Source organism: Mesorhizobium sp. (assembly GCF_004963255.1).
Classification (GTDB): domain Bacteria; phylum Pseudomonadota; class Alphaproteobacteria; order Rhizobiales; family Rhizobiaceae; genus Mesorhizobium.
Genome location: NZ_SUGA01000007.1, coordinates 112,195 through 219,488, shown reverse-complemented (window position 1 = coordinate 219,488; position 107,294 = coordinate 112,195). Strand labels below are relative to the sequence as shown.

98 protein-coding genes, 1 tRNA gene and 2 pseudogenes (1 of these 101 running past the window's edge) are annotated in these 107,294 nt (G+C 64.9%); 64 read left to right on the top strand and 37 right to left on the bottom strand.

What is annotated here, in order from left to right; translation table 11 throughout:
• Together xdhC and E5X34_RS11295 are read left to right on the top strand one after the other, a co-directional pair.
• A partial coding sequence (gene xdhC, locus E5X34_RS11300) for a xanthine dehydrogenase accessory protein XdhC (RefSeq protein ID WP_292564175.1) occupies positions 1 to 812 on the top strand: 812 nt, incomplete at its 5' end.
• A gap of 454 nt (positions 813 to 1,266) precedes the next feature.
• A complete protein-coding gene (locus E5X34_RS11295; RefSeq protein WP_292564172.1) occupies positions 1,267 to 2,097 on the top strand; it encodes a PhzF family phenazine biosynthesis protein in 831 nt (276 codons plus the stop codon).
• Positions 2,098 to 2,100: 3 nt separating this feature from the next.
• Here E5X34_RS11295 and E5X34_RS11290 read toward each other — a convergent pair whose 3' ends face one another.
• The 3 genes from E5X34_RS11290 to E5X34_RS11280 all read right to left on the bottom strand — a co-directional run bounded on the left by E5X34_RS11290 (position 2,101) and on the right by E5X34_RS11280 (position 5,661).
• Positions 2,101 to 3,351, bottom strand: a complete 1,251-nt coding sequence (locus E5X34_RS11290; RefSeq protein WP_292564169.1) for an LLM class flavin-dependent oxidoreductase — start codon at positions 3,349 to 3,351, stop codon at positions 2,101 to 2,103.
• On the bottom strand, positions 3,348 to 4,310 hold the full coding sequence (locus tag E5X34_RS11285; RefSeq protein ID WP_292564168.1) for an LLM class flavin-dependent oxidoreductase: 963 nt from the start codon (positions 4,308 to 4,310) through the stop codon (positions 3,348 to 3,350). Before E5X34_RS11285 ends, E5X34_RS11290 begins: the two co-directional genes overlap by 4 nt.
• A gap of 430 nt (positions 4,311 to 4,740) precedes the next feature.
• Positions 4,741 to 5,661, bottom strand: a complete 921-nt coding sequence (locus E5X34_RS11280; protein ID WP_126063139.1) for a LysR family transcriptional regulator — start codon at positions 5,659 to 5,661, stop codon at positions 4,741 to 4,743.
• 140 nt (positions 5,662 to 5,801) lie between these two features.
• Between E5X34_RS11280 and E5X34_RS11275 the strand changes: the two genes are divergently transcribed.
• The 4 genes from E5X34_RS11275 to E5X34_RS11260 all read left to right on the top strand — a co-directional run bounded on the left by E5X34_RS11275 (position 5,802) and on the right by E5X34_RS11260 (position 10,194).
• The gene (locus E5X34_RS11275; RefSeq protein ID WP_292564166.1) at positions 5,802 to 7,028 is read left to right on the top strand and encodes a urate hydroxylase PuuD; all 1,227 of its coding nucleotides are present in this window, start codon (positions 5,802 to 5,804) and stop codon (positions 7,026 to 7,028) included.
• A gap of 2 nt (positions 7,029 to 7,030) precedes the next feature.
• The gene (gene guaD, locus E5X34_RS11270; RefSeq protein ID WP_292564163.1) at positions 7,031 to 8,344 is read left to right on the top strand and encodes a guanine deaminase; all 1,314 of its coding nucleotides are present in this window, start codon (positions 7,031 to 7,033) and stop codon (positions 8,342 to 8,344) included.
• Positions 8,345 to 8,419: 75 nt separating this feature from the next.
• Positions 8,420 to 8,923 carry a heme-degrading domain-containing protein gene (locus E5X34_RS11265; RefSeq protein ID WP_292564160.1) on the top strand — a complete coding sequence of 168 codons (504 nt, stop codon included), beginning with the start codon at positions 8,420 to 8,422 and terminating at the stop codon, positions 8,921 to 8,923.
• Positions 8,920 to 10,194, top strand: coding sequence for a glycerate kinase (locus tag E5X34_RS11260; protein ID WP_292564157.1), 1,275 nt, complete (start codon positions 8,920 to 8,922; stop codon positions 10,192 to 10,194). Before E5X34_RS11265 ends, E5X34_RS11260 begins: the two co-directional genes overlap by 4 nt.
• Before the next feature lie 38 nt (positions 10,195 to 10,232).
• On the opposite strand, the gene E5X34_RS11255 is transcribed toward E5X34_RS11260, so the two are convergent.
• The 6 genes from E5X34_RS11255 to E5X34_RS11230 form a co-directional block, all read right to left on the bottom strand.
• On the bottom strand, positions 10,233 to 11,699 hold the full coding sequence (locus E5X34_RS11255; RefSeq protein WP_292564156.1) for a UdgX family uracil-DNA binding protein: 1,467 nt from the start codon (positions 11,697 to 11,699) through the stop codon (positions 10,233 to 10,235).
• A gap of 2 nt (positions 11,700 to 11,701) precedes the next feature.
• Complete coding sequence (locus E5X34_RS11250; RefSeq protein WP_292564153.1) at positions 11,702 to 12,937, bottom strand: putative DNA modification/repair radical SAM protein; 1,236 nt, start codon at positions 12,935 to 12,937, stop codon at positions 11,702 to 11,704.
• Positions 12,938 to 13,026: 89 nt separating this feature from the next.
• Positions 13,027 to 14,433: a glutamine synthetase family protein gene (locus E5X34_RS11245; RefSeq protein WP_292564191.1), complete on the bottom strand. Its 1,407-nt coding sequence runs from the start codon at positions 14,431 to 14,433 to the stop codon at positions 13,027 to 13,029.
• An 11-nt stretch (positions 14,434 to 14,444) separates the two neighbouring features.
• Positions 14,445 to 15,821, bottom strand: a complete 1,377-nt coding sequence (locus E5X34_RS11240) for an aspartate aminotransferase family protein (protein ID WP_292564150.1) — start codon at positions 15,819 to 15,821, stop codon at positions 14,445 to 14,447.
• A gap of 94 nt (positions 15,822 to 15,915) precedes the next feature.
• Complete coding sequence (locus E5X34_RS11235) at positions 15,916 to 16,890, bottom strand: WD40 repeat domain-containing protein (protein WP_292564147.1); 975 nt, start codon at positions 16,888 to 16,890, stop codon at positions 15,916 to 15,918.
• A gap of 240 nt (positions 16,891 to 17,130) precedes the next feature.
• A complete protein-coding gene (locus tag E5X34_RS11230; RefSeq protein WP_292564145.1) occupies positions 17,131 to 18,186 on the bottom strand; it encodes a GTP-binding protein in 1,056 nt (351 codons plus the stop codon).
• A 386-nt stretch (positions 18,187 to 18,572) separates the two neighbouring features.
• On the opposite strand from E5X34_RS11230, the gene E5X34_RS11225 reads away from it, so the two are divergent.
• A complete protein-coding gene (locus E5X34_RS11225; protein WP_042645190.1) occupies positions 18,573 to 19,046 on the top strand; it encodes a MarR family transcriptional regulator in 474 nt (157 codons plus the stop codon).
• Between the two features lie 236 nt (positions 19,047 to 19,282).
• Here the strand turns inward: E5X34_RS11225 and E5X34_RS11220 are convergent, their stop codons facing one another.
• Complete coding sequence (locus E5X34_RS11220; RefSeq protein WP_292564144.1) at positions 19,283 to 20,146, bottom strand: AraC family transcriptional regulator; 864 nt, start codon at positions 20,144 to 20,146, stop codon at positions 19,283 to 19,285.
• A gap of 45 nt (positions 20,147 to 20,191) precedes the next feature.
• On the opposite strand from E5X34_RS11220, the gene E5X34_RS11215 reads away from it, so the two are divergent.
• The 5 genes from E5X34_RS11215 to E5X34_RS11195 all read left to right on the top strand — a co-directional run bounded on the left by E5X34_RS11215 (position 20,192) and on the right by E5X34_RS11195 (position 24,295).
• Complete coding sequence (locus E5X34_RS11215) at positions 20,192 to 20,599, top strand: DUF2000 family protein (RefSeq protein ID WP_292564142.1); 408 nt, start codon at positions 20,192 to 20,194, stop codon at positions 20,597 to 20,599.
• A gap of 177 nt (positions 20,600 to 20,776) precedes the next feature.
• Positions 20,777 to 21,661 (top strand): DMT family transporter, encoded by an 885-nt coding sequence (locus tag E5X34_RS11210; protein WP_292564140.1) that lies wholly within the window; start codon positions 20,777 to 20,779, stop codon positions 21,659 to 21,661.
• A gap of 80 nt (positions 21,662 to 21,741) precedes the next feature.
• A complete protein-coding gene (locus tag E5X34_RS11205) occupies positions 21,742 to 22,764 on the top strand; it encodes a LacI family DNA-binding transcriptional regulator (RefSeq protein WP_042645188.1) in 1,023 nt (340 codons plus the stop codon).
• Positions 22,761 to 23,744, top strand: coding sequence for a 2-hydroxyacid dehydrogenase (locus E5X34_RS11200; protein ID WP_292564138.1), 984 nt, complete (start codon positions 22,761 to 22,763; stop codon positions 23,742 to 23,744). The genes E5X34_RS11205 and E5X34_RS11200 overlap by 4 nt, the downstream gene beginning before the upstream one ends.
• A 158-nt stretch (positions 23,745 to 23,902) precedes the next feature.
• Positions 23,903 to 24,295: a hypothetical protein gene (locus E5X34_RS11195; RefSeq protein WP_292564136.1), complete on the top strand. Its 393-nt coding sequence runs from the start codon at positions 23,903 to 23,905 to the stop codon at positions 24,293 to 24,295.
• 27 nt (positions 24,296 to 24,322) lie between these two features.
• Here E5X34_RS11195 and E5X34_RS11190 read toward each other — a convergent pair whose 3' ends face one another.
• Positions 24,323 to 25,096 (bottom strand): gamma-glutamyl-gamma-aminobutyrate hydrolase family protein, encoded by a 774-nt coding sequence (locus E5X34_RS11190; RefSeq protein ID WP_292564134.1) that lies wholly within the window; start codon positions 25,094 to 25,096, stop codon positions 24,323 to 24,325.
• A gap of 264 nt (positions 25,097 to 25,360) precedes the next feature.
• On the opposite strand from E5X34_RS11190, the gene E5X34_RS11185 reads away from it, so the two are divergent.
• On the top strand, positions 25,361 to 26,470 hold the full coding sequence (locus tag E5X34_RS11185; protein WP_292564133.1) for a TRAP transporter substrate-binding protein: 1,110 nt from the start codon (positions 25,361 to 25,363) through the stop codon (positions 26,468 to 26,470).
• A 201-nt stretch (positions 26,471 to 26,671) separates the two neighbouring features.
• On the opposite strand, the gene E5X34_RS11180 is transcribed toward E5X34_RS11185, so the two are convergent.
• From E5X34_RS11180 to E5X34_RS11165, 4 genes are all read right to left on the bottom strand, one after another.
• Positions 26,672 to 27,700, bottom strand: a complete 1,029-nt coding sequence (locus E5X34_RS11180) for a zinc-dependent alcohol dehydrogenase family protein (protein ID WP_292564131.1) — start codon at positions 27,698 to 27,700, stop codon at positions 26,672 to 26,674.
• A 110-nt stretch (positions 27,701 to 27,810) separates the two neighbouring features.
• Complete coding sequence (locus E5X34_RS11175) at positions 27,811 to 29,601, bottom strand: TRAP transporter large permease subunit (RefSeq protein ID WP_292564129.1); 1,791 nt, start codon at positions 29,599 to 29,601, stop codon at positions 27,811 to 27,813.
• Positions 29,598 to 30,203 (bottom strand): TRAP transporter small permease subunit, encoded by a 606-nt coding sequence (locus E5X34_RS11170; protein WP_292564127.1) that lies wholly within the window; start codon positions 30,201 to 30,203, stop codon positions 29,598 to 29,600. The genes E5X34_RS11175 and E5X34_RS11170 overlap by 4 nt, the downstream gene beginning before the upstream one ends.
• A gap of 245 nt (positions 30,204 to 30,448) precedes the next feature.
• On the bottom strand, positions 30,449 to 31,354 hold the full coding sequence (locus E5X34_RS11165; protein ID WP_292564125.1) for a branched-chain amino acid ABC transporter permease: 906 nt from the start codon (positions 31,352 to 31,354) through the stop codon (positions 30,449 to 30,451).
• Positions 31,355 to 31,448: 94 nt separating this feature from the next.
• Here E5X34_RS11165 and E5X34_RS11160 point away from each other — a divergent pair, with 94 nt between their 5' ends.
• The 10 genes and pseudogenes from E5X34_RS11160 (at position 31,449) to E5X34_RS11115 (ending at position 43,634) form a co-directional block, all read left to right on the top strand.
• Positions 31,449 to 32,057, top strand: coding sequence for a CGNR zinc finger domain-containing protein (locus E5X34_RS11160; RefSeq protein ID WP_292564124.1), 609 nt, complete (start codon positions 31,449 to 31,451; stop codon positions 32,055 to 32,057).
• On the top strand, positions 32,050 to 32,580 hold the full coding sequence (locus E5X34_RS11155) for a hypothetical protein (protein ID WP_292564123.1): 531 nt from the start codon (positions 32,050 to 32,052) through the stop codon (positions 32,578 to 32,580). Before E5X34_RS11160 ends, E5X34_RS11155 begins: the two co-directional genes overlap by 8 nt.
• Before the next feature lie 184 nt (positions 32,581 to 32,764).
• A pseudogene (locus E5X34_RS11150) lies at positions 32,765 to 36,250 on the top strand (indolepyruvate ferredoxin oxidoreductase family protein); the annotation flags it as partial.
• 147 nt (positions 36,251 to 36,397) lie between these two features.
• Complete coding sequence (locus E5X34_RS11145) at positions 36,398 to 38,713, top strand: EAL domain-containing protein (protein ID WP_292564120.1); 2,316 nt, start codon at positions 36,398 to 36,400, stop codon at positions 38,711 to 38,713.
• 334 nt (positions 38,714 to 39,047) lie between these two features.
• On the top strand, positions 39,048 to 39,809 hold the full coding sequence (locus tag E5X34_RS11140) for a hypothetical protein (RefSeq protein ID WP_042645176.1): 762 nt from the start codon (positions 39,048 to 39,050) through the stop codon (positions 39,807 to 39,809).
• Positions 39,810 to 39,952: 143 nt separating this feature from the next.
• Entirely contained in the window at positions 39,953 to 40,102 is a 150-nt protein-coding gene (locus E5X34_RS11135) for a DUF3096 domain-containing protein (RefSeq protein WP_082056395.1), read from the top strand.
• A gap of 150 nt (positions 40,103 to 40,252) precedes the next feature.
• Positions 40,253 to 40,477, top strand: coding sequence for an aa3-type cytochrome c oxidase subunit IV (locus E5X34_RS11130; RefSeq protein ID WP_042645175.1), 225 nt, complete (start codon positions 40,253 to 40,255; stop codon positions 40,475 to 40,477).
• An 85-nt stretch (positions 40,478 to 40,562) separates the two neighbouring features.
• Positions 40,563 to 41,813 carry a Re/Si-specific NAD(P)(+) transhydrogenase subunit alpha gene (locus E5X34_RS11125; protein ID WP_292564118.1) on the top strand — a complete coding sequence of 417 codons (1,251 nt, stop codon included), beginning with the start codon at positions 40,563 to 40,565 and terminating at the stop codon, positions 41,811 to 41,813.
• The gene (locus tag E5X34_RS11120; protein ID WP_112128301.1) at positions 41,813 to 42,235 is read left to right on the top strand and encodes a proton-translocating transhydrogenase family protein; all 423 of its coding nucleotides are present in this window, start codon (positions 41,813 to 41,815) and stop codon (positions 42,233 to 42,235) included. The genes E5X34_RS11125 and E5X34_RS11120 overlap by 1 nt, the downstream gene beginning before the upstream one ends.
• A gap of 1 nt (position 42,236) precedes the next feature.
• Positions 42,237 to 43,634: an NAD(P)(+) transhydrogenase (Re/Si-specific) subunit beta gene (locus E5X34_RS11115; RefSeq protein WP_292564116.1), complete on the top strand. Its 1,398-nt coding sequence runs from the start codon at positions 42,237 to 42,239 to the stop codon at positions 43,632 to 43,634.
• A gap of 71 nt (positions 43,635 to 43,705) precedes the next feature.
• On the opposite strand, the gene gyrB is transcribed toward E5X34_RS11115, so the two are convergent.
• Both gyrB and E5X34_RS11105 read right to left on the bottom strand, forming a co-directional pair.
• Complete coding sequence (gyrB, locus tag E5X34_RS11110) at positions 43,706 to 46,177, bottom strand: DNA topoisomerase (ATP-hydrolyzing) subunit B (protein ID WP_042645171.1); 2,472 nt, start codon at positions 46,175 to 46,177, stop codon at positions 43,706 to 43,708.
• 251 nt (positions 46,178 to 46,428) lie between these two features.
• Positions 46,429 to 47,001 carry an NADPH-dependent FMN reductase gene (locus E5X34_RS11105; RefSeq protein WP_292564114.1) on the bottom strand — a complete coding sequence of 191 codons (573 nt, stop codon included), beginning with the start codon at positions 46,999 to 47,001 and terminating at the stop codon, positions 46,429 to 46,431.
• 183 nt (positions 47,002 to 47,184) lie between these two features.
• On the opposite strand from E5X34_RS11105, the gene E5X34_RS11100 reads away from it, so the two are divergent.
• Positions 47,185 to 48,555 (top strand): cytochrome P450, encoded by a 1,371-nt coding sequence (locus E5X34_RS11100; protein ID WP_292564112.1) that lies wholly within the window; start codon positions 47,185 to 47,187, stop codon positions 48,553 to 48,555.
• A gap of 68 nt (positions 48,556 to 48,623) precedes the next feature.
• Here the strand turns inward: E5X34_RS11100 and E5X34_RS11095 are convergent, their stop codons facing one another.
• The 6 genes from E5X34_RS11095 to E5X34_RS11070 form a co-directional block, all read right to left on the bottom strand.
• On the bottom strand, positions 48,624 to 49,607 hold the full coding sequence (locus E5X34_RS11095) for a complex I NDUFA9 subunit family protein (protein WP_292564110.1): 984 nt from the start codon (positions 49,605 to 49,607) through the stop codon (positions 48,624 to 48,626).
• A 377-nt stretch (positions 49,608 to 49,984) separates the two neighbouring features.
• Positions 49,985 to 50,986 (bottom strand): Ldh family oxidoreductase, encoded by a 1,002-nt coding sequence (locus E5X34_RS11090; protein WP_292564108.1) that lies wholly within the window; start codon positions 50,984 to 50,986, stop codon positions 49,985 to 49,987.
• A gap of 87 nt (positions 50,987 to 51,073) precedes the next feature.
• A complete protein-coding gene (locus tag E5X34_RS11085) occupies positions 51,074 to 51,883 on the bottom strand; it encodes an ABC transporter permease (protein WP_292564106.1) in 810 nt (269 codons plus the stop codon).
• Entirely contained in the window at positions 51,883 to 52,548 is a 666-nt protein-coding gene (locus E5X34_RS11080) for an ABC transporter permease (protein ID WP_292564188.1), read from the bottom strand. The genes E5X34_RS11085 and E5X34_RS11080 overlap by 1 nt, the downstream gene beginning before the upstream one ends.
• Before the next feature lie 295 nt (positions 52,549 to 52,843).
• Positions 52,844 to 53,641 carry a transporter substrate-binding domain-containing protein gene (locus E5X34_RS11075; RefSeq protein ID WP_127876393.1) on the bottom strand — a complete coding sequence of 266 codons (798 nt, stop codon included), beginning with the start codon at positions 53,639 to 53,641 and terminating at the stop codon, positions 52,844 to 52,846.
• Between the two features lie 58 nt (positions 53,642 to 53,699).
• The gene (locus E5X34_RS11070; protein ID WP_292564101.1) at positions 53,700 to 54,515 is read right to left on the bottom strand and encodes an ABC transporter ATP-binding protein; all 816 of its coding nucleotides are present in this window, start codon (positions 54,513 to 54,515) and stop codon (positions 53,700 to 53,702) included.
• Between the two features lie 209 nt (positions 54,516 to 54,724).
• Here E5X34_RS11070 and E5X34_RS11065 point away from each other — a divergent pair, with 209 nt between their 5' ends.
• From E5X34_RS11065 to E5X34_RS11050, 4 genes are all read left to right on the top strand, one after another.
• Positions 54,725 to 55,597, top strand: a complete 873-nt coding sequence (locus E5X34_RS11065) for a dimethylarginine dimethylaminohydrolase family protein (RefSeq protein ID WP_127866579.1) — start codon at positions 54,725 to 54,727, stop codon at positions 55,595 to 55,597.
• Positions 55,567 to 56,220: a TetR family transcriptional regulator C-terminal domain-containing protein gene (locus E5X34_RS11060; protein ID WP_292564098.1), complete on the top strand. Its 654-nt coding sequence runs from the start codon at positions 55,567 to 55,569 to the stop codon at positions 56,218 to 56,220. Before E5X34_RS11065 ends, E5X34_RS11060 begins: the two co-directional genes overlap by 31 nt.
• Positions 56,221 to 56,230: 10 nt before the next feature.
• Complete coding sequence (locus E5X34_RS11055) at positions 56,231 to 57,811, top strand: 5-guanidino-2-oxopentanoate decarboxylase (protein ID WP_292564094.1); 1,581 nt, start codon at positions 56,231 to 56,233, stop codon at positions 57,809 to 57,811.
• A 200-nt stretch (positions 57,812 to 58,011) separates the two neighbouring features.
• Positions 58,012 to 58,719: an SDR family NAD(P)-dependent oxidoreductase gene (locus E5X34_RS11050; protein WP_126063104.1), complete on the top strand. Its 708-nt coding sequence runs from the start codon at positions 58,012 to 58,014 to the stop codon at positions 58,717 to 58,719.
• Between the two features lie 76 nt (positions 58,720 to 58,795).
• On the opposite strand, the gene rpsA is transcribed toward E5X34_RS11050, so the two are convergent.
• The 4 genes and pseudogenes from rpsA to aroA all read right to left on the bottom strand — a co-directional run bounded on the left by rpsA (position 58,796) and on the right by aroA (position 63,003).
• Entirely contained in the window at positions 58,796 to 60,493 is a 1,698-nt protein-coding gene (gene rpsA, locus E5X34_RS11045; protein WP_040988866.1) for a 30S ribosomal protein S1, read from the bottom strand.
• A 195-nt stretch (positions 60,494 to 60,688) separates the two neighbouring features.
• The gene (gene cmk / locus E5X34_RS11040; protein WP_292564089.1) at positions 60,689 to 61,339 is read right to left on the bottom strand and encodes a (d)CMP kinase; all 651 of its coding nucleotides are present in this window, start codon (positions 61,337 to 61,339) and stop codon (positions 60,689 to 60,691) included.
• A 30-nt stretch (positions 61,340 to 61,369) separates the two neighbouring features.
• A pseudogene (locus E5X34_RS32895) lies at positions 61,370 to 61,648 on the bottom strand (hypothetical protein); the annotation flags it as partial.
• Positions 61,645 to 63,003 carry a 3-phosphoshikimate 1-carboxyvinyltransferase gene (aroA, locus tag E5X34_RS11035; RefSeq protein ID WP_292564086.1) on the bottom strand — a complete coding sequence of 453 codons (1,359 nt, stop codon included), beginning with the start codon at positions 63,001 to 63,003 and terminating at the stop codon, positions 61,645 to 61,647. The pseudogene E5X34_RS32895 and the gene aroA, both read right to left, overlap by 4 nt.
• A 194-nt stretch (positions 63,004 to 63,197) precedes the next feature.
• Between aroA and E5X34_RS11030 the strand changes: the two genes are divergently transcribed.
• The gene (locus E5X34_RS11030; RefSeq protein WP_292564083.1) at positions 63,198 to 63,593 is read left to right on the top strand and encodes a TIGR02300 family protein; all 396 of its coding nucleotides are present in this window, start codon (positions 63,198 to 63,200) and stop codon (positions 63,591 to 63,593) included.
• 177 nt (positions 63,594 to 63,770) lie between these two features.
• Positions 63,771 to 63,846, top strand: a tRNA-Ala gene (locus tag E5X34_RS11025).
• A 102-nt stretch (positions 63,847 to 63,948) separates the two neighbouring features.
• Here E5X34_RS11025 and E5X34_RS11020 read toward each other — a convergent pair.
• Positions 63,949 to 64,449: a DUF6496 domain-containing protein gene (locus E5X34_RS11020; protein WP_292564081.1), complete on the bottom strand. Its 501-nt coding sequence runs from the start codon at positions 64,447 to 64,449 to the stop codon at positions 63,949 to 63,951.
• Positions 64,450 to 64,511: 62 nt separating this feature from the next.
• Positions 64,512 to 65,048, bottom strand: a complete 537-nt coding sequence (locus tag E5X34_RS11015) for a YbhB/YbcL family Raf kinase inhibitor-like protein (protein WP_366664878.1) — start codon at positions 65,046 to 65,048, stop codon at positions 64,512 to 64,514.
• A gap of 266 nt (positions 65,049 to 65,314) precedes the next feature.
• On the opposite strand from E5X34_RS11015, the gene E5X34_RS11010 reads away from it, so the two are divergent.
• Positions 65,315 to 65,440 (top strand): hypothetical protein, encoded by a 126-nt coding sequence (locus tag E5X34_RS11010; RefSeq protein ID WP_292564078.1) that lies wholly within the window; start codon positions 65,315 to 65,317, stop codon positions 65,438 to 65,440.
• A 446-nt stretch (positions 65,441 to 65,886) separates the two neighbouring features.
• On the top strand, positions 65,887 to 66,243 hold the full coding sequence (locus E5X34_RS11005; protein ID WP_292564076.1) for a hypothetical protein: 357 nt from the start codon (positions 65,887 to 65,889) through the stop codon (positions 66,241 to 66,243).
• 114 nt (positions 66,244 to 66,357) lie between these two features.
• Here E5X34_RS11005 and E5X34_RS11000 read toward each other — a convergent pair whose 3' ends face one another.
• Positions 66,358 to 67,470: a lactonase family protein gene (locus E5X34_RS11000; protein ID WP_292564073.1), complete on the bottom strand. Its 1,113-nt coding sequence runs from the start codon at positions 67,468 to 67,470 to the stop codon at positions 66,358 to 66,360.
• Between the two features lie 248 nt (positions 67,471 to 67,718).
• On the opposite strand from E5X34_RS11000, the gene E5X34_RS10995 reads away from it, so the two are divergent.
• The 8 genes from E5X34_RS10995 to E5X34_RS10960 are packed head-to-tail and all read left to right on the top strand — an operon-like array spanning position 67,719 to position 75,221.
• A complete protein-coding gene (locus tag E5X34_RS10995; protein WP_292564070.1) occupies positions 67,719 to 68,270 on the top strand; it encodes a MaoC family dehydratase in 552 nt (183 codons plus the stop codon).
• Between the two features lie 3 nt (positions 68,271 to 68,273).
• The gene (locus E5X34_RS10990; RefSeq protein ID WP_292564067.1) at positions 68,274 to 69,434 is read left to right on the top strand and encodes a CaiB/BaiF CoA-transferase family protein; all 1,161 of its coding nucleotides are present in this window, start codon (positions 68,274 to 68,276) and stop codon (positions 69,432 to 69,434) included.
• Positions 69,435 to 69,448: 14 nt separating this feature from the next.
• The gene (locus E5X34_RS10985; protein WP_292564182.1) at positions 69,449 to 70,576 is read left to right on the top strand and encodes an extracellular solute-binding protein; all 1,128 of its coding nucleotides are present in this window, start codon (positions 69,449 to 69,451) and stop codon (positions 70,574 to 70,576) included.
• Positions 70,577 to 70,602: 26 nt separating this feature from the next.
• Positions 70,603 to 71,787 (top strand): substrate-binding domain-containing protein, encoded by a 1,185-nt coding sequence (locus E5X34_RS10980; protein ID WP_292564064.1) that lies wholly within the window; start codon positions 70,603 to 70,605, stop codon positions 71,785 to 71,787.
• A gap of 57 nt (positions 71,788 to 71,844) precedes the next feature.
• Positions 71,845 to 72,582 carry an ATP-binding cassette domain-containing protein gene (locus E5X34_RS10975; RefSeq protein ID WP_292564062.1) on the top strand — a complete coding sequence of 246 codons (738 nt, stop codon included), beginning with the start codon at positions 71,845 to 71,847 and terminating at the stop codon, positions 72,580 to 72,582.
• Positions 72,575 to 73,312: an ATP-binding cassette domain-containing protein gene (locus tag E5X34_RS10970; RefSeq protein ID WP_292564059.1), complete on the top strand. Its 738-nt coding sequence runs from the start codon at positions 72,575 to 72,577 to the stop codon at positions 73,310 to 73,312. The genes E5X34_RS10975 and E5X34_RS10970 overlap by 8 nt, the downstream gene beginning before the upstream one ends.
• Positions 73,309 to 74,250, top strand: a complete 942-nt coding sequence (locus E5X34_RS10965; RefSeq protein WP_292564056.1) for an ABC transporter permease — start codon at positions 73,309 to 73,311, stop codon at positions 74,248 to 74,250. The genes E5X34_RS10970 and E5X34_RS10965 overlap by 4 nt, the downstream gene beginning before the upstream one ends.
• Positions 74,251 to 74,255: 5 nt before the next feature.
• Positions 74,256 to 75,221, top strand: a complete 966-nt coding sequence (locus E5X34_RS10960) for an ABC transporter permease (protein WP_292564053.1) — start codon at positions 74,256 to 74,258, stop codon at positions 75,219 to 75,221.
• Between the two features lie 65 nt (positions 75,222 to 75,286).
• On the opposite strand, the gene E5X34_RS10955 is transcribed toward E5X34_RS10960, so the two are convergent.
• Entirely contained in the window at positions 75,287 to 76,126 is an 840-nt protein-coding gene (locus E5X34_RS10955; RefSeq protein ID WP_292564050.1) for an amidohydrolase, read from the bottom strand.
• A gap of 65 nt (positions 76,127 to 76,191) precedes the next feature.
• The gene (locus E5X34_RS10950; protein ID WP_292564046.1) at positions 76,192 to 76,980 is read right to left on the bottom strand and encodes an IclR family transcriptional regulator; all 789 of its coding nucleotides are present in this window, start codon (positions 76,978 to 76,980) and stop codon (positions 76,192 to 76,194) included.
• 166 nt (positions 76,981 to 77,146) lie between these two features.
• On the opposite strand from E5X34_RS10950, the gene E5X34_RS10945 reads away from it, so the two are divergent.
• The 11 genes from E5X34_RS10945 to E5X34_RS10895 all read left to right on the top strand — a co-directional run bounded on the left by E5X34_RS10945 (position 77,147) and on the right by E5X34_RS10895 (position 87,222).
• Positions 77,147 to 78,463 (top strand): extracellular solute-binding protein, encoded by a 1,317-nt coding sequence (locus E5X34_RS10945; protein WP_292564044.1) that lies wholly within the window; start codon positions 77,147 to 77,149, stop codon positions 78,461 to 78,463.
• A 119-nt stretch (positions 78,464 to 78,582) separates the two neighbouring features.
• Positions 78,583 to 79,479, top strand: coding sequence for a sugar ABC transporter permease (locus E5X34_RS10940; RefSeq protein WP_292564041.1), 897 nt, complete (start codon positions 78,583 to 78,585; stop codon positions 79,477 to 79,479).
• Between the two features lie 2 nt (positions 79,480 to 79,481).
• Entirely contained in the window at positions 79,482 to 80,348 is an 867-nt protein-coding gene (locus E5X34_RS10935) for a carbohydrate ABC transporter permease (RefSeq protein ID WP_292564038.1), read from the top strand.
• A gap of 5 nt (positions 80,349 to 80,353) precedes the next feature.
• The gene (gene ugpC, locus E5X34_RS10930) at positions 80,354 to 81,451 is read left to right on the top strand and encodes a sn-glycerol-3-phosphate ABC transporter ATP-binding protein UgpC (protein WP_292564036.1); all 1,098 of its coding nucleotides are present in this window, start codon (positions 80,354 to 80,356) and stop codon (positions 81,449 to 81,451) included.
• A gap of 2 nt (positions 81,452 to 81,453) precedes the next feature.
• Complete coding sequence (locus tag E5X34_RS10925; protein ID WP_292564033.1) at positions 81,454 to 82,566, top strand: mandelate racemase/muconate lactonizing enzyme family protein; 1,113 nt, start codon at positions 81,454 to 81,456, stop codon at positions 82,564 to 82,566.
• Between the two features lie 10 nt (positions 82,567 to 82,576).
• The gene (locus tag E5X34_RS10920) at positions 82,577 to 82,906 is read left to right on the top strand and encodes an L-rhamnose mutarotase (RefSeq protein ID WP_292564030.1); all 330 of its coding nucleotides are present in this window, start codon (positions 82,577 to 82,579) and stop codon (positions 82,904 to 82,906) included.
• Positions 82,899 to 83,972 (top strand): Gfo/Idh/MocA family oxidoreductase, encoded by a 1,074-nt coding sequence (locus E5X34_RS10915; protein WP_292564028.1) that lies wholly within the window; start codon positions 82,899 to 82,901, stop codon positions 83,970 to 83,972. The genes E5X34_RS10920 and E5X34_RS10915 overlap by 8 nt, the downstream gene beginning before the upstream one ends.
• Before the next feature lie 8 nt (positions 83,973 to 83,980).
• Positions 83,981 to 84,427, top strand: a complete 447-nt coding sequence (locus E5X34_RS10910) for a MaoC/PaaZ C-terminal domain-containing protein (RefSeq protein WP_127252641.1) — start codon at positions 83,981 to 83,983, stop codon at positions 84,425 to 84,427.
• 12 nt (positions 84,428 to 84,439) lie between these two features.
• Positions 84,440 to 85,171, top strand: coding sequence for an SDR family oxidoreductase (locus tag E5X34_RS10905; protein WP_292564026.1), 732 nt, complete (start codon positions 84,440 to 84,442; stop codon positions 85,169 to 85,171).
• 47 nt (positions 85,172 to 85,218) lie between these two features.
• Positions 85,219 to 86,496, top strand: a complete 1,278-nt coding sequence (locus tag E5X34_RS10900) for an L-fuconate dehydratase (protein ID WP_292564023.1) — start codon at positions 85,219 to 85,221, stop codon at positions 86,494 to 86,496.
• Positions 86,497 to 86,562: 66 nt separating this feature from the next.
• The gene (locus tag E5X34_RS10895; RefSeq protein WP_292564021.1) at positions 86,563 to 87,222 is read left to right on the top strand and encodes a DUF2161 family putative PD-(D/E)XK-type phosphodiesterase; all 660 of its coding nucleotides are present in this window, start codon (positions 86,563 to 86,565) and stop codon (positions 87,220 to 87,222) included.
• A gap of 263 nt (positions 87,223 to 87,485) precedes the next feature.
• On the opposite strand, the gene E5X34_RS10890 is transcribed toward E5X34_RS10895, so the two are convergent.
• The gene (locus tag E5X34_RS10890) at positions 87,486 to 88,433 is read right to left on the bottom strand and encodes a GlxA family transcriptional regulator (RefSeq protein ID WP_292564018.1); all 948 of its coding nucleotides are present in this window, start codon (positions 88,431 to 88,433) and stop codon (positions 87,486 to 87,488) included.
• Positions 88,434 to 88,533: 100 nt separating this feature from the next.
• Here E5X34_RS10890 and E5X34_RS10885 point away from each other — a divergent pair, with 100 nt between their 5' ends.
• From E5X34_RS10885 to ugpC (E5X34_RS10855), 7 genes are all read left to right on the top strand, one after another.
• Positions 88,534 to 89,241 carry a DJ-1/PfpI family protein gene (locus E5X34_RS10885; RefSeq protein WP_292564015.1) on the top strand — a complete coding sequence of 236 codons (708 nt, stop codon included), beginning with the start codon at positions 88,534 to 88,536 and terminating at the stop codon, positions 89,239 to 89,241.
• A 122-nt stretch (positions 89,242 to 89,363) separates the two neighbouring features.
• Positions 89,364 to 90,095, top strand: a complete 732-nt coding sequence (locus E5X34_RS10880; protein WP_292564012.1) for a FadR/GntR family transcriptional regulator — start codon at positions 89,364 to 89,366, stop codon at positions 90,093 to 90,095.
• Positions 90,092 to 91,294 carry a PLP-dependent transferase gene (locus E5X34_RS10875; RefSeq protein WP_292564009.1) on the top strand — a complete coding sequence of 401 codons (1,203 nt, stop codon included), beginning with the start codon at positions 90,092 to 90,094 and terminating at the stop codon, positions 91,292 to 91,294. Before E5X34_RS10880 ends, E5X34_RS10875 begins: the two co-directional genes overlap by 4 nt.
• 27 nt (positions 91,295 to 91,321) lie before the next feature.
• Complete coding sequence (locus E5X34_RS10870; RefSeq protein WP_292564006.1) at positions 91,322 to 92,599, top strand: sugar ABC transporter substrate-binding protein; 1,278 nt, start codon at positions 91,322 to 91,324, stop codon at positions 92,597 to 92,599.
• Positions 92,600 to 92,841: 242 nt separating this feature from the next.
• Positions 92,842 to 93,765: a sugar ABC transporter permease gene (locus E5X34_RS10865; protein ID WP_292564003.1), complete on the top strand. Its 924-nt coding sequence runs from the start codon at positions 92,842 to 92,844 to the stop codon at positions 93,763 to 93,765.
• Positions 93,765 to 94,613 carry a carbohydrate ABC transporter permease gene (locus E5X34_RS10860; protein WP_292564000.1) on the top strand — a complete coding sequence of 283 codons (849 nt, stop codon included), beginning with the start codon at positions 93,765 to 93,767 and terminating at the stop codon, positions 94,611 to 94,613. The genes E5X34_RS10865 and E5X34_RS10860 overlap by 1 nt, the downstream gene beginning before the upstream one ends.
• A 3-nt stretch (positions 94,614 to 94,616) precedes the next feature.
• On the top strand, positions 94,617 to 95,684 hold the full coding sequence (gene ugpC / locus E5X34_RS10855; protein ID WP_292563997.1) for a sn-glycerol-3-phosphate ABC transporter ATP-binding protein UgpC: 1,068 nt from the start codon (positions 94,617 to 94,619) through the stop codon (positions 95,682 to 95,684).
• 9 nt (positions 95,685 to 95,693) lie between these two features.
• Here ugpC (E5X34_RS10855) and E5X34_RS10850 read toward each other — a convergent pair whose 3' ends face one another.
• From E5X34_RS10850 to E5X34_RS10840, 3 genes are read right to left on the bottom strand one after another with little or no spacing between them, the layout of a single operon-like run.
• Positions 95,694 to 96,545, bottom strand: a complete 852-nt coding sequence (locus E5X34_RS10850; RefSeq protein ID WP_292563995.1) for a TIGR01459 family HAD-type hydrolase — start codon at positions 96,543 to 96,545, stop codon at positions 95,694 to 95,696.
• Positions 96,542 to 97,816, bottom strand: a complete 1,275-nt coding sequence (locus E5X34_RS10845; RefSeq protein WP_292563992.1) for an FGGY-family carbohydrate kinase — start codon at positions 97,814 to 97,816, stop codon at positions 96,542 to 96,544. The genes E5X34_RS10850 and E5X34_RS10845 overlap by 4 nt, the downstream gene beginning before the upstream one ends.
• A gap of 4 nt (positions 97,817 to 97,820) precedes the next feature.
• A complete protein-coding gene (locus tag E5X34_RS10840) occupies positions 97,821 to 98,861 on the bottom strand; it encodes a class II aldolase/adducin family protein (RefSeq protein ID WP_292563987.1) in 1,041 nt (346 codons plus the stop codon).
• 192 nt (positions 98,862 to 99,053) lie between these two features.
• Here E5X34_RS10840 and E5X34_RS10835 point away from each other — a divergent pair, with 192 nt between their 5' ends.
• From E5X34_RS10835 to E5X34_RS10810, 6 genes are all read left to right on the top strand, one after another.
• On the top strand, positions 99,054 to 99,836 hold the full coding sequence (locus E5X34_RS10835) for a DeoR/GlpR family DNA-binding transcription regulator (RefSeq protein ID WP_292563985.1): 783 nt from the start codon (positions 99,054 to 99,056) through the stop codon (positions 99,834 to 99,836).
• The gene (locus tag E5X34_RS10830; RefSeq protein ID WP_292563982.1) at positions 99,833 to 101,212 is read left to right on the top strand and encodes a carbohydrate kinase; all 1,380 of its coding nucleotides are present in this window, start codon (positions 99,833 to 99,835) and stop codon (positions 101,210 to 101,212) included. Before E5X34_RS10835 ends, E5X34_RS10830 begins: the two co-directional genes overlap by 4 nt.
• Positions 101,209 to 102,765 carry a sugar ABC transporter ATP-binding protein gene (locus E5X34_RS10825; RefSeq protein WP_292563979.1) on the top strand — a complete coding sequence of 519 codons (1,557 nt, stop codon included), beginning with the start codon at positions 101,209 to 101,211 and terminating at the stop codon, positions 102,763 to 102,765. Before E5X34_RS10830 ends, E5X34_RS10825 begins: the two co-directional genes overlap by 4 nt.
• Entirely contained in the window at positions 102,762 to 103,760 is a 999-nt protein-coding gene (locus tag E5X34_RS10820) for a ribose ABC transporter permease (RefSeq protein ID WP_126079815.1), read from the top strand. The genes E5X34_RS10825 and E5X34_RS10820 overlap by 4 nt, the downstream gene beginning before the upstream one ends.
• 83 nt (positions 103,761 to 103,843) lie before the next feature.
• Entirely contained in the window at positions 103,844 to 104,782 is a 939-nt protein-coding gene (locus tag E5X34_RS10815; RefSeq protein WP_126063059.1) for an ABC transporter substrate-binding protein, read from the top strand.
• A 70-nt stretch (positions 104,783 to 104,852) separates the two neighbouring features.
• The gene (locus E5X34_RS10810; protein ID WP_292563977.1) at positions 104,853 to 105,746 is read left to right on the top strand and encodes a sugar phosphate isomerase/epimerase; all 894 of its coding nucleotides are present in this window, start codon (positions 104,853 to 104,855) and stop codon (positions 105,744 to 105,746) included.
• A gap of 5 nt (positions 105,747 to 105,751) precedes the next feature.
• On the opposite strand, the gene E5X34_RS10805 is transcribed toward E5X34_RS10810, so the two are convergent.
• On the bottom strand, positions 105,752 to 107,294 hold the 3' portion of the coding sequence (locus E5X34_RS10805) for an ABC transporter ATP-binding protein (protein WP_292563976.1). It continues 263 nt past the right edge of the window; the window shows 1,543 of its 1,806 coding nt (coding positions 264–1,806); the start codon falls outside the window, past its right edge; it ends in the stop codon at positions 105,752 to 105,754.

Genomic DNA, 107,294 nt, shown 5'->3' with positions numbered 1-107,294 from the left:
CCTCACCCTCCCCCTTGTGGGGAGGGTCGGACGACGAAGTCGGCCGGGGAGGGGGGCGGGGCGTCTCCGTACCCCCGCCCCGGAGAGCAGACGCCGCTTCGCGCCGTCTGCTCTCCGACCCCCACGAGGGGGAGGGTAACGAAACCCGCATTGAGGTCGATGAAGTCTGCGCCACGCTCGATGTTCCGCTCGGGCCGGAGATCGGCCAATGCTGCGGCGGCCGCGTCGAGGTGTTGATCCGCCTCGTCGACGGCGTGCTGGAACAGCAGCTGATCGCCAAGGCTCAATCGGAAGAGGCGCACCGTCCACATGTCTACCTTTTCGGCGGCGGCCATGTCGGCCAGGCGCTGGCCGCGTCGCTGGCGCTGCTGCCGATTCACGTCGTCGTCGTCGAGACCCGATCGGAGGCATTGGAAGGCATGCCGGAAACGGTCGAGAAGCGGTTGACGCCGATGCCCGAAGCCGTGGTGCGCGAGGCGCCGGCGGGATCGGCCTTCGCCATCCTGACCCATGACCATGCGCTGGATTTCCTGATCGTCGCCGAGGCGCTGAAGCGCGACGACATCGCCTATGTCGGCATGATCGGTTCGAAGACCAAGAAAGCCACCTTCAGGAGCTGGTTCCTGAAGTCCGCCGATGGCAGCGAAGCCGAGTTCGACCGCCTTGTCTCGCCGATCGGCGGCAATGCCGTGAAAGATAAGCGCCCGCCGGTGATTGCCGCGCTCGCCGCCGCCGAGATCATGACGGCGCTGGTCGCGCATGCAACGGATGCGCCAAGCGCGGCCGGCGCTGAAAAGGCGATGGCCGGCTGATCCAGCCGGCCATGTAGGCAGGAAACGCCAGCTACTGGCCGTCGCGATCTTGGAAAGCTTGGGTTCCTCGTCCCACAAAGTGGGCTACGGCGCGGCTTGGCGCATGTATTGTTCAATGCAGCGCTGGTCGACCCCCACTCCGTCTCGGCTTCGCCGAGCCACCTCTCCCCCGATCGACGGGGTAGAGGAAAGGCGCCAAGCTTTTTGGCCTCAACACTCGTCCAGCAACGCTCCCTTCCTTTCCCTCCGGAGGGGGGAAAGGTGGCGCTGCGAAGCAGCGACGGACTGGGGGAACCACGTGGCAATCAAGCCTCGGCCTGCCAGTCACGCTAGTTACAGGTGCAACGCCGATCGCAGGTGTGACTGGCGCTCACCGCAGCTCGCCGTTTTCTTCATTTCCCAAAGCGGCCCGAAACGTATTTGTTGCGCCGCACAGACAACGGGGCCAGGAAACATGGACATTCTGCGCATAGCAGCCTTTTCGGACGGGAACACTGGCGGCAATCCGGCCGGCGTGGTGATCGGCGAGGCCTTGCCCGACGCGGCAGACATGCAGCGCGTCGCGGCCGAAATCGGCTTCTCGGAAACCGCCTTCGCGGCGCCCGAAGGCGAAAGCTGGCGCGTGCGCTACTTCTCGCCGGAATCGGAAGTGCCGTTCTGTGGCCATGCCACCATCGCGCTCGGCGCGGCGCTGGTCAGGAAGTTTGGTAACGGGGTCTTCGCGCTGATCCTCAATCAGGCGAACATCACCGTCGAAGGTTTTTGCGACGGCGCCAACGTCGCTGCCGCCCTGCAGTCGCCACCGACGCGCAGCCGGCCGGCTTCGTCGGAACTGATCGGCGAGGCGCTCGCCTTGCTCGGCTATGAGCCGGGCGATCTCGATCCCGCCATTCCGCCGGCGCTCATCCATGGCGGCGCCGATCATCTCGTGCTGGCGCTGAAGTCGCGCGAGGCGTTGGCTGCGATGGCTTATGACTTGAAGCAGGGCCAGTCCTTCATGCGGCGCGAAGGCCTGGTCACGATCCTGCTCGCTTACGCCGAGACGCCGCGCCTCTTCCACACGCGCAATCCTTTTGCTTCCGGCGGCGTCTACGAGGACCCGGCGACAGGGGCGGCGACCGCGGCCTTTGCCGGCTATCTGCGCGATCTCGGCTGGCCGCATGGCGGCGCCATCGACATCGTCCAGGGCAAGGATATGGGCATGCGCTCGCGCCTCCATGCCGACATCCCGCCGGCGCCTGGCAGTTCGATCAGGGTGTCCGGAACGGCGCGGCTGATGGATTAATCCCTACGTCGGCCGCTTGAGGCCGAGATGCTCGCGCAAAGTGCGGCCTTCATAGTCCTTGCGGAACAGGCCGCGCCGCTGCAGCTCAGGCACGACCAGAGCCGCGAAGGCGCCGAGTTCGCCCGGGAACCAGGACGGCATCACATTGAAGCCGTCGGCGGCGCCGCCTTCGAAGCGCGCCTGCAACTCGTCGGCGATCTCTCCGGCCGTGCCGACGATCCGCCAATGACCGCGCGCGCCGGCAAAGTATCGCGCCAGTTCGCGGATCGAGAGCCCGTCGCGGCGCGCCTGCTCGATGACCAGCGCCTGCCGGCTCTTCATGCCTTCGCTCTCCGGCAGCTCGGGCAGCGGCCCGTCGATCGAGTAGCGACCAAGATCGGAGATGCTGAGATAGCTGGAGAGCAGCGCCACGCCGACATCGTCCGGGATCAATTCCTGCAGCGCATCGTATTTCGCTTGCGCCTCGGCTTTCGTGGCGGCCACGATCGGCGCCACGCCGGGCATGATTTTCACATCGTCCGGCTGGCGGCCATAGGCGGCGAGCCGTCCTTTGAGATCGTCGTAAAAGGCCTTGGCCTCCTCGAAAGTCTGCGCCGCCGAGAACACGACATCGGCGGTGCGCGCGGCAAGGTCCTTGCCGTCGTCCGAGGCGCCCGCCTGCACCATCACCGGCGCGCCCTGCGGCGAGGGCGGTATGTCGAGCGGATCGCTCACGGAAAAACTCTCGCCGTCATGCCCGGCAGGCTTGCGGTTCCAGAGCCCGGTGATGACGGTGGCGAATTCGCGCGCCCGCGCATAGCGGTCGGCATGCGGCCGCAGCCCCGTCGCGCCGAAATTCGCGGCCTCGATCGGGCTCGCCGAGGTGACGAGATTCCAGCCGGCGCGCCCGCCGCTCAGATTGTCGAGCGAGGCGAACATGCGCGCCAGGCCGTAAGGTTCGTTGTAGCTGGTGGACGCAGTGGAAACCAAGCCGATGCGCTCGGTCTGCGCGGCCAGCGCCGAGAGCAGGCTGATCGGCTCGAAGCCGATCGAGCGTGACGTCTGGCTGGCGATCTGGACATTGGCCTCGCGCAGGCCGGCGGCGTCCTCGCAGAACACCATGTCGAATTTCGCGGCTTCAGCCGTGCGGGCGAGTTTTATGTAATGGCCGATGTCGATGCCGGCCGTGACATGCGCGTCCGGATGACGCCAGGCAGCGATGTGGTGTCCGGTCGCCCACAGGAAAAGGCCGAGCTTCATCTGGCGCGCAGTCATTTTGCGCCTCCTGTGCCGAGGCCAAGACGGGCGCGCAGCGTCGTGCCTTGCTGGCCCTGGCCGGCGAGGCCGTGGGGCTGGAGCTCCGGCAAAACGCGGTCGGTAAAATTCTGAAGCGCCGCGACATCAGCCGGCAAAACAAAATTGAAGCCGTCACAGCCGACCGAGACCAGCAAGCTTCGAAACCTGTCGATAGGCGGCTCGGATTCGATGGCGATCGTCAACAGCACCTTCACGCCTTCCGGTTTGCGGTCGGCGGCAAGCGCCCGGCGTCTCAAATCGGCGGTCGCAGCATTGGCGGCCTCGACCGATTGTTCCGCGATCAGAATGACGTCGGCGACGCGGCTCGCGAAGTCGCGGTCGGCCTCGTCTAAGCCAGACATGACCAGCACAGGCGTGTCTTGTGGCGAGCGCGCCACATTGAGCGGTCCGCGCACCGAGAAGAACTCGCCCTCGTGGTCGAGAACATGCATCTTGTCGGGATCGTGGAACCGGCCGCCTGCCTTGTCGAACAGCAAGGCGTCCGCATCCCAGCCCTGCCATAGTTTTTGGACGATGCCGATATATTCCTCCGCGCGTCGGCGAAAATCCTCGTCGGAGAAACCTTCCGGGCGGCTGAAATTCGCCGCCTCGCGCGGGTTTTGCCACAGCGTGGCATTCCAGCCGATGCGGCCATGGCTGATGATGTCGAGCGACGCAAACCGTCGCGCCAGATTGTAGGGCTGGTGCGCGAGCATCGAGGCGCCGGCCACCAGCCCGATCCTGTCGGTCACGGCTGCCAGAGCCGCCAGCAGCGTCGTCGCTTCGAATGGGCTGGTTGACGGCTCCCCGGCGGCGTCGGAAATGATGACCATATCCACACCGGCCGCTTCCGCCTGCCGTACGAACGCGCTGATCTGGCCGAAGTCCAGGATGTCTTTTCCCTCGGCGGCAATGTTCAGCGAAACGGCGAGATGCATGTGGCGGCCCTTCGGCTGCCCTGAAATCGGGCAGACGTCTGGTCACCAACCTAGGCCCCTCTTCGCGCATGGCAACGGGATCGAGTGGGCCACGAGGCTGTCATATGCCGACCAGCCGTCGACTGCATCGAGGCAGAGGCATTGGCCCGAATGTCGTGTTGGCGGCCACATGCTTCGGCGATTAGCTGCGAACCCTCCTCGCGGCCGTCATTCTATGGCGGAGCAAGGAGCGAAGCGACGCGGCGCAGACCATAGAATCCATTCCGTGACGTCGAGGCGCCGCCCAACGAAGCAGAATCTGCTCCGCTGCGCCCCACGTCGAAGGTCACGGAATGGATCCTCGGGTCTGCGCGCCGCTACGCGTCGCTCCGCCCGTGGATGACGACGTCACGGAGGCTTCGGCCAACCGCGACGCAACGCTGCCGGTCCCTTACTTCCCCGCCAGGATATCCTTGATCAGCCGCTGGCAGCGCTCGGCCATGAAGTCGAGCAGCAGCCGCACCTTCGGGTCCTGCAGCTTCTTGTGCGGATAGACGGCGGCGAACTGCACCGGCGTCGGCGGCGTCTGGGGCAGGATGACCTTCAGCCGGCGGTCGCGGATGAAGGGTTCCACCTCGAAACGCGGCTTGTTGATGATGCCGCGGCCCGACAGCGCCCAGCCGGTCAGCACGTCGCCGTCGTCTGTGTCGTAAGGGCCGTGCACCTCGAACTTCTGCTGGCCGCTCGGCGTCTGCAGCGTCCAGACATATTCGCGCGCGCCGGCATAGCGCAGCATCAGGCAGTCGTGCTTCCTGCCGACCAGTTCCTGCGGTTCGGCGGGCTCGCCGCGCGCTTCCAGATATTTCGGCGCCGCCACCAGCACGCGCTCGCATTCCATGATGCCGCGCATCCTGAGGCTGGAATCCTCGATGATGCCGAGGCGGAAGGCGACGTCGATGCCTTCCTTCATGATGTCGACATTGTGGTCGGAGAGCCTGAGCCGCACCTCGATGTCTGGATATTTGTCGTGGAAATCCGGGATACCGGAAGCGATCAGCCGCCGTCCGAGGCCGAGCGGCGCCGTAACCCTGATGGTCCCGCGCGGCTGGCCGGAAAGCGCCGCGACCGCGGCTTCCGCCTCGGTGATGGCGTCCAGCACCTGCTTGGCGCCGGTGTAGAACACCGTGCCGTGCTCGGTCGGCATCAATTGGCGGGTCGTGCGATTGAACAGCCTGACGCCCAGGTGCTTTTCCAACTCCTTGATGCGATTGGAGGCCACCGCCGGCGAAATACGCATGTCGCGCCCCGCCGCCGACAGATTGCCGAGCTCGACGACGCGGACGAAAACGGCGATGTTGTCGAGATAGGCCATGCGAGGTTCGTGGCTCTTAAACGGCTGCGAAGGGGCGAGCCTAGTATTTTCCATTTTTTTTTGAAAGTCATCGCGCACCTCGCCTCTTTTCGTTTGCGCGCCAGACCGTAAAGTCGCTCTCATCGGCAGGGACGAGTGCAATGACGGATTTCGCGATTTTCTGGGACTGGCTGAGTTTTGCGGTCCGCTGGCTGCATGTCATCACCGGCATCGCCTGGATCGGCTCGTCCTTCTATTTCGTTGCCCTCGACCTTGGGCTGCGCCAGCGTCCCGGCCTGCCCGCCGGCGCCTTCGGCGAGGAGTGGCAGGTGCATGGCGGCGGCTTCTACCACATCCAAAAATATCTGGTGGCGCCGGCCGAGATGCCTGAGCACCTCACCTGGTTCAAATGGGAATCCTACGCCACCTGGCTCTCGGGCTTCGCCATGCTTTGCGTCGTCTACTACGCCGGCGCTGATCTCTTCCTGATCGACCCGAACGTGCTCAACATCTCGGTGCCGGTCGGCATCCTTCTGTCGCTGGCCACCATCGGTGTCGGCTGGATCGTCTACGACCTGCTCTGCCGCTCACCGCTGGGCAAGAGCGACACCGGCCTCATGCTGGTGCTCTATTGCGTGCTGGTCTTCATCGCCTGGGGGCTGACGCATCTCTTCACCGGCCGCGCCGCCTTCCTGCATCTCGGCGCCATCACCGCCACGATCATGTCGGCCAATGTCTTCATGGTCATCATCCCCAACCAGAAGATCGTCGTCGCCGACCTGATCGCCGGCCGCAAACCGGACCCGAAATACGGGAAAATCGCCAAGCAGCGCTCGCTGCACAACAACTATCTGACCTTGCCGGTTCTGTTTCTGATGCTGTCAAACCACTACCCGCTGGCCTTCGGCACGCAGTTCAACTGGGTTATCGCCTCGCTGGTCTTCATCATCGGCGTGCTGATCCGGCACTATTTCAACACGGTGCACGCTCGCAAAGGCAACCCGACCTGGACCTGGCTGGGTGCTGCCGTGCTGTTCATGATCATCATCTGGCTGTCGACCGTGCCGAAGGTGCTGACCGGCGAGCCGAAGACCTCCGCCGCCTCCGCCGCCGCTCAGGTCTACATCGCCTCGGCCCATTTCCCGGCGGTGCGCGACACCGTGCTCGGCCGCTGCTCCATGTGCCATACGGAAGAGCCGGTCTATGAAGGAATTTACCATGCGCCGAAGGGCGTGCTGCTCGACACCGACGAGCGCATCGCCGAGCATGCGCGCGAGATCTACATCCAGGCCGGCCGGGCGCATGCCATGCCGCCCGCCAACGTCACCCAGATCACCGACCAGGAACGGGCCCTTCTGGTCGCCTGGTTCGAAGGCGCCGGAAAGTAAGCATGACAGCGAAAATTCTGCGCGGCCGCACGCTCTCCTTCCTGCGCTGGCCCGAAACGATCGACGACCATTCCGCCTGGCGCTACGAGGAGGATGGCGCCCTGCTGATCGACAATGGCGGGATCGTCGCCGCCGGCTCCTATGCGGATGTCGCGAAGAGGGCGGGTACAGGCGTCGAGACGATCGACCATCGTCCGCATCTCATCCTGCCGGGCTTCCTCGACGCGCATGTCCACGTGCCGCAGATGCAGATCATCGCCTCCTACGGCGCCGAGCTGCTCGACTGGCTGAACAAGTACACCTTTCCCGAAGAGTCGAAGTTCCAGAACGCGCAGCATGGCCGCCGCATCGCGCGGCTGTTCCTCGACGAGATGCTGCGGCACGGCACGACGACGGTCGCCGCCTATTGCTCGGTGCACAAATCTTCCGCCGAAGCCTTCTTCGCCGAGTCGCATGAGCGCAACATGCTCAACATCGCCGGCAAGGTGATGATGGACCGGAACGCGCCGGATGGCGTGCTCGACACGCCGCAGACGGGCTACGACGATACAAAGGCGCTGATTGCCGACTGGCACGGCAAGGGCCGCCAACTCTATGCCATCACGCCGCGCTTCGCCATCACCTCGACGCCCGAGCAGATGGAGATGGCCGGCGCGCTCTGCCGCGAGCATCCCGACCTGCACATGCAGACGCATCTGTCGGAGAACCACGCCGAGATCGCCTTCACCCAGGAGCTTTACCCCTGGTCGCGCGACTACACCGACGTCTATGAGCATTACGGCCTGCTCGGCAAGAAGAGCCTGTTCGGCCACTGCATCCATCTGTCGGAGCGCGAGGCGGATGCGCTGTCGCACTCGGGCTCGGTCGCGGTGTTCTGCCCGACCTCCAATCTTTTCCTCGGTTCCGGCCTGTTCGACTACCAGCGCTATCGCCGGCGCGAGAAGCCGCTCCGGATTGCGGCCGCCACCGATGTCGGCGGCGGCACCAACTATTCGATGCTGCGCACCATGGACGAGGGCTACAAGGTGATCGCGCTGAACGGCGAGAAGCTGAACCCGTTCCAGTCCTTCTGGCAATTGACGCGCGGCAACGCCGAGGCGCTGTCGGTGGCCGACAAGGTCGGCACGCTGGAGGAGGGCACCGATGCCGACATCGTCGTGCTCGATGCCCATGCCACGCCGGCGATACGGCTCAGGATGGAGACGGTGGAGACGCTGGCTGAGGAGCTGTTCCTCTTGCAGACGCTGGGCGACGACCGTGTTGTGCGCGAGGTCTATGTTGCGGGCCGTCCGGCGAAGAGCGCGATTGTCGCATAGATTAAATACGCTGGTCGCTTGACCCCGCGTCAGCCATCGGCCAAAGCGTGCGTCGACATTGACAGGGGAAACGCCATGGCCACCGCCGACGACATCGCTCTGATCAAGAAACAGGAAGCCACGCTGGTTTTCCCGGCCTTCGACGAGGCCGTCGCCTTCACGATCGGTTCCGCCATCAGGGATCGGGCGCTGAACGAAGACCTGCCGATCATCGTCGACATCAGGACCTTCGACCGGCCGCTCTTCTATGCCGCCATGCCGGGCTCCAACGCCTCCAATCAAGACTGGGCGCGGCGCAAGATCAATGTTGTGAAGCGCTATCTGAGAAGCACCTATCGCCTTGTGCTGGAGCAGCAGCGTCCCGACCGCACCTTCAAGATCGGCGAAGCGCTCGACATCGCCGATTACGTGCTCGCGGGCGGCGGCTTTCCGGTCACGGTCAAGGGGGCCGGGGTCATTGGCGTCATCGCCGTCTCGGGCCTGCCGGAGCGCGAGGATCATGGTGTCGTGGTCGATGCGATCTGCGCGCATCTGGGCGTCGATGCGAGCAAGCTCAGATTGCCGCCGGAAGACAAATGACCGATCCAAAAACCTTCCTCACCTCGATCTTCAACGCTGCCGTCGCCGCCGCCGACCCGGAAAAGACGATCCGCAATCATTTGCCGGCGAAGCCCAAGGGCCGCACCATCGTCATCGGCGCGGGAAAGGGCTCGGCGCAGATGGCGGCGGCCTTCGAGAAGGTCTGGGACGGCCCGATCGATGGCCTTGTCGTCACCCGCTACGGCTATGGCGCCAGATGCGAGCGCATCGAGATCATCGAAGCGGCGCACCCGGTGCCGGATGCCGCCGGCCTCGAAGCCTCGCGCCGGCTGCTGGAGAAGGTGCGGGGCCTGACTTCGGACGACCTGATCGTGGCGCTGATTTCCGGCGGCGGCTCGGCCCTGCTGCCGTCTCCCGCTCCGGGCCTTACCTTGGCCGACGAGATCGCCGTCAACGAGGCGCTGCTCGCCTCCGGCGCGCCGATTGCGGCGATGAACACCATCCGCAAGCATGTCTCGACCATCAAGGGCGGACGGCTTGCCGCAGCCGCGCATCCGGCGCGCGTGGTGTCCCTGGTCGTTTCCGACATACCGGGCGACAATCCGGCGCTGGTCGCCTCGGGGCCGACCGTGCCCGACACCGGCAGCCGCGCGGATGCTCTGGCCTCGATCGCCGCCTATGGCATGAAGCTTCCGGCTTCGGTCATGGCGCATATCAATTCGCCTGCCGCCGACGCGCCTCGTCCCGACGATCCGCGCTTTGCCGGCAACGAGGTGCATCTGACCGCCTCGGCGGGCGTGTCGCTCGAAGCCGCCGCCGCCGAAGCGAAGCGGCAAGGCATCGAGGCCGTCATCCTGTCGGATGTGATCGAGGGCGAGGCGCGCGAGGTCGGCGGCGTCCATGCCGCGATCGCGCGCGAGGTGGCGACCCGCAACCGTCCCTTCAAGAAGCCCGTGCTGATCCTGTCCGGAGGCGAGACGACCGTCACCTTGCGGGCCCCCGTTGACGGCATAAAGGGCAAGGGCGGCCGCAATTCCGAATTCCTGCTCGCCTTCGCCATCGGCATCGATGGCGTCGAGGGCATTCATGCACTTGCCGCCGACACCGACGGAATAGACGGCTCGGAAAACAATGCCGGCGCCTTCGCCGACGGCTCGACCATTGCGCGCATGCGCGCAGCAGGCGTCGACGCCAAGGCAATGCTCGCCGGCAACAACGCCTGGACGGCGTTCAATGCGGTTGGCGACCTGTTCGTGCCGGGGCCAACCGGCACGAATGTTAATGATCTGAGGGCGATTCTGGTTAGGTAGACTTGGCTCGGCCGGGCAGTGTTGAAGATCAATACTGCCTAAGCGCCCATCAGCTGCTTGACCTTCCGCATATCCTGCAAGAACCGCTCCCGCTCGGCCTCCTTGTCCTCCTGCTCCCGGATGCGCAGGATGAAGGACGGATGGATGGTCAGGAACACGCGCAAGCCATCCTCGCGCTCGACCACGTCGCCGCGCATCTTGGTGATCGGCACCGCCTTGCCGAGCAGCGACTGCGCCGCCGTCGCGCCGAGTGCCACCACGAGGTTGGGCTTGATCAGGTCGAGCTCCTTGTCCAGCCACCAGCGGCAGGCCTGGATCTCCCCGGCATTGGGCTTGGAGTGGATGCGCCTTTTGCCGCGCGGCTCGAATTTGAAGTGTTTCACCGCATTGGTCACATAGACCTTGCGGCGATCGATTGCGGCGTCGTCCAGGATGCTGTCGAACACCTTGCCCGCCGGCCCGACGAACGGTTTGCCGGCCAGGTCCTCCTGGTCGCCGGGCTGCTCGCCGACGAAGATCACATCGGCGTTCTCCGGTCCCTCGCCGAAGACGGTCTGCGTCGCGTCGCGCCAGAGCGGGCAGCGGCGGCAGCCTTTCGCCTCGTCGCGCAGCTCCGGAATATCGTCGGCCTCGGGCGCCACCACATCGGACGGCTCGGGCGTAGGCCAGTGCTTGGCTTTCACCTTGGCATGGTGCGGTGCTGGGCTGGTTGGCATCCGGGCGATCATGTCTGATGCGGCTTTATCCGCTCCTGCTATCAAATCTGGAATGAGCGAGGCCTCGGGAAGGTTCCGCCAATATTTCTTCGGCATCTCCTTCTGCATCGCCTTCACCTTGAGGCGGGCCGGGTTGAAGATGTTTTCGAAATAGGTCCGCCACAGCGCCTCGGCATCGTCTTCCGCCGGCGCGTCGCGCTTGGCCGCACCCGCCCCCATCGCCAGCCTCTCGCCGTCCCAGTCGGCCGAGGCATGCGGGGTCAGGATCGTCCAGCGCATCCCGGTGAACCGGCGCACGAAGAAATCGGCATTGCGCTCGACGATGTAATGGTCGGGCTCGAACCACGCGACATAGCGCTCCTCCGCGCCTTCGCCGATCTTCCGGAAACGCACGAAGGCGCGCATCTTATGGATGTCGCGGTGCACCGCCTTCTCCATAGTCTCCAGCCGCCGGATGTCGGGATCGGTCGCGATCGAAAGCAGCCTCGGCTCGGAACGCAACCGCCAGAGCAGCCGGTAGAGAAAGCCGAAGCGCTCGGGGTCATTGTGGCAGATGACCGTCTCGGCGCGCTCGATGAAGTCGCGCGGCACGACCAGTCGCGCATCGGCTTGCGCAGCCGGCAATTCGCTGGCGCCATCTTCGCGATCCGGTTCGACGTGCCACGCGACATCTTCCGGCGGAATATCGTTCGTCGCCAGCCGGCGCGCGGCATCGCGCCAGCCGGCAAAATCGGTCTGGCTTTCGAGCCGGACGACATGAGCGGCGAGGTTGAGCTGGGTTCTTGCCATGGTCAGAACAGGGAAAGCTGCTCGCAGGAGCGGGTGATCGCCTGGCGCAAGCCGGCCTTGTCGGTCAGCGCGCCCGGCGACCAGCCTTCCGCGACGATGAAGGGCCGCACCTTGGCGATCGAATGGCAGAGCCGGCCGACATCCTCCAGCCGCAGCCGGCGGTGGCGGCGTGTCTCGATGATCCTGTCGATGACCTTGGTGCCGAGCCCGGGAACGCGCAGCAGCGCCTCTCGCTCGGCGCGGTTGACGTCGACCGGGAATCGGCCCCGGTTGCGCAGCGCCCAGGCGAGCTTGGGATCGATGGCAAGGTCGAGCATCCCGTCATTGCTGCCGGCCAGGATTTCCGGCTGCGAGAAGCCGTAGAAGCGCATAAGCCAGTCGGCCTGATAGAGCCGGTGCTCGCGCATCAGCGGCGGCTTCTGCAAGGGCAGCGAAGATGATGAATCGGGGATCGGGCTGAAGGCAGAGTAATAAACGCGGCGCAGGTGGTAGCTGCCATAGAGCCGGGCGCTGGCGCGCAATATGCCATCGTCGGAGGTCTTGTCGGCGCCGACGATCATCTGCGTCGACTGGCCGCCCGGCGCGAAACGCTCGCGCCTGCGGCTCTGCAATGTCGGCTCGGCTTTCTCCTCGATCTTGCGGCGCAGCTTGGCCATCGAAAGCCGGATCGTTTCCGGCTTCTTTTCCGGCGCCAGTTTCTTGACGCCCTCATCTGTCGGCAGCTCGACATTGATCGACAAACGGTCGGCATAAAGCCCTGCCTTCTCGATCAGTTCGGCAGACGCTTCGGGGATGGTCTTGAGGTGTATGTAGCCGCCAAACTTTTCCTCGATCCGGAGCCTGCGTGCCACCTCGACCATCTCGCCCATCGTCTCGTCGGGCGAGCGAATGACGCCAGAGGACAGGAACAGCCCCTCGATATAGTTGCGCCGATAGAAATCCATGGTGAGCTTCACCACCTCATCGACGCTGAAGCGGGCGCGCCGTACATTCGAGGAGGAGCGGTTGATGCAATAGCTGCAGTCGTAGATGCAGAAATTGGTGAGCAGGATTTTCAACAGCGAGATGCACCGCCCGTCCGGCGCGTAGGAATGGCAGATGCCGGATCCCTCGGTCGAGCCAATGCCGCCCGATGTCAGCGAGTCGCGTTTTGCCGACCCTGAGGAGGCGCAGGAAGCATCGTATTTGGCGGCATCGGACAGGATCGCCAGTTTCTCGCGGACGGAAAGCACAGCCATTTGTTCATGATATGTTCCAGAAATGCAATTGGCTATAACTTTTGATTGTCCGCGGCAAAACGTGATCGCCGCGCGCTTGTCGGTCCGCCTTACACCTCGTGCAGATAAAGGTGATAGTCCAATTCGCTGACCGTGCGCGCGACGCGCAGATATTCGGCCTGCTTGATCGCCACGAAGGTCCGGTGCAGGTCTGGGCCGAGCGCCGATTTCAGGAAATCGGATCCCCTGGCCGCCTCGATCGCGGCGCGCCAGTCGGCCGGCATGGTCGATCTTTCGCTCGCCTGCTCGTAACCGTTCCCGGTGGTCTCTGGCCCCGGATCCAGCCCTTCGTCGAGCCCTTTGACGATGCCGGCCAGCACCGTCGCCGCCACCAGATAGGGATTGGCGTCGACGCCCGACGGCCGGTGCTCGATGCGGCGGTTCCTGGCATCGCCCGCCGGCACGCGCAGCGCTACCGAGCGGTTGTTGACGCCCCATGTCGGCGCCACCGGCGCGTAGGATTGCGAGACGAAGCGCCGCCATGAATTGGCGTGCGGCGCGAACACCAGCATCGATTCCGCCATGGTGTGGATCAGGCCGCCAAGCGCGTTGAGCAGCTTCGGTGACCATTTCTCGCCGGTGGCCTCGGTGAACACGTTGCGGCCGGCATCGTCCTGCAGCGAGACGTGGAAATGCATGCCGGAGCCGGCATAGGCCTCGATGGGCTTGGCCATAAAGCAGGCGGTGACGCCGTGCCGCCGCGCCTGCGCCCTGACCAGCCGCTTCAGCATGACGAGGTCGTCAGCCGCGCGCATCACGTCCTTGCGGTAGTTCAGCGTCAGCTCGTACTGGCCGGGCGCGTATTCGGAAATGACGGTCTCGGCCGGAATGCCTTGCGCCTTGGCCGCGGCGTAGATGTCGGAAAACAGCGGTTCCATGCCGTGCAGATGGTCGACCGAATAGACTTCGGTCTTCGCGGAACGGCGGCCATCGAGCACCGCGCGGGCGGGCTGCACCTTGCCGTCCGCGTCGCGGTCATTGGACAGTAGGAAAAATTCCAGCTCGAAGGCGCCGGCCGGATGCAGGCCGCGCGCCGCCAGCAATTCCACCTGCCTTGCCAACACCAGGCGCGGATCGGAGGTCATCGGTTGGCCATCGAGATGGTACATCGACATCAGCACCTGGCCGCGCGCCGGATTGGTGCCGTAGAGCGGAGCCAGCGTGGCCGGGATCGGCCATGCCCTGAGGTCGCCGTCGCCTGTATCCCACACCAGTCCGGTCTCGTGCACATCCTCGCCGGTGATGTCGAGGCCGAGGATCGAGATCGGCAGGTGCCGGCCATTCTCGAAAATGCCCAACAGCTCATGCCGGCGCACGATCTTGCCGCGACCGATGCCGTTGGCGTCGGTAAGCACGATGTCGAATGCCTCGATCTCGGGATGCGCGTCGAGAAAGGCCTTCGCCTCGGCGGGCGTCGAGCCGGAAGGGGACGTGGCAACGGCGTTCGGATTGTCCATGGCCGCTTTTCTCATGCCGTAAGCCTGGCCGCAACCGCGGCAAAGGCCGCGATCAGCCGGCTCACTTGCGCTGAAGTCGTCACCGGCGAGATCAGCATCATGTTGTGGAACGGCGCGATCAGCACGCCGCGATTGACCAGCGCGACATGGATGGCGGCTTCGAGCTCGGGCGCATGCGCCTTCTCGGCCTCGGCGCCATCATGCAGCGGTCCGGGCGCGCAGATGAACTCGACGCGCGCGCCGACCCGCGCGACATGCCAGGGCAGCTTGTTGCGCTGGATGACGGCGGTCAGCCCCGCATCGAGCCGGCGCGCCAGCCGGTCCATATGCGCATAGGCCTCCTCGGTCATCACCTCTTCTAGCGTCGCGCGCATTGCCGCGAACTGCAGCGGATTGGCCGACAGCGTCGTGCCCATGCCGGAATAGCCGGGCTCCTTCGCTCGGTTGTAGGCGGCGTAACGCGTGGCCACCTCCTCGCTCATCCCCCAGATGCTCGCTGGAACGCCGCCGGCCACCGGCTTGCCGAGCACGAACAGGTCTGGCTCCAGCCCGTACTTCTTTGTATAGCCGCCCGGGCCAGTGGAGATCGTGTGGGTCTCGTCGATCAGGAGCAGCGTGCCGGCCGCGCGGGTCAGCCGCCGCAGCGCGTCATGGAAGCCGGCATCCGGCAGCACCATGCAGGAATTGGTCAGCACCGGCTCTGTGATGACGCAGGCGACGTCGCGGTCCGCAAGCGCTGCTTCCAAGGCTGGGATGTCGTTGAACTCGACGATCTTCGTTGCGCGCGTCAAGTCGCGGAATTCGCCTGCCAATCCAGGCCGATTCACCGGCTTGCCATCGATCAGCCGCACCATCGTCTCATCGACCGAGCCGTGATAGCAGCCGTTGAAGACCAGGATCTTTTCGCGACCCGTCACGGCGCGGGCGACGCGCAGCGCGAAGCGGTTGGCGTCGGTGGCGGTGGTGGCGATCTGCCAATAGGGCAGGCCGAAGCGCTGCTGCAGAAGCGTACCGATCGCCAGCGCATCCTCGCTGGGCAGCATGTAGGTCAGGCCCCGAGCGGCCTGCCGCCGGATGGCGCGCGCGACTGCCGGTGGCGAATGGCCGAGCATCGAGCCGGTGTCGCCCAGGCAGAAATCGTCGAGCCTGTTGCCGTCGATATCGGTGATGGTGGCGCCTTTGGCGCCGTCGACCAGGATCGGGAACGGAGTCGGCCAGTCCGTCATCCAGTGCATCGGCACGCCGCCGAGGAAACCGGCGATGCCGTTGCCGAGCTTCGCCTCGGATTTCGGCCGCGCCTTGCGGAAGGCCGCCGCCTCCGCTTCACGCAATTCGGCGATGCGGGCGACGTCGATGCCGCCGATGGAAGTCCGGTCGATTGAATGCATGAGTCCCCCTCGGGCAGTAGGCAGTAGGGCAGTAGGGCAAGGCGTTCAATCGCGGTCTTTCCCTACTCCCTTACTGCCTTACTCCCCTACTCCCTTACGCAGTGATATCGATCACGCCGCAATCGCCGGCCGCACTTCCGAAGACGATGCGGCGCTCTTCCTTGTCCCACATCATGGCGGTGATGGCGCCCTTGCCGGGGCGGCGCAGCAGCACCTCCTTGGCGTCGGCGAAGCGCGCCGCGATCACCATGCCGTCTTCATAGCCGATGGCCACGACGTCCTGGCTCGGATGGCAGGCGACGCAGGTCACCATCGTGTTGCCGCGCGTGCCGAGCTCCAGGGGCGCCTTACCCATCGGCCCGTCCTTAGCTTGAAACGGCCAGACGATCGCCGCCGGCGCGCCCGAGCTCGCCAGCCATTTGCCCTTGACGCTCCAGGACAGGCTCTTCACCTTGCCGGGATAGCCTGACATGCGCATGTGCTTGCCGTCGGCGAGCTTCCAGCCATGCAGCGCGTTTTCCTGCATGGTGGTGACGAGGAAAGCGCCGTCCGGTGAAAAGGTGATGCCTGTATGGGCGCCGGCCCATTCGAGCTCCACCGGCTTGCCTTCGGCCGCCGGGAAATGCAGCGTCGCGCCGTTGTAGCGGGCGACGCCGAAACGCATGCCCTTGGGCGAGAAGGCTAGCCCTTCCACCGAGCGTGGATGCGCGAATTCCTTGATCTTGCCATCGGCGAAACGCACGAAGGCGGTCTTGCCGGAGGCGTAGGCGATGGCGCCCTGCGGACCGGCGGCGACGCTGGTGACCCACTTTTTGCCGGCGCCCGCCAGTTCGCTCACCTCGCCGCCGGCCTTCACGGCAAACACCTTGCCGTCCTCGCCGCCGGTGATCAGACGGTCGTTGGCCGCGTCATGAAAGGCGGCAAGCAGGCCGTCATTGGCCTGCACCGTCTTCTGCCCATTGTCGAGCCGATGGATCGCGCCGTCGGCCAGCGCGAAATGCGGCACGTCGTTCAGGAAGACGGCGGCGACGCAATGGCCTTCGAGATCAAGCGGGGCGACTGTGGGCATACGAATGGTCCATTCGGGCTTCTATGCACGAAGCCGGTGCGGCTAGGTGCGACCTTGCCTTCTCCCCTTGTGGGAGAAGGTGGATTGGCGCGCAGCGCCAAGACGGATGAGGGGTGTTGGACGGATCGCCGTCATCGCCAAGCTGGAGCACCCCTCATCCGACCTCGCTTCGCGAGGCCACCTTCTCCCACAAGGGGAGAAGGGAAGAACGGGCAGCGCTAGCGCCTGAAGGTCAGGAAATCAAGCCGCCTGGCAGGCTTCAAAACTCTTCTTGAGCCGCTCGGCGTCGAGATCGCGGCCGATGAAGACCAGCCGGCTCTCGTGCTTCTCGCCGTCCTTCCAGGCGCGCTGGTGGTCGCCCTCGAGGATCATGTGCACGCCCTGCAGCACATAGCGGTCCTCGTCGCCCTTGAGCGCGATGATGCCCTTCAGCCGCAGGATGTTCGGCCCTTCCATCTGGGTCACCTTCTCGATCCAGGGGAAGAACTTCTTCGGGTCCATCTCGCCGCCGCGCAGCGACACCGACTTCACCGTCACGTCATGGATGTCGGAAGCATGGTGGTGATGGTGATCGTGGCCGTCATGATGATGGTGGTCGTGGTCGCAGTCCGGGCCGCATTCATGGTCGTGATCGTGATCATGCGCCTCGAGGAAGTGCGGATCGTTCTCCAGCGCGCGCGACAGGTCGAAGGCGCCGCGGTCGAGCACTTCGTCGAGCGCCACGCCGGACCGCTGCGTACGATGGATCTTTGCCGCCGGGTTGATGGCGCGGATCGTCGCTTCGACCTTTTCGAGCTCTTCCGGCGTGACGAGATCGGTCTTGTTCAGCACCACCACGTCGGCAAAGGCGATCTGGTCCTCGGCCTCCTTGGAATCCTTCAAGCGCAGCGGCAGGTGCTTGGCGTCGACCAGCGCCACCACCGCGTCGAGCTTGGTCTTGGTGCGCACGTCGTCATCCATGAAGAAGGTCTGCGCCACCGGCACCGGGTCGGCGAGGCCGGTGGTCTCGACGACGATGGCATCGAAGCGGCCGGGCCGTTTCATCAGGCCCTCGACGACGCGGATCAGGTCGCCGCGCACCGTGCAGCACACGCAGCCATTGTTCATCTCGTAGATTTCCTCGTCGGACTCCACGATCAGGTCGTTGTCGATGCCGATCTCGCCGAACTCGTTGACGATGACGGCGTAGCGCTTGCCGTGGTTCTCCGACAGGATGCGGTTGAGCAGCGTCGTCTTGCCCGCGCCGAGATAGCCGGTGAGAACGGTTACGGGGATTTGCGTCTGTGCATCGCTCATGGCTTGCCTCGAAATCTTGGTCTCGAAAAATCTGGATTGTCGGCCTCATATAGGATGGGCGTCGCGCTTTTGCACGCGTCAAACCGATGGGCCAGGCGGACCCTCCTACGGGGATGGCGGCGAGGAGCGATTTGGTGGCGGTCGAGGCCGACCAAACGGGGAGCCGCGTGCGCTCCCAATGGCCGTTCCCCGTTGCCGCTGTAAATCTCAGCTCCTCAAAAGTCGTTTGTCATCTAACTGAAATAAACATCTGGCATCACCTGCGCGGGCACCGCAATGCTTGCCGGCAAAGCGTTCCGCAAGCCGGTTTCTTAGGGATCGTCATTTGCCAACCGCCGGACAGCCTCTATGCTGGCCGCGCCGGTTCGGCCGAAGAGGGAATGGCCATGGCCAAGGCGGACAAGACAGCGACAATGAGCCGGCTGCATTCGGCGGCGAGGCTCGCGCGCACCGCGCTGGCGGCGCGGCTTCTGGCGCATGGCTTTTATGCCGGCCAGGACCAGATCATGCTGGCGCTCGACCGCGAGGACGGCCAGACCCCCGGCAACCTCGCCGGCAAGCTCGGCGTGCGGCCGCCGACCATCACCAAGACCATCAACCGGCTGCAGGCGCAGGGTTTCCTCGAAAAGCGGGCCTCCAACGCAGATGCCCGCCAGGCCCATATCTTCCTCACCGAGTCCGGCCGCGAAACAATTCGCGCCATCGAAAAATCGGTCAAGAAGACCGAGAAACAGGCGCTGAGGGGCCTCGACAAGAAGGACCAGAAGGCGCTGTTCAAGCTGCTCGCCCGCATCGAGGCGAATTTGTCGAACGAAGATCTGGTCCTGATCGACGACGACGCGGAGATGGATGAGGCGTGAAAGCGCGACGCGCAGCGTCGTCGCTCAGGCGCGACGCGCAGCGTCGTCGCTCAGGCGCGAGACGTTCCCGTTAACGAGCGACGCGCAAGCGTCGTCTCGCGAGCGGGATGCCAAGCATCGTCGCGCAACCGTGGACCTGCATCGTGGGTTTAGAGGAAAGGGCGACGACGCTACGCGTCGCGCCTAAGCGCCATCATCGGGCGTCTCGCGGTTAGCGACGATGCTGCGCATCGCGCCTACGCGTCGCGCCTCACCAGCGCCGCCCAACGCCCTGGCGTCAAGCCGAACGCCTTCTTGAAATGCCGGTTGAAATGGCTTTGGTCGCTGAAGCCGGCGCCGGCGGCGATCTCCGCCAGCGGTTCTCCCTCGGCGATCATGCGCCGCGCCTTTTGCAGCCGGCGCATCAACAGGAAGCGATGCGGGCTGGTTGAATAGGTCGCGCGAAAATGCCGTGATAATTGATAGCGGTCGAGGCCGGTAATAGCCTCGAGCTCATCGGAGCGCACCGGCCGTTCGGCATTCTCCGCAAGATAGTCGCGCGCAAGTGTCGCCGCGCGCCACGCGGTCTTGCCCGTCGATTTTGCCGGCTTTCCGGCGTAGCGCCTCAGATGCTGCGCCAGTTGCGCGACGAAATCCGCCACGAACAGGTCGCCAAGTTCTTCGTTCAGCGGCGCCAGCGCCGAGAGCAGCGTGTCTCGCAGCGCTGGATCGCTTACCACGGCGTCAGGCACGAAAGGCAGCGGCTCGCCTTCGAGGCAGTCGAGCAGCAGGGACGGCTCCAGATAGAGGATCCGGTAGCGCAGACCGTCTTCCGTGCCGGCGCCGCCATCATGCAACTCGTCCGGATGCAGCACGATCGCCTGGCCGGGCAGGCTGTGTTGCAGCGCGCCGCGATAATGAAAGCGCTGCACGCCGTGCAATGTCACGCCGATCGCATAGGTGTCGTGCCGGTGCGGCTCGAAGGCATTGCCGTGGAAACGCGCCTCGATGCGTTCGAGGCCCAGCCCGCCCGGCGCCGAAACGATGCGATCGCCATTGGCCGCGTCCGCGCACGAACGTTCAAGACCTTGCTTCGCCTCTGCGCCTAGAGCCTGCGCCATCGCCCTGTTCCGCCCGTCACGGGCCATCCCGGAGTCTCAATCTTGGTGTTCGATACGAAAATTGCAATTGTTCTCAGAGAGGATCTGCCGGTCTGGCAGAAGCTCAACGTCACCGCCTTCCTCACCAGCGGCATCGTCGCGCAGTTCCCCGAGATCATCGGCGAGCCGTATCGCGACCGCGCCGGCAATCTCTACAATCCGATGTCCATCCAGCCGGTCATCGTCCTGTCGGCCGACGCGGCGACGCTGGGCACCATCCATCGCCGGGCGCTAGAGCGCGGCGTGACGGCGTCCGCCTATGTCGAGGAGATGTTTTCGACCGGCCATGATGCCGCCAATCGCGCTGTCTTCGCCGAATTCGCGCCGGACGACGCCAAGATCGTCGGCATCGCTCTGCGTGGCGAGAAGAAGCTCGTCGACAAGATCACCAAGGGCGCCCGCATGCATGCTTGAGTGCAGCCGCGTTGTTGCAGTGGCCGCTTTTGGTCCGGCCACACCGGACAATTGGCTTGCCGGCGAGCTTTGATTGCCGCAAAGGTGGGACCTCCGCCTTTGCTTCCCTTCGGCCTGAATTTGTCTGTTTCCCGAACTCAAGACGACAGCGCAACGCCGCCCGCGGCGATGCTTTTGATGCTTTGCGTCTATGTCTGCTTCACATTTCTCGACACATCCAGCAAATATCTGGTGCTGGCCGGCGTATCGGCACTGATCGTCGCCTGGGCCCGCTTCACCGTCCATGTCTTGCTCGTCGGCGTCTTCCTGCGCGGCTGGCGCGAGCCGGCGCGCTTTCGCGCCAACAACCTGCCCGCGCATATATTGCGCGGCTGCATGCTTTTCGGCTCGACCATGTTCAACATCCTGGCGCTTAAGACGTTGCAGCTGGCCGAGACGACATCGATCTATTTCTTCGGCCCGATGGTCATCACCGCCCTTGCCGGCCCGCTGCTTGGCGAATGGGCCGGCTGGCGGCGCTGGCTGGCGATCCTCACCGGCTTTGTCGGTGTCCTGATCATCACCCGGCCCGGCGTCGGCGTGTTCGGCATCGGCCACCTCTTCGCGCTGGGCTCGATGCTGTCGAACTCCTTCTATGTCATCATGACGCGGCGCATGTCTTCGACCGAAACATCCGAGAGCTTGATATTGTTCTCGGCGCTGGCGCCTTCGGTGCTGCTGGCCCCGATGCTTGCCTTTGCGCCCGCGCTGCCGCATGGCGGCTTTCAATGGTTCGTCGTCCTGATGCTGGGCGTCTTCGGCGCCGGCGGCCACTATCTGCTGGTCCGGGCCTATCGCCTGGCGACCACCACGCAGCTGGCGCCTTTCCCCTATTCGCAGATGGTGTGGATGATCATCTCAGGCTGGCTGATCTTCCACCAGTTCCCGGACCGCTGGACCTTATTGGGGGCTGCCATCATCGTTGCCAGTGGCCTCTACATCATCCACCGCGAGCACCGGCTTCGCGTGCGCAACCCTGCCTCGCTCGACACTGAAGCCGAGGCGCTGGCGAAAAAACTTTGATTTGCTCCGAGTCCGGTGGCATAACGCCGTTTTAAAAAATTTAAAGACGTAGATCGGAAGACCCTGGGGAGCGAAGGGCGCTGGCACAGAAGATCAAGCTTTCGACGATCGCGGATGCGCTCGGCGTCTCCACGGCAACGGTATCGCTGGCGCTGCGCGACAGCCCGCTGGTGGCTGGAGCCACGCGGGAGCGCATCAAGGAACATGCGCGCGCCATCGGCTATATCTACAACCGCCGCGCCGCCTCACTGCGCACCTCGCGCTCCGGCATCGTCGGAGTCGTCGTGCACGACATCATGAACCCGTTCTTCGCCGAGATCCTGCGTTCGATCGAAAGCGAGCTCGACCGCAGCCGCCAGACCTTCATCCTGTCCAATCACTACGACCAGCTGGAAAAGCAGCGCACCTTCATCGACACGCTGCTGCAGCTCGGCGCCGACGGCGTGATCATGTCGCCGGCCATAGGCACGCCGGCCGAGGACATCATCATGGCCGAGGAAAACGGCCTGCCGGCGGTGCTGATCGCGCGCAGCGTCGCCGGCGCCGACGTGCCGGTGTTCCGCGGCGACGATGCCTATGGCACCGCACTTGCCACCAATCATCTGATCTCGCTCGGCCATAAGCGCATCGCCATGGTCGGCGGCACCGACCAGACCTCGACCGGCCGCGACCGTTACCAGGGCTATCTCAACGCGATGGAGGCGGCCGGCCTGGAGGTGAAGCCGTCCTGGCGCATTCCCGGCCCTCGAACCAAGCAGGCCGGCTTCGAAGCTGCGGGGCAGTTTCTGGCGCTGAAGGACAAGCCCACCGCCGCCTGCTGCTGGAACGATCTGGTCGCCATCGGGTTGATGAACGGCATCGCGCGGGCCGGCCTCGTGCCGGGAGTCGATATCTCGGTCACCGGCTATGACGATCTCGAGGAGGCGGCAATCGCAACGCCGGCCCTGACCACGGTCTGGAACGGCCAGCGCGAGGTCGGCCGCCGCGCCGCGAGCGCCTTGCTCGACAAATTGAACGGGCAGGCGGTGCGGCCATCGCAGGAACTGATCAAGCCGGAACTGCATGTGCGGCAGTCGACCGGCAAGCCGGTGGAGCGTGCATGACCATTGCAGAAGGAAAATTGCCGGTTGCCATTCTGGTGCCTGGCGATTTCAACGACCATGCCGTCAGCCGCATAGACAAGGCGTTCAAGCTTGTGCGCATCGAACGCGCCGACCCTTCGCTGGTCACGGAAGAGATGCGCGCCACTGTGCGCGGCATCGCCTCCTATGCGGGCATCAACGCGGCGATGATCGACGCGCTGCCCAACCTTGAGATCATCGCCAGTTTCGGCGTCGGCTATGATTCGGTCGATGCCAATCACGCGGCCAAGCGCGGCGTCATGGTCACCAACACGCCCGACGTTTTGACCGAGGAGGTCGCCGACACCGCCATCGGCCTGTTGATCAACACCGTGCGCGAGCTCTACGCCGCCGAGAAGTGGCTGCGCGACGGCGACTGGGTGAAGAAGGGTAATTATCGCCTGAGCCGGCTTACCTTGCGCGGCCGCAGCGTCGGCATTTTCGGCATGGGCCGCATCGGCCGCGCCGTCGCCCGCCGCCTTGAAGCCTTCGGCCTGCCGATCGCCTACCACAATCGCCGCAAGGTGGAAGGCCTGGCTTACGACTATCATGCCACTTTGAAAGGCCTTGCCGAGGCCGTCGACACGCTGATCTGCATTGCTCCGGGGGGCGCCTCCACGGAGAAGGCGATCAATGCCGAAATCTTGTCGGCGCTGGGTTCGAACGGCGTCTTCGTCAATATCGGCCGCGGCTCGGCGGTGGACGAGACAGCACTGGCGGCCGCCCTGAAGAGCGGTACCATCGCCGCCGCGGGGCTCGACGTCTTTGGCGACGAACCGAACGTGCCGCGGGCCCTGCTCGAGGCCGCCAATGCCTCGCTTCTGCCGCATGTCGGCTCGGCGTCCGTCCACACCCGCCGCGCCATGGCGGATCTTTGCGTCGACAATCTCGTCGCCTGGTTCACCGAGCGCCGGCCGCTGACGCCGGTGCCGGAGACGATCAACGTCAAGGCGCGCGGGTAGAGCAATTCCAGGAAAGTCTGAGAGGGCTTTTGCAGCCTATGGAACGTTCAACCGTTCCGGGCGCTTCGCCACATTTGTTAATGCTTTAGCAGGCCCATTAACTCCCGCTTAACGCTTTGAAATCATTTTCCATACTTGATCGTGTGTGGAGAAACGGCGTGAAGCTGGTTGCCGGGTTGGTTGTATCGGGTGCGTTGTTCGGAGGCGCGCATGTCCTGTATGACGGCCAAGGTCCGAGCACGGCTGTCGAGACGGTCTACTCCAGCACCTATCGATTGACGGCCAATGGCGACGAAGCTGCCTGCGCCGTGCAGCGGGGCGCCGCCGTCTCGGACGGCCTGTCGCGACTCAAGATCGCCCCGGATTGCCGCCAGCTGATGCCCGGCATCGAGCGGGCAAAATTCTGGCGCGAGCAGGCGGACGGCTCGGTCGCCTTCAGCGAGAACGGCATCGATCCGATCGTCACTTTCGGCATTGCCGATGGCGATGGCTACGAATCCTACGCGCCGTCCGCGCCGCTGCTGGCTTTGGACAACGACAGCAGCAACTGAACTCAAGCCATTCCAGGGAACAGCGGATTATTCCGCCGCGGCGCGCACGCCCGTCTTTGCCGCCGCGTGCAGCCGCACGGCATCGCCGAAGGCCTTGAAGATCTTGGCGGAATTGCTGTCCGACTTCACCCAGTATTCGGGGTGCCACTGCACGCCGACCGCGAAGGCGCGGGCGTCCTTGACGGAAACCGCTTCGATCGTGCCGTCGGTGGCCAAAGCCTCGATTTGCAGTTTCGAGCCGAGCCGCTCGATCCCCTGCCGATGCAGGGAGTTGACCTTGATGTCGCCGGCGCCGAACACCCCGGCAAGGCAGCTGCCTGGCTTGATCGAGATCGTCTGATGGATGGCGAAGCGCTCGTCCTGATTGTCGCTCACCGGCGCGCGATGGTCGAGCGAGCCTTCGCGCTCCTGGATCTCGGTGCCCAGCGAGCCGCCCAGCGCTACGTTCAGTTCCTGGATGCCGCGGCAGATGGCAAGCACCGGCACGCCGCGCTCGAGCGCCTTGCGGATCAGCGGCAGCGTCGTGGCATCGCGCGCCTGATCGTAGGGACCGTTGGCTTCGCTCGGGTCGCCGTCATAAAGCGAGGGATGCACATTGGATTTCGAACCCGTCAGCATGACGCCGTCGACCGCCGACAGCAATTCGTCGAGGTCGAGCCGGTCGCCGAAGGACGGCACCAGCAGCGGGAACACGCCGGCGCCGGCCACAGCCGCTTCCAGATACTGCTGGGGCGCGGCGTGCCAGGTGTAGTTGTCGAACTGGCGGACGTCGGTTGAGACGGCGACGAGCGGTTGCTGCATTTTGAGTTTGGTTTCCATCAGGCCAAGGAATTGTTCTGCCTACAAAATAAGCGATCCGACGCGGCTTTTCCATGGCAAGTTTAGCCGCCTCGCATGGGCCAGGGAAGTGAGCGTTAGACTATAGTTGCAGATGGCGGCCGAATGGCCGCTAGCTGGGTCGCGACGCTGGACTCGACTTCTTGCCCGTGTATGGTTCTCCACAACCGGTCCGGACACCGAAAATGTCCCGGCATCGGTCAGCTGATCCGCAAGGGAGGAAACTTAATGGATCGTCGTTCATTCATCCGCAAGGCCGGTGCGTCCGGCGTGGGCGCCGCGGCAGCGGCCGCGACGCTCGCCACGCCGGCCATCGCCCAGTCCAACCCGAAAGTGACTTGGCGGCTTGCGTCGTCCTTCCCCAAATCGCTCGACACGATCTATGGCGGCGCCGAGGTCTTCTCGAAAATGCTGTCGGAAGCGACCGATGGCAATTTCCAGGTCCAGGTCTTCGCCTCGGGCGAGCTGGTGCCCGGTCTCCAGGCGGCGGACGCCACCGCAGCCGGCACGGTCGAAGCCTGTCATACGGTGGCATACTATTACTGGGGCAAGGATCCCACCTGGGCGCTGGGCGCGGCCGTGCCGTTCTCGCTCAATGCGCGCGGCATGAATGCCTGGCACTACCATGGCGGCGGCATCGACCTGTTCAACGAGTTTCTGGCCACGCAGGGCCTTTTCGGTCTGCCGGGCGGCAACACCGGCGTGCAGATGGGCGGCTGGTTCCGCAAGCAGATCAACACGGTCGCCGACCTGTCCGGCCTGAAGATGCGCATCGGCGGTTTTGCCGGCAAGGTCGTGCAGAAGCTCGGAGTCGTGCCGCAGCAGATCGCCGGCGGCGACATCTACCCGGCGCTGGAAAAGGGCACGATCGATGCGGCCGAATGGGTCGGCCCCTATGACGACGAGAAGCTCGGCTTCTACAAGGTCGCGCCCTATTACTACTATCCCGGCTGGTGGGAAGGCGGCCCGACCGTGCACCTGCTCTTCAACAAGGCCAAATACGAAGAGCTTTCGCCGGCCTACAAGTCGCTGGTGCACACCGCCGCCCAGGCGGCGGACGCCAACATGCTGCAGAAATACGACTTCCTCAATCCGGCGGCGGTGAAGCGGCTGGTGGCCGGCGGCGCCAAGCTGGCGCCTTTCAGCCAGGAGATCCTGGCGGCCTGCTTCGAAAAGGCCAACGAAGTCTATGCCGAAATGGAAGCCAACAACGCGCCGTTCAAGAAGATCTGGGAATCGATCAAGGGCTTCCGCAAGGAGCACTATCTCTGGGCCCAGGTCGCCGAATACAATTACGACACCTTCATGATGGTGCAGCAGCGCAACGGCAAGCTGTAGGCCGGGCCTTACCTTCTCCCCTTGTGGGGTCCGAAGGACGGGGCGAGACGCGTGGCTCGCCCCCGGGCGGTGGATCGGCGCGCAGCGCCGAGACGGAAGAGGGGTGTTGGACGGATCGCCGTCCGCGCCAAGCTGGAGCACCCCTCATCCGTCGCCTTCGGCGACACCTTCTCCCACAAGGGGAGAAGGGAGAACCGCGTCTTAGCCTCGTCCCGGCACCGCCAGCACCTTGACCTCGCCCGGCGCCGGCGGATTGGCGATGACGTCCGGCGCCTCCTCCAGGCTGACCTGCCTTGAGATCAGCCTATCGATCTCGATCGCCCCGGAGGCAATCAACTGCGCCGCCCGGCCATGCGTGAACGGGTTGAGGAAGGAGCCGAGCACCTTCAATTCGCGAAACAAAAGATCGAACGGCTCGATCTCCACCTTCATGCCTTGCGGCACCACGCCGACGATCACGACCGTGCCGCCGGCCCTGGCTATCCGCATCGACTGTTCGACCGTGTCGCGCACGCCGGCGCATTCCAGCACCACGTCGACGCCGCCGGGCGCCAGGCCATTCGGGCCGGCGATGGCTGCGACCGGATCGCCGTCGCTTGGATCGACCGTTGCCGTCGCGCCGAGCTCCTCGGCAAGCGCGCGGCGCGAGGCCTGCCTGGTCGACAGGATGATGGTCGCAGCACCGGCGAGCTTCGCCAGTTGCACGACGAGCAGGCCGATGACGCCGCCGCCGAGCACCACGACCGACCCGCCCGGCCGGATCGCTGCCAGGTCGACGCCGTGCAGGCAGCAGGCCAGCGGCTCGCAAAAGGCGCCATGCGTCGGTCTTAGGTTCGGGGGTAGCCGGAACGCCTGCCTGTGCGGCATCAGCACATAGTCGGCGAAGCCGCCGTCGCGATGGATGCCGATGGCGCTGAGATTGCTGCACAGGTTGACGCGGCCGGCATGGCAGTGAGCGCAGCGCCCGCAGGCGATGTTGGGATCTCCGGTGACCCGATCGCCGACGGCAATGCCGGACACTGCCACGCCGACGGCTTCCACGATGCCGGCGAATTCATGGCCGAGCGTCACCGGCGGCGTGCAGGGGAACTCGCCGTGGAAAAGGTGCCGGTCGGTGCCGCAGACGCCGCAGGCCTCGATGCGCACGAGAACATCCTCGGGTCCGGGAACGGGCTTGGGAATCTCGCGCAACCCGATCTTGCCTACCGCTTCCAACCGCACGGCTCTCATGGTCCACCTCAGAGCAATTTCAGGAAAAGTGTGAAGCGGTTTTCCGTCCGAAATTGCGTCAAAACAAAGAGATAGGACATTTCGGCGTTTCTGTGAAACGGTGAAATGTCCTAGTTGAATTTTGGCGGCTGCGAGAGGTCGGGGGCCGGGGCCGCCGGCTTGGCCGGCGCGTCGCCGAAGCTCGGCGGCTGCGACAGGTCGGGCGTGCCGGGCGTCGCCGGCGCGCCGCCATTGGCCGGAGCCGCGCCGCTATTCGCGGGTGGCGCGCCGAGCGGCGACAGCGAAGGCATGTCGGGGAGCTTAAGGTCGATGGTGCTGGGCTCCACCGCCGCTCCCTTGTAGCGCATGACCATCTGCGGGAAGGCGATGGTGAGTCCGATCATGATCACCTGGATACAGACGAACGGCACGGCGCCCCAATAGATCTGCCCCGTTGTCACCGGCGCGATCTGCTTGCCTGTGATCCTGTCGAGGTAAGGCACGCGGGCCGCGACCGAGCGCAGGTAGAACAGCGCGAAGCCGAAGGGCGGATGCATGAAGCTGGTCTGCATGTTGACGCCGAGCAGCACGCCGAACCAGATCAGGTCGATGCCGAGCTTGTCGGCGGCGGGCGCCAAAAGCGGCACGATGATGAAGGCGAGCTCGAAGAAATCGAGGAAGAAGGCGAGCACGAAGACCAGGATGTTGACGCCGATCAGGAAGCCCGTCTCGCCGCCGGGCAGCGAGGTCAACAGATGCTCGACCCAGATGTGGCCGTTGACGCCGTAGAAGGTCAGCGAGAAGACGCGCGCGCCGATCAGGATGAACAGCACGAAGGAGGAAAGCCTGGTCGTCGAGGCGAGCGCTTGCTTGACGACGTCGAGCGACAGCCGCCCCTTGGCCGCCGCCATGATCAATGCTCCGACCGAGCCCATGGCGCCACCCTCGGTCGGCGTGGCGATGCCGAGGAAGATCGTGCCCAGCACCAGGAAGATCAGCGCCAGCGGCGGGATCAGCACGATCACCACCTGCTGCGCCAGCTTCGACATCAGGTTGAGCCTCAGCCGCTGGTCGACGATGGCGGCGACATAGATGACGATGACGCCGACGGCGAAGCCGAGGATGTCGGCATTGTCGCCCTGTGTCGGCGCAAGATAGCGATAGGCGCCGTAGGAGATCGCGCCGGCGATCAGCAGCGCCACGATCAGTGACAGCACGCCGTGGCCGAGCGTGCGGGCCTCGAGCGGCAGCGCCGGCATCGCGTTCGGCCGGACGATCGACATGATCAGGATGTAGAGCATGTAGATGCCGGTCAGCACGATGCCCGGGATCAAGGCGCCGGCATACATGTCGCCGACCGAGCGCCCGAGCTGGTCGGCGAGCACGATCAGCACCAGCGAGGGCGGGATGATCTGGGCAAGCGTGCCGGAGGCCGCGATGACGCCCGCCGCCAGCCGCCGGTCATAGCCGTAGCGCAACATGATCGGCAGCGAAATAAGCCCCATGGCGATGACAGAGGCCGCCACCACGCCGGTCGTTGCGGCAAGCAGCGCGCCGACGAAGATGACGGCATAGGCAAGGCCGCCGCGGATCGGCCCGAACAGCTGGCCGATCGTGTCGAGGAGGTCTTCGGCCATCCCTGAGCGTTCGAGGACGATGCCCATGAAGGTGAAGAACGGTATCGCCAGCAGCGTGTCGTTGGACATCACCCTGGTGCCGTAGAAATTGTCCGGCAGCGCATGCAGCAGCGGCCAGGCGAGGTTGATCGAGCCGCCGGAATAGGGCGAGACCAACACGCCGATGAAGAAGAACAGCAGGCCGTTGGCGGCGAGCGAGAAGGCGACGGGGTAGCCGATCAAAAGGAAGATGATCAGCGAGGCGAACATGATCGGCGCCATGTTCTGCGCGATGAACTCGATCATGGGCGGACCTCGCCCGCGATGGCTTTGGCTTCCTCGGCCAACGCCTCCGCCTCGAGCCTGGCCTGCTCATGCGCCGATATGAAGGGATTGGGATCGTCCATGTCGCCGCGCATGATGGCGATCTTCTTGATGATCTCGGAAACGCCCTGCAGGGCAAGCAGGAAGAAGCCGACGAGCAGGATGGCCTTGGCCGGCCAGACGATCAGCCCGCCGGCATTGGTCGACATCTCGCCGCTGTGGAAGGACAGCGACACATAGGGCACGAAATAGATCACCATCAGGACGACGAAAGGCATCAGGAAGAACAGGTGGCCGAGCAGGTCGATCCAGTGCTGCACGCGCCGCGAGAACATGCCGTAGACGATGTCGATGCGGATATGGTCGTTCTGCTTAAGCGTGTAGGCCGCGGCCAGCATGAAGGCGGCGCCGAACAGATACCATTGCAGCTCAAGCCAGGCATTGGAGGAGGTGTCGAACACCTTGCGGATGACGGCATTGCCGGCGCTCACCAGGATCGCGAGCAGGATCAGCCATGAGACCCAGCGGCCGATGAACTCGTTGATGCGGTCGATCGTTCTGGAAAGAGCGAGAAGCCCTGCCATGCATATCCTCCCTCGCGCATCGGCCCGAAAATCGGTTGCGATTTTCGGAAAGCACGATGCGCACAACTCAAAGTGCCATGCGGCGCGCCCGATTCCCCCTCCGGTGTCGCGTCGCTTGGCCCAACGGTATGCAGTGCGTGGCCCGGCAGGTCAACATGGCAAAGCCGCGCCGAACAGATCGGTAAGCCTCGCGGACGCGGAATGCCGCCGCCTGACGATGCGTCATGCAACGAAAGTCTGGGAGCTCAGGCGATCTTGGCCTGATCGCGCCCGGCGCCGATCAGCACCAGCATGGCGACGAGGAAGAGATAGATCCAGGCGTCGCGCCATTCGAGCGGGAAGTAGCCAGCCCAGAGCGATTCGGCCATGCCGAAGGCCGCGGCGCCAAGGGCCGCCCGAAGCGGCGACAGGTAGCCGCCGACCGCCGTCACGAACAGGATCTTCAGGCCGTAGACCAGCCCGGTGCCGAAGGAAACATTGCCGTAATAGAGGCCGGCAAGCACACCGGCCAGGGCCGCGCAGAAACCGCCGAACAGCACGGCCCGGCGGAACACCGCGCGCACATCGACCCCGCACATCGCCGCTGCTTTCGGATCGTCGGAGACGGCGCGCCAGGCGCGGCCGAAGCGTGAATGCGAAAACAGCCAGGCCGCCAGCGCCACCAACGCGACGACCCCCGCGCAGTCGAGCAGCTGGATGACGGTGAGCGTGACCTTGAAACCCTCGCCCTGGGCAAAGACGACCGGAGTGGCAAGCATTGGCGGCAGCCAGAGATCGTGCGTGTCGGCGGCGATGCGGCTTGCCTCCGACAGGAAGATCAGGATGCCGAGCGTCGTCACCACGATGGCGTTGGGCGAGCGGTCGGCGAGCCTCTCGAACACGCTGCGTGACAGGACGTGGCTTATCAGCGCGGCGTAGAGCAGGGCCGCGGCCACGCCGAGCGCCACCGCGGCGGCGAGCGTCAGCCACAGCGCCTGATAGCCGAAGGCGGCGGTCAGGATCATCGTCTGGCCGCAAAAGGCGAACAGGGCGCCATAGGCCAGGTTGGTGCGGTGCAGTATGCCGTTGGTCAGCACATATCCGAAGGCGAGCAGCGCGTAGAGCGCGCCTGAATGCAGCCCGTTCAGCACCTGCTGGAAGAAATAGAGCATGCGGCGTCCTTGGGGCCGCATGACGCGACCCTGCAGGGAGCGTTACATTCGGAATCTAACTTGTCAAACACGTTTTATAGGTTAGATTTCGATCATGACGGTATCCTGGACCCCGCACCGCTTCACCGGCGGCATCCTTGCGCTCGACACGGCGAACACCGTGGTGCTGCGCAACGATCCGCAAAAGTCCTTCGACCGTTTCGACGACCCGGCCGAGATCGCCCGCTTCGCCGAGGCGGCCAGCGGCTTCCGCGCCGCCGAGCTCGGCGGCCGGCGGCTGCGGGCGCCGGAGCCGGGTGAGATCAAACCGACCGTCATCTCGATCCGCGAAGCGACCGATCGTCTGTTTCGCCATGCCGTGTCGAATGGCGCGGTGGCGACCAGCCACCTGCCGGATTTCCTCACGGCCTGCGCCAGCGGGCTGTCCGGCAGCGCGACCGAGATCGGAACGCCTGGCCAGCCTTTCGGCGACCCGCAAACGCCGATCGCCTTCGAGGCGGCTTTGGCCGTCTCGGCGCTGTCGCTGCTGCGTGACGAAACGGTGGCGAGGCTGAGGATCTGTCCCAATTGCAGCTGGCTGTTCGTCGACCGCAGCCGCAACGCCAGCCGCTTGTGGTGCGACATGGCTGTCTGCGGCAACCGCCAGAAGGCAAACCGCTATTACCGCCGCCGCACGGCGGCGAGGGAGGTTCCCAATGCTTAGAAAACTGTCGCGTTCGGCTTTGATCGGCGCCGCCCTGGTCGCCGCTGTCGCGCTCGGCGCCTGCCGCGACACCGGCAAGGATCAACTCTTCGCCATCTCGGGAAAACTGTTCGAGTTCAACTACCGGCTGGCCATCGCCACCTATGTCATCACGCTGAAGCCGCTGCGGCCGATGGTCGACGGTCAGGTCGCGGTGGTGAGCTTCCAGAATCCCGCCGGCGGCGACCCGCTCATCGTCAACCAGAAGATCTGGCCGAAGCTGCCGCACATCACGCTCACCAGCCCGCCGCTCACCTGCGTGGTCAAGGACAAACCCTATTCCGTCTCGATCCGCATCGAGGATGCGAGCGGCACGCTGCTGCAGAGCATCGATACCACGATGACCTCGTCCGAGGACCAGACGATGCTGCCGGACCGGCCATTGGTGATCGGCCCGAATTACGAGCTCAACCCGGACCTTGCCGGCCATCCTGACGGCAAGCTGCCCGATGCCCAGAAGCCGGATTGCTCCAAAGCGACCTGAGCCACGAAATTTTTGTTCCTCACAAAGCGGTTAGCATGATCTTGCATGCGCCGCCGGCCACTCGCCAGACCGTTTGTTGCGTGTTATCTGGCCTCTGCGATTTTGTTTGACCTCACCGCCTAGGGACGAAAGACTGCGTCGTCCCACTCCGACGTTGGCTGCCTGATTTGAGGCGCCTCCGCAGAGGAAATACCTGATGACGCTGCACGACGTCGCGCTCGACGACAAGTTCGACCTTGGCAAGGAGCGCATCTTCCTATCCGGCGCGCAGGCCGTCGTGCGCATGCTTCTGATGCAGCGCGAGCGCGACCGTCGCGCCGGCCTCAACACCGCGGGCTTCGTTTCCGGCTATCGCGGCTCGCCGCTAGGCGGCCTCGACATGCAGCTGTGGCGGGCGAAGAAGCAGCTTGCGCAAGCCGACATCGTTTTCCAGCCGGGCCTCAATGAGGAACTCGCCGCCACCGCCTGCTGGGGCTCGCAGCAGACCGAATTGCTGGGCGAGGGCACGCATGATGGCGTTTTTTCGGTCTGGTACGGCAAGGGCCCGGGGGTCGACCGGTCCGGCGATGTTTTCCGCCACGCCAATCTTGCCGGCTCCTCCAAACATGGCGGCGTGCTTGCCCTGATGGGCGACGACCACATGGCCGAATCCTCGACCAACGCGCATGCCACGGAATTCCTCTTTGTCGACACCATGGTGCCAATCCTCAATCCGGCCGGCGTCCAGGAGATCATCGACTACGGCCTTTACGGCTTTGCGATGTCGCGCTTCGCCGGCACCTGGGCAGCGATCAAATGCGTCAAGGACAATATCGAATCGACGGCCTCGGTGGACGCCTCGATCGAGCGTCTGGGCATCGTCATTCCCGAATTCGACATGCCGCCGGGCGGCTTGAACATCCGCCACGAGATCGACATGCTCGGCCAGGAAGAGCGGCTGCACGAGTACAAGCGCGCCGCCGCCTCGGCCTTCATCCAGGCCAATGGGCTGAACCGCATCGTCTATTCCGGCGGCCGCAATCCCAAGCTTGGTGTCATCACCATCGGCAAGAGCTATCTCGACGTCCGCCAGGCGCTGGAGGATATCGGCATCGACGAAGCGGCCGCCAACCGCATCGGCATTCGCCTGTTCAAGGTCGGCTGTCCGTGGCCGTTGGATTTCCAGCACATCGCCGACTTCGCCCGCGGCCTCGACACCATCGTCGTCGTCGAGGAAAAGCGCTCGCTGATCGAGGTGCAGTTGCGCGAGAACCTCTACGGCACCGCCACCCAGCCGGTGATCGTCGGCAAGAAGGACGAACGCGGCGACTGGCTGTTTCCGGCCAAGGGCGCGCTCGACCCGAACGAGATAGCGATTGCGCTCGGCGAACGGATCCTGCGCACCATCGGCCCGTCGGAAGAGATCGCCGCGCGGGTGGCGAAGCTGCGCCAGTTCCAGGCGATGCTCGCCGACACGCTCGATATCGGCTCGCGCACGCCCTTCTTCTGCTCGGGCTGCCCGCATAATTCCTCGACCAAGGTGCCGGACGGCTCGCTGGCCGCCGCCGGGATAGGCTGCCATTTCATGGCGCTGTGGATGGACAGGAACACCGTCGGCTTCACCGCCATGGGCGGCGAGGGCGCGCAATGGGTCGGACAGGCCCCGTTCTCCAAACGCGACCACATCTTCCAGAATCTCGGCGACGGCACCTACAACCATTCCGGCGTGCTGGCGATCCGCTTCGCGCTGTCCTCCGACGCCAACATCACCTACAAGATCCTCTATAACGATGCCGTCGCCATGACCGGCGGTCAGCCGCATGAGGGCGGCCTGACGGTCGACATGATCGCCAGGCAAGTACGCGCCGAGGGCGTCGAGCGCATCGCCGTCGTCACCGACGAGCCCGACAAATATGCCGGCAAGGCCGATTTCCCGGCCGGCATAACCATCCACCACCGCGACGATCTCGATCTCGTCCAGCGCGAATTGCGCGAGGTGAAAGGCGTTTCGGTGCTGCTCTACGATCAGACCTGCGCCGCCGAAAAGCGCCGCCGCCGCAAGCGCGGCACCTTCCCCGATCCGGACAAGCGCGTCTTCATCAACGAGCTGGTCTGCGAAGGCTGCGGCGATTGTGGCGTACAGTCCAACTGCGTCTCGATTCAGCCGGTCGAGACCGAATTCGGCCGCAAGCGCCGCATCGACCAGTCGAGCTGCAACAAGGATTTTTCCTGCCTCAACGGTTTCTGCCCGTCCTTCGTCACCGTGCATGGCGGCAAGATCAGGAAGGCCGAAGGCATTGCCGGCAGGGCCGATCCGCTGGACGGCGTGCCCGCGCCGGTGGAATTCCGCATGGGAAACCAGGGCTGGGCGGCGATCATCGACGGGGTCGGCGGCACCGGCGTCGTCACCGTCGGCGCGGTGCTCGGCATGGCCGCGCATCTGGAAGGCAAGGGTTGCGGCATGATCGACATGGCGGGCCTCGCCCAGAAGGGCGGTTCGGTCTTCACCCATGTCCGCATCGCCCCGACGCCTGAGGACATCCACGCCATTCGCGTCTCGGCCGGCAAGGCCGACCTTGTGCTCGGCTGCGACCTCGTCGTCTCCGGCGCCAAGAAGGTGCTGGGCGCGGTGCGCGAGGGCCACACGATCTTCCTCGCCAACACCGCCGAGATCATGCCCGGCGAATTCACCCGTTCCGCCGACTTCTCGCTGCCGGTCGAGCGGCTGAAGAAGGCGATCCGGGCGGCTGCCGGCGACGACAAGGCGCATTTCTTCGACGCCACCCGCACCGCGACCGCCCTGTTCGGCAATTCGCTCGGCGCCAACATGTTCATGCTTGGCTTCGCCTTCCAGCATGGCGGTCTGCCGCTTTCGGCCGAAGCCGTTGAAAAGGCGATAGAATTGAACGGCGAAGCGGTGGCGATGAATATCGCGGCTTTCCGCTGGGGCCGCCGCGCCGCGCATCAGCCCGATTTCGTGCGTGGCCTGGTCGCCCAGACCGGCAAGCCTGCGTCCAAACCGGCCGAGACGCTGGATGATGTCATCGCCCGCCGCGTCGCCTTCCTCACCGCCTACCAGAACGCCGCCTACGCCGGGCGCTACGCCGACCGCGTGGCGGCGTTGCGCGCCGCCGAGGCGACGGCGATTCCAGGCTCGACGGTGGTGACTGAAGCGGCGGCGAAAAACCTCTTCAAGCTGATGGCGATCAAGGACGAGTATGAGGTGGCGCGGCTCTACACCGACGGCACTTTTGCCGCCGACCTCGCCAAGCAGTTCCAGAGCTACGAGAGGCTTGAATTCCATCTCGCGCCGCCAATCCTTGGCCGCCGCGGCAATGACGGCAAGCCCAGGAAATCGAGCTTCGGCCCGTGGATGATGAAGGGCTTTCGACTGCTGGCGGCGATGAAGGGCCTGCGCGGCACCGCCTTCGACCTCTTCGGCTACACGGCCGAGCGGCGCATGGAGCGGCAAGCGTTGAGGGAATACGAAGCCGATCTCGACCTCATCGCCGGCGCGCTGGCGCCGGGCAGGGTGGAGGCCGCGACGGCCCTGGCCTCCGTGCCGGCATTGATCCGCGGCTACGGCCATGTCCGGCAGGCCAGCGCCGCGAAGGCGGCGGGCGAGCGCTCGCGCTTGATCGAGCGTCTGGCCCAGGCTCCGGCGGAGCCGACGCTTCGCGCCGCCGAGTGACCGCGCCGGCGCATTGACGGCGCGCCAGACCCCCGGTTCCCTGGTCTGTCCCGCCTGCTGCAACCCTCCGCAACCGGGGTTGAACGCCGTTCTAAGCCTTTCTTAAGGCGGGTGTGGCATGACAAGGCGTAGCGTTGGGCCAGCGGCATGGGTAGAACAAAGACCGAGAACATCCCGGCGGATGTCTATATCCAGTTCGTGCGGGCATTGTTCGACAACGCCGGCATGGTTGCGATCGGCGGCGTATGCTACTGGATTCTCGGGTTCATGGTCTACCTGCGTACGCAGGATCTGCTTTATCTGACGTTGGCTTTCGTTCTGCTATCGGCCAGCCTCTGGCGGTACTTCAGCATCCGAGGCTTCCATAGAGCGGGCGGCACCATAGCAAGTGTCGCAGAGGCAGAAGCGATAGAGCGCAATTACATTCTCAAAGGCAGCGCGCAGGGCCTCGCATTGGGGTCATTCTGCTTCGTGTCGATCTACCTGCGTCCTGATCAATTTGCTGAACTGGCGTCGGTTTCGTTGTCGTTGACGACCCTGGTAACGGTTGTCGGACGAAGCTACGGGTCCATGCGCATGGTCCAGATTTTTTCCTTGACCCTCGTCGGGCCCGCGGCTCTTGCGCTCATCCTGCGCATGGATATGGCTTCTGTCGTCCTCGGCTTGATGATCTTCCCGTTGACGTTCGTCACCATCAACAGCGCCGACCATGTCCGCAACGTGCTCTTCTCCGCCGTCATCGGCCACAAGCAGGCCGGGAACCTGACGCGCCGGTTCGATCGCGCGCTCAACACCATGTCGCACGGCCTGGTCATGCTAGGCCCGGACGGGCGCGTCGCGGTGGCCAATGCCGAGGCCGCCCGCCTGATGTCGCTGAGATCGGGCGACGCTTTGCTGGGGCGCTCGATCCACGGCCTTTTGATGCGCGGCGTCGCCGGCGGCATGCTGGCGCCGAAAGACTGCCGCTACATCGAGGCGCAGCTGACGCGCGCCCTGCGCGAAGGCCGCGACCGCAAGGTGCTCGTTTCGCTGGCCAATGGTCAGCATTACGAATTCTCCGCCCGCGAAGGCAGCCAGGAACTGGGCGTCATCACCTTCGAGGACGTGACGGTGCGCGTGGAGGCGGAGGAAAAGATACGCTTCATGGCGCGCTACGACAATCTGACGGGTCTGCCGAACCGCGCCTATTTCCACGAGCTGGTCCGTGAAGCCATGGCCTCCGGCGAGCAGGATCGGCTCTGCGGCCTCGCGGTGCTCGATCTCGACGACTTCAAGAGCGTCAACGACACGCTCGGCCATCCGGTCGGCGACGGGCTGATCTACGCCGTGGCCGAGCGTCTCGCGGCGATTGCCGGACCGGGCATCACGGTCAGCCGCTTCGGCGGCGACGAGTTCATGATCTTCTTCGACCGCGTCGAGGACGAGAGCCATCTCGGCACCCTGCTCGACCGGATCTTCGCGGACCTGCAGGGCGAAGTGGACGTCGCCGGCCACGGCTTGCGCATCCAGGCCAGCGGCGGCGCGGTGCTGTCCAAGGTCAAGGACACCGAGGTTGATGCAATGATCGTCAAGGCCGACCTTGCCCTCTACAAGGCCAAGGAACTCGGCAAGAACAGCTGGCGGCTGTTCGAGGCGGCCATGGACGCCGCTTTCCGCAATCGCCAGCTGATGAAGGCCGATCTGCGCAATGCCGTGCAGGCCAAGGATTTGCGCGTGGTCTATCAGCCGATCGTCTCCGTCAGCACCATGCGCATCGCCAGTTGCGAGGCGCTCTGCCGCTGGGACCATCCCGATCTCGGCCCGATCTCGCCCGGCGTCTTCATTCCGCTTGCCGAGGAGATGGGCATCGTTTCCGACATCAGCAGTCTCGTCCTGGAGGCAGCCTGCGCCGAATGCGCCAAATGGCCGGCCCAGACCAGCGTGTCGGTCAACCTGTCGGCCAAGGATTTCCGCAGTCGCGACATCGTCCAGAAAGTCAGGGACGCCTTGGCCAAGTCGGGCCTTGCGGCGCACCGGCTCGAAATCGAGGTCACGGAGACCGCCTTGCTCGATGACAAATCGCTGACGCGCGAATCGATCGAGGACTTGAAGGCGCTTGGCGTGCGCATCGCGCTTGACGATTTCGGCACCGGCTACTCCAGTCTGAGCTATCTCCACAAGCTGCCGCTCGATAAGATCAAGATCGACCGCTCTTTCCTGGTCGATATGAACCAGAACCGGCAGTCGCTCGATCTGCTGAAGGGCATCGTCAGCCTGTCGCGGACATTGGGCCTTTCGGTCACCATCGAAGGGGTGGAGACCTTCGAGCAGCTGAAGACGCTGGTTCATCTGGTCAAGCCGGACTTCGTGCAAGGCTTTCTGTTCGGCGCGGCGCTCAGCGCGTCGGGCATCGAGACGATGTCGAGCGTCACATGGCCATTTGTCGCGGACCTGCATATCGCCGGCAAACGAACGGCCAGCTGACCGGATTTCCCGGGCAAAGCGCAAAACGGCTTCCACTTCGCAGAATTACGGCCCCTATTGAGGGGCCCGCCAAATATATTGGCGCTACAGGACAAGTGTAGGCTGGGCATGCTCGGCGCTTTCGAAGCTCTGAATTCGAAATGACTTCATCGATTATAACCGGTTGGCATTAGAGGTCGCTCGCGTCGGGATTTGCTTTTCTCGCGCATGATCAGCGAAATTGGGCGCCCGGCATTAAGGTTAACAAGAGGTAAATCAGCAATATCGAATTTTCAGCTTGTGTCTCATTTCAACTCGAATAGCCTTAGTCGCAGGCGGAATTCGAGGACTGACAATGGATGCTGCGAGGAAGAGTGCGTCGGCCGACGCCAGCGCGAGGATGGACTCCGCGCTCAACCGGTCGATGATGGAACTGCTGGATCATGTCGAATATCGCCTCATCACGGGGGGTGAAGATCAGGAGGCGATCTATCGGCTCCGCTACAATTCCTATCGGCGCTCAGGTATGTGTGGTCCGATCGCGAGTGGGATGTTCGAGGATCGCTGGGATAATCTACCCAACGCCTATCGGTTCGGTGTCTATTGCTATGACCAATTGGTCAGCACACTGCGTTTCCATTACATTACCAGTGCGCAGCCATACTCGCCTTCGGTCGATGCCTATCCCGAAGTCTTGCTTCCACGGCTCGCCCGCGGCGAAACCTTCATTGACGGAACCCGCTTCGCAGCCGACCCAGACAGCGCCCCGGCGCCGGGGGTGCTGCCTTTCCTGACGCTCAGGATCGCCATGGTCGCCTCCTGCTACTTCGGCCAGGACTCGGTGCTGACGCCGGTCAAGATGGAGCATTCCTCTTTTTACGTTCGTTACTTTCAGGCCGTGCAGAGGACAGAGGCTAAAGCATTTCCGGGCGTTCTTCCCCCGCTCGCACTGTTCGAAATACCGGCCGGCGAAAACATGCGCCTGACGCTCAAACGATTGCCGTTCTTCAGATCGACGCCGATGGAGCAGCGGCTGATGTTCGGCAATCCGGCCATCAACCGGCTGACGCCCCTCTCCATTGTGCCGACGGCTAAATACTATCGCGCCGCTGCCTGAACGCGGGCCATGAACCTTCTGCCGGCTGCGGCGTCAGCAAGCAATTCCAGGAAAGTGTGAGCGGTTTTCCGGCCGGAATTACGTCACGACAAGCTCCGCAACCGTCTGACGGGCGATCGCTTGCCAAATGAAAGGATCGCGACATGACCATTCATTCGATCGCGCTGACGCCGCTGATCTCGCTGATCGCCGGCGTGCTGATCCTGGTGATGCCGCGGCTCCTCAACTACATCGTCGCGCTTTACCTGATCGTTGTCGGCCTGCTCGGCCTTTTTCCCCAACTCGCCGGCTGAAGTCCCCGTTGCCGCGCGGGCGGGGGGGGGCGCCGTTCGATTTCAACTTTCATTTGAGGCTGTTGTCGCAGGCTGTGCGGCAATAGCGCCATTGCTCTTGGTTCGGCTTTTCGCTATGTGCCTCAAAGGCTTTTTCGAAGGGGTACTTCCATGGCTGATCACACGCCCGCCGGTCCGGTCGAGCTTGGCGCGCAGATGGACTATGCCGAGCACGACCGCACCTATAAGGCCTTCCTCGGCCTTGCCAAATACGGCTCGCTGGTCTGCGCCGCCATCCTCATCGCCATGGCCTTCGGCTTCTTCGTCGGCGGCTTCTTCTCGGGCCTCATCGTGTTCATCCTGATCACGGCCATCGGCACTCTCATTCTGCGGTAGACTTCCCAAGCCCATCGCCCTCGACGTCGCCGGACGTCCGGCCGACGCCTTGCGTAATCAAGGTTCCAGCCGAAAGGATCGTCCGGTGGGACAAATAGTGTTCATCCCTCGTGAGCTTGACCCGAACGAGCCGCGCGTCGCGGCCTCGCCGGAGACGGTCAAACGTCTGGCTGGCCTCGGCTTCGACGTGATCGTCGAGAAGGGCGCCGGTCTCGGCTCCCGCATCCCCGACCAGGATTTTGCCGCGGTGGGTGCCGCGATCGGCACGGCGGCCGACGCCAAGAAGGCCGACGTGGTGCTGAAAGTGCGCCGGCCAACCGATGCCGAGCTGAAGGGCTACAAGCCGGGTGCTGCCGTCATCGCCATCATGGACCCCTATGGCAACGATGCCGCGGTGGCCGCGATGGCCAAGGCCGGCATCACCGCTTTTTCCATGGAATTCATGCCGCGCATCACTCGCGCACAGGTGATGGACGTGCTGTCCTCGCAGGCCAACCTTGCCGGCTACCAGGCGGTGATCGACGCCGCGGCCGAATATGATCGCGCATTGCCGATGATGATGACGGCGGCTGGCACCGTGCCGGCGGCCAAGACCTTCATCATGGGCGTCGGCGTCGCCGGTCTGCAGGCGATCGCCACCGCGCGCCGTCTCGGCGCCGTGGTCACCGCCACCGACGTTCGCCCGGCGGTGAAGGAGCAGGTGCAGTCGCTCGGCGCGAAGTTCCTGGCGGTCGAGGACGAGGAGTTCAAGGCGGCCGAGACCGCCGGCGGCTATGCCAAGGAAATGTCGAAGGAATACCAGGCCAAGCAGGCGGCGCTGACGGCCGAGCACATCGCCAAGCAGGATATCGTCATCACCACCGCGCTGATCCCAGGACGGCCGGCGCCGAAGCTGGTCTCTGCCGCCATGGTCGCCTCGATGAAGCCGGGCTCGGTGATCGTCGATCTTGCGGTCGAGCGCGGCGGCAATGTCGAGGGCGCGGTTCCCGGCAAGGTCGTGACGACCGGGAACGGCGTCAAGATCGTCGGCCATCTCAACGTGCCTGGCCGTGTCGCGGCCTCGGCCTCGCTGCTCTACGCCAAGAACCTTTACGCCTTCCTCGAGACGATGGTCGACAAGACGACCAAGACGCTCGCCATCAAGCGCGACGACGAACTGGTCAAGGCGACGATGCTGACCGATGGCGGCCAAGTCGTGCATCCTGCCTTCGCCAAGGCGGTGGAGGAGCCGCGCACCGCGCCGGCGGCCATTCCGGCGACGACCATGGTTGCCGATGCCGCCGCGAAGCCGGCGGCAAGGAAGAAGGCCGCAGCCAAGCCTAAGGGGACCGCGTGATGGACGCCTTGCAGAAAGCCCTCGACCAACTCGACCAGGCGACCGCCGCCGTGCGGCTGGCGGTGCAGGATCTTGCCAACGCGCCTGCAGGCGCCGAGGCCGCCGGCAACGCCGCGCATGCGCTCTCGGGCGGCGCCATCGATCCCTTCGTCTTCCGCTTCGCCATCTTCGTGCTGGCAATCTTCGTCGGCTATTATGTCGTGTGGTCGGTGACCCCGGCGCTGCACACGCCGCTGATGGCCGTCACCAACGCAATCTCCTCGGTCATCGTCGTCGGCGCGCTGCTCGCCGTCGGCATTGCCGCTTCCGGCCTTGCGGCGGGCTTCGGCTTCGTCGCGCTGGTGCTGGTCTCGGTCAATATCTTCGGCGGCTTCCTGGTCACCCAGCGCATGCTCGCCATGTACAAGAAGAAGGAAAAGTGACGTGACCGTCAATCTCGCTTCCTTCCTCTATCTTGTCTCCGGCATCCTGTTCATCCTGGCGCTGCGCGGCCTCTCGCATCCGACCACCAGCCGCCAGGGCAATCTCTACGGCATGATCGGCATGGGCATTGCTCTTTGCACCACGCTGGCGCTGGCGACACCCTCGGCCGGGCGCTTCGGCCTGATCGTGCTGGGCCTCGCCATCGGCGGCGGCATCGGCGCCGTCACCGCGCGCCGCATCGCCATGACCTCGATGCCGCAGCTGGTCGCCGCCTTCCATTCGCTCGTCGGCTTCGCCGCCGTCATGGTCGCCGCGGCCGCCATCTACGCGCCGGAAAGTTTTGGCATCGGCACGGCGGGCGACATCCACGCCCAGGCGCTGGTCGAGATGAGCCTCGGTGTGGCCATCGGCGCCATCACCTTCACCGGCTCGGTCATCGCCTTCCTCAAGCTCGACGGCCGCATGTCCGGCAAGCCGATCATGATCGGCGGCCGCCACCTCATCAACATCGTCCTCGGCGTCGCCCTGGTGGTGCTGATCGTGCTTCTGGTCACCACCGAGTCCAAGCTCGTCTTCTGGCTGATCGTCGCGGCCTCGCTGGTGCTCGGCGTGCTGTTGATCATCCCGATCGGCGGCGCCGACATGCCGGTCGTGGTGTCGATGCTGAATTCCTATTCGGGCTGGGCGGCGGCGGCGCTTGGCTTCACCCTCGGCAACCTGGCGCTGATCATCACCGGCGCGCTCGTCGGCTCGTCCGGCGCGATCCTGTCCTACATCATGTGCAAGGGCATGAACCGCTCCTTCATCTCGGTCATCCTCGGCGGCTTCGGCGGCGAGACGGCGGCCGTTGCCGACGACGGCATCGAGCGCACCGTCAAGCAAGGCTCGGCCGACGACGCGGCCTATCTGATGATGAATGCGCAGAAGGTCATCATCGTGCCCGGCTACGGGATGGCGGTCGCCCAAGCGCAGCATGCGCTGCGCGAAATGGCCGACAAGCTCAAGGCCAACGGCGTCGAGGTCAAATACGCCATCCACCCCGTCGCCGGCCGCATGCCTGGCCACATGAACGTCCTTTTGGCAGAGGCCAACGTCCCTTACGACGAGGTGTTCGAGCTCGAGGACATCAACTCGGAGTTCGCGCAGGCCGACGTCGCCTATGTCATCGGCGCCAACGACGTCACCAACCCGTCCGCGCGCGACGACAAGTCCTCGCCGATCTACGGCATGCCGATCCTCGACGTCGACAAGGCCCGCACCTGCCTCTTCGTCAAGCGCTCGCTCGGCTCCGGCTATGCCGGCATCGACAACACGCTTTTCTACAAGGACGGCACCATGATGCTGCTCGGCGACGCCAAGAAGATGACCGAGGAAATCGTCAAGGCCATGGACCACTGAGCTTGATTGCAGGCTTCAAAAAGAAAGGCCCGGCAAACGCCGGGCCTCTCTTTTTGAGTGTGTAGGTGCGCTCAGATATCCAGATTGGCCACCGAGAGCGCGTTGTCCTGGATGAACTCGCGCCGCGGTTCCACCTCGTCGCCCATCAGCCGCGAGAACAGCGAGTCAGCGTCGGTCGCGTCGTTGACTTTGACCTGCAGCAGCGAGCGCACATTCGGGTCCAGCGTGGTTTCCCAGAGCTGCTCCGCATTCATCTCGCCAAGGCCCTTGTAGCGTTGCATGGTGAGGCCCTTGCGGCCGGAAGCGAACACCGCGTTGAGCAGCGCCAATGGCCCCGAAACAAGCTCGGAGGTCTCCTTGCGGCGCAGCGTCGGCTGCTCGCCATAGACTTCCGAAAGCCGCGGCGCGTAGCGGTCGAGTTGGCGCGCGTCGGCCGAAGCGATCAGCCCGGCATCGAGCTGCACCACATCCTTCACGCCGCGCACCGTGCGCTCGAAGACATAGCCGCCCGAGCCGTCATTGGAGGTCGACAGCCGGCCGGTCCAGCCGCGCTCGGTCTCCTCGGCGATCATGTCCAGCCGCTGCGCGACGCGCTCGGCCATGGCGTTGGCGCGGCCGAGATCGGCAAGCACGTCGGCATTGAGCGCGCCGGCGATCGCCGCCTGCTCGACGACGCTGCGGTTGTAGCGCGTGTGCAGCCCGTTGATCAGCTGCCGCACCGCCAGCGCGTCGTCGACGGAGCTGCGCAGATCCTGCCCGGTCCGCACCTCGCCGGAGGCGAGCACCAGCGAAGCCTCATCCAGCCCGGAGCCGATCAGATATTCCTCATAGGCGCTCTCGTCCTTGAGATATTGCGAGCTCTTGCCCCGCGTCACTTTGTAGAGCGGCGGCTGGGCGATGTAGAGATGGCCGCGCTCGATCAGCTCCGGCATCTGCCGGAAGAAGAAGGTGAGCAGCAGCGTGCGGATGTGGGCGCCGTCGACGTCGGCGTCCGTCATCAGGATGATCTTGTGATAGCGCAGCTTGTCGGCGTTGAACTCGTCCTTGCCGATCGAGGTGCCGAGCGCGGTGATCAGCGTGCCGATCATGTCGGAGGAGAGCATGCGGTCGAAGCGTGCGCGCTCCACATTCAAGATCTTGCCGCGCAGCGGCAGGATCGCCTGGTTCTGGCGCGAGCGCCCGCCCTTGGCCGAGCCGCCGGCCGAGTCACCCTCGACGATGAAGATTTCCGACTTGGCCGGGTCGCGCTCCTGGCAGTCGGCGAGCTTGCCGGGCAACGAGGTGACGCCGAGCGTGCTCTTGCGCGTGATGTCGCGCGCCTTGCGCGCGGCTTCGCGCGCCGCGGCCGCCTGGATCACCTTCTCGACCACGACCCTGCCTTCGCTCGGATGTTCTTCCAGCCAGGTGCCAAGCGCCTCGTTGACCAGGCTCTCCACGACCGGGCGAACCTCGGAGGAGACCAGCTTGTCCTTGGTCTGCGAGGAGAATTTCGGGTCAGGCACCTTGACCGAGAGAACAGCGGTCAGGCCTTCGCGGCAGTCGTCGCCGGTCAGCGAGACCTTTTCCTTCTTGGTCTGGCCGGAAGACTCGCCATAGCCGGTGATCTGCCTGGTCAGCGCCGCGCGGAAGCCGGCCAGATGTGTGCCGCCGTCGCGCTGCGGGATGTTGTTGGTGAAGGCCAGCACATTCTCGTGGTAGCTGTCGTTCCACCACATCGCGACTTCGACGGTGATGCCGTCGCGCTCGGCGCGGATGGCGATCGGCGCCTCGATCAGCGGCTTCTTCACCCGGTCGAGATATTTGACGAACTCCTCCAGCCCGCCGTCATAATGCAGCTCATGGCGCACCAGATCGGCATGGCGCGCGTCGGTCAGCACGATGCGCACGCCGGAATTGAGGAAGGCGAGCTCGCGCAGCCGGTGCTCAAGCGTGTTGTAGTCGAACTCGACCATGGTAAAGGTCTCGGCCGACGGGAAGAAAGTGATCTCGCTGCCGCTGCGGCCTTCATAAGTGCCGGGCTGCTTGTCCTGCACGTAGCTGCCGGTCACCTTCAGCGGCGCGTCGGCATTGCCATGCGTGAAGCTCATCTCGAAGATCTCGCCGTTGCGGCGGATCTTGAGCTTGAGCCAGGCGGAAAGCGCGTTGACCACCGATACGCCGACGCCATGCAGGCCGCCGGACACTTTATAGGAGTTCTGGTCGAATTTGCCGCCGGCATGCAGCTGCGTCATGATCACTTCGGCCGCCGAAACACCCTCCGAGGGGTGGATATCTGTCGGAATCCCGCGGCCATTGTCGATGACGGTGACGGAACCGTCGGGGTTGAGCGTCACCGAGACGAGGTCTGCGTGGCCGGCCAGCGCCTCGTCGATGGCGTTGTCCACCACCTCATAGACCATGTGATGCAGGCCCGAGCCGTCGTCTGTGTCGCCGATATACATGCCCGGCCGCTTGCGCACCGCGTCCAACCCCTTCAAAACCTTGATGGAATCGGCGCCGTACTCGGCTTGCGCGCCAATGGCGCTTTCGGTCTGATCGCTCATGAAAACCTGTCTGATTGATGTCGCTGGTCCGGCGCCGAAAAATGGCCGCGAATCGCGCCGTTTTGATGTCCTAGATATAGGCGCAAATGGCGGATTTTCCAAGGTTTGCGGGCATTTTGCCGGCTTGGCGGCAAGGTGCTTCCACGCCCGCGCTGATACGGTCCCGGCGTTCGGCCGAAAAGGATCGATGAAACGCAAAAGGCCGCGCCTAAGCGCAGCCTGATAATTGCCTTCCTGGGAAGCTTTCGGGCCTATTCGGCCGCGCGCAGCGTCTTCAGCGCCCCGCTCCAGCGGAACAACTCGTCCAGCATCGTCTTCGCGCCGCCCTGCACCTGCTCGCTCGGATGATAGGCGCGCTTGTCATCGAGCAGGCTCGCATAGGCCGGAAGCGCCACCCCCTCCGGGATCGGCATGACGCCGACCGAGGTGAGCAGCGGCTTCAGCGATTGCGCGGCGCGCAATCCGCCGGACACGCCGCCATAGCTGAAGATCGCCGCCGGCTTGTAGCGCCACTCATGCAGCAAATAGTCGACGGCGTTCACGATCGCGGGCGCCACGAAGTAATTATACTCCGGTGCCACGAACACGAAGGCGTCGGCGGCGTCGATCGCCTTCGACCACGCCTTGGTGTGGTCGTACTCATATTTGCGCAGGCGCGGATGGTGCGGCTCGTCGAGCATCGGCAGGTGGAACGCCGCGATGTCGGTCAGCGCCGGCTCGAACTTGCCGTGCTCGCGCGCGAACCCTTCCAGCCATTCGCCGAAGATCGGGCCGGCGCGTCCCGGCCGCGTGCTGCCGATGATGATATTCAGACGATGCTTCACGGGGAGGACTCCTTGCTTGGCGGTATCCATTGGTGACTAACGCAGGCTGCCGCCGGCAACAAGCAGCTATTGGCTGATGCCGGTCACATTCCGGCGAGATGGCGCGGCAGTGTGCTGCCGTCCGGTCGCATGGACGCCGGCCTTGTCGGGCACTACATTCACCGCTGTCAGCGGAGCATCTTCATGGACACCAAGCCCGCCCCTTTCGTGCCGCCGGCGCCAAAGCCGCGCACTGAGCCGCCTTCGACGCTGGAGATGATGCGCATCGTCTACCGCAACCCGCTCGAATTGTGGGGCGAGCACACCTACAACGAGCCCTGGATTTCGGCGAATGGCGTCGGCGGACATCTGATCGTCGCCAACGATCCCGGCCTCATCCGCCACGTGCTGATCGACAACGCCAAAAACTACAAGATGGCGACGGTGCGCCAGCTGATCCTGCGACCGATCCTGCGCGACGGGCTGCTGACCGCCGAGGGCGAGGTCTGGAAGCGCTCGCGCAAGGCGATGGCGCCGGTGTTCACGCCACGCCACATCTTCGGTTTCGCTCCGCCGATGCTGAAGCGCACGCTGGAATTCGTCACCCGCTATGAAGCGGGCGGCATGACCGATGTCGCGCATGACATGACGCTGCTCACCTACGACATCCTGGCCGAGACGCTGTTCTCCGGCGAGATCGCCGGCGAGCCGGGCAGCTTCGCCAAGGAGATCGACCGCCTGTTCGAGACCATGGGCCGCGTCGACCCGCTCGACCTGCTGCGCGCTCCGGAATGGCTGCCGCGCCTCACCCGCATCCGCGGCCGCAAGACCATGGCCTACTTCCGCAACATCGTCGCCGGCACGGTGAGGATGCGCGAAGAACGGATGAAGCGCGATCCTGACGGCGTGCCGCAGGATTTCCTCACCCTTCTGCTGCGCGCCGAGGGGCCGGACGGGCTGACCCGCGCCGAAGTCGAGGACAACATCATCACCTTCATTGGCGCGGGCCACGAGACGACGGCGCGAGCGCTGGGCTGGACGATCTATTGCCTGGCCGAGGCGCCCTGGGAACGCGACAGGGTCGAGCAGGAGATCGACGCCGTGCTGGCGCGCGAGCCCGATCCGACCAAGTGGCTGGATGCCATGCCGCTCACCCGTGCCGCTTTCGAGGAGGCGCTCAGGCTCTATCCGCCGGCGCCTTCGATCAACCGCGAGCCGATCGAGCCGGAGACCTGGAACGGCCTCTACATTCCGAAATACGCCGCCGTGCTGGTGATGCCCTGGGTCGTGCATCGCCACCGCAAGCTGTGGGACAGGCCGGACGCCTTCATGCCCGAGCGCTTCCATCCGGAAAACCGCGACAAGATCGACCGCTTCCAGTACCTGCCTTTCGGCGCCGGTCCGCGTGTGTGCATCGGCGCCAGCTTCGCCATGCAGGAAGCGATCATCGCGCTGGCGATCCTATTGTCGCGCTTCCGCTTCGACGTGACCTCCGACACCAAGCCATGGCCGGTGCAGAAACTCACCACGCAGCCGCAGGGCGGCCTGCCGATGCAGGTCTCGCGCCGGGGCTGATCAGAGCAATTCCAGGAAAAGTGTGAAGCGGTTTTCCGTCCGGAATTGCGTAAAACAAAGAGACACGGTTACCGGTCGGCGATCGGCCGGCGCTGCTGGAACTGGCCGGCGGCGCGGAAGCGCCAGAGATAGCTGGGCAGGATGGTGGCGATCGCCTGCGGCTGGATGCCCAGGCCGGTCAGCGTCCTGGCGGCCTTGGCGGCTTCGTCCGAAACGACATTGTGCTCGCGCAGCTGCAGCACCTGGTCCTTGGTCAGGAGCGGATTGGGCAGCAGCTGCAGGATCGACGCCTGGATGTTGGCCACCCACCACGGCACCGGCACCAGGAGGCGGCGGCGTTCGATGACCGTCAGCAGCTCTTCCATGCATTCCTTGAAGGTCAGCACCTGCGGGCCGCCGAGCTCATAGACCTGGCCGCCCTTGACCTTGCCGTCGACCGAGCGCGCCACCGCTTCGGCGACGTCGCCGACATAGACCGGCTGGAACTTGTTCTGTCCGCCGCCGATCAGCGGCAGCACCGGAGAGTAGCGCGCCATGTTGGCGAAGCGGTTGAAGAAGGAGTCCTCCGGCCCGAAATTGATCGACGGGCGGAAGATGACGGCGTCGGCGATCGTATCGAACACCGCCTTTTCGCCGAGCGCCTTGGTGCGGGCATAGTCGGATGGCGAATTGAGATCGGCGCCGAGCGCCGAGATGTGGGTGAGGCCGGCGCCGACCGAGCGTGCGGCCTCGGCGACGGCGCGCGCACCGAAATCGTGCACGGCGCCGAATTTCTGGCGGCCGGTCTGATGCAGGATGGCGACCAGGTTGACGACATGGTCGGCGCCCTGCACGGCGCGGTCGACCGACCAGCGCACGCGCACATTGGCCTGCACCGGCTGGATCTGGCCGACATTGCCGAGCGGCTGGACGTGGCCGGCAAGGTCGGGCCGCCGGCAGGCGACCCGGATGCGGTAGCCGCGCTTGGCAAGGGCGCGGACGACATGGCGACCGACGAAGCCCGAGCCGCCGAAGACGACGACGAGCTTGGGGGTCTGCAGAATTTCGGTCATGACGGGCTCCGCGCGAATGCTTGGCTGAAGCCGTTTCTTAATCCGTTTCTCGCCAAAGGCAAAGAGCGACCGGAAGTCGCCATTGCCCTGTTTTTGAACTTGCCCGGAATGCCGCTCCGCCGCGTTTGAAAGAAAACAGAAAACCCCGCCGAAGCGGGGTTTTCCGGGCAGTTCCACGCCGAAACAGGGTCCAACGAGGCGGCCTGACCTGAGACGGTATCAAGGTGGCGTGAAGCAAGCACGCCCGCCCCCGCCCTGAACGCCCGGCGCGGCGCCGCCAACCGCGAGCCGAACGAAGCCAACCAGGCGGCTCGCGGCGAGGGGCGCCGGATATGGGTCGCGTCAGGTCGGGAAAAGGTTCAATAGCGTTGGAAAAATCAGGCCGAGTAACGCTCGGCGAATTCCGAAATGCGCTGCACAACCGCCCTGGACGTGGTGATGCCACGCGCCTTTGCCTTCTCCGCGGCTTCGGCGCGCGAGCGTCCGGGAATATGCACGCCATAACGCCGCCGCAGCCGGTCGAGCTGGTCCTTCATGCGCTGCTCGAAATCCGGATCGAGCAGCTTGGGCTCGATGGCCAGAACGAAAAGGCCGGTGCCAGGGCTGTCCGGTCCGCCGGTGAACCAGGGCGCGTCGAGCGACCAGTTGGCGCCGGAAATGCCGGCGGCCAGCACCTCGACCATCAAAGCGATGTTGGCGCCGCGCTGGCCGCCGAAGGCGAGCATCGCGCCCTTCATCGCCGCCGCCGGATCGGTGGTCGGATTGCCGCTGGCATCGAGCGCCCAGCCTTCGGGGATTTTCTTGCCGTCCTCGGCCGCCTTGCGGATGTTGACGAAGGCTGTCGCGCTCGACGACTGGTCGATGACCAGCGGCGGCCCGTCGGCGGCCGGCGAGGCGAAGGACATCGGGTTGGTGCAATAGACCGGCTTGACCGAGCCTGAGCCGGCAAGCACCGCCGGTCCGTTGGTGGCGGCGAAGGACACCAGCCCCTGTTCGGCCAGCCGCCCGGTGAAATAGCCGAGCGCGCCGCATGTATAGGCGTTCTTCTGCGAGAAGATCGACACGCCGAACAGTTTTGCCGCCTTGACCAGGTCGTCAATCGTGCGGTCGAAGCCGGTATGGGCAAGCCCGCCGCGCGCGTCGGAGAGGTAGACGGCGAGCGCCGGCCTTGTGATCACCGGATCGGCATTGCCGTCGATGCGGCCGGCTTCGAGCGCCTCCAGATAGTCGATGAAATGCGACAGGCCGACGGTCGACAGGCCCTCGGCTTCGGCTGCGATGATCGAAGCGGTCAGCGACTGCGCCGCCTCCTCATTGGCGCCCGCGCCGAGCGCCGCCATCCGGCATAGGCCTGTTGCCTGATCGAGAGTAAGTTGCATCGGATTTGCCCTGTAGCGAGTAGCGAATAGGGAATAGCGAGTGGGGGGAGATAAAGAAACTACTCGCTATTCGCTACTCACTATTCGCTAACCGATCTTCACCGGAATCCGCGCCTCGATCCGGCTGAAGACGAAGACCAGGATGCCGGTGATCGTCATATAGATCAGCGCCAGGAGCAGCAAAGGCTCGTAGGTCAGGTAGGTGTCCTGCCGCACCTTGGAGGAGACGGCGAAGATGTCGATGACACTGATGGTCGCCACAAGCGGTGTCGATTTCAACTGCAGCACCGTTTCGCCGGTCAAGGTCGGCAGCGCCCGGTAGAAGGCCTGTGGCAGCCAGATGCGGCGGAAGATTTTCCAGCGGCTCATGCCGAAGGCGCGGGCGGCCTCCAGCTGTCCGCGCGGCACGCCGGCGAAGGCGCCGCGCATCACTTCGCCCTCATAGCCGGCGAAGGAGAAGGTCAGCGCCACCACGGCATAGGGCCAGGCCTGTCTGAGATACGGCCAGAGCCAGGATTCGCGGATCCACGGATATTGCGGAAAGATCGAGCCGAGGCCGTAATAGAGCAGCCAAAGCTGCAGGAGCAGTGGCGTTCCGCGGATGACGGTGCAGAAGACCTTGGCCGGCGCCGAGAACCAGATCGGTCCGCCGGCCTGGGCGAGCCCGAGCGGCACGGCGAGCGCAAAGCCCAGCGCGCAGGTGACGGCAAGGATCCAGAGCGCCCGCCAGATGCCCATCAGGCCCATTTCCCAATATTGCGGCAGCCAGTCCCAGCGCATGAAGAAGGCCGCGCAGAGCACCAGCGCCAAGGCGATCAGGATGAGCACGATGCGGTGCGGCTTGAGCCAGATCGAGGCGCGCGCCGCCATGTTGATCGCGGTGGCTTCGGCTGGCATCAGCGCGCCTCCTTGACGGAAGGCATGCCGCGCCGCGACCAGGCCTCGACCCGGCCGATGATCAGGTTGGAGAAGAGTGTCACCGCCAGGTAAAGCACGCCGGCGGCGACGTAGAAGAGCAGATAGGCCTTGGTGACACCGGCTGCCTGGCGCGTCGCCAGTGTCAGCTCGAAGAAGCCGACGACGGCGAGCAGCGCGGTGTCCTTGGTGGCGATCAGCCACAGATTGGCAAGGCCGGGTATGGCGAAAGGCAGCATCGCCGGGATCGTGATGCGCCTCAGCATCAGCCCGGGCGGCATGCCATAGGCGCGGGCGGCCTCGATCTGGCCCTGCGGGATGGCGAGGATGGCGCCGCGGATGACTTCGGTCGAATAGGCGCCCTGGACGAAACCCAGCACGAAAATGCCGGCCGCCAGCCCGCTGATGTCGACACGGCTGTAGCCCATCGCCGCCAGCACCTGGTTGATGAGGTCGGTGCCGGCATAATAGAGCAGCAGGATCAGCACCAGCTCCGGCACCGCGCGCACCACCGTGGTGTAGACGGCGAGCAGATCGCGCGTCACCGGCCCGCCGTAGAGCTTGCCGAACGCGCCGGCGGTGCCGATCAGCAGGCCAAGGCAGGTGGCGCCGATGGCGATCTCGAGCGAATGCAGCAACCCGACCAGCAGCGTGGCGCCCCAGCCGGGCGCCACGGGTGACAGGAGTTCGAAAATGCCGGCCGCGGAGGCCGGAAGAAAGGCGTCGATCAGCTTCGCCCCCGGATTGCTGTCTAGAGTGGTTCGCCGTTTCACGGAAACGGCGAACCACTCTATTTCTTTGTTTCACGCAATTCCGGACGGAAAACCGCTCACACTTTTCCTGGAATTGCTCTAGCCGCTGGCGTCGAGGCCGGCGGCAGGCGTGCGTGGCAAGGATCGGGCATGGCGCGTACGCCATGCCCTCACTCATTTGCGAGAGGGTTCAGTTCGACTGCGGCGCGCCGCCATAGATGTCGAAGTCGAAATACTTCTTCGAGATCTCGTCATATTTGCCGTTGGAGCGGATCGCCTTGATGCCGGCATTGATCTTTTCCTTGAGCGCGGTGTCTTCCTTGCGCACGCCGGCGCCGACGCCCGGTCCAAGCACTTCGTCGTCCGGGGCCACCATGCCCTTGAGATCGCAGCAGGCCTTGCCCTGGTCGGACTTCAGGAATTCGCCGAGCGCGATCGAGTCGGCCTGCACCGCATCGAGACGACCGGCGGCCAGATCGTTGTTGGCTTCGTCCTGCGTCTGGTATTCCTTGATCTCCTGCGCGCCGGTGAAGTGCTTCTTGGCGTAGACGGCATGCACCGTCGACACCTGCACGCCGATCACCTTGCCCTTGAGGTCGTCGGGCGTTGCGCCAAATTTCTGGTCCTTCGGCCCGATGATGGCGGTTGGAGTGTTATAGTACTTGTCCGAGAAGTCGATCGTCTTCTCGCGTTCGGCGGTGATCGACATCGAGGAGACGATAAGGTCGATCTTCTTGGTGGTCAGCGCCGGAATGATGCCGTCCCAGGCGACCGGCGTGATGACGCAGTCGAGCTTCTCTTCGGCGCAGACGGCGTCGATGAAGTCGATCTCCCATCCGACCCATTTGCCGCTGGCGTCGGGCGAGGTGAAGGGCGGGTAAGGCTCAGCGGCGACGCCGATCTTGACTTGCTCGGCCTTGGCCACGCCACCCATCGCCGCGACGCCGAGAAGCAGCGCGGCAGCGAAGGTCTTGAGAACAGTCTTCATGTCAGGACTCCCAGTTTGTTGTTGTTCCCGGTTTTTCGCTCCGCTTGATGCCAGCCTCCTAGCCGACATTGCGGAGGAATTGTTTGAGCCTTTCGGATTTCGGCGCGCCGAACAGCTGTTCCGGCGGACCTTCCTCCTCGACCAGCCCGTTGTAGAGGTAGACGACATGCGTCGCGACCTCGCGGGCGAACTTCATTTCATGCGTCACCAGCACCATGGTGCGCCCCTCGCGCGCCAGGTCGCCGATCACCTTCAGCACCTCGCCGACCAGCTCCGGATCGAGCGCCGACGTCGGCTCATCGAACAGCATGACTCGCGGATTGATCGCCAGCGCCCGGGCGATCGCGGCGCGTTGCTGCTGGCCGCCGGACAGGAAGGCCGGATAGACGTCGCGCTTCTCCGCCAGCCCGACGCGGGCGAGCAGCTTCTCGGCTTGGGCGATCGCTTCGTCGCGCTTGACGCCCAGCACATGCACCGGAACCTCGATGACGTTCTCGATCAGCGTCATATGGCTCCACAGGTTGAAATTCTGGAACACCATGCCGAGCCGTGAGCGGATCCGCTCGATCTGCCGGCGGTCGGCCGGAACGGTATGGCCGTGGCTGTCGGCTTTGAGCTTGATCTCCTCGCCATTGACGCGGATGACGCCGCTGGTCGGATTCTCAAGGCAGTTGATGCAGCGCAACAGCGTCGATTTGCCGGAACCGGAGCCGCCGATGATTGCGACCACCTCGCCGTCGCGCGCCGACAGCGAAACGCCCTTCAGCACATGCAACTGGCCGAATTTCTTGTGCAGGTTCTCGACATGGATGGCTTCGGCGGCGGCGCTTTGCGCCTTGCCGGATTGGACTGGGGCAGCGTCTGCCACGCTCACCGGGCGACCTCTCTATGGTCGAAGGCAGGTCGTCGAACGTCCATCCGGCTAATCAACATACGCTGTACTGCCGCTCCAGATTTCAGCATGGACCCGACAGCGCGAGCCCGTCAATCCCGCTCATTACGGCACTTGCGGCGTTGTTGTGCAAGTGTATAAATAGCCTTTCATGAAATTTTTCCGCTTTTTTTCATCTTAGAAGGGCATCGATGAGCGCTTTCGGATCACAGTCCATGGCGGCGCCGTTGCGGCGCGTGCTGATGCGTTCGGCGGCCAACGCCATGCGCGGCGCCGACAGGGCCGCCTGGCACTATGGCCCGGGTTTCGACCCGGCGAAAGCAGCAATGCAGCATGCGCTCCTTGCCGAGCTGGTGTCGGCTTCCGGCGCCGAAATCGAATGGATCGAGGACAAGGCCGACGGTCTCGCGGATTCGGTGTTCACTCATGACCCGTCGCTGATGACCGACCGCGGCGCGCTGATCCTGTCGATGGGCAAGCCGTTGCGCGCCAAAGAGCCTTCGCTGCATGAGGAAACCTATAGAAGGCTGGGCATTCCGGTCCTTGGCCGCGTCGAGGCGCCCGGCCAGGTCGAAGGCGGTGACTGTGTATGGGTCGATGCCCGCACGCTGGCGATCGGGCGCGGCGTGCGCACCAACCAGCAAGGCATCCAGCAGGTTGCCAACCTGCTGACGCCGCTCGGCATTTCCGTCTACGGCTTCGACCTGCCGCTGTGGCAGGGCGAAGAGGCCTGCCTGCATCTGATGTCGGTGATCAGCCCGCTGGCCGACGACCTCGCGCTGGTCTATTCGCCGCTTCTGCCGGCCCCGTTCTACCAGATGCTGAAAGCGCGCGGCATCCGCCTGGTCGAAGGCGATGCGCAAGAGTTCGCCGCCTCTGGCGGTCTCAGCCTGAATGTGCTGCCGACCAGTCCATTGAAGGTCATTGCCGTGGCCGGCTTTCCCAAGACCAAAGCCGCGATGGAAGCCGCCGGCTGCACGGTCGAAATCTTCGAGGCGGATGCGCTCTGCATCGCCTGCGAAGGCGGCCCGACATGCCTGACGCGGCCGATCCTGCGCCAATGAATGCGCGCCGCAAGTTCCGCCGCGAGGGCGAGGAGCGGCGGCGGCAGGACCTGATCGACGCGACCCTGGACAGCGTGGCGGAACATGGCCTCGAGGGCGCCACCGTGCGCATCATCGCCTTGCGCGCCGGCGTCACCGCCGGGCTGATCCGCCACTATTTCCCCGGCAAGGAGGACTTGCTGCAGGAAGCCTATGCGGCATTGATGGGCCGCATGACCGAGCAGGCGAAAGCGGCATTACTCATGGAAGACGCCTCGCCGCGCCAGCGTCTTGCCGCCTTCGTCACCGCCAATCTCAACGCACCGATCATCGACCAACGGGTGTTTTCGCTCTGGGCGACCTTCATCGGCCGTGCCGGCGCCGATCCGACGCTCGCCCGCGCTCACCGCGAAGGCTATCTCGGTTTTCGCAACGAGGTGGAAGCAGTCGTGGCCGAAGTGCTGGCCGCCGAACGGCGCAAGCCGGACGCAAGCGAACTGCGCCACCATGCCATCGCCATCAACGCGATCATCGACGGGCTCTGGATCGAAGGCTGCCTGGCCGGCGAGATGTTCGAGCCTGGCGAATTGGCGGCGATCGGCATCAAAGCCATAGAGGCCGAGCTCGGCCTCGCGCCGGAATAGGAGGAAATTGATGACCACCGTTGGCGAAGCGCTGATCACCTTGCTTGAGGCGCATGGCGTCGACACCGTCTTCGGCATTCCGGGCGTGCATACGGTCGAGCTCTATCGCGGCCTGGCGCGTTCGAAGATCCGTCATGTCACGCCGCGCCACGAGCAGGGCGCCGGCTTCATGGCCGACGGCTATGCGCGCGCCGGCGGCCGGCCGGGCGTCGCCTTCGTCATCACCGGACCGGGGCTGACCAACACCATCACCGCCATGGGCCAGGCGCGCGCCGATTCCGTGCCGATGCTGGTCATCTCCGGCGTCAACGCCACCGATACGCTGGGCAAGGGGCTCGGCTTCCTGCATGAGCTGCCCGACCAGCGCGGCATGATGGAAAAGGTCGCGCTGTCTTCCGAGCGTGTGACCGAGGCCGAGCAGCTGCCGGCCGCGCTTGCCCGCGCCTTCGCGCTGTTCTCGTCGGCACGGCCGGGACCGGTCCACATCGAAATCCCCACCGATGTCATGGTGAAACCCGCCGACAGCATTGCGGCCGCGCTGAGCAATGCCGCGCCGCCGGCGCCGGGCGCGGCGGCAGTCGCCGAGGCGGCGACGTTGATCAAGGCGGCACGCCGGCCGCTGATCCTGGCGGGCGGCGGCGCCAGGAAGGCCGACGCGGCGTTGCGACGCCTGGCCGAGGCGCTCGGCGCTCCCGTGGTCGAGACCACCAATGCGCGCGGCCTGCTGCATGGCCATCCGCTCTGCGTGCCGGCGAGCCCCAGCCTCAAGGCGGTGCGCGCGCTGATGGCGGACGCCGATCTGGTGATCGCCGCCGGCACCGAATTCGGCCCGACCGACTATGACGGCTATGGCGACGGCGGCTTTGTGCTGCCGAACAACCTGATCCGTATCGACATCGGCGCCGACCAGATCGCGCGCCGGCCGGTGGCGGTCGGCATCCAGGCAGATTGCGGAGAGGGGATAGAGGCTCTGCTGTCGGCAATCGGGCCCGGTCACCTTGCGGCCAAAGACGGCGAAGCCCGTGCGGCCGCCGCGCGAAAGACCGCGCGGGCCGAACTGAAGCCGGAATACCTGGCGCAGGTGCGCGCGGTGGAGACGATCCGCGATGCACTGCCGGGCGCCATCATCGTCGGCGATTCGACCCAGCCGATCTATGCCGCCAACCTCTACTACGACCATGATCGCCCCGGCGGCTGGTTCAACGCCGCGACCGGCTTCGGCGCGCTGGGCTATGGTCCGCCGGCGGCGATCGGTGCGGCGCTTGCCGTTCCGCAAGCGCCCGTGGTGTGCCTCACCGGCGATGGCGGTTTCCAGTTCACCCTGCCGGAGATCGGCGCCGCGCTCGATGCCGAGACGCCGGTGATCTTCGTCGTCTGGAACAATCGCGGCTATCGCGAGATCGAAACCTCGATGCTCGATGTCGGTGTCGAGCCGGTCGGTGTGTCGCCGGCGCCGCCGGATTTCTGCAAGCTCGCCGAGGCCTACGGCATCGCGGCCGAGCGACTGGCCGGCGCCGCTGATCTGGGAGGGGCGCTGAAGCGCGCGCGGGCGGCCGGCAAGCCGCGCGTCATCGAAATCACCGTCGACTGAAAGGCTGGTGCGGCCGTCGCCCGGACGGTGACGGCGGCCGGCAATTGTCGTCACCGGCCACGACCCCCCACACATGCAAAGACGCTGCGCCAGCCATGTCGATATTTCAATTGAGTGACAGCGCGAAAGGAGCGACGTTCGAGCCTGGGGCGGCATAACCCAAGTTATAATCATAAAAAAAAGACAGGAGCAGTCAAAGTATGACGGAAACGCTTAACGGCAGGCATGTCGTGATCACGGGCGGCACTGGGGCGCTCGGCGGCGCGGTTGTCGGCAGATTGCTGGAGCAAGGCGCGATCTGCCACGTGCCCAATGCCCACGCGGCGGCCCCGCCGCATTTTCCCTACGCAGCCCACGCCAGCGTGCATCTGGCGCACAATGTCGACCTGTCGGATTCGGCCAAGGTCGAAGCCTTCTACCATCAGGTGCCCGCGCTCTGGGCCTCCATCCACCTTGCCGGCGGCTTCACCATGGCGCCGGTCGAAAAGATCGAGTCGGCCTCCTTCGCCGAAATGATGGACACCAACGCCCGCACGACCTTCCTGTGCAGCCGCGCCGCGGTGCGCTCGATGCTGGCGTCCGACACGGCCGGCCGCATCGTCAACGTCACCGCGCGCGCCGGCCTGGAACCGCGCAAGGGTTCGGGCATGGTCGCTTATACTGCGAGCAAGGCCGCGGTCGCGGCAATGACGGTGGCGATGGCCGAAGAGTTGAAGCACAAGGGCATCCTGGTCAACGCCGTGGCCCCTTCGACGCTCGACACGCAGGCCAACCGCGAAGCCATGCCAGACGCCGATTTCGCCAAATGGGTCAGCCTTGAAGCAGCTGCGGAAGCGATCGCTTACCTTGCCTCGCCCGCAAACCAGGCCATGAGCGGCACGCTGGTCCCGCTCTACGGCAGGGCCTGAATTCAGCGACGTCCTAGAAAAGAAAAACCCCGCCGGAGCGATCCGGCGGGGTTTGTTGTTCGACAGGAAGCTTGGCTTAGTTGCCCTGCTTCTTCAGCGCCGCGCCCAGGATGTCGCCGAGCGACGCGCCGGAGTCGGTCGAGCCGTACTGGGCGACCGCTTCCTTTTCCTCGGCGATTTCCAGCGCCTTGATCGAGACCTGCAGCTTGCGGGTCTTCTTGTCGAAGGCGATGACGCGGGCATCGACCTTCTGGCCGACGGTGAAGCGCTCAGGGCGCTGCTCGTCGCGGTCGCGCGAAAGGTCGGAGCGCTTGATGAAGGTCTCGATGCCGCTGTCGACCAGCCGCACGTCCAGACCGCCATCCTTCACGCCGATGACCTCGCAGGTGACGACGGCGTTCTTGCGCAGCTCGCCGCTATTGGCCGCTTCGCCGACCGTGTCACGAGCCAGCTGCTTGATGCCGAGCGAGATGCGTTCCTTCTCGATGTCGACGTCGAGCACCTGCGCCTTGACCATGTCGCCGCGATTGTACTCTTCGATGACCTGCTCGCCCGGACGGGTCCAGTCGAGGTCGGACAGGTGCACCATGCCGTCCACATCGCCTTCCAGGCCGATGAACAGGCCGAACTCGGTCTTGTTCTTGACCTCGCCCTCGACCTGGCTGCCGACCGGATGGTTGCGCGCGAAGGCTTCCCACGGGTTCTCAAGCGTCTGCTTGAGACCGAGCGAGATGCGGCGCTTGGCCGGATCGACCTCGAGCACGACCACGTCGACTTCCTGGGTCGTCGACAGGATCTTGCCGGGGTGCACGTTCTTCTTCGTCCACGACATTTCCGAAACGTGGATGAGGCCCTCGATACCCGGCTCCAGCTCGACGAACGCGCCGTAGTCGGTGATGTTGGTGACGGTGCCCTTGATCTTCTTGCCGATCGGGAACTTGGTGCCGATATCCGACCACGGATCCGACTCGAGCTGCTTCATGCCGAGCGAGATGCGGTGGGTTTCTTGGTTGATGCGGATGATCTGCACCTTGACCGTCTGGCCGATGTTGAGGATCTCGGTCGGATGGTTGACGCGGCGCCATGCCATGTCGGTGACATGCAGCAGGCCGTCGATGCCGCCGAGGTCGACGAACGCACCGTAGTCGGTGATGTTCTTGACCACGCCTTCGACCACCTGGCCTTCCTCGAGATTCTGCACGATTTCCGAACGCTGTTCGGCGCGGCTCTCCTCGAGCACGGTGCGGCGCGACACCACGATGTTGCCGCGGCGGCGATCCATCTTGAGGATCTCGAAGGGCTGCGGGTTGTGCATCAGCGGGGTGACGTCGCGGATCGGGCGGATATCGACCTGGCTGCGCGGCAGGAACGCAACGGCGCCGTCGAGGTCGACGGTGAAGCCGCCCTTGACCTGGTTGAAGATGACGCCTTCGACGCGCTCACCCTTGGTGAACTTCTCCTCGAGGCGCACCCAGCTCTCCTCGCGGCGAGCCTTCTCGCGCGACAGCATGGCTTCGCCAAGCGCGTTCTCGATGCGCTCGACATAGACCTCGACGGTGTCGCCGACCTTGAGGGAGGAGTCCTTGCCCTTGGCGCCGAATTCCTTCAGCGGCACGCGGCCTTCGACCTTGAGGCCGACATCGATGATGGCCATGTCCTTTTCGATCGCGGTGATCGTGCCCCGGACAACCTGGCCCTCGCCGGAATGGCCGGCGGTGAATGATTCTTCGAGCATGCTCGCGAAATCGTCGCGAGACGGATTAGCTACTGACATTGTTTCTCCTGGAATGCTCCGCGCGATGGCGGAGCGGGCGCCGTGGGTTAGCGTTGCGTGAGCCTGCCGGCGTTCCGGGCTGAAGAGCCCTTGGCCGCTTTTCGAGCGGCAAGTCCGGCGCATGAAGAATGCTGGCAGGCTGGTTCGTGCCCGATATGGGTATTTTCGCCGCTCAAGGCAACCGAAAAAGCCCCATCAGGCCTTGTTTCTCTTGGCAAGGGCCTCGTCAACGATCGCCATCGCCGCCAGAAACGCGGCTTCTATAGCCATTTCGCTGGTGTCAAGCAAGTGCGCGTCCGCCGCCGGCTTGAGCGGCGAGTCCGCGCGGCCCATGTCGCGCTCGTCGCGGCGCTCGATGTCGGCGAGGATGGTGGCGAAATCGGCGCTGCCGCCCATGCTCTCGATCTCGGCCAGCCGGCGCCTCGCCCGCACCTCGGCACTCGCCGTCACATAGAGCTTGATGTCGGCGTCGGGGCACACGACCGTGCCAATGTCGCGCCCGTCGAGCACCGCGCCCGGCGGCGCCTTGGCGAAGGCCCGCTGCTTCTCGACCAGGATGCGCCGCACCGTGGGAATGACCGCGACCTTGGAGGCCGCTTCGCCCACCGCATGCGCCGAAAGCACGGTACGGTCGAGGTTTGAGAGGTCCACCTGCCGCGCCGCGGTTTCCGCCGCCGAGACATTGTCGAGCGGCAGGCCGAGCTCGAGCAGCTTATGGGCGACGGCGCGATAGGTCAGGCCGGTGTCGAGCAGGTTGAGGCGATAGTGGTCGGCGAGCCGGCGGGCGAGCGTGCCCTTGCCCGCGCCGGCGGGGCCGTCGATTGCTATGGTGAGGCCTGTCGTCATTCTAAACCTCGATGCAAGTGCCTCACCCCACCGGCGCTCGAAGTCCGCCGCTGCAACTTCCGAGGCCTTGAATTGGCTGTCCGAATTGATCTCTGCGAGATCGGGAAAGCCCTCTGTCGAGTTTCTGGTCCCGCCAACCTCGGTATCCTCCGACCCGTCAAAGGCGGCGCCGCGAATAGCAAAACCCACGGAGCCATCGGCGTAGAACTCTATGGTCCGGTTTTGAAAATTGTCATCGGCGATCTCATACCAGAGGTGGGACGGCTCCTCCGGGGTGTCATGTTGCCAATGAACGTGAACGTATCTCACTCGATCTCCGCACCAAGCCCCTTCATCAGTCCCATGAATTCCGGAAAGCTCGTCGCGATCATGTTCGCGTCGTCGATGGTCACCGGCTTTTCCGTCGCCAGCCCCATGATCAGGAAACTCATCGCGATGCGGTGGTCGAGATGCGTCTTCACGGCTGTGTCCTGGCCGTTCGGATGAGCGCCCAGCCCCTTGCCGCCCGGTCTGCCGCGCACGGCGAGCGAGGCCTCGCCCTCGGTGCAGTCGACGCCATTGAGCTTGAGCCCGTTGGCGACCGCCGACAGCCGGTCGGATTCCTTGACGCGCAATTCCTCCAGTCCCTGCATCAGCGTCTCGCCCTCGGCAAAGCTCGCCGCGACGGCCAGCACCGGGTACTCGTCGATCATCGACGGCGCGCGCTCCGGCGGCACCACGACGCCCTTGAGCTCGGAGGAACGCACCCGCAGGTCCGCCACGTCCTCGCCGCCGGCATTGCGCGGGTTGAGGATATCGATCCGGCCGCCCATTTCCTGCAATGTGAGAAGCAGGCCGGTACGCGTCGGGTTCATCAGCACGTTCTCGATCACGATATCCGAGCCCGGCACGATGAGCGCCGCCACCAGCGGGAAGCCGGCCGAGGATGGGTCGCCGGGTACGGCGATCGTCTGTCCGCTGAGCTTGCCCTGGCCCTCGATGAAGATGTGGCGTACGCCGCGCTCGTCGGTCTCCACGGTCAGGTTGGCGCCAAAGCCTTTGAGCATCTTCTCGGTATGGTCTCGGGTCATCACCGGCTCGATCACCGTGGTGATGCCCGGCGTGTTGAGGCCGGCAAGCAGCACCGCCGACTTCACCTGGGCCGACGCCATCGGCACGCGATAGGTGATCGGCGCGGCGTGCTTCGGGCCGCGCAGGGTGATCGGCATGCGGTCGCCCGGCGCCGCCTTCAGCACCTGCACGCCCATCTGGCGCAACGGGTCGAGCACGCGGCCCATCGGCCGGCCCGACAGCGAGGCGTCGCCGATGAAGGTGGTCTCCATGTCATAGGTGCCGACGAGGCCCATGGTGAGCCGCGAGCCGGTGCCGGCATTGCCGAAATCGAGCGGGCCTTCCGGCTGCAGCAGCGCGCCGTTGCCGGTGCCGCGGATCACCCATTCGGCGCCGTTCTTCTCGATATGCGCGCCCATCGCCTTCATGGCCGCGCCCGTGCGCATCACATCCTCGCCTTCGAGCAGGCCGGTGATGCGCGTCTCGCCCGAGGCAAGGCCGCCGAACATGAAGGAGCGGTGCGAGATCGACTTGTCGCCCGGCACACGCGCGGTGCCGGCAAGGGCAGGGGATTTGCGGGCCGTGGCTGCTTTAGCGGCGGCGGAATGAGACATTTTGTCTTCCAAATGAAAGGCCGGCTGGCCGGCCCGGTTCGTCATGATGCGGCGGTCTCGTATCACGGCACGCGGCAATGGTCATCCCCTTGGCGCAAGACTTTGGAAAGCGGGTTTCGAGTGCAAGTCTTTTGGCTTTGACAGCACGGAAAACTGCGGTTAAGGGGACCATTCTTTTTTTGACGAGGCCTGACGTGGCAAAAGCTGAACTTGGCACCAAGCGTGTCGACCCTGAAACGGGTCGGAAATTCTACGATCTGAACAAGGACCCGATCGTCTCGCCTTATACCGGCAAGAGCTATCCGCGCTCCTATTTCGACGAAGGCAAGATTTCCGCCATCGAGGAAGATGAGGAAGTCGCCGACAAGGAACTGGACGGCGAAGAGGAAGAGGGCGCTGAAGTCGTGTCGCTCGAGGAAGCCGATGACGAGGCCAAGGGCGGCGGCGACGATCTTCCCGATCTCGGCGATGACGAGGACGATGTCGATCTCGGCGATGATGACGACGACACCTTCCTGGCCGACGAAGAGGAAGAGGATGACGACGTCGCGGACATGATCGGCGTCGGCGATGACGAGGACGAGGTCTGATTTTAGACCTCGGCGCGATTGTTTGCCGGCGATTTTCGCCTGTGACGAAAAAGCGGTCTTTCGAGGCTTGATCTTGACCGAAGGCGGCGCTAGAAGCCGCCAGCACTAAACGACGGCGCGGTTCCCGACTGCGCCGGATCTCTTCGCCGGAAACGGCGCCGGCTGACTGCCGGGAGTGGGGCCATAGCTCAGTTGGGAGAGCGCTTGAATGGCATTCAAGAGGTCGTCGGTTCGATTCCGATTGGCTCCACCAAACAGTCTTTCCTGAGCAGATTTTTAGCGGCAGAAATCGTCACCCCTGTTCACTCTTGTCTGCGCGGCGTCCGAGCCGGTAGGGGCCTGGACGCAACTGCGACTAACCACGCTCGGCGCGGGTTCTGGCTGCCTTGCGCGCCGCCGCTGATCGTCCGGCGGCGCCTTTGGTCTGCGCGGCTTTCCTGGCCGCAGCCGACCGCTCTGCGGCCGTGCGGCCGGATGCGGCGCTCTTGGCCTGCCGCGACAGGGCCTTGTGGGAGGCGGTGCTTTTCGGCTCGCCCTCGAGCACCTTCGACACCGCCTGCGAGACCTTCGGCTGGCGCTTCGGCTTGCGTTCGCCCTGGCCTGCCTCGTAGGCATATTTGGCGCTCTTGCGCGTGGTCTCCTTCACGTCGCCTTTCTTGGGCGGCGGCAGGTCGACGCCCGCGCGGCGCGCTTCCGAAAGGCCGATGGCGATCGCCTGCTTGGTGGAGCGGGCGCCGTGCTTGCCTTGGCGGACTTTGTCGATTTCCGCGTGAACGAATTCACCGGCCTGCGTGCTTGCCGATTTGCCTTCGCGCTTGTCCTTGCGCGCCTTTTCGATGGTTTTCTTGTCCGGCATCGTTTTTCTCCTTGTTCGAACGGGGCACGATCGAACGCCGACCGGCCGCTTCGGATCGAGCGTCAGCGGCTTTCATAGGTGCCGACAAGGTCGGCGGTGGCGATCATGTGCGGTCTCGCATGGGCCAGAAGGTCGGCGATTGGCGTTTCTCCGCTGGATTGCAGCGTCTCCACGTCGAGTGCTGAAAGGCGGAAGTGATAGTGATGGACGCCATGCCCTTTTGGCGGCTGGGGACCGTCATAATGGGCGTTGCCGAAGTCGTTCACGCCTTGGCGGAAACTCTCCGGCCCGGCAGTGCCTTCGGGCAGGCGATCCCGCCCGGCGGCGATGTCATAGACTGCCCAATGGCGAAACATGCCGCGCGGCGCGTCGGGATCCTCGACGACAAGCAGGAAGCTTCTGGTCCCGGCCGGCGCGTCCTTCCATTGCAAGGGAGGAGACAAGTTGCCTCCGTTGCGGACATAGGGCTCAGGAATGGTCTGCCCGGTTTCAAAGGCTGGACTCTCAAGCGTGAAAGCCATGGCTGGAACTCCCTGCTCTGCCGCGTTCTTCTCGAAGGAAATCGACAAACGATCTTTGCTCGGATCGGTGGAGCGCAATCGCCGCTGGTTTCCTGGGAACGCGGGGCGTCGGCGGGAGTTCCAGGCATCGCGCCCCGCCGGCGGCGCTCGATGAATGCTCGCAAGTGGAGCTATCGCCCCTTGAAAAGCTGCCCGGACGGAAGCGACGCAGATCGTATCCGGCGAAAAGAATTGGCAGGTCGGCAGAAGGGCCGTTGACGCGGAATCGCAGGTCTCGAAGACTTTTCCGGCCGCATTTTGGTATATTGAATCGGGAAGGTGTCGGCGCAACAGGTAACAACGTCATGCGCGTGCTGGTCCGGATTGCGGTGATGGTCGCAATATTGTTGGCGCTGCTGTATCTGGGGTTGTGGTATTCGACTGGCGAACAGGGCTTTCTGCTGATCCCCGGCGGCGCGCCGGCTCAATAGATGGAGTGTGCGCCTCGTGGGCGCGTTTGCTTGAAATGGCCCTGACATTTGAACTGGCCCTGACATTTGAACTGGCTTTGACATTCCAGGGATGAATTTCCCGCTGGGCCACGGCGTCCCCGCGATGACCTGCTCGCCCGATTGTTTGGCTCGGGTACAAGGAAGGTGCCCGAGGAAACCCCTATGCCGGCGACGGCAACTAGGCTAAGTGGCTTCCTGTCAGAGGGATGCTTATGAGAATTCCGGTTTTGGGTGGGAAACTGGCGCAGGGACGGGTTCGATCCGGACTGCTTGCGCGATCAAGCAGCCTCTTGCCGATGCTGGGCGTTGTGGCCGCGCTTGCCGCTTGCCAGTCGACCCCAGACACACAGCCCGTTGCTGGTTCGCAACCTGTTATTGACCCGCAACCCGCTCCGGCCGCTGCTCCGGCCTTGCCGAATTCGGCGGTGCTGGATCAGACGGTCGCGGTCGTTCCGCCCGCCAAGGGCGTTCCGGCGAGATACGCCGCCTTCTCCGGCATCTGGGCGGGGCAGCTCAACGGCATGTATGACGGCAAGCTCGCGGTGCTGACCGTATCCTCGGGCGGACAGGTGACGGTGAGCTATGCATGGGGCGATCTGGCCGACAACAAGCCGGGCGTTGCGGACGGTTCCGGCAGGATTTCCGGCAGCACATTGAAGCTCGGGCGCCTGCCGAACGGCGCCGACATCACCGCCACGATGCCGTCGCCGGGAACACTCAACGTCACCTACACGCTTGCCGGCCAGACCTATGCCGGCACGTTCGCCCGAGTCGGCCAGTAGGCAACGGCAGCCGTTAGAGCAATTCCAGGAAAAGTGTGAACGGTTTTCCGTCCGGAATTGCGTAAAAACAAGGAGATAGAGCGGTTCGCCGTTTCCGTGAAACGGTGAAACGCTCTAGAATTGAGCCGGGTCGCGCGTGATCCGCACGCACATCGGCGTTCCAATCTCGATGGCCTGCCCGGTGTCGGTCAGCCGGCCGCTTTGTTCGTCGCGGGCGAAGATCGAGATGCGGTCGGCATTCTGGTTGGCCGAAAACAGGTGTCGCCCCGACGGCGTCAGCGCCAGGTTGCGCGGAGTCGCGCCGCCGCAGGACGTGAAGTCTACCGTTTGGAGCTTTCCTGTCTGCTGGTCGACGGCGAAGATAGCGACGCTGTCATGGCCGCGGTTGGAGCCGTAGAGGAAGCGCCCGTCGGGCGAGATCTGGATGTCGGCGCAGTGATTGCGCGCGCGAGCCTCTTCAGGAACCGCCGGCTTGGTGTCGATCAACTCGAGTTTGCCGGAAGACGGCTCAAGCGCCAACGACACGACCGTCGAGTCCAGCTCGTTCATGACGAAGACGAAGCGGCCGTTCGGATGCAGCGCGACATGGCGCGGCCCGGCGCCGGGCGCGAGCGCCGCGGACGCGAGCTTCACCAGCGCACCGTCCGGCTCGATCCGGTAGGAGACCAATTGGTCGATGCCGAGATCGGCGACGATGGCCACGCCGCCCTGGATGGTCTCGGTGACGCTGTGCGCATGCGAGCGCTCCTGCCGCTCTGCATTGGGGCCGGTGCCGGAATGCGCGACGCTCGCCAGCGGCGCCGTCAGGCCGCCATCGGCCGTAAAGCCGAACACCGCGACCGCCTTGTCGGGGCCGCCGCTGCCCATGCCGTAATTCGCGACCAGAAGCTTGCTGCCGTCGCGGGTGATCGCGTTGTGGGCGGTGATGCTGCCGAGCGATGGCTGCTTGTTGAGATAGGCGAGCGAGTTGGTGGCGCGGTCGAAGCGATAGGCTGTGACCGTTCCCTCGCGCCAGGCGAAGACTTCCGAATTGGCATAGAGCAGCGTCCCGTCCGGCGTCACCGACAGGAAGGTCGGATTGTCGACCTCATTGGTCTCGGCAAGTTTTTGGATGGCAAGTGTTGCCTCGTCGAAGGCGTAGACGCCGAGGCCGATGCCGCGCGCGCCCTGGAAATAGGGCGCCTCGCGGTTGAGGCTGCCGACGAAAACAAGACAGGCGCTTTGCATCGATCTTCCTCCCTAAGCAGGTTCCGCAAAAGTGTCTTGCGGTTTTGCGACGAGAACCTGCCGGCGGCTCCTCCGCCTGTGCCGGCTTTGCAAAAATTTCGCCGATCGTCGCTTGCAAGGCAATCCCATATGTGAAAATATTATTCACAAAAGAAAATTGACGGGAGGAAAGCGATCATGCGTCTCGCCATCCGGCATCGTGCCCGGAACCGCCTTGCGGGCCGCGCCGAAAGCTCCCGGAGCACGGCATGAGCGCGTTCTCGCCGACCGTCGGCGTCGCCTCGACGCATCCGGCCGACATGCCTGAGGCGCATGCCGACATCCCCGTCTGGAATTCGGAAAATTGGTTCTACGAAGACTGGCAGCCCGGCCACAAAATCCGCTCGCTCCGCCGCACCATCGCCGAGGGCGAAAGCCATATGTTCAATGCGCTGGTGCTGGATATCCACCCCTATGTCCAGGACCAGATGTTCGCCGAGCGGGAAGGCATTTTCGGCAAGCGGCTGGTGGCCGGCGCCTTCGTCTTTTCGGCCGGACTCGGCCTCGTCGCCACCAACTGCGTCAACGCCTTTTCCTATGGCTATGACAAGCTCCGCTTCATCAAGCCGGTCTTCATCGGCGACACCATTTATTCGATCCGCACCAACCTCGACAAAAAGCCGCGCTATCACGACATGGGCCTGATCCGCGCCAGCTATGAAGTCTTCAAGGGTGAAGGAGAGCTCGTGCTCTACTGTGAGCATCTGCAGACGGTGAAATACAAGAACCCGGCCGATTTCGTCGGCAAGACCGAGAAGTGAACCGTGGCCGCTGACAAAGAACTTCCGCTCACCGGCCTCGTGGTCGTCGACATGAGCCAGTTCCTGTCGGGGCCTTACTGTTCGCTGCGCCTGCTCGACCTCGGCGCGCGCGTCATCAAGATCGAGCGGCCGGATGGCGGGGATCTCTCGCGCCGGCTCTATCTCAGCGATACCGAGATCGGCGGCGATTCCACCATCTTCCATGCCATCAACCGCGGCAAGGAGAGCCTGGCCATCGACCTCAAGAATGAGGCCGACCTCGCCGCGCTGCGCGGCCTGATCGCCAAGGCCGACGTGCTGATCCAGAATTTTCGGCCGGGCGTCATCGAGCGGCTCGGCCTCGATTACGAGCATGCCAGCACGATCAACCCGCGGCTCGTCTACGCGTCGATCAGCGGCTATGGCGAGGACGGCCCCTGGGTGAAGCGCCCAGGGCAGGATCTGCTCGCACAGGCGCGCTCCGGCGTGATGTGGCTGAACGGTGACGAGGAGCAGGGGCCGGTGCCGTTCGGCCTGGCGATCGCCGACATGCTGGCGGGCGCCGCCTGCGCGCAAGGCATCCTCGCCAAACTGGTGCGGCGCGGCATCACGGGTGAGGGCGGCCATGTCGAGACCAGCCTGCTCGAGGCGCTGGTCGATTTCCAGTTCGAGGTGCTGACCACGCATCTCAATGACGGCCGCCGCCTGCCGAAGCGCTCGTCCTTTCGCAGCGCCCACGCCTATCTCTCGGCGCCTTACGGCGTCTATCCGGCCAAGGACGGTTACCTGGCGATCGCCATGACGCCGATCCCCAAGATTGCCGATCTGCTCGAATTGCCCGAGCTCGACCCGTTCCGTGACAAGCCGGCGACCTGGTTCACCGCCCGCGACGAGATCAAGGCCATCATCGCCAGACGCATCGCCGAAAAAACCACCGACGAGTGGCTGGCCGTTCTCGAGCCCGCCGACATCTGGTGCGCCAAGGTGCTGACCTGGCCGGAGCTGATGGAAAACGACGGCTTCAAGGCGCTCGACATGCTGCAGACCGTGACGCGCGAGGACAATGTCTCGATCCTCACCACGCGTTCGCCGCTGCGCGTCGATGGCGCCCGCGCCAGAGTGGATAGGGCCGCGCCGCGCATCGGCGAGCACAGCGACAAGATCCGCGCGGAGTTCGGCCTGTGATCCGGTTGAAAGGCATGACTTGGAGCCATCCGCGCGGCTACGACCCGATGGTGGCGTGCTCGGCGCTGTGGCAGGAAAAGACCGGCGTCTCGATCGAATGGGAGAAACGCTCGCTGCAGGATTTCGAGTCCTTTCCGGTGGAAGAGCTGGCGCGGGCCTATGATCTGATCGTCATCGACCATCCGCATGTCGGCCAGATCACCGCCGAGAAATGCCTGGCGCCGCTCGATGTGCCGGGACACGAGGCGGAGCGCGAGGCGCTCGCGAGGGGAAGCGTCGGCAAATCCTACCCGAGCTACACCTGGCAAGGGCGGCAATGGGCATTCCCGATCGATGCGGCGACGCAGGTTCAGGCCTGGCGGCCCGATCGGATCGAAGCCGCGCCGGTGATCTGGACCGAAGTGCTGGCGCTTGCCGAGCAGGGCCGCGTGCTCCTGCCGCTCAGGCCGCCGCATTCGCTGATGTGCTTCTACACTTTGGCCGCCGAACTCGGCCGGCCCTGCACGGTCGACGGCTCGGTTGACCTCGTCGATGGCGAAACCGGCGAAACCGCCTTTGAGATGCTGAGCGAGATCGCGGCGCTCGTCGATCCCGCATGCCTGACGATGGACCCGATCGCGGTTTTCGAGAAAATGGCCGAGCCCGGCTCGCGCATCGCCTGCGCGCCGCTGATCTATGGCTATGTTCCCTATGCGGTGGTGGGTTTCCGGCCGCATCGCCTCGCCTTTGCCGACATGCCGGTCGTTGGCGGCAACGGGCCGGTCGGCTCGGCGCTCGGCGGCACAGGCATTGCCGTCTCCGCCTTCTCCGCCGCGCGCGAGGCGGCGATCGACTTTGCCTATTGGATCGCCAGCGGCGACGTGCAGCGCGGCCCTTACGCCGCCGCCGGCGGCCAGCCCGGCCATGCCGCGGCTTGGGAAGACGACGCCGTCAACGCCGCGACCGGCAATTTCTATCGCGCCACGCGCGCGACGCTCGAAGGCGCCTGGGTCCGCCCCCGCCATGACGGCTACATGGCGTTCCAGCAGCAGGCATCCGACCGCATCAATGAGGGCCTTGCCGGCAGACAGGACGCCCGCCGCGTCGTCGCCGACATCAATCGCCTTTTCCGGGAGAGTTTCGCGCCGGCCGCCGCCGGCTAGTTTCACTGCACCAAGGGAGGAAAATAATGACCAGCCTGATACGCGGCCTGCTCGCCGCAACCGCCATAGTCTCGATACCGTTCGCCGCCCACGCCGCCGACGTGAAGTCGGTGATCGACGGCCTGCCCGCCGACCTCAAGGCGCAATATGACGGCGCGCCGCAGAAAGTGCTGCCCTCGGCCTGGGATAATTTCGCGCCGCCGGCGAAGCCCTGGAAGTGGTGCCATTCGGAAAGCTACCAGGGCAATCCGTGGCGCGTCTCGGTCACCAAGGAGCTGAAGCGGCTGGTCGACGGCCTCATCGCCGACGGCACGGTGTCGAGCTTCGAGGTCTCGGATTCGAACAACGATCCAAGCCAGCAGATCAACCAGATCCGTGCCTTCATCGACAAGAAATGCTCGATCATCACCTCGATCCCGGGCTCGGCGACGGCGCTCGACGACGCGGTCGATGCGGCGGCCAAGGCGGGCATCCCCTTCATCACGGCGGCGGGTTCGATCACCAGCCCCAACGCCATCAATGTCGATTCCAACTATGCCCGCTGGGGCTATGACATGATGACGGCGATCGGCAAGGCGAAGCCCGATGCCAGCGTGCTGGTCGTCGAAGGCATCGCCGGACATCCGATCGTGGTCCAGGAAAAGCAGGGCGCCGACAAGGCGCTTGCCGAGAACAAGGGCCTCAAGGTTGCGCGCACCGTCAACGGCAATTGGACGGCCAACGTCACCAAGACGGTGGTGCTGCAGGCGATCGCCACCAATCCGGCGCCGATCGACGCGGTGTGGACGACCGGCAGCGAAAGCCGTGTCGTCGCCGAGGCCTTCGCCGAGGCCGGCCGCCCGGCGCCGCTGATCACCGGCTCGATCACCGGCGACGCGCTCGGCTACTGGAAGGCCAATCCGGACAAGTATCGCTTCGAGGGCCATGCCGTGCTGCCGGGCTGGACGGCGCAGACTTTGTTCCGAGTCGGCGAGCGCATGCTCGACGGCCAGAAGCCGAAGCTCAACACGCTGCTGATCCCGATCCCGCCGGTGCACGCCGCCGAGCTCGACAAATGGTACAAGGACTGCATGACGCCGGATGCCGTGTCGGTCTTCCCGGTGCCGCCGACCGACCCGATGCCCGAAAACGTGCTCGACGCCTATTTCAGCAATCCCGCCCCGACCAAGGGCTGGGATTATTCCAAGGTGCCGGACGCCTGCGCCAAGTGATGTCTTGCGAAGCCGGTTCTTCTTGAGGGACCGGCTTCACTATTCTCGGGAAGAAAAATGCTCGAAGTCCAAGGCGTCTCCAAACGCTACGGCGAAACCGTCGCGCTGGCCGAGGCATCGATCGCCTTCCGTCCCGGCACGATCCATACGATCCTGGGCGAGAACGGCTCGGGCAAGAGTACGCTGGTGAAGCTCTTGTCCGGCATCGTGCAGCCGGATGGCGGCGCGATCCTGCTCGACGGTAGACCGTTTTCCGGCACGCAGCCCGCCGCCTTCCAGGCTGCCGGCTTCGCCACCGTGTTCCAGGAGGTGCTGGTCGCGCCTGAACGTTCGGTGACCGACAACATCCTTCTCGGTCTCGACGGCCTATGGCGACGAGGCGTGCCGCGCGGCGAGCGGCGCGCCCGGGCGCAGGCCGCGCTCGGCCGCTTCGCGGTGACGCCGATCGATCTCGACCGGCCATGCGGCGAGCTGCCGCTTGCCGCAAGGCAGCTTATCGTGCTCGCCCGCGCGGTCATCCGCAACCCGCGTGTCCTGATCCTCGACGAGGTGACGGCGGCGCTCGACTTCGCCGACCGCGAGTCGGTCTTTTCGCTGATGCGCGCGATGGCTGGGGCGGGCACGCTGATCCTGTTCATCACGCACCGCATGGACGAGGTGATGGCTTTGTCCGACCGCATATCGATCCTGCGCGCCGGCCGTGTCGTGAAGACCGAGGAGCGCGGTGTATCCACTCCGGCCGAGCTTCTGGCGGCGATGGCGCCGCAAACGGCAGCGGAGCTGGCGCATGGCTGAGGCGAAGGCGCTTCACGTGCGGGGGCTGGTCATTGCGCCCGGTGTCGATCCGATCAGCCAGACCATCGCGCCGGGCGAAATCGTCGGTCTTGCCGGCCTCGACGGCCATGGCCAGGAACGTTTCCTGCGCGCGCTGGCCGGGCTTGATCGACCGGTCGCGGGCGAGATCGCCGTCGACGGCAAGGCCGGGTCAATCACCAGCTTCCGCAAGTCCGTCGCCGCCGGCATCGCCTATCTGCCGCGAGACCGCCGCTCGACCGGCATTTTCCCGACCCAGTCGGTGCTCGATAATTTCGCCATCTCCACGGTTTCGAACGACCGCCGCTTCGGCCTCTTGAGCTTCGCGGCGCGTCGCCGTCGCTACGAGACGTACAGGCAAAGGCTTAGCATCGTGACGCCACGTCCCCATGCGGCGATCACCACGCTGTCCGGCGGCAACCAGCAGAAGGTCCTGCTCGCCCGCGCCCTTGCGCTGGAGCCGAACTTCCTTCTGCTCAACGATCCGACGCGCGGCGTCGATGTGGCCACCCGGCACGTGCTCTACGACGTCTTCCGCGGCCTTGCCGCCGAGGGCATGGCCTTGGTGATCCTGTCCAGCGAGATCGAGGAGATACTGCTTCTGTGCCACCGCGTGCTGGTGTTCCGCGAGCAGCGCGTATCGGCCGAGTTCTCCGGCGCGGAGATGACCACCGACGCGGTGATCGCCGCCATGTTCGGACGCGCCGCATGAGCCCGGTCTTTCGCAAATTGCATGGCGTCGGCTTTGCGGTGGTGATGCTGGTCGTCCTCCTCCTGCTCAACGTCGCGCTCAATCCGGCGCGCTTTCAGCCGTCGTCCTGGGGCACGCTGCTCGGGCTGGCCGCTCCCCTGATCGGCGCGGCCGTCGCCTCCGCGCCGGTCATCCTGGCAGGGCGCGGCGGCATCGACATTTCCGTCGGCCCGCTGATGGGCTTCGTCAACGCCCTGGTCATCCAGATCCTGTTCCTCAACCTCGGCATCTCTTCGCCATGGATCGTCGTTCCCGCAGCGCTGTTGGTCGGGGCGACAGTTGGCGCCGCGAACGGCGTGCTTGCGACGATCGTTCGCATCCAGCCGATCGTGGCGACGCTCGGCACCTATCTGATCCTCACCGGCGTCACGCTCACCATCCTGCCGGCGCCGATCGGTCCGGCGCCGGACTGGCTGAAGGCCATGGCCGGGCCGCTCTCGATCGTGCCGCTGGCGCTGATCGCCCTGTGCTGGCTGCTTGTGCGCCGCACGCCCTATTACGACCTGCTGATGGCCGTTGGCAGCGACGACCGCGCCGCCTACACGGCCGGCGTGCCGGTGACGAAGGTGCGGCTCGTTGCCTATGTCCTGACCGGGCTCTTTGCCGCCGCCGCCGGGCTGATGCTGACCTCGCTGATCGGTTCGGCCGACCCCAATATCGGCCCTACCTACACGCTGATCGCGATCGCCGCCGTGGCGCTCGGCGGCGTCAGCCTCGCCGGCGGGCGCGGCGGTCTCGGCGGCGCCGCGATCGGCGCCATCGACATCTTCCTCCTGCAGAGCCTGCTCACCACCTTCAACGTTTCAACCTATGTGCTGCAGATCGCCTATGGCCTGATCCTCGTTGTCGCCGTGGTGCTGACGGCGGTGCAGGAACGGCTGTCGCGGCGGAAAGGCTGACCGGGATGACACGCAACTGGTTCCAGTCCACCAATGCCCGCATCGCCGGCGCGTTCGCGATGGCGCTGCTGCTGCAGATCGCCGGCACGCTGCTGATCCCGGGCTATTCGGCCCCTTTCGCCATCCGCGCGCTGCTGGTCATCGCCTCGCTGCTCGCGGTCGCCTCGATCGGCCAGACGCTGGTCGTCATCCTCGGCGGCATCGATCTGTCGATTCCCTTCGTCATCGGCTTTGCCAATGTCGTCGCGGCGCAGCTTTACGGCCATGGCTGGAACTTCGCCCTGGTCTGCGGTCTCGTCGGCATCCTTGCGATAGCGATCGGCGCGCTGAACGGGCTGATCTCGCGCGGGCTGAGCATCCATCCGCTCATCGTCACGCTGGGCATCGGCATGATCGTCCAGGGCGCCGTTCTGTTGTGGACCGGCGGCTTCCCCTCCGGCTCGGCGCCTGAAGCTGTGTCCAGCTTCGTCTCGATCGGCGGCTCGGTCGGGCCCTTGCCGGTGCCCCTGCTGGTGCCCAGCCTCGTCGTGCTGACGGCGCTGATCGTGCTGGTGCTCGCCCGCACGCCCTATGGGCGCCGCCTCTATGCAGTCGGCAGCAACCCCGAAGCAGCCCCGTTGGCGCTGATCGATCCGCTGCGCATGTGGATCGTCACCTATGCCGCGAGCGCCTTCTTCGCGGCTGTCGCCGGCGTGCTTTTGCTCGGCTTCACCGGCTCGGCCTATGGCGATGTCGGCCAACCCTATCTTTTCCAGACGATCGCTGCCGTCGTGGTCGGCGGCGCAGCGCTTGTCGGCGGGCGCGGCAGCTATCTCGGCACCATCGCCGGCGTGCTGGTGCTGACCGAAATCAACACGCTGCTGATCGGCCTGGGCTTCAGGCCGTCGACGGTGCAGGCCGCGCTTGGCCTGGTCATTCTATTGCTGGTCTCGCTCTACGGTCGCGAGCGCCATGTAAGCACGACGATCTAGGTGCAATTCCAGGAAAAGTGTGAAGCGGTTTTCCGTCCGGAATTGCATCAAAACAAGGAGAGCGACTATCCAAGCCGCCACAGCCGGCGCGCATTGCCCGAAAGCAGCCGCGTCCGCTCCGACTCGCTTGTGCCGACGAGCAGCGCATGCGTGGCGGCGATCCAGGTGGTCAGCCCGCCGCCCAGCGTGCAGACCGGCCAGTCGCTGCCCCAGATCACCCGATCCCAGCCGAACGAACTTATCGTGTGCTCGACATAAGGCTTGAGCGTCTCGACCGTCCAGGTGGCCGGATCGGCATAGGCGACGACGCCGGAGATCTTTCCGACCACGTTGGGCCGTTTGGCGATCGCTTCCATATGCTCGCGCCACGGATGCTCGGCATTGCCCTTGATGTCGGGCACGCCGCAATGGTCGAGCACGAACTGGACGTCGGGCGCGAGATCGGCAAGCGCCATCGCCTTCGGGACCTGATGCGGCAGCACCACCAGGTCGAAGGTCAGGCCGGTGCCGGCCAGCCGCTTGATGTTCTGGCGAAACAGCGCTCCTTCCGAGACATCGTCGGGCACGACATGCAGCACGCGGCGGAAGCCCTTGACGAACGGCTCGGCCTTGACTGTTTCCAGATAGGCCTCGAAACCGGCCTCCTCCGGCCGGCAGGCGGCGATCGCTCCGCGAAGCAGGCTCCCGGCTTGACCGGCGAGCGACTTCACGTAAGCGGTCTCGGCGCCGATGTCGGCAGGGTCGACATCGACCTCCATATGCAGCACGGCCTCGATGCCGGAACGCAACGCGTCGGTGGCGTATTCCTGATAGGAGAAATCGCGGTTCAGCGCCGGCACGCCGGCCAGCCACGGGTAGCGCAACGCAGCCTGGTCGATGAGGTGCAGATGCGTGTCGATGATCATGGCGGCGTCTCCTCCCTTTATGCCAGACAATATCCCGCCTAAAAATCCATTATTCAAATAAGAAATTAAGACGATTGCGGCACATCCGACCCTGCGAGCTGCGACAGCCGTGCGGCGGCGTCCTGCAAATGCCGAATCGTCAGCGTGATATCCGGCGCCGCAGGGGCGTTGACGAGCGTGATGTAGGGGATGGTCAGCGCCGCGATGGCCCTGCCGTCGGGTCCGAGCACCGGCGTCGAAAGATTGTAGACGCCGGCGGTCTGCAGCGATGCCATCATCTCGTAGCCGCGGTCGCGCACCTGGTCGAGGCGGGCGAAGAACTCCGGCGTCAAATTGAGTTGTTCGGTGCTCTGCAGATGCTCGGCGATCATCATCTTGCGCTCCTCCGGCGAGCGGAAGGCAAGCAGCACATGGCCGGAACCGGTGTCGAACAGGCTGATATGCGAGCCAACCCGGATCGAGATGCCCCAGTAGCGCGGCGCTTCCTGCTGCGCGATGACCACGGCGGCGCCGCGGTCGAACACCACCAATTGATTGGCCTGCCATGAGGTTTCGGCGAGATCGCGCATGATCGGCGTCGCGTAGGACACCAGCCGCCGCACCGGCGCGTGCAATTGCGCCAGCCCGAAAAGCTTGAGCGTCAGCGAATAGCGGTCGCCGTCGATCTTGGTGACATAGCCGCGCCGCACCAGGCGGTCGAGCATGCGGTAGAACTCGTTCGGGCTGCGGTCGAGCCGCTTGGCGATCTCCGCCTGGGTCAGCCCGCCGTCCACGCTCGCCAGCAGCTCGAGAATGTCCAGCCCTTTGTCCAGCGCCGGCGCGCGGTAGCGGTCCCCGTCTTCTTCCTCTGCCACCTGCCCCTCCAGTGAATTTCGATCTGCATATATGCATGAAGTTAGTTCCGCTGAAAGCACATTCGTCTTGACCCGGCAATGAAAATGCTATTTGCATATGAATGAAGCTTAAGCGATCGGCTGCGCATCCGGCCGGCCGTCGCCGTGAGCTGTGGGAGGAGAGAACATGACGAGACTGCTTCTAGGCCTTTCCGCCGGCCTGGCCGGCTTGCTGCTGAGCAGCACGGCATTTTCAGCCGATCTGCCCGGCAAATTTCCGGGCGTGACGATCGACGCGAAGCTGATCGGCGGCCAGCAATACGAGAAGCTCTACGAGCGCATTCCCGAATGGGAGAAGCTGACCGGCGCCAAGGTCAACATCCTGTCGAAGAAGAACCACTTCGACCTCGACAAGGAGATCAAGTCGGACATTGCCTCCAACTCGATCACCTGGTGCGTCGGCTCCAACCACACCTCGTTCGCGCCGCAATATCCGGGCATCTACACCGATCTCGCCAAGCTGCTGCCGAAGGAAGAGATCGACGCCTTCGTGCCGGCCAACATCGCCGCCGGAACGCTGGACGGCAAGCTGGTGATGCTGCCGCGCGCCCAGTTCGACGTCTCGGCGCTCTACTACCAGAAGAGCCTCTATCAGGACGAAGCCAAGAAGAAGGCCTACAAGGACAAATATGGCGAGGAGCTCGCTCCGCCGGACACGTTCGACGAGATGGCGCAGCAGGCCGAATTCTTCGCCAGCCCGCCTGACTTCTACGGCACGCAATATGCCGGCAAGGAAGAGGCGATCAACGGCCGCTTCTACGAGATGGTGATCGCCGATGGCGGCGAATATCTCGACAAGGACGGCAAGCCCGCCTTCAACTCCGAGGCCGGCGTCAAGGCGCTCGACTGGTTCGTCAACCTCTACAAGGCCAAGGCCGTGCCGGCCGGCACCACCAACTATCTGTGGGACGATCTTGGACAGGGCTTTGCTTCCGGCACCGTGGCGATCAACCTCGACTGGCCGGGCTGGGCCGGTTTCTTCAACGACCCCAAGTCGTCCAAGGTCGCCGGCAATGTCGGCGTCAAGGTCCAGCCCAAGGGCTCGTCCGGCAAGCGTTCAGGCTGGTCCGGCGCGCATGGCTTCTCGGTGACCGAGAACTGCGCCAACAAGGAAGCCGCCGCCTCGCTGGTCTGGTGGCTGACCAATGAGGACAGCCAGAAGCTGGAAGCCGCGGCCGGCCCGCTGCCCACCCGAACCAAGGTTTGGGAATGGGATCTCGAGCAGGCGAAGTCCGATCCGTACAAGACCGAAGTGCTGCAGGCCTTCCAGGAGGCCGCCAAGAACGCCTTCCCCGTGCCGCAGACGCCGGAATGGATCGAGATATCCAACGCCGTCTATCCCGAGCTGCAGGCCGCCATCCTCGGCGACAAGACGTCGAAGCAGGCGCTCGACGACGCTGCTGCCAAGGCAACGCAAATCCTCCAGGACGCGGGCAAGCTCTAGGCAGCCGCATCCCGCAGCCGCCTCCCTGCGACCGGGGAGGCGGCTGCGTAGCCTCGCAAAATGTGCCGTCCTCGGTTTCGGCCGCGGCTGGATCATTTCACCTCGCTGACAGGGTCCCAATGAAGGGCTTCAAGCCATCCGCGCCGATTCTCCTGCTGCTGCCGGCCTTCGTCGTGCTGGCGGCGGTGGTGCTCGTGCCGCTGCTTCTGTCGCTCTATTCCAGCTTCACGCCCTTCCGCCTGACCCGGCCCGAGACTTTCTTCGTGCTGATCGGCTTCCGGAACTACATCTTGATCCTGAGCAATCCGGACTTCTGGTGGGCCTTCGGTCGCACCGTTCTCTTGCTCACCATCGCGCTCAATCTCGAAATGCTGCTCGGCCTCGGCCTGGCCATGCTGGTCGAGAAGGCGACGCGCGGCCAGCGCATCCTGCGCACGCTGATGATGTTCCCGATGATGTTCTCGCCGATCCTGGTCGGCTTCCAGTTCAAATTCATGTTCAACGACAATATCGGCCTGGTGAACAACGCGCTGCAGTCGCTGGGGATCACCCAAGACGCCATCCCGTGGCTGATCGAAAGCCACCTCGCCTTCACCGCCATCACCATAGCGGAAGTCTGGTCGTCGACCTCGATCTTCGCCATCCTGATCCTGGCCGGCCTGCTCGCCATGCCCAAGGAGCCGATCGAGGCGGCGCGCGTCGATGGCTGCACGCCCTGGCAGACCTTCCGCTATGTGACCTGGCCCTTCGTCATGCCCTTCGCCTATATCGCCATGACGATCCGCTCGCTCGATGTCGCGCGCGCCTATGACATCGTCAAGATCATGACCGATGGCGGTCCGGCCGGCCGCACCGAGCTGTTGTGGACGCTGGTCGGGCGCACCGCCTACAGCGATGCGCGCATGGGGCTGGCCAACGCCATGGCCTATTTCTCGATCCTGCTGTCGATCGCCTTCACGGTGTATTTCTACAACAAGCTCGCCGCGGCGCGCGCGCAGATCGGCGCGGAGTGGTGACGATGGACGAGAACGCTTCCGCCCGCCTCGCACGCCGCGCGCTGACCGTCGCGCATCGTGTCGGCCTCTTCCTGGCCATGCTCTTGATCTGCCTGCCGGGCATCTGGATCGTGCTGTCGTCGCTGAGGCCCACTGTCGAGATCATGGCCAAGCCGCCGGTCTGGATCCCGCAAGAGCTATCCTTCGACGCCTATGTCGCCATGTTCAGCGGCATCGGCAAAGGCGGCATTCCGGTACTCGACTATTTCCGCAACTCGCTGATCATCTCGGTCACCTCGACGGTGATCGCGGTCGCCATCGGCATGGCCGGCGGCTATGCCTTCGCGCGCTATCGCTTCCGTGGCAAGTCGGGCATGTTCCTCGGCCTGATGCTGACCCGTACCGTGCCCGGCATCGCCATGTCGCTGCCGCTCTTCTTCGTCTATGCGCGGCTCGGCATCATCGACACGCATTTCGGCATGATCCTCGCTTATGTGGCGCTGAACATCCCCTTCACCATCTGGCTCATCGACGGCTTTTTCCGCCAGGTGCCGAAGGACCTCGCCGAAGCAGCCCAGATCGACGGCTGCACGCGCTGGCAGGCCTTCTGGCAGGTCGAGTTTCCGCTGGCGCGTCCCGGCATCGCCTCGGCCGCGATCTTCGCCTTCCTCACCTGCTGGAACGAGTTCGCGCTGGCCTCGCAGCTGACCCGTTCGGTCAACTCCAAGACGCTGCCCGTCGGGCTGCTCGACTACACGGCCGAGTTCACCATCGACTGGCGCGGCATGTGCGCGCTGGCCGTGGTGATGATCATCCCGGCGCTGACCCTCACCTACATCGTCCAGAAACACCTCGTCGGCGGCCTAACCTCCGGCGCGGTGAAAGGTTGAACTTCATGGCAACGGTTTCGCTGAAAAAGCTCACCAAGCGTTATGGCAATATGGAGATCGTGCACGGTATCGATCTCGACATCGCCGACCGCGAGTTCATCGCGCTGGTCGGCCCGTCGGGTTGCGGCAAGTCGACGACCTTGCGCATGATCGCCGGCCTCGAGGATATCAGCGGTGGCAACATCGACATCGGCGGCCGCGTGGTCAACGACTTGCCGCCGCGCTCGCGCAACATCTCGATGGTGTTCCAGTCCTACGCGCTCTATCCGCATATGACGGTGCGCGAGAATCTCGGCTTCTCGCTGAAGATCGCGGGCGCCGCCAAGGACGACATGGACCGACGGGTGGCGGAAGCCTCCGCCATTCTCGGCCTCGACGACCTGCTGGAGCGCCGGCCTTCGCAGCTTTCCGGCGGCCAGCGTCAGCGCGTCGCCATGGGCCGCGCCATCGTGCGCGATCCGGATGTGTTCCTGTTCGACGAGCCGCTCTCCAATCTCGACGCCAAGCTCAGGACGCAGATGCGTACCGAGATCAAGAAGCTGCACGCCAAGGTGAATTCGACGGTGATCTATGTCACCCACGACCAGGTCGAGGCGATGACGCTTGCCGACCGCATCGTCATCATGCGCTCCGGCCATATCGAGCAGGTCGGCACGCCGGACGAGGTGTTCAGCCGTCCCGCCACCCGTTTCGTCGCCGGCTTCATCGGCTCGCCGCCGATGAATTTGCACGAGGCGACCGTCAGCGACGGCAGGCTGGTATTCAGCGGCGGCGATAGCCTGCCTTTGCCCGGCCAGTTCAAATCGAAGACAGCGGCCGGCGACAAGGTCGTGTTCGGCATCCGCCCGGATGATTTCTATCCCACCGGCCACGGCCTGAGCTCGGGCGGCGAAACCGAAGTCCACCGCGTGGATCTGCCGGTCAGCATCACCGAGCCGCTCGGCAACGAAACACTGGTCTTCGCCGAGTTCAACGGCGCCGACTGGATCTCGCGCATGCTCAACCCCAGGCCGCTGAAAGCCGGCGACAGGATCGGCATGAGCTTCGACCTGAGCCGCGCGCATCTGTTTTCCGCCGAAACCGGCAAGTCGCTGAGGAGCTGAGCATGGCGAAAATCGAGAAGATCGAACTGCGCATGGTCGACCTCGTGCCGAAGGTGAAGCGCACGGACGCCATCCAGAGTTTCGTCAGCCAGGAGACGCCGATCGTCACCATCACCGATTCCGACGGCGCGACCGGCACCGGCTACAGCTACACGATCGGCACCGGCGGCTCGTCGGTGATGCGGCTTCTCGCCGGCCATCTCGCGCCGCGCCTGATCGGCCGCGACGCCGACCAGATCGAGGCGATCTGGCACGATCTCGAATTCACCACCCACGCCACCACCATCGGCGCCATCACCGCCATTGCGCTGGCCGCGATCGACACAGCACTTTGGGATCTGCGCGCCAGGAAGCAGAGCTTGCCGCTCTGGAAGCTCGCCGGCGGCGCCAAGGACCGCTGCCCGCTCTACACCACGGAAGGCGGCTGGCTGCATATCGAGACGCAGGCTTTGGTCGACGACGCGCTGGAGGCGAAGGCCAAGGGCTTTACCGGCTCGAAGGTCAAGATCGGCAAGCCGCATGGCTCGGAGGACTTTTCGCGGCTGTCGGCGGTGCGCAAGGCGGTCGGCGAAGGCTACGAGATCATGACCGACTGCAACCAGGGTTTTTCCGTCGACGAAGCGATCCGACGCGCCGAGCGGCTGCGCGATCTCGACCTCGCCTGGATCGAGGAGCCGCTGCCGGCCGACGACATAGACGGCCATGTGCGGCTGTCGAATTCGACCGCGACGCCGATCGCCGTCGGCGAGTCGCTCTATTCGATCAGGCATTTTCGCGAGTACATGCAGAAAGGCGGCGCCAACATCATGCAGGTCGATGTCGGCCGTATCGGCGGAATCACGCCATGGCTGAAAGTGGCCCATGCGGCGGAGGCCTTCGACATGCCGGTCTGCCCGCATTTCCTGATGGAGTTGCATGTCAGCCTGGTCTGCGCCATCCAGAACGGCAAATATGTCGAATATATTCCGCAGCTCGATGAGTTGACGGGCGCCAAGATGCGCATCGAGGATGGCCATGCGCTGGCGCCCGGCGAGCCGGGCATCGGCATCGACTGGGACTGGGACGCGGTCAAGGCTAGAAGCATCGCCGAATTCACCACGGCGATCGTGAAATAGGGAGGCGGATATGCAGCGTATGGGCATGGTGCTCGGATTGAAACCCGAGAAGGTCGAGGAATATGTCCGGCTCCATGCCGCCGTCTGGCCCGACGTGCTGACCATGATCTCGGCCTGCAACATCAAGAACTACTCGATCTACCTGAAGCGGCCGGAGAACCTGCTGTTCTCCTATTTCGAATATCACGGCACCGACTACGCCGCCGACATGGCCAAGATGGCGGCCGACCCGAAGACGCAGGAATGGTGGGCGGTCTGCATGCCCTGCCAGGAGCCGCTGGAAACCCGCAAGGAGGGCGAGTGGTGGGCGACGATGGACGAGGTCTTCCATCATGACTGATGCCTTCGATCCGGCATCGCTGACGCAGTCCTGGCCGAAGCCTTCTAAGCCGCGTCCGATCGTCACCTTCGGCGCCGGTTCGATCGTCGGCGACGCGCATTTTCCGGCCTACCGCAAGGGCGGCTTCCCTATTTCCGGCCTCTACGATCCGGACCAGGCGAAGGCGCAGAAGCTCGCCGACAAATGGGGTGTGACGGCGTTTCGTTCGGTCGAGGAGGCAGCGGCGGTTAAGGACGCGATCTTCGATCTCGCGACCCCGCCGGGCCGGCACGCCGAGGTGCTGAAGGCGCTGCCCGACGGCGCGGTGGCGCTGATCCAGAAGCCGATGGGCAATTATCTCGGCGAGGCGACGGAAATCCTTGAAATCTGCCGCGCCAAGCAACTGAAGGCCGCGGTCAACTTCCAGCTCCGCTTCGCGCCGATGATGCTGGCGCTCAAGGACGCCATCGCCCGTGGATGGCTGGGCGAGGTCGTCGACTTCGACGCGCTTCTGGCGCTCGACACGCCTTGGCAGCTCTGGGAATTCCTGCTCAAGGCGCCGCGCGTCGAGATCGCCATGCATTCGATCCATTATCTCGACCTGATCCGCCAGCTTCTCGGCAATCCGCTGGGCGTGCATGCCAAGACGCTCGGCCATCCCAACCACAAGGTCGCGCAGACCCGCACCAGCGCCATCCTCGACTATGGTGACACGGTGCGCTGCGGGCTGTCGATCAACCACGATCACAAATTCGGCCGACGGCACCAGGCCTGCGAGTTCCGCATCTGCGGCACCGAGGGCGCGGCCTATGTCAAGCTCGGCCTCAACCTCGACTATCCGCGCGGCGAGCCGGACATCCTGGAAATCCATCCCAAGGGCGGATCGGAGTGGGTCACCGTCCCGCTCGTCGGCGAATGGTTCCCCGATGCCTTTGTCGGCCGCATGGCCAATGTCCAGCGCTTCGCGTCCGGCGAGGACGCGGAACTCGTCAGCTCCGTCGAGGACGCCTGGCACACCATGGCGCTGGTCGAAGCCGCCTATAAATCGAGCGCCGCGCCGGCGACGCCGCTGGCCACGAAGCCGTAAGGCCGGACATGGAACAGACCACCTATTTCGAGGACTACGAGATCGGCGCGTCGCGCCTCACCAGCGGCCGCACCATCACCGAGACCGATTTCGTCGTTCATGCCGGCCACACCGGCGATTTCTTCCCCCACCACATGGACGCCGAGTTCATGAAGACGACGCCTTTCGGCCAGCGCATCGCGCATGGCACGCTGGTCTTCTCGGTCGGCGTCGGCCTGACGGCGAGCGTCATCAACCCGGTCGCCTTCTCCTATGGTTACGACCGGCTGCGTTTCATCAAGCCGGTCTTCATCGGCGACACGATCCGCACGCGCACCACCATCGCGGCCAAGGAAGATGACCCGAAACGGCCAAACGCCGGACGCGTCATCGAACGCGTCGAGGTTTTGAACCAGCGCGACGAGGTCGTGCTGGCCGCGGACCACATCTACATCGTCGAGCGACGGCCCGGCTGAAGGAGATAAAGAATGGCTGACATCACAGGCAAGGTCGTGGTCATAACGGCGGCCGCGCAGGGCATCGGACGGGCAAGCGCGCTGGCCTTCGGCAAGGCGGGCGCCATCGTCCACGCCACCGACATCAACGAGACGGCCCTGGCCGAGCTCGCCGGGACGCCCGGCATCACCACTCGAAAACTCGATGTGCTGAACGACGAGGCGGTGAAGGCCGCCTTTGCCGAGATCGGCCGCGTCGACGTGCTGTTCAACTGCGCCGGTTTCGTCCATGCCGGCTCGATCCTGGAGATGAAGGACGAGGATCTCGACTTCGCCTTCAACCTCAATGTGCGCGCCATGATCCGCACCATCCGCGCCGTGCTGCCCGGCATGCTGGAACGTGGCGACGGCTCGATCATCAACATGGCATCGGTTGCCGGCGCACCGAAAGGTGTGCCGAACCGTTTTGCCTATGGAGTCACCAAGGCAGCCGTTATCGGCCTGACCAAGTCCATCGCAGCCGATTACGTTGCCAAGGGCATCCGCTGCAACGCCATCTGCCCGGGCACGGTCGAAAGCCCTTCGCTTCAGGGTCGCATGCAGGCGCAGGGCGACTATGAGGCGGCGCGCGCGGCCTTCATCGCCCGCCAGCCGATGGGCAGGATCGGCACGCCGGAAGAGATCGCCGATCTCGCCGTCTATCTGGCCGGCGCGACCTACACGACCGGGCAGGCCTACAATATCGACGGCGGCTGGTCGATCTGAGGCCGCTCCGGCGATCGAATGACGAGGCGGGCCAGCACGAGGCAGCAATGACGAAAATCACGGACCTCAGAACCTTCGACCTCCGCTTCCCGACATCGCAAAGCCTCGACGGCTCCGACGCGATGAACCCGGATCCGGACTACTCGGCCGCCTATGTCATCCTCGACACTGACGTCCCCTCGCTGAAGGGCCATGGCCTCACCTTCACCATCGGTCGCGGCAACGAGATCTGCTGCACGGCGATCGAGGCGTTGCGCCATCTCGTCATCGGGCTCGATCTTGACTGGGTGAAAGAGGACCCCGGCCGTTTCTGGCATCACGTGACCGGCGACAGCCAGTTGCGCTGGATCGGCCCGGACAAGGGCGCCATGCATTTGGCGGTCGGCGCGGTGGTCAACGCGGTGTGGGATCTCTGGGCCAAGGAAGCCGGCAAGCCGGTCTGGCGCCTGGTCGCCGAGATGAGCCCCGAAGAGATCGTCAGGATCATCGACTTCCGATATCTCACCGACGCCATCACGCCCGCTGAAGCGCTGGCAATCCTGGGGAAGGCGGAGGCCGGCAAGGCCGAGCGCATCGCCACGCTCGAGCGCGAAGGCTATGCCTGCTACACCACCTCGGCCGGCTGGCTCGGCTATCCCGACGACAAGCTCAGGCGCCTCTGCCAGGAAGCGGTCGACGATGGCTTCAATCACATCAAGCTGAAGGTCGGCCGCGACCGCGCCGACGACATCCGTCGTCTCAGGATCGCCCGCGAGGTGATCGGTCCCGACCGTTATTTGATGATCGACGCCAACCAGGTCTGGGAGGTCGACCAGGCGATCGACTGGCTGAAGGACCTCGCCTTCGCCAAGCCCTTCTTCATCGAGGAGCCGACCAGTCCCGACGATGTCGCCGGCCACGCCAAGATCCGCAAGACCGTGGCGCCGATCAAGGTCGCGACCGGCGAGATGTGCCAGAACCGCATCATGTTCAAGCAGTTCATCGCCGGTGGCGCGATCGACGTGGTGCAGATCGATTCCTGCCGCATGGGCGGTCTGAACGAAGTGCTGGCGGTGCTGCTGATCGCCGCCAAGTTCGGCCTGCCGGTCTGGCCGCATGCCGGCGGCGTCGGCTTGTGCGAATATGTCCAGCATCTGTCGATGACCGACTATGTCGCCGTGTCAGGCACCAAGGATGGGCGGGTGATCGAATATGTCGACCACCTGCACGAGCATTTTATCGAACCCTGCGTCATCCGCAACGCCGCCTATATGCCGCCCCAGGCGCCCGGCTTCTCGATCGAGATGAAGGCGAAGTCGATCGAGGATTACTTGCACCGCGCCTGACATCGGTGCCTGTGACCGCAATGGTGCCGCTGGGCCGACCAGCCGCGAATCGGCTATGCCTCTTCCATGCAGGAGACTTCCCTCTACGAGCCGGTGAAGCGGTTTCTCGAGAGCATGGATTTCGCCGTCAAGGGCGAGGTCGGCGGCTGCGACGTGGTCGGCGTGCGCGCCGGCGAGCCGCCGGTCGTCGTCATCTGCGAGCTCAAGCTGCAATTCAACCTCGAGCTCGTTCTGCAAGCCGTCGACCGCGCGGCGGCCTGTGACGAGGTTTGGCTCGCCGCCTATATGTCGGCGCGCGGTAAGGGTCGCGAGCACGACCGACGCTTCCGCGCGCTTTGCCGCCGCCTCGGCTTCGGCCTGCTGGGTGTCGGCAAGAAGGGCGAGGTGGAACTGCTGCTCAGTCCCGCCGCCTTGCCGCCACGCCGGGATCCCAGGCGGCGGTCGCGCCTGGTCGAGGAGCATCACCGCCGCAAGGGTGATCCGTCCATCGGCGGCAGCACGCGCAAGAAGCCGATCATGACCGCCTACCGGCAGGAAGCACTGGCCTGCGCCGCCGCCATGGCCGATGGCCCGAAGCGGCCGCGTGATCTGAAGGCGCTTTCGCCACGCGCGGCGAGCATCCTGCAGCATAATTACTACGGCTGGTTCGCCCGCGCGGAGCGGGGCATCTACGCGCTGACCGAAGCCGGCCTCGCAGCGATCGCACCGCTCCCGGCAGCGCTGTAAGCCATCACGCCCCGGAAGCCGCGAAGTCTTTCGCTCAGGCCGAGATCACATCGCGCGAGCAGTCGCGATCAGAAGCGCTCGCGGTATTCGCGCGGGTTGGGATTCCAGCGAGGCGGGCCTGTGTCATCAGCCGCTGGCCGGCTCGCTGCTGGCGCTCGATGTCGGCGTGCGCGGCGTGCCGGAGCCGCGCTTCGCCGGGTGAGTCGCGCCCAGCGATAGCAGCAGGTTCGCGGGCATCCAGCGCTCGGTGTGAACAGTCGCGCTCAGAAACGCTCGCGGTAGTCGCGCGGGTTGGTGCCGAGGACGCGTAGGAAGCCGCGCCGCATCGTCTCTTCCGAACCGAAGCCGCAGCGACGGGCCGTCTGGCCGACCGTCTGCCCCCGCTCCAGCATCCGCCGCGCCGCTTCGATCCGGATCTCCTCGACGGCACGCGCGGGCGTGCGACCGGTCGCCTCCTGATAGCGCCGCGAGAAACTGCGCCGGCTCATATTGGCGCGGTCGGCCAACTGTTCCAGCGAAAGGTCGGCGCTGAGATTGTCCAGGATCCAGCCATGCAGCCGGTCGAAGCGCTCGTCGCCTTGCTGCAGCTTGAGGGTCTGGCTGAACTGCGCCTGGCCGCCTGGGCGCTTCAGGAAGACGACGAGCTCGCGCGCCACCGCCAGCGCCATGCGCCGGCCAAGGTCGGCCTCGACGAAGGAAAGCGCCAGATCAATGCCCGCCGTCACGCCGGCCGAGGTCCAGATATTGCCGTCGCGAATGAAGATCGGGTCGGGGTCGAGGTGGACCGCTGGAAAGCGCCTGGCGAACTCGGCGCAGCGACCCCAATGGGTCACCGCGCGGCGGCCGTCGAGCAGGCCGGCCTCGGCCAGCAACATGGCGCCGCTGCAGACGGAGGCGGTCCGCGTCGCATCGCGCGAGCGGCCGATGATCCACTGCACCAGCTCGGCCTCCTCGCAGGCGGCGTTGATGCCCCAGCCGCCGGGCACGATCACCGTGTCGACCTCGGTCCCGTGCGCCGGCAGCGCCGCTACCTCTAATACCAGGCCGGACGATGTCCTGATTCGCGGCGAGGCGGCGACGACGACGACGTCATAGGCAGGCGCTTCGCCGGCCTGCGTCCTGAAGTCGTTGGCGCTGGCGAAAACCTGAAGCGGTCCGCTGACATCGAGAAGCTGGATGTCGGGATAGGCGAGGATTTCGATGCGGCGCATGGCTTTGGCCTGAAACGAGGGGTGATTGGCGATCGGGCCAAAGCATGATGCCGTAGATTGGCTGAAGTCAACCTGCCCAAGTCAAACAGTGGAGATTTCCATGAGCCTTCGTTTCGGCATTCTTGTCTTTCCCAACGTCCAGCAGCTCGACCTCACCGGGCCTTATGAAGTCATGGCGACGGTCAAGGGCGCGGAGGTGGAACTGATCTGGAAGGATCGCAATCCGGTGATGTCGTCGACGCGACTGTCGCTTACCCCGACAGCTACGTTCGAGGATTGCCCGCCTCTCGACGTGCTGTGCATACCGGGCGGTGGCGGCGTCAACGCGCTGCTCGAGGACAAGGCAGTTCTCGATTTCGTCTGGGAACGCGCGGCGCAGGCGCGCTATATCACCTCGGTGTGCAGCGGCGCCCTGGTGCTTGGCGCAGCCGGATTGCTCAAGGGCAAACGCGCCACCACGCACTGGTATGCGCATGATTTCCTGGAAGAATTCGGCGCGATCCCGGTCGATGCGCGGATCGTCGAGGACGGCAAGCTGATCACCGCCGGCGGCGTCACATCGGGCATCGATTTCGGCCTGGCGCTGGTCGCAAGATTGCATGGCCAGGCCGAAGCGGAGATCGTGCAGCTGTCGCTAGAATATGCGCCGGCGCCGCCCTTCCGCTCCGGCACGCCGGCCGAGGCCTCACCGTCTGTCCTGGCGGAAGCCAAGGAGCGGCTTTCGGGGTCGAGGCGGGTTCGCGAGGAGATGTTCGCGCGCTGGCGCGAGCAGCGCGCGGCTGCCGCGTCTGCGCGGATCCGCGCCTGATACCGCAGGGCCGAATGACGAAAACCCGCGTCGTTCGGCCCGGCGTAATTTCGGCCGTTGACTCAACTCTCCGCCTGTGCAGAAATTGGTTGGACCATTGAACCACTTTAGGCGCAGCCTGCTTGACCGATCTTTTGCCCCCGATCCAGACGACGGCCCGCGATGACGCAGTGCTGAAGGCGTTGGCGGGGTTCGTGCGGCAGGAGGCTCTGGGTCCGGGCGAAAAACTGCCGACCGAGCGCATCCTCGCCGAACGCCTCAAGGTGAGCCGCAACACGGTGCGCGAGGCGCTGACGCGCTGGGAGGGGCTCGGCCTCGTCGAACGGCGCCAGGGCTCTGGCACCTATCTCAAGGCCGCCGTCTCGCCCGACATGCTGCACATGCCGCTGACGCTCGCCGGCGGCAATGATTTCGCCGGGCTGATGGCGACGCTGGAGATCCGCCGCGCCCTGGAGTCCGAGGCGGCCGCCCTTTGCGCCATTCGTGCCGGCAAGTCCGAGCTCGCCGAGATCGAGCGCAAGCTCGACCTCATGGAAGAGGCTTTCCAGACCCGCGCCGGCATGTCCTCGGACGAGGACTGGGAGTTCCACCAGGCGGTCTTCCGTGCCTCGGGCAACCCGCTCTTCGAGCAGATCATCGCCGCCATGTACGAGATGTTCCATCGCTTCTGGGAACATCCGCTCGGCGTGCGCGACTTCGGCCATGCCAGCTTTCCCTACCACCGCACCATCTTCGATTGCATCGCCGCGCATGACCCCGACGGCGCCCGCGCCGAGGCGCTCAAGCTCATCGCCACCGTCGAGGACGATCTGAAGCGCGGCGCCGCCAACCTCAAACTTTCGGACCGTAGATGAACGAGCAGCCCAACACTTTCGACCCGGCCTCCCTGGCCAGCGACTATCTCGGCGAGGCGGCGACGCTGCTTGCGCATGATGATCCGTTTCCCGGCGGCGCAGTGGTGCCGCCGATCTACCAGACCTCGCTCTTCACCTTCGCCAATTATGCCGACATGGCCGACACCTTCGCTGGCAGAAGAAAGCAGCCGATCTATTCGCGCGGCGACAATCCGACGGTGATGGAGTTCGAGGCCCGTGTCGCGGCGCTCGAAGGGGCCGAAGCCGCGCGCGGCTTCTCCAGCGGCATGGCGGCCATCAGCGCCACGGTGCTCGCCTTCGTCGGCGCCGGCGAGCGCATGGTCGCCGTGCGCAACTGCTATGGCGATGCCTACAGGCTGTTCGAGCGGCTGTTTCCGCGTCTGAACATCAAGGTCGACTATGTCGACGGCTCGGATCCCGACGCGGTCGCCGCGGCCCTTCCCGGCGCCAAGCTGCTCTACCTCGAGAGCCCGACCTCGATGATGTTCGAGCTGCAGGATATCGGACACCTTGCCCGGCTGGCGAAGGAACAGGGCATCGTCACCACCATCGACAATTCCTGGGCGAGCCCCGTCTTCCAGAAGCCGATCTCGCATGGCGTCGACCTCGTGCTGCATTCGGCCTCGAAATATCTGAGCGGCCACAGCGACACCGTCGCCGGCGTGGTGGCCGGCTCGGCCGCCCACATCAAGCACATCAACGAGCAGACCTATTCGCAGCTTGGCGGCAAGCTGTCGCCCTTCGAAGGCTGGCTCTTGCTGCGCGGGCTGCGCACGCTGCCGCTGCGCCTGCCGCACCACATGAAGAGCGGGCTCACCCTTGCCGAGCGGCTGAAGGCGCATGGCAAGGTCGAGCGAGTCAACCACCCCGCCTATTCCAACCATCCCGGCAAGAAAACCTTAGCCGGCTATGCCGGCCTGTTCTCCTTCGAGGTCGCCGAGGATGTCGACATCCCGGCCTTCGTCGATGCGCTGAAATATTTCCGCATCGGCGTCAGCTGGGGCGGCCATGAAAGCCTGGTCGTGCCGGCGAAGGCCTCGCTCGAGCAGACGCCGGGCATCAATTCGATGGCGCGCTTCGGCGTCAGCCCCCGAACCATCCGCTTCAATGTCGGATTGGAAAATGTCGAGGACCTCTGGGCCGACATCGCCCAGGCCTTCGACAAGTCAAAAAAATAACGAGTGTTCAAAATGGGAGTCCTGAACATGAAAAGACTGACCTTCATGCTTGCCGCCGTCGCCGGCCTGGCGATCTCCGCCAGCGGCGCGCTGGCCGACACCACCATCAAGCTGGTCGAGGTCATCACCAGCCCGCCGCGCACCGAATTCCTGAAGAAGCAGATCGCCGAATTCGAGACGGCCAATCCGGGGATCAAGGTGGAGGTGGTCTCGCTGCCCTGGGGCCAGGCCTTCGAAAAATTCCTCACCATGGTGCAGGCCGGCGACACGCCAGACGTGGTCGAAATGCCGGAACGCTGGATGGGCCTCTACGCCAACAACGCCCAGCTCGAGGATCTCGGCCCCTACATGGCCAAGTGGGATGACGCCAAGACGCTGGGCGACCGCGCCAAGCAGTTCGGCTCGACCGTCAACAACACCCAGTTCATGATCCCCTACGGCTATTATGTGAACGCGCTGTTCTGGAACAAGAAGCTGTTCAAGGAAGCCGGCCTCGACCGTCCGCCGGCAACGCTGGACGAGTTCGTCGACTTCTCCAAGAAGATCTCTGCCATCCCCGGCAAATATGGCTACTGCCTGCGCGGCGGCCCCGGCGCCTTCAACGGCATGCACATGTTCATGAACATCGCCGACGGCAAGGGCGGCTACTTCACCGACGACGGTGTGTCGACCATCAATGACGAGGGTTCGGTCAAGGGCCTGCAGATGCTGGCCGACATGTACAAGAACGGCCTGGCCCCCAAGGACGCCGTGAGCTGGGGCTTCAACGAGACGGTCACCGGTTTCTATTCCGGCACCTGCGCCATGCTCAACCAGGATCCCGACGCGCTGCTCGGCATTGCCGACAAGATGAGCGCCGACGACTTCGCCGTCGCGCCGTTGCCGGTAGGCCCGAGCGGCAAATCCTATCCGACGCTGGGCTATGCCGGCTGGGCGATGTTCGCCAATTCCCAGCACAAGGACGAGGCCTGGAAGCTGATGGCGACACTGCTGTCGCCGAAGGACAATCTGGAATGGGCCAAGGAAGTCGGCGTCGTCCCGATCCACAACGGCGCCGACCAGGACGCGCATTTCAAGACCGAGCAGTTCAAGGGCTGGTTCACCGAGCTCAGCGACAGCTCCAAATATGAAATGGTGACGCCGCCGACGCATCTGGAAAACCTCGGCAACTTCGTCGACCAGGTGGCGATCAAGAACTTCCAGGAAGTGCTGCTCGGCCAAAAGCCGGCCAAGGACGTGGCCGACGAATGGGCGGCGTTCCTGACGAAGGAGCAGCAGGCCTGGTTGGCCAAGAACAAGAAGTAGGCGCAGGCTTTTCCTTCGCCCCGTTTCACGGGGAGAAGGTGGTCCGAAGGACCGGATGAGGGGCGGCGCCGAATTCTGAAAGGTTAGCGCCGCCCCTCATCTGCCTGCCGGCTTTCGTCGCTCGAAAAGCCAAGCAATTGGCTTTTCGTCCGCTGCGCGGACCGCTCCTCAACTCCCCGTGAACGGGGAGAAGGACGCTGCCGCCTGCGCCGGCACTCACACCTCACCGTAGAGCCAAAATCATGACCTACGCAGTGTCCGAAATCCGATCCGCCGCCCAGCCGCGCAAGAAGCGGCTGAGCAAGGCCGCGATTGAGCCATGGCTCTACCTTTCGCCGGCTATCGTGCTCTTGGTCCTGGTGCTTTTGGTGCCGCTGATCATCGGCATCAGCTATTCCTTCCGCAAATTCTCGGCCTTCAAGTCGCAATATGTCGGCCTTGCTCAGTACCAGGCGATGCTCTCCGACCAGGTGCTCGGACAGGCGCTGATCAACACGCTGTGGTGGACCGTCGCCAGCCTGTTCTTCCAGTTCTTCCTGGGGCTCGGTCTGGCGCTGCTGCTCGACAAGCCCTTCTACGGCCGCAAGGTCGTGCAGGCCGTGGTCTTCCTGCCCTGGGCGGTGCCGTCCTTTCTGTCGGGCCTCACCTGGGCCTGGCTGTTCAACCCGATCATCGGGCCGCTGCCGCATTGGCTGTTCGCGCTGGGCTTAAAAGCCGAGCCGACCAATGTGCTGTCCGACCCCGCCACCGCCATGTGGGGGCCGATCGTCGCCAACATATGGTTCGGGATTCCCTTCTTCGCCATCACGCTGCTCGCCGCGCTGAAGTCGATCCCCTCCGAACTGCATGAGGCGGCGGCCATCGACGGCGCATCGCCCTGGCAGCGCTTCACCAAGGTGACGCTGCCCTTCCTGGCGCCGACCATCGTCATCACCGTCATGCTGCGCACCATCTGGATCGCCACCTTCGCAGACCTGATCTTCGTCATGACCGAGGGCGGGCCGGCAGGCTCGACCAGCACGGTGCCGGTCTACATCTATGTCAGCGCCTTCAAGTCGCTCGACAAAGGCTATGCCTCTGCGGTCGCGGTGCTGCTCCTGGTGCTGCTGATCGCCTACGCCATCGGGCTGATCGCCATCCGCCGCACGCTGGTGAGGCACGTCTGATGATCGCCGGTCGCTCCACCACCTCGCGTATCCTCGGCGGCATCGGCCTCTACGCGGCCATCGCGGCTTACCTGATCTTCGCGCTGTTCCCGATCTTCTGGACGCTGAAGATCTCGGTGACGCCCGAGCGTCTGCTCTATTCGGAAGGCATCACCTTCTGGCCGTCCGAGACGACGCTGAAGAACTTCGCCACCGTGCTCGAAGCCTCCGACTTCCCGCGCTATTTCCTCAACAGCGTCATCGTCTCGGTCTCGACGGCCGCGTTTGTCACGGTCATCGCCACGCTTGCCGGCTACGCCATGTCGCGCTTCACATTCCGCGGCAAGGCGACGCTGGCGATCCTGCTGCTGCTCACCCAGACCTTCCCGCTGGTCATGGTCATCCCGCCCATCTACCGCATCATGGGCGACCTCGGACTCACCAACAGCCTGATCGGCCTAATCATCATCTACACCGCCTTCAACACGGCCTTCGCCACCTTCCTGATGCAGTCCTTCTTCGACGGCATCCCGAAGGACCTGGAAGAGGCGGCGATGATCGACGGCTGCACCCGAGCTCAGGCGATGCGGCGAGTCATCGTGCCGCTGACCTTGCCTGGCATGGGGGCGACGCTGGGCTTCGTCTTCACCGCCGCCTGGAGCGAATTGCTGTTTGCGCTGATGCTGATCTCCAGCGACGAGCAGAAGACCTTCGCCGTCGGCCTGCTCACCTTCATCGGCAAGTTCGCCGTCGACTGGGGGCAGATGATGGCGGCCTCCATCCTGGCGCTGATCCCGGTCTGCGTCTTCTTCGCCTTCCTGCAACGCTATCTCGTCACCGGCCTCACCGCTGGCGCGGTCAAAGGATAAAAGATGGCTTCCGTCACGCTGCAAAACGTCGAGAAGGATTACGGTTCGCTGCGCATCCTGCACGGCGTCGATCTGGAGATCGCCGACGGCGAGTTCGTCGTGCTGGTCGGCCCATCCGGCTGCGGCAAGTCCACGCTTTTGCGCATGATCGCCGGCCTCGAGGAGGTCACCGGCGGCGAGATCCATATCGGCGAGCGGCTGGTCAACGATGTCGCGCCCAAGGACCGCGACATTGCCATGGTGTTCCAGTCCTACGCGCTCTATCCGCATATGGACGTGTCCTCGAACATGGGCTTCAGCCTGATGCTGAAGAAGGCCGAGAAGACGACGATCGACAGCCGCGTCGGCGCCGCCGCCAAGCGGCTCGGCCTCGACTCCTATCTCGGCCGCCTCCCGCGCCAGCTCTCCGGCGGCCAGCGCCAGCGCGTCGCCATGGGCCGCGCCATCGTGCGCGATCCGAAAGTCTTCCTGTTCGACGAGCCGCTTTCCAATCTCGACGCCAAGCTGCGCGTCCATATGCGCGCCGAGATCAAGGCGCTGCACCAGCAGCTCAAGACCACGTCCGTCTATGTCACCCACGACCAGGTCGAGGCCATGACCATGGCCGACCGCATCGTCGTCATGCATGACGGTTATGTCCAGCAGGTTGGCCGTCCGCTCGAGCTCTACGACCGGCCGGCCAACACTTTTGTAGCCGGCTTCATCGGCTCGCCCGGCATGAATTTCCTGCCGGCTAAGGTCGCCAAGGGCGGCAAGGTCGATGCCGTGCTCGCCGACGGCCAGAAGCTACGATTGCCGGACGGCTTGCCGCTGCAGGATGGCGACGCGCTCACCATCGGCCTGCGGCCAGAACACATCAAGCTGGTCGACGATGGCGCGCTCAGGGCCGAGGTCGAGGTGGTCGAGCCGCTCGGCCTGTCGACGCAATTCTATGTCAGGCTGGCAAACCAGCAGATCTGCGTCTTCGTCATGGGCCGCAGCGATGTCAGGCCGGGCGATACGGTCCGTCTCGCCGCCGATCCGGCGGCATTGCACCTGTTTGATCCGAAGACCGGAGACCGGATCGGATAAGTCCGCGCATCAAAGCCAGCGGAAGGCGTCCAGGGTGTAATCTGGACGCGCGTCGAACCGGTCGAAAAGTCCGGCAAGGTCGCCGCTGTCGGCCAATATCCCGGACAGAACCAGCGCGGTCGCCACGCCGGCGGCTTGTCCGCCGGCGATATCGTGCTCGACACTGTCGCCGACGCACACCGCGTCGCCACGATCCGGATTGCCCGCAAGCGCCAGCGCCGCTTCGTAGATCGCCGGATAGGGTTTGCCGATACGGGTGACGCTGCCGCCGAGCTGTTCGTAAAGGTCGGCGATCTCGCCGGCGCCGAAGCGCTGTCCGACCGCGGTCAGCATGATCCGATCCGGATTGGTGCAGAAGCACGGCACCTGCCGCGCCGCCGCCGGGCCGAGAAGTCCGCGGTAGTGATCGAGGTCGTAGCGGTCGCCTTCGCTGGCCGCGATCAGCACCAGTTCGGCGTCGTCCCCGCGCTCGGTCAGAACGAGCGGCAGGCCCTCGATCGCCGAGCGGTCGCCGTCGCGGCTGATCAGCAGGCATCTTGTGCCGGCCCGCAGCGTGCCTTCGCGCGCCATGTTCGTGAAAATGCGCCAGGCCACTTCGCCGGATGAGACGAAATGGTCCCAGCTTCCCGCCTCGAAACCAAGCGTCAGCAGCCGTCGTTCATTGGGCTCGGCCCGCTTGCCGGAGTTCGAGATCAGCGCCACCGTCTTGCCGGCCCGCTTCAGCGCCGACAGGGCTTCGACCGCACCAGGGTAAGGCTGCTGCCCGTCATGCAGCACGCCGAATTGGTCGAGCAGGAACACGTCGTAGCGTTCGGCGAGCGCTGAGACCCCGTCGAGATGCAGGACGTGTTTCGCGCTCACAGCAGCCCCGCCTCCTTTGCGCCCATGAGCGCCAGCCGTGAGGTGCCTGCCGCTGCCTCGTCTGACAGCGCAGGCCGAAATTCGACGCCGAGCTTTCGTTGCCGGATCGCGGTCCAGGCGGCATTGGCGGCGCCGCCGCCGACGCTGCGCACCGATGTCAGCCGGGGTGCGCCGAGTTCGGCAAGCCTCCGGTAGCCCAGCGCCTCGATGGCGGCGATCCCTTCCAGCATCGCCTTTAGATGGTCGGCGTCGGATTGTGGTCGGGGCAACAGGCGCGGCTGCAGCGCCGGATCGGCAATGGGAAAGCGCTCGCCGGGCGAGACGAGCGGATAATAGTCGAGGCCGGTCTCCGTCGCGGGATCGATCGCCGCGCTGAGCTCGACGATGCGGGCAAGCGAAAAATGCTGCGCGAGCACCTTGCCACCGGTGTTCGATGCGCCGCCCGCCAGCCAGGCGTCGCCGAGCCGGTGGCTGTAGATGCCATAGCGCGGTGCAAAGATCGGCCGGTCGGACAGGATCTTGATGGTCAGCGACGATCCGAGCGCGGTCACGCCGTCGCCGGCGGCCGCCGCGCCCGTTGCCAGGAACGAGGCACAGCCATCCGTGGTGCCGGCAACCACCGCGACATCGCGCGGCAGACCGAACAGGCCGGCGGCGGCTGCCGTAAGCCTGCCGGTCACGCTGCCCGGCCCGACGACGGCAGGCAGAAGCTCCATGCGCATGCCGGTCGCCGCGATCCACTCCGGCCAGCGGCGCGCCTCGGCATCGTAGCCGGTCTTCAGGCTGTTGTTCTCGTCGCTGACGTCGAAGCGGCCCGAGAATTGTCCGGCGATCCAGTCGGCCTGGTGCAGCACGGCAAGGATGCCCGGCAGGCGCTGAAACCGGAGCGCCTTGGCGAGGCCGGACGTCGCCCCATGCGCGGCGCTCGCCTCCGGCGCCGCATCCGCGATCGCGGTGAGAATGGCCGCGTCCGAAATCTTGTCGTTGTACATCAGCGGGTCGGCCAGAGGCCGACCAGCGTCGTCGATCGGCAGCACGGTCCCCGAGGTGCCGTCAACGGCGATTGCGCGCACAGCCATGCGATCGATGCGCGACAAGAGCTCGTGCAGTGTCGCCTCGACCGTGGCCCACCAGACAGCGGGATCGCGGCCGTTCGCGCCGAAGCGCTCGAGCGGCATGGCGGCGCTTGCCGTGATGGAGAAGTCCGGACCCATCGCGACGGCGCGCGACCCGGACGTGCCGATGTCGATGCCTACTGCAAGCGGCACCATTCACCTAACCCGCGGCGTTGAGTTTCTGGCGATACTGCTCGGCATCCCAGTTGACCAGCTCGTCGTTCTCGGCGGCGGTGAGATAGTTCAATCGCGCCGCGATGTCGATACGCGCGGTCACGTCGGCGAGGCAGCGCTGCATGGCGTCAGCGCCGGAGCTGGCGTCGCGGCGCATCAGCACGCCGGCGCCCGGAAAGAGGATCGCGACAGGGTTTGCGCCCAGCCGGGCGGCGACGTCGGCAACCTGTTCGCCGGGCCTTGCCACCACGGAGCCTCGGCCAAGGAAGATGACATGATCCGGATAGAGGCTGCCGGCCTCTGCGATGCGGCAGCTGTCCGGGTCGAGCGCCACCGCATGCGCCTCGATATCCGCCGGCAATCGATAGCTGCTGCCGTCGGCAAGCGTCGTCAGCGCCGCCATATCCGGGGCCGCCGTCGCCCGCGCCGGCCGCGCCAGGAGCGCTCTTACCCGATGCAGCAGACGCTCCGCCTCGGCCACGGTCTCCGCCGCGACGACCAGGCCGTGATTGCAGAGGATCAGCACGTCGACCCCCGGCCGGAGGCGTTCGGCAATGCCCTGCGCAAGCGGCAGGCCCGGCCGGCGATAGGGGACATACGCCCACGCGATCCCCTGAAGACGCCGCCCGGCCTCGGCCTCGCAATCGGCCTGGACGGCAAGTGAGATCGTCTCGACGCAGTGGACATGCAGCACGACCCGTTGCGGCATCAGCGCATGCACGGTGGTCTCGATCGATGGCCTCAGGCCGCGCGGATTGAGGGCATCGATGGCGAAGGTCTGCGGCTTGTCGGCGCTCGGATCGCGTCGTTCCACCGCCTCGATGAGCGGACCCATCGCCACCGGCACCATGATGTCGTCGGTCAGGGCGTCCTTCAGCCATGTGCCGGAGGCCTTGATCCACAGTGTGTCGCCTGCCTTCAGCGATGTGTTGCCGCCGGCTGCCTGGGTCAGGTGCGGATCGGCGCCGATGGCGGCCGAAAGCGCCCGCAAGGCAGCCAGCTCCTTCGCATCAACTGTGGTCGCCATGGCGATCTTCCTCCAACGGCTCGGTCGGTCTCGCACGATCTCCGTCAAGGGAGAACGATTGGTGCTGATATCGCAGATGCGAGCGATCTACGTCAACTGTGATCTACTATCATCAAAACTGGCTTGCAATCCGCCCGATGTTGAGTAAGTTGCACCAAATGCCGTGCAAATGGCATTGTCGGGAGGAAGAGATTGAGCGACTCCGGCCGCCAGCGTCAGATCGTCGAGCTATTGCGGGACCGGCCGTTCGCCTCGGTGCGCGAGCTGCAGGAGCGGCTTGGCGTCTCGGCGGCGACGGTCAGGCGCGACATCGACAAGATCGACGAGGCTGGCGAGGCCAGGAAGGTCTATGGCGGCATCTCGGCGCTCGACGGCGCCGCGCAGGCCGGCATCGCCTATGCCAGGCCCTATGACGAGAACCGAGATCTGGCGGTTGATGCCAAACGGCAGATCGCCGCTGTCGCCGCCACCATGGTGCGTGATGGCGATGCGGTCATCGTCCATGGCGGCTCGACCTGCTTCCATCTCGGCGTCAGGCTTGCCGACCGCAACATCCGCCTCTTCACCAATTCCATGCCGCTCGCCGCCTATCTCAGCGACCATGGCCATTGCAGCCTGACCATTGCTGGCGGCGATCTGCACCGCGAGCCCGGCATCATCCATTCGCCCACCCAAGCCGTGCCGTTCTATGCCTCGAAATTCTTTCTCGGCGCGCAGGGCATTGGCCACGAAGGCGTGCTGGAATCGCATCCGCTGCTGGTGCGCTCTATCATCGATCTCAGCCTTTGCGCCGACCAGATCGTGGTGCTGGCCGACAGCCGCAAGCTGTCGATCCACGCCCGCAACGTCGCGCTGCCGCTGTCGCGCATCGGCACGTTGGTGACCGATGACGGCCTTTCCGACGCCGATGCGCGCATGCTGGAAGATGCCGGCGTCACCCTGCGTATCGCCTCGCCTTCGGGAGCCGTCCAGTGAAGATGGCGGTGCTCGATTTCGGCAAGACCAATTCGAAGCTGTTCGTCTTCGGCCAGGATGGGCGCATCCTCGACGAACGGCGCACGAAGCCCGACTGGATACGTAAGGGCGGCCTCAGTGTGCTTGACGAAGCGGCGCTGCATGACTGGGCGCTGGAAGCCGTCGACGAAGCCGCCGATGCCCACGGCATCGAAGGCCTGATGGTGTCTGGCCATGGCTGCACCTTCGCGCTGGTCGACGATACGGCGCTGACGCATCCGATCCTCGACTATGAGCAGGAGCCGCCCGCCGACATCGCCGCGCGGATCGATCGCCGCATCCCCGATTTCGCCGAGACCTTCTCGCCGCGCCTGCCGCTCGGCTTCAACTATGGCCGCCACATGCTGTGGCTGAAGGAAGTGGAGCCCAGCGCCTTCTCGTCGGCGAAGGCGATCCTCGGCTATCCGCAATATTGGAGCTGGCGTTTCGGCGGGCGCGCCGTTTCGGAGGTCTCCTATCTCGGCTGCCATTCGCATCTGTGGGCGCCGCGCAAGCGAGACTTCTCCTCGCTGGTCGACGCCGAGGGCTGGCGTGGTCAAATGCCCGCCTTCGCGCGCGCCGGCGCCGTGACCGGCGAGCGGCGCTTTGGCCGGGCCGGCAAGCCGGTCGCTATTCACAACGGCGTCCATGACAGCAACGCAGCGCTTCACGCCTATCGGCGGCAGGATCTCGGACCGCTCACCGTGGTGTCGACGGGCACCTGGGTGATCGTGCTCAACCCGGACTGCCCGCTCGAGGCGCTCGACCGCGAACGCGACATGCTGGTCAATGTCGATGTCGATGGCGGCCCGGTGCCCACGATCCGCTTCATGGGCGGGCGCGAATTCGCAGCGATCAGCGGCAACTGGCAGGGCGCGATCACGCCGGCCTCGATACAGCGCGCGATCGACGCCGGCACCATGGCCCTGCCGAGCTTTGCCCCGGGCGGGCCGCTGCCGGGCCGGACGGGCGAAATCGTCGGACCGGTTTCCGGCGCCGAAGAACGCGCAGCGGTGGCATTGCTTTATGTGGCATTGATGATCGATCTGTCGCTCGATCTGATCCGTTCAAGCAACACCGTCATCGTCGATGGCGGGCTGAATGCGGATGGACTGCTCGCCGCCCTCCTGGCCGCGCTGCGGCCGGGCCAATCCTTCATGCAAGGGGCCACGCTGGAAGGCAGCGCCACGGGCGCCGCGGCGCTCGCCTTCGAAAGCATCGGCCGCGAGTTCGCCGCCGAGACTCCAGAGCCGGTACGCGCCGCGGACTTCAAGGATCTGGACCGCTACCGCGACGACTGGCGCGGCCTCATTGCCGGACGCCACATAGCCGGCGCGGCGGAAGGAGCTGCGCAATGAGCGCCGCCGCCCATGTCGAGGCGCCGCAAAGGCCGGTACTGGAGATGCGCCACATCTCCAAGACCTTCGGTCCCGTCCGCGCCCTGCAGGACGTATCGCTCACCGTCAATGCCGGCGAGCTGCATGCGCTGATGGGCGAGAACGGCGCCGGCAAGTCGACGCTGATGAAGGTGCTGTCCGGCGCCTATCGGCCGGATGCCGGCGGCGAGATCCTGATCGACGGCACGCCGGTCGCCACCGGCGATCCGATCAAGGCCCGCGCCCAGGGCATCGCCGTCATCTACCAGGAGCTGTCGCTGGCGCCGAACCTGACGGTGGCGCAGAACATCTTCCTCGGCAACGAGCCGCGCAGGTTCGGCATCGTCGATCGCGACCAGTGCAATCGCCGCGCCAGGGAGATCATCGAGCGGCTCGGCGTTTCCTTTTCGGCGCGCGCTCTGGTTTCCAGCCTGTCGCTCGGCGAGCGCCAGCTGGTCGAGATCGCCCGCGCGCTGTCGACCAGCGCCCGCATCATCGTCATGGACGAGCCGACCACCTCGCTGACCTCGCGCGAGACCGACCGCCTGTTCGAGGTGATCGCGACGCTGAAGGCGCAAGGCATCGCCATCATCTACATCAGCCATCGCATGGAAGAGGTCTACCAGCTCGCCGACCGCGTCAGCGTGCTGCGCGACAGCGGCTATGTCGGCACGCTGGAACGCGCCGATCTCAACGCATCGCGGCTGGTCTCGATGATGGTCGGCCGCGATCTCTCGGCCTTCTACAAGAAGGATCACCGGCCGCCGGACAGCCAGCGCCGCGTGGCGCTGTCGGTGCGCGGCATGTCGGACGGCGGACTGCTGAAGGACTGCTCGTTCGATCTTCACCACGGCGAAGTCCTGGCGCTGGCGGGGCTGGTCGGTTCCGGCCGCACCGAGCTTGCCCGGCTGATCTTCGGCGCCGACCGGCGCAGCGGCGGCACGTTGGAGCTCGACGGCAAGCCGATTGCCATTGCTTCGCCGCGCGAGGCGCTGGAGGCCGGCATTGCCTACCTCACCGAGGACCGCAAGGAACTCGGCCTGTTCCTCGACATGTCGATCGCGGACAACATCAATATGGGCGTGCTTGCGAAGGACGCGCGCGCCGGTGGTTTTCGCGACTTCGCCGCCGCCGACAGGCGCGCGGCGAAGGCCATTGCGGACCTGTCCATTCGCGCTCGCTCGGCGCAGGCCAATGCCGGCTCGCTGTCGGGCGGCAACCAGCAGAAGGTGCTGCTTGCCCGCCTGCTGGAGACCGAGCCCAAGGTCGTTATCCTCGACGAGCCGACGCGCGGCGTCGATGTCGGCGCCAAGTCGGAGATCTACCGGCTGATCGACAGCCTTGCCGGCAGGGGCATCGCCATCCTGATGATCTCCAGCGAGCTGCCCGAAGTGATCGGCGTGGCCGACCGCGTGCTGGTCATGCGCGACGGCGCCATCGCCGGCGAGGTGACGGCGTCGGAGGGCAGGCCGCTGCGTCAGGAAGAGATCATGGAACTTGCGACGGGAGCGGCCCAGGAAGGACCGACAAGATGACCGACAGCTCAACAGTGGCGAAATCGGCGGATCAGGCAGTGGTCAGGAGCCGGCGGCTGCGCACGGCCTTCGCCGCGCTCGGCATGCTGCCGGTTCTGGTGCTGCTTGCCGTCGGCTTCCAGTTCATCAACCCGCGCTTCCTTACCGGCACCAACCTGCTCATCGTCAGCCAGCAGTCGTCGATCAATATCGTGCTCGCCGCCGGCATGACCTTCGTCATCCTCACCGGCGGCATCGACCTCTCCGTCGGCTCGATCCTCGCCGCCTCGGCGATGGTCGCGGTGCTGGTCTCGCTGGTGCCGGACTGGGGCATGCTCGGCATTCCGGCCGCCATCCTGCTCGGCCTCGGCTTCGGCGTCATCAACGGGCTGCTTGTCGCCTACATCAAGCTGCCGCCCTTCATTGTCACGCTGGGCTCGCTCACCGCCGTGCGCGGTGTCGCCCGCCTGCTCGGCGAGGACACGACGGTGTTCAATTCCGACCTGCCTTTCGACTTCATCGGCAATGGCTCGCTGTTCGGCATTCCGTGGCTCGTCATCATCGCGCTGACGGTGGTGGTGCTGTCCTGGCTGGTGCTCAAGCGCACCGTGCTCGGCACCTGGATCTATGCCGTGGGCGGTAATGCCGAGGCGGCGCGCCTCACCGGCATCAAGGTGCCGCTGGTGCTGCTCTTCGTCTATGGCGTGTCGGGCCTGCTCGCGGGTCTCGGCGGCGTCATGTCGGCCGCCAGGCTCTACGCCGCCAACGGCCTGCAGCTCGGCCAGTCCTACGAGCTCGATGCCATCGCCGCCGTCATTCTCGGCGGCACCAGCTTCGTCGGCGGCGTCGGCTCGATCTGGGGCACGCTGATCGGCGGCCTCATCATCGCCGTGCTCTCCAACGGGCTCATTTTGGCCGGTGTCTCGGACATCTGGCAGTACATCATCAAGGGTTTGGTCATCATCGTGGCGGTCGCCCTCGACCGTTACCGGCTCCAGGCCGGAGCAAGAACGTGATTGACCTTGGTCGCCGGCCAAGATGAGCCGGATTGTGTGTAACGCACCGTGAGAGGCGCGGGGCAATCGGAGGAAGCAAGTAAATGAAGACCATCGCCAAACTTCTCTGCGGCGCGGCCCTCGCGGCCCTCGCCATCGCGCCGGCATCGGCCAAGGACCTCAACAAGGTCGGCATCTCGGTCGGCCTGCTCGGCAACCCCTTCTTCGTCGCCACCATCAAGGGCATCGAAGACGCGGCCAAGAAGATCAATCCGAAGGTCGAGGTGACGTCCGTCTCGGCAGACTACGACCTCAACAAGCAGGTCTCGCAGATCGATTCCTTCATCGCCGCCGGCGTCGACGTCATCATGCTCAACGCCGTCGACGCCAAGGCGATCGCGCCCGCGGTCAAGAAGGCGCAGGCGGCCGGCATCGTCGTCGCCGCCTTCGACGTCTCGGCTCCGGGCGCCGACGTCACCGTGATGACCAACAACGTCAAGGCCGGCGAGGAGGCTTGCCAGTATCTGGTCGACCACACCGGCGGCAAAGGCAACTACGTCATCCTCAACGGTCCGGCCTCGTCCTCGATCCTGGAGCGCGTCAAGGGCTGCAAGAACGTGCTTGCGCAGCATGCCGACATCAAGGTCCTGTCCGACGACCAGAATGCCGAAGGCTCGCGCGACGGCGGCCTGAAGGTGTTCCAGTCGCTGCTCACCCGCTTCGACAAGATCGACGCGGTGTTCGCCATCAACGATCCGACGGCGATCGGCGCGCAGCTCGCCGCCAAGCAGCTCAATCGCTCGGAATTCATCATCACCGCGGTCGACGGCGCCCCCGACATCGAGAAGGAGTTCGCCTCCGGCACCTCGATGATCAAGGCTTCCGCCTCGCAGGATCCTTATGTCATGGCCGGCCAGTCGCTGACGATGGCGGCGGATGTGCTTGCCGGCAAAAAGCCGGCCGAGCCGACCGTGCTGCTCGATCCAAAGCTGATCACCGCCGAGAACCTGAAGGACTACAAGGGCTGGACGGCGGCCCGCTAAAAAGCCTGCTCCCAAGGCTGGCGCGGCCGGATCGGTCCGGCCGCGCCTCATTCATCGGACGGAGACGATCATGTCGCGCATTGGAATCCACTCTTTCGTCTGGTCTGCGAGCTCGGCGCAGGCGGATCTCGAACGCACGCTGGCCAACACCAAGGAAGCCGGCTTCGACCTGATCGAGTTCTCCTATCTCGATCCGGCCGATGTCGATATCGGCAGGCTGGCCAAAAGCATCGCCGATCTCGGCCTGGGCGTTGCGATCAGCATCGGCCTGCCGGCCGATGGCGACATCTCCAGCCCCGACAAGGCGGTCGCCGCGCGTGGCGTCGAGATCTTGAACCGCACCGTCGCCCTCACGCGCGATCTCGGCGGTCAAAAGGTCGGCGGCATCCTCTCGACCAGTCATGGACTGCAGACCGAAGCACCGACGCGCGACCAGTGGAACCGCAGCGCGGGAATACTTGCCCAGGTTGCCGAGACCGCCAAGGCTGCCGGCGTCACGCTCAATCTCGAAATCGTCAACCGCTTCGAGAGCAACCTGCTCAACACCGCCGCGCAAGGGTTGGCCTTCATCGAGGACACCGGCTCCGACAACATCTTCCTGCATCTCGACACTTTCCATATGAACATTGAGGAGGCCGATGTCGGGCTGGCCATCCGCCACGCCGCGAAGAAGATCGGCTATGTCCATATCGGCGAGAGCCATCGCGGCTTCCTCGGCACCGGCAGCATCGACTTCGCCGCGATCTTCGATGCGCTGACGGCGATCGGCTACAGCGACGACCTCAGCTTCGAATCCTTCTCCTCGGAGATCGTCGATGAGAACCTGTCGCGGAAGACGGCGATCTGGCGCAATCTGTGGACCGACAATATGGAGCTCGCCCGCCATGCGCGCCGCTTCATCGCGGTCGGTCTGGAGACGGCGCGGCGCAAGGCCGATCTCGTCTCGGCTTCGCAGCGGCCCTGACTGCCTCAGGACAATTCGCTGTGTCGCCAGCAAGCGATCAGATGGCCGTCGCCCACATCGGCGGCGGGCGGTTCCGCTTTCAGGCAACCGGGCTGCGCCAACGGACAGCGGCCGGCGAATGCGCACCCGCTGTTGGATGTGATCTCGGCCGCGATCTCCGCCCGCGCGGAAGCTGCCGGCGCCTCGTCTGAAGACGCCGCCAAAAGCAACTTCGTGTAGGGGTGGTTAGGCCCGCGGAACACCTGCTCGGACGTGCCGGTCTCGACCAACCGGCCGCGATAGAGCACGCCGATCCTGTCGGCCATGTAGCGCACCACCCTGAGATCGTGGCTGATGAACAGATAGGTCGTGTTCCTGTCGCGCTGCAGATCGTTGAGCAGGTTGAGCACCGTTGCCTGCACCGAGACGTCGAGCGCCGAGGTCGGCTCGTCCAGCACCACCACTTTCGGCGCGCCGGCGAAGGCGCGAGCGATCGCCGCCCTCTGCCGTTGGCCGCCGGACAGCGAGCGTGGCTTCTGTTCCGCGGTTGTGTCCGCCAGCCGGACGGAGCGGAGAAGCTCGGCAACGCGGGTCTTCGCATCGCTCCGGCCAAGCCCGGCAAGCCGCCGCAGCGGCCGGCTGATGATCCGCCCGATCCGGTGGCGCGGATTGAGCGTGCGGTCGGGCGACTGGAAAACCATCTGCACGTCGCGCCGTTCGCCTGGCGCCCGCTTCTCGGCGCGTGGCGCCACCGTTCTGCCGAACAGCTCGACCGATCCTTGGCTGGGCGTCTGCAGCCCGGTGACGATCCGCGCCAGCGTCGATTTGCCGGAGCCGGATTCACCGATCAGGCCGAAGGTTTCCCCCTGCTCGATGCGGAGCTCGACCTTGTGCAGCACCGCCTGGTCGCCAAAGGAATGACTGATCTTCTTGCCCGCGATGGCGACCTGTCTGTCACTTGGAGCGGCAGGAGCGGGGATCGCCCCGGTACGACCACGAACGGCCGTAACGGTCTCGGCCAGGCGGCCGTCCCGCTTGGTGAAATTGAGCGCCGGGATCGAGGCGATCAGCGCCTTGGTATAGGCGTGGGCCGGGTTCTCGAAGACATCGCGCGCATCGCCGCTCTCGACCACCGCGCCTGACTGCATAACCGCCACCCGGTCGCAGGAGCGGCGGATCAGGTTGATGTCGTGGCTGATCAGGAGGATGCTGGTTTTGTGGTCGCGGCGCAAATCGTCGAGGATCGCGATGACCTCCGACTGCACGCTCGCGTCGAGCGCCGTGGTCGGCTCGTCCAGCACCAGCAGCGCCGGGTCGAGCGCGATGGCGATGGCGATGTTGGCGCGCTGCTGCATGCCGCCGGAAAGCTCATGCGGGTAGAGATCGAGCACTCGCTCGGGATTGGCGACCCGCACACGCCGGAGCAACTCAGCGGAGCGCCAGCGCGCTTCCTCGTGGCGCACCGGGCGATGGCGCATGATCGTCTCGCCGATCTGCCGGCCGATCGTCATGGCCGGACTGAGCGCGGCGCCCGGATGTTGGTAGACAGCCGCGATGCGATCGCCGCGT

Excerpts from the sequence above, each read along its gene's own strand:
- E5X34_RS11160 (WP_292564124.1), top strand. The coding sequence starts at position 31,449 with ATGACGGTATCCTGGACCCCGCACCGCTTCACCGGCGGCATCCTTGCG.
- E5X34_RS11230 (WP_292564145.1), bottom strand. The coding sequence starts at position 18,186 with ATGAGCGATGCACAGACGCAAATCCCCGTAACCGTTCTCACCGGCTAT.
- E5X34_RS10910 (WP_127252641.1), top strand. The coding sequence starts at position 83,981 with ATGGAACAGACCACCTATTTCGAGGACTACGAGATCGGCGCGTCGCGC.
- E5X34_RS11100 (WP_292564112.1), top strand. The coding sequence starts at position 47,185 with ATGGACACCAAGCCCGCCCCTTTCGTGCCGCCGGCGCCAAAGCCGCGC.
- E5X34_RS11245 (WP_292564191.1), bottom strand. The coding sequence starts at position 14,433 with ATGGACAATCCGAACGCCGTTGCCACGTCCCCTTCCGGCTCGACGCCC.
- E5X34_RS10945 (WP_292564044.1), top strand. The coding sequence starts at position 77,147 with ATGACGAGACTGCTTCTAGGCCTTTCCGCCGGCCTGGCCGGCTTGCTG.
- E5X34_RS10870 (WP_292564006.1), top strand. The coding sequence starts at position 91,322 with ATGAAAAGACTGACCTTCATGCTTGCCGCCGTCGCCGGCCTGGCGATC.
- E5X34_RS10820 (WP_126079815.1), top strand. The coding sequence starts at position 102,762 with ATGACCGACAGCTCAACAGTGGCGAAATCGGCGGATCAGGCAGTGGTC.
- E5X34_RS11010 (WP_292564078.1), top strand. The coding sequence starts at position 65,315 with ATGCGCGTGCTGGTCCGGATTGCGGTGATGGTCGCAATATTGTTGGCG.
- E5X34_RS11060 (WP_292564098.1), top strand. The coding sequence starts at position 55,567 with ATGCCTGACGCGGCCGATCCTGCGCCAATGAATGCGCGCCGCAAGTTC.
- E5X34_RS10900 (WP_292564023.1), top strand. The coding sequence starts at position 85,219 with ATGACGAAAATCACGGACCTCAGAACCTTCGACCTCCGCTTCCCGACA.
- E5X34_RS10905 (WP_292564026.1), top strand. The coding sequence starts at position 84,440 with ATGGCTGACATCACAGGCAAGGTCGTGGTCATAACGGCGGCCGCGCAG.
- gyrB (WP_042645171.1), bottom strand. The coding sequence starts at position 46,177 with ATGAGCGATCAGACCGAAAGCGCCATTGGCGCGCAAGCCGAGTACGGC.
- E5X34_RS10845 (WP_292563992.1), bottom strand. The coding sequence starts at position 97,816 with ATGGTGCCGCTTGCAGTAGGCATCGACATCGGCACGTCCGGGTCGCGC.
- E5X34_RS10895 (WP_292564021.1), top strand. The coding sequence starts at position 86,563 with ATGCAGGAGACTTCCCTCTACGAGCCGGTGAAGCGGTTTCTCGAGAGC.
- E5X34_RS11235 (WP_292564147.1), bottom strand. The coding sequence starts at position 16,890 with ATGCCCACAGTCGCCCCGCTTGATCTCGAAGGCCATTGCGTCGCCGCC.
- E5X34_RS10875 (WP_292564009.1), top strand. The coding sequence starts at position 90,092 with ATGAACGAGCAGCCCAACACTTTCGACCCGGCCTCCCTGGCCAGCGAC.
- E5X34_RS11260 (WP_292564157.1), top strand. The coding sequence starts at position 8,920 with ATGACCGATCCAAAAACCTTCCTCACCTCGATCTTCAACGCTGCCGTC.
- E5X34_RS10890 (WP_292564018.1), bottom strand. The coding sequence starts at position 88,433 with ATGCGCCGCATCGAAATCCTCGCCTATCCCGACATCCAGCTTCTCGAT.
- E5X34_RS10995 (WP_292564070.1), top strand. The coding sequence starts at position 67,719 with ATGAGCGCGTTCTCGCCGACCGTCGGCGTCGCCTCGACGCATCCGGCC.
- E5X34_RS11165 (WP_292564125.1), bottom strand. The coding sequence starts at position 31,354 with ATGCTCTATTTCTTCCAGCAGGTGCTGAACGGGCTGCATTCAGGCGCG.
- E5X34_RS11255 (WP_292564156.1), bottom strand. The coding sequence starts at position 11,699 with ATGGCAAGAACCCAGCTCAACCTCGCCGCTCATGTCGTCCGGCTCGAA.
- E5X34_RS10960 (WP_292564053.1), top strand. The coding sequence starts at position 74,256 with ATGACACGCAACTGGTTCCAGTCCACCAATGCCCGCATCGCCGGCGCG.
- E5X34_RS11275 (WP_292564166.1), top strand. The coding sequence starts at position 5,802 with ATGACGGATTTCGCGATTTTCTGGGACTGGCTGAGTTTTGCGGTCCGC.
- E5X34_RS10940 (WP_292564041.1), top strand. The coding sequence starts at position 78,583 with ATGAAGGGCTTCAAGCCATCCGCGCCGATTCTCCTGCTGCTGCCGGCC.
- E5X34_RS11265 (WP_292564160.1), top strand. The coding sequence starts at position 8,420 with ATGGCCACCGCCGACGACATCGCTCTGATCAAGAAACAGGAAGCCACG.
- E5X34_RS10925 (WP_292564033.1), top strand. The coding sequence starts at position 81,454 with ATGGCGAAAATCGAGAAGATCGAACTGCGCATGGTCGACCTCGTGCCG.
- E5X34_RS11065 (WP_127866579.1), top strand. The coding sequence starts at position 54,725 with ATGAGCGCTTTCGGATCACAGTCCATGGCGGCGCCGTTGCGGCGCGTG.
- E5X34_RS10920 (WP_292564030.1), top strand. The coding sequence starts at position 82,577 with ATGCAGCGTATGGGCATGGTGCTCGGATTGAAACCCGAGAAGGTCGAG.
- E5X34_RS11250 (WP_292564153.1), bottom strand. The coding sequence starts at position 12,937 with ATGGCTGTGCTTTCCGTCCGCGAGAAACTGGCGATCCTGTCCGATGCC.
- E5X34_RS10985 (WP_292564182.1), top strand. The coding sequence starts at position 69,449 with ATGACTTGGAGCCATCCGCGCGGCTACGACCCGATGGTGGCGTGCTCG.
- E5X34_RS10980 (WP_292564064.1), top strand. The coding sequence starts at position 70,603 with ATGACCAGCCTGATACGCGGCCTGCTCGCCGCAACCGCCATAGTCTCG.
- E5X34_RS11280 (WP_126063139.1), bottom strand. The coding sequence starts at position 5,661 with ATGGCCTATCTCGACAACATCGCCGTTTTCGTCCGCGTCGTCGAGCTC.
- E5X34_RS11145 (WP_292564120.1), top strand. The coding sequence starts at position 36,398 with ATGGGTAGAACAAAGACCGAGAACATCCCGGCGGATGTCTATATCCAG.
- E5X34_RS10965 (WP_292564056.1), top strand. The coding sequence starts at position 73,309 with ATGAGCCCGGTCTTTCGCAAATTGCATGGCGTCGGCTTTGCGGTGGTG.
- E5X34_RS11050 (WP_126063104.1), top strand. The coding sequence starts at position 58,012 with ATGACGGAAACGCTTAACGGCAGGCATGTCGTGATCACGGGCGGCACT.
- cmk (WP_292564089.1), bottom strand. The coding sequence starts at position 61,339 with ATGACGACAGGCCTCACCATAGCAATCGACGGCCCCGCCGGCGCGGGC.
- ugpC (WP_292563997.1), top strand. The coding sequence starts at position 94,617 with ATGGCTTCCGTCACGCTGCAAAACGTCGAGAAGGATTACGGTTCGCTG.
- E5X34_RS11085 (WP_292564106.1), bottom strand. The coding sequence starts at position 51,883 with ATGCCAGCCGAAGCCACCGCGATCAACATGGCGGCGCGCGCCTCGATC.
- E5X34_RS10840 (WP_292563987.1), bottom strand. The coding sequence starts at position 98,861 with ATGGCGACCACAGTTGATGCGAAGGAGCTGGCTGCCTTGCGGGCGCTT.
- E5X34_RS10915 (WP_292564028.1), top strand. The coding sequence starts at position 82,899 with ATGACTGATGCCTTCGATCCGGCATCGCTGACGCAGTCCTGGCCGAAG.
- ugpC (WP_292564036.1), top strand. The coding sequence starts at position 80,354 with ATGGCAACGGTTTCGCTGAAAAAGCTCACCAAGCGTTATGGCAATATG.
- E5X34_RS10810 (WP_292563977.1), top strand. The coding sequence starts at position 104,853 with ATGTCGCGCATTGGAATCCACTCTTTCGTCTGGTCTGCGAGCTCGGCG.
- E5X34_RS11220 (WP_292564144.1), bottom strand. The coding sequence starts at position 20,146 with ATGGCGCAGGCTCTAGGCGCAGAGGCGAAGCAAGGTCTTGAACGTTCG.
- E5X34_RS11200 (WP_292564138.1), top strand. The coding sequence starts at position 22,761 with ATGACCATTGCAGAAGGAAAATTGCCGGTTGCCATTCTGGTGCCTGGC.
- E5X34_RS11210 (WP_292564140.1), top strand. The coding sequence starts at position 20,777 with ATGCTTTGCGTCTATGTCTGCTTCACATTTCTCGACACATCCAGCAAA.
- E5X34_RS11285 (WP_292564168.1), bottom strand. The coding sequence starts at position 4,310 with ATGCATCTCGCCGTTTCGCTGAACATTGCCGCCGAGGGAAAAGACATC.
- E5X34_RS11240 (WP_292564150.1), bottom strand. The coding sequence starts at position 15,821 with ATGCATTCAATCGACCGGACTTCCATCGGCGGCATCGACGTCGCCCGC.
- rpsA (WP_040988866.1), bottom strand. The coding sequence starts at position 60,493 with ATGTCAGTAGCTAATCCGTCTCGCGACGATTTCGCGAGCATGCTCGAA.
- E5X34_RS11180 (WP_292564131.1), bottom strand. The coding sequence starts at position 27,700 with ATGAGAGCCGTGCGGTTGGAAGCGGTAGGCAAGATCGGGTTGCGCGAG.
- E5X34_RS11090 (WP_292564108.1), bottom strand. The coding sequence starts at position 50,986 with ATGCAACTTACTCTCGATCAGGCAACAGGCCTATGCCGGATGGCGGCG.
- E5X34_RS10935 (WP_292564038.1), top strand. The coding sequence starts at position 79,482 with ATGGACGAGAACGCTTCCGCCCGCCTCGCACGCCGCGCGCTGACCGTC.
- aroA (WP_292564086.1), bottom strand. The coding sequence starts at position 63,003 with ATGTCTCATTCCGCCGCCGCTAAAGCAGCCACGGCCCGCAAATCCCCT.
- E5X34_RS11135 (WP_082056395.1), top strand. The coding sequence starts at position 39,953 with ATGACCATTCATTCGATCGCGCTGACGCCGCTGATCTCGCTGATCGCC.
- E5X34_RS11130 (WP_042645175.1), top strand. The coding sequence starts at position 40,253 with ATGGCTGATCACACGCCCGCCGGTCCGGTCGAGCTTGGCGCGCAGATG.
- E5X34_RS11190 (WP_292564134.1), bottom strand. The coding sequence starts at position 25,096 with ATGCAGCAACCGCTCGTCGCCGTCTCAACCGACGTCCGCCAGTTCGAC.
- E5X34_RS10955 (WP_292564050.1), bottom strand. The coding sequence starts at position 76,126 with ATGATCATCGACACGCATCTGCACCTCATCGACCAGGCTGCGTTGCGC.
- guaD (WP_292564163.1), top strand. The coding sequence starts at position 7,031 with ATGACAGCGAAAATTCTGCGCGGCCGCACGCTCTCCTTCCTGCGCTGG.
- E5X34_RS11170 (WP_292564127.1), bottom strand. The coding sequence starts at position 30,203 with ATGGCAGGGCTTCTCGCTCTTTCCAGAACGATCGACCGCATCAACGAG.
- E5X34_RS11175 (WP_292564129.1), bottom strand. The coding sequence starts at position 29,601 with ATGATCGAGTTCATCGCGCAGAACATGGCGCCGATCATGTTCGCCTCG.
- E5X34_RS11290 (WP_292564169.1), bottom strand. The coding sequence starts at position 3,351 with ATGACTGCGCGCCAGATGAAGCTCGGCCTTTTCCTGTGGGCGACCGGA.
- E5X34_RS10815 (WP_126063059.1), top strand. The coding sequence starts at position 103,844 with ATGAAGACCATCGCCAAACTTCTCTGCGGCGCGGCCCTCGCGGCCCTC.
- E5X34_RS11140 (WP_042645176.1), top strand. The coding sequence starts at position 39,048 with ATGGATGCTGCGAGGAAGAGTGCGTCGGCCGACGCCAGCGCGAGGATG.
- E5X34_RS11020 (WP_292564081.1), bottom strand. The coding sequence starts at position 64,449 with ATGCCGGACAAGAAAACCATCGAAAAGGCGCGCAAGGACAAGCGCGAA.
- E5X34_RS11295 (WP_292564172.1), top strand. The coding sequence starts at position 1,267 with ATGGACATTCTGCGCATAGCAGCCTTTTCGGACGGGAACACTGGCGGC.
- E5X34_RS10885 (WP_292564015.1), top strand. The coding sequence starts at position 88,534 with ATGAGCCTTCGTTTCGGCATTCTTGTCTTTCCCAACGTCCAGCAGCTC.
- E5X34_RS11000 (WP_292564073.1), bottom strand. The coding sequence starts at position 67,470 with ATGCAAAGCGCCTGTCTTGTTTTCGTCGGCAGCCTCAACCGCGAGGCG.
- E5X34_RS11055 (WP_292564094.1), top strand. The coding sequence starts at position 56,231 with ATGACCACCGTTGGCGAAGCGCTGATCACCTTGCTTGAGGCGCATGGC.
- E5X34_RS10825 (WP_292563979.1), top strand. The coding sequence starts at position 101,209 with ATGAGCGCCGCCGCCCATGTCGAGGCGCCGCAAAGGCCGGTACTGGAG.
- E5X34_RS10975 (WP_292564062.1), top strand. The coding sequence starts at position 71,845 with ATGCTCGAAGTCCAAGGCGTCTCCAAACGCTACGGCGAAACCGTCGCG.
- E5X34_RS11185 (WP_292564133.1), top strand. The coding sequence starts at position 25,361 with ATGGATCGTCGTTCATTCATCCGCAAGGCCGGTGCGTCCGGCGTGGGC.
- E5X34_RS11155 (WP_292564123.1), top strand. The coding sequence starts at position 32,050 with ATGCTTAGAAAACTGTCGCGTTCGGCTTTGATCGGCGCCGCCCTGGTC.
- E5X34_RS10860 (WP_292564000.1), top strand. The coding sequence starts at position 93,765 with ATGATCGCCGGTCGCTCCACCACCTCGCGTATCCTCGGCGGCATCGGC.
- E5X34_RS10970 (WP_292564059.1), top strand. The coding sequence starts at position 72,575 with ATGGCTGAGGCGAAGGCGCTTCACGTGCGGGGGCTGGTCATTGCGCCC.
- E5X34_RS11120 (WP_112128301.1), top strand. The coding sequence starts at position 41,813 with ATGGACGCCTTGCAGAAAGCCCTCGACCAACTCGACCAGGCGACCGCC.
- E5X34_RS11095 (WP_292564110.1), bottom strand. The coding sequence starts at position 49,607 with ATGACCGAAATTCTGCAGACCCCCAAGCTCGTCGTCGTCTTCGGCGGC.
- E5X34_RS11075 (WP_127876393.1), bottom strand. The coding sequence starts at position 53,641 with ATGAAGACTGTTCTCAAGACCTTCGCTGCCGCGCTGCTTCTCGGCGTC.
- E5X34_RS11225 (WP_042645190.1), top strand. The coding sequence starts at position 18,573 with ATGGCCAAGGCGGACAAGACAGCGACAATGAGCCGGCTGCATTCGGCG.
- E5X34_RS10865 (WP_292564003.1), top strand. The coding sequence starts at position 92,842 with ATGACCTACGCAGTGTCCGAAATCCGATCCGCCGCCCAGCCGCGCAAG.